The following is a 115,343-nucleotide window of genomic DNA, read 5'->3' as shown; positions in this document are numbered from 1 at the left end:
TTTTCTCTGTCTTGTAATAAAGACAATATTCTATTGGCAGGGAGCCCGCCTTTCGCGTCTAATTGCTCTAGTCCAGCCACACTGAGTCGAAAAACACCTTTATTAATAGTGCCAAACCATAAATCACCATGGTTATCTTCTAATAAACTAGAAATAGACTCAGCACTAAGCTGTGGATGAATGGCAGTAAATACTGCGTCTTTGAGAATATAAGCACCGCGCTCACTGCCAATAATTAATTCCCCTTGGCGAGTAAGTAGTAGCGTATAAACGGCTGCATTGGGTAGCCCGTCATCGGCTGTTATTAAGCTTGCTTGCTGATCAACAATTTTATATAAACCATCGCTAGTAGCAGCCCAAATAACGCCGTTGGCATCTTCAAGTACACGGTAGGCGCTAACATTATGAACAATAGCCTGATCGTGTTTACTATTAGCCCCACGGTAAAACACACCATCATTTTCTAATGCTAGCCAAAACCCGTCATCGTTACTTTTAATTATATGATTAACCATAGCTGAGGCACTCGGCTGAGTATTCCATTGCCTATATTGATATAAGCTAATACCGCCTCTTGAACCGGCTATTAATAAGCCGCCGTCATTGGTGGGAGTAAGAGCACGAAGCCCTGAGTCAGGCAGGTTATTGATTTCAGCACGAGTAAATAGCTTAAATTCTTGGCCATTAAAGCGCGCTAAACCCTCCCATGTTGCTATCCATAAGTAACCGTCTTGAGTTTGTGCTAAGCTATTAATACTATTGTGAGGCAGGCCTGAGCGGGTATTCCATGTTTCAAAAAAATAATCACTTAAAGGTAAGCGAGCTTGTGACTGCACCTGACACGTGAACATGACGAAAAATACACATAAAATCCCTAAATGCTTCATCACTGCGACCTTTATAATTATTATTGATTAATTAGTATTACCCACCAAATTTAACGCAATCCTAAGTGATTAAAAACCAACTAAAACTAGCTAAACTAAGAAAATACTACCACAGCCTGCAGTAGCATTTCATTAACTAATCTTTACAAAAGTTATCAAATGTATCCTGTAAAATGTTTATAAACTTTGCTACGTGTAAACCATCCATTAAAGAGTGATGCACATCAATGGCTAAGGGCATAGTTTGCTGCTGTTTATTAAACTGACCAAATACAAATTTAGGGATCCCTAAACATTTTCCTTCACTAAACGCATGCGAAAAAGCACTAAAACTTAGCCAAGGTAATACCGAAATATGAATTAAGTCGGCCTGCCCTTCGGTTTGTGCAAAGGCGTCAGAAAATAAAGGCTGCGATTTAGCATTAAAACTAACTGCGCTGGCATGCACGGCAAACTCAGTAAAGTTGGCCTTATCACTAAAGTAACTAAACCTGAACGAGTCATCTGCTGCAAGCTCAACCACACTAGCGCGGGTGCTACTTAGTAGCCATGGCTTGTCATTAATAATACGCAGCATAATTGGCGGGTACGCATGGCACGCTTTAAGTGTGGCATAAGTATAGGCCTGAAAAAAAGACAGTTGATGCGCTTTACAGTAATTATATAAAGCCTTCGCGTTTAGCTGTACACACACATTAAAGTAAGGTTGAGAAAAGAGTTTAAACAACTCAAAATGTTGTTTACGGGGCCAGCTATTAAAATCAATAGGCTGCATAGAAATAGGCGAAGAAGACATAGATAAATAAACACATAAAATAAAAAATTAAGTTTAACGTATAAACAAAAAAAAGGCGTGCAATTGCACGCCCTAATATTTACGGTTAACTTATTTAGCCGATTAAAGACCGTTTTTAAGGATCTCTTGTGCAAGCTCATCTGCAATTAAATGCGTAGATTTTTGCTCTTTTTCACTACGCGCAAAAATTTCAGTTAGGGTATCAAAAATACCTTCGACATGTTTATTTGACGCAGCAGCACTGTACCCTTCTGGTAGCGTTTCATAATAAACATTAATAATACCACCGGCGTTAATTACGTAATCTGGTGCATATAAAATACCTTTATCACGAATAATTTCACCGTGGCGCGATTGTGCCAACTGGTTATTGGCACAGCCTGCAATTATAGTGGCTTTAAGGCGCGGTATAGTTGCATCATTTATAGTTGCACCGAGTGCACAAGGTGCATACACATCTACGTCTAAATCGTAAATTTCGTCAATACCAACGGCTGTAGCACCAAATTCATTAACAACACGGTCAATTGCTGCTTGGTTAATATCAGTAACATATAGCTCAGCGCCCGCCTCTGACAAATGCTTACATAAAGTATAAGCAACAGTCCCTAACCCTTGTACTGCTACTTTAATACCAGCAAAGTTTTGATGACCACGCTGATGATTTAATGCCGCTTTTATACCTAAAAACGTACCGTATGCTGTAAATGGTGATGGGTTACCACTTTTGCCTTCAAGGCCAAGTACATAACTGGTTTCTTTATTCATCATTGCAACATCGTCGCAGTTGATATTTACATCTTCAGCAGAATAGTAGCTGCCGTTTAATCGCTCTAACTGACGACCAAAAGCACGGAATAACTGCTCAGATTTGATTTCTTTAGCATTACCAATAATCACAGATTTACCGCCACCAAATGGCAAGCGCGCAACTGCATTTTTATAAGTCATGCCTTTGGATAAACGCAGCACGTCGTAAACAGCATCTTCATCATTTGCATAATCCCACATTCTACATCCGCCCACTGCCGGACCTAGGTTAGTATTATGTACCGCAATGATTGCTTTTAAACCCGACTCTTTATCAGTACAAAAAACCACTTGTTCATGGTTATCAAATTCAACTTGATTAAACACAACCACTTTAAATACTCCGAAATAGTTACCCTTAAAGGGTATGCATGCATGAAATTGCCGAGACTTTATCACTTCGGATAACGCTTCGCTATACCACGAGAGGATAAACCCAAGCGCAAAACGGTATTGAATTAAATATCCAAATTAAAGGGAGTAAGCACATAAAACATCCAGAAAAGTAGCGAAATTAAGTATTAAATGCTAAAAACAACAAACACCACAAAGTTTACGCTTACGTGAACGTAACGCACCAAGTAACTGTAAAGTTTAAATTACACGCAAGCATAATATGCAAACGCTTATGCTGCACAGGTTTGCCTTAAAAGGGGTTGGTTTAAGAGAACTGGTCAGAGCTGTTTACTCTTTTGCTAAGCAAATTAAATTACGGGCAATAGAACAGGTTATTTAACCTGAACTCTGGTTAAGAGATTTACTAACGTATTGAATCATAGTTATATTTATCTTTATTTTCTCTAGCCAGAGATTTTCAGTGAAAACAAGACGAATTCACGCGTCAATAGCTGGCCTATTGCAAGTGAATTCAACGCAGTTAGCGCTGAAAATAGCTGCTTGAGATAGGTTTATTATCCGGAGATCAGGTTACTTAGTTTAAGTTAAACAAAAAGCGAGCACTGGGCTCGCTTTGTATATTAGTAAGTTAAGTTACTTTAGCTTACTATCTAGCTCTTCAATTTTAGCTTTCCAAATTGCAGGGCCTTGCGTATGCGCATTAGCGCCTTCGCTATCAACAGCGACGGTTACCGGCATATCTTCTACTTCAAACTCGTAGATGGCTTCCATACCTAAATCTTCAAAAGCAACAACACGTGCTTTTTTAATTGCTTTAGATACTAAATACGCCGCGCCGCCAACTGCCATTAAGTATACTGACTTATGCTGCTTAATAGACTCAACCGTAGCAGGACCACGCTCTGCTTTACCTATCATGCCTACAATACCGGTTTTTTCTAGCATCATATCGGTAAATTTATCCATACGCGTAGCCGTTGTCGGACCCGCTGGGCCCACTGCTTCGTCACGTACAGCATCTACTGGGCCTACGTAGTAAATAAATTTATTATCAAAGTCTACGCCTTTAGGTAAACCTTCGCCTGAATTGATCATGTCTTGCAAACGCTTATGCGCGGCATCTCGACCCGTTAAAATAGTACCCGAAAGTAAAACAGTTTCACCCATTTTCCATTCTTGCACATCTTTTTTGGTCAAAGTATTTAAATCAACACGACGTGTGCCTTCGCCCACTTCAAAGGTTACTTGTGGCCAATCTTCTAACTTAGGTGCTTTTAAGTTTGCTGGGCCTGAACCGTCAAGGGTAAAGTGTACGTGGCGAGTAGCCGCACAGTTAGGGATCATCACGACCGGTTTTGACGCGGCATGCGTTGGTGCTGTTTTAATTTTAACATCAACAACCGTTGTTAAACCGCCTAAGCCTTGTGCGCCAATGCCTAATTTATTAGCACGTTCAAATATTTCTAAACGTAGCTTTTCTTCTGTGGTTTCTGCGCCGCGTTCCATTAATTCATGAATATCTACCGGATCCATTAACGACTCTTTAGCCATTACTGCCGCTTTTTCAGCTGTACCACCAATACCTATACCTAACATACCAGGCGGACACCAACCTGCGCCCATTGTAGGTAACGTTTTCTCTACCCACTCTGCTACATCGTCAGAAGGGTTTAGCATTACCATTTTACTTTTGTTTTCAGAGCCGCCGCCTTTAGCTGCCACCATCACTTCAACGTTACCGCCCGCTACTAAATCTATATGTACAACAGAAGGGGTATTGTCTTTGGTGTTTTTACGAGTACCTGCAGGGTCTGCAACAATAGAAGCGCGCAGCGGGTTGTCTGGATTTAAATATGCACGACGTGTACCTTCATCAACCATTTGTTGAACGGTTAAATCGGTTTTATCCCAATTAACATCCATACCTACTTTAACAAAACAGGTAATAATACCAGTGTCTTGGCAAAGCGGACGCTTGCCTTCAGCCGACATACGCGAGTTAATTAGAATTTGTGCGATGGCATCTTTTGCTGCTTTACTTTGTTCTTTGTTATAGGCTTTTTCAAGCGCTTGAACAAAATCAAGGGGATGATAGAAGGAAATATACTGCAAAGCATCTTCAATGCTATCTATAAAGTCTTGCTGACGGATTGTACTCATAGTGGTTCCTTAAGTTACCGTTACGCGGTGTCGCGTAAGCTATATCAAACCGGTGACGGTGGTTTGCACTGTTTTTAATTTGGGACGCAACTAAACGCTGCCAAAAAAATTTGACTTATGATACCCTCCTCGCCCGTTTCGAGCCAGTTCTTAAAGGGGTAGTAAATGCTAAACAATAAAAATAATTGTATAAAATTAGCCATAACACAAAGCTGTATTGATGTATTTGCGCATTTTGCCCACTTGCCTTACGCTATTTTACTCGATTCGGCCAATAGTGAGCATGTAGACAGTCGTTTTGATATTATTGCCATTGAGCCCAAAAGCACACTGGAAGTACAAAACAACCTCAGTATTTTAAATAACCAACCCGATGCAAGAAGCTGCTTTGAAATAATGAACAGCGAACTGCTAAAACTTAATAACAACAAAGCGGCCAACAACTTACCCTTTAATGGTGGCTGGCTTGGTTATTTGGGATATGACTTAGGGCGCACACTTGAAAGCCTCCCAAGTAGCGCTATAAACGATATAGACTTGCCACAAATGGCCGTTGGCTTGTACCTAGATGCACTCATATACGATAAACAACAAAGCAGTTGGTTTTATATTGCCCAGCCTAAGGTTAATCGCTTAGCACTTTATCAGCAGTATTTAGAACAACCTGTCATTATGCCTAACTTTGCACTTAAAACGGCGTGGCAATCTAATATGAGCCGCGCTGATTATGCGCAAAAATTTGCCGTAATTGAAGATTATTTAAAAACAGGCGATTGCTATCAAATAAATTTAGCACAGCGTTTTAGTGCCCAATATGAAGGCTCGCCTTGGGCTGCCTACGTTAAATTAACAGCAGCGAATAAAGCGCCGTTTTCTAGCTTTATAAACCATCCGCAAGGCGCAATTTTGTCTATTTCTCCGGAGCGTTTTATATTAGTAAGCGATGATCAAGTGCAAACTAAGCCGATTAAAGGCACGTTACCGCGAAAAGCGGATCCGCAGCAAGACGCCCAACAAGCACAGTTATTGGCAAATTCTGCCAAAGATCGCGCCGAAAATGTAATGATTGTAGATTTATTACGAAACGATTTAGGTAAAGTAGCCAAGCCAGGATCGGTTCAGGTGCCCTCGTTATTTGCTATTGAGAGCTTTCCGGCGGTGCATCATTTAGTTAGTACCGTTACGGCCACATTAGCAAAGGGGAAAACGGCGGTTGATCAACTTGCTGCTGCATTTCCTGGGGGCTCTATTACTGGCGCGCCTAAAGTGAGAGCAATGGAAATTATTGAAGAGCTTGAACCGCATCGTCGCAGTATTTATTGTGGTTCAATAGGCTATTTAAGCGCTTGTGGTAACATGGATACCAGCATTACTATTCGCACCTTGGTATGTCATGCTCAACAAATACACTGCTGGGCCGGAGGTGGCATAGTAGCTGATTCTAAAGTTGCATTGGAATACCAAGAAACATACGATAAAGTAAATAAAATACTTCCATTATTAAAACAGTAGGTCGCTTTGAATAGTGAACACATTATGGCGCGGTTTCAGTTAAGCCCTACGGCAGCGCCAGATCAAGGAATAGACAACCCTAAAAAGCGTGCCAGCGCAGTCATGTTGCCGCTTATTGATGTGGATGATCATGCGCATATTTTACTGTGTAAGCGCCCTATTTATTTGCACCATCATCCCGGTGAAATTTGCTTACCCGGTGGTAAATTTGAAGCAAGTGATATTACGCTTCGCACTACCGCCTTGCGTGAGCTAAATGAAGAGCTAAATATTACGCCCAGTAATGTTAAAGTGTTTGGCCAATTACCTTTGTACTCAACACTCACCGGCTTTAATATTAGCCCCTTTGTTGGCGTGCTTAATAAACACACCATTTGGGAGAACGATCATAACGAGGTACAAGCTAGTTTTTTATTACCACTGCGTGATTTAACTAACGAGTCTAATTGGCAACCCCTGCCTTTTCAGCGCTTTGGTAAAACCATTATTTTATATGGTTACAATACCCCACATGGTTTACTTTGGGGTGCCACTGCAAGCATCATAAAAAACTTTACAAAACAACTCGCCTTACCAGTTTAAATGTTCTTGATTAATGGTTACATAGTCACAATTTAGCGTTACTATACACGACCGTTCAAAAAAGCAGCCTAGTGCTGAGTAAACACAGAAGAGACACATTATGATAAGTGCATTTGATATGTTTAGTATTGGTATTGGCCCTTCTTCGTCACATACCGTTGGCCCAATGCGCGCATCTCGTTTATTTGTTAATGACCTACAAGAAAAACAATTATTAGCAAACGTTACCGATATTAAAGTAGAGCTGTACGGCTCGCTAGGTCAAACTGGTATTGGCCACGGCTCTGGTAAAGCAGTAATACTTGGCCTTGCTGGGTATGATCCTGAAACCATCGACGCCGATTTGGTTGATACTATTTTAGCCACGATTGAAAAAGAACAAGTTATTTATTTAAATCAAACGCATAAGGCTAAATTCCCAAAGCAAGGGGCTATTGTTTTTCACCGTCGTAAAACGCTGCCTAAGCACTCTAATGCAATGGAAATTATTGCCTCTAATAATGGCGAGAAGGTTTATAGCCAAATTTATTACTCTATTGGCGGTGGCTTTATTGTTACCGATCAAGATTTTGAAAACGAAAAACAAGCAGCGCTTGATATTCGTGAAGAAAATCCAGCACCTTTTCCTTTTGGTAGCGCACAAGAGCTACTAGAAATGTGTAAAGAGTCGGGTTTCAGTGTTTCTACTTTAATGATGCATAACGAAAAAACATTACGCAGCGAAAACGACATTAAAGACGAGTTATTTAATATTTGGCAAGTAATGAAAGCCTGTATTGAGCGTGGTATGCGCACCGAAGGGATTTTACCCGGCGGTTTAAAAGTAAAACGTCGTGCTCCTAATTTACATTTAAAACTTAATGTTGAAGTAAGTAACGACCCCCTGCGAGCTATGGATTGGGTCGACTTATTTGCTTTAGCTGTAAATGAAGAAAACGCCGCAGGCGGTCGTGTAGTTACCGCACCTACCAATGGCGCAGCGGGTATTTTACCAGCAGTACTTATGTATTATCATACTTTTATAAAAGAAGTCGATCGCGATATAGTCACGCGTTATTTATTAACTGCCGCTGCTATCGGTATTTTATATAAAAAGAACGCCTCTATTTCGGGTGCTGAAGTAGGTTGCCAAGGTGAAGTGGGCGTGGCTTGCTCAATGGCTGCAGGCGCACTTACCGAAATTGTAGGTGGTAATGTAGTACAAGTAGAAAATGCCGCCGAAATTGGCATGGAGCATAATTTAGGGCTTACGTGTGACCCTGTTGGTGGCTTAGTGCAAGTACCGTGTATTGAACGCAACGCCATGGGCGCGATAAAAGCAATTAATGCGTCACGCCTTGCAATTCGTGGTAGTGGCGAGCAAAAAGTATCACTCGATAAAGTGATTAAAACTATGCTCGAAACCGGTAACGACATGAAAACTAAATATAAAGAAACCGCTCGTGGTGGTTTAGCCGTTAATATTATTGAGTGTTAACACACTAAATAATAATTAAAAAAGCCGCCAGTTTAAAAACTGGCGGCTTTTTTATTAGTAACTTTAAACTATAAATAGCTAAATACTAGACACCTAAAATGCTCGATACCGAAACGATTATTTAACTGGCAACTCTATATCAGCAAATAATTTATCAACATCTTCTTGATTGCGTAATAGATTAGCACGCTCTACTCGCTCTTTAGTTAAGTGTGGTGCAAAGCGTTCAATAAAGTCATACATATAAGTGCGTAAAAAACTGCCTTTTCTAAAGCCAATTTTAGTGGTGCTCGCTTCAAATAAATGGCTGGCATCAATACACACTAAATCAGTATCACTGACTTGATCAATCGCCATTGACGCAACCACTCCAACACCTAATCCTAAGCGTACATACGTTTTAATAACGTCGGCATCAGTGGCGGTAAATACTATGTGTGGCTCAAGCCCATGGGCACTAAAAGCTTTATCTAGTTCTGAGCGGCCAGTGAAGCCAAATACATAGGTAATAAGCGGGTATTTTGCAATATCTGCCACGGTTATATTATTAACTTTTTTAGCTAATGGATGGTCTTTTGCCACCACAATACTACGGTTCCAATGATAACAAGGCAGCATAACAAGGTCTGAATATAAGTGTAGTGCTTCTGTTGCAATAGCAAAGTCGGCATCGCCACGTGCAGCTGCATCTGATATTTGCTGCGGTGTACCTTGGTGCATATGAAGTGACACTGCAGGGTATTTTTTCATAAACCCTTTAATAACATTCGGCAATGCGTAACGTGCTTGGGTATGAGTAGTGGCAATATTAAGCTTACCTTGATCGGGTAAAGTATGCTCATGAGCAACCGCTTTAATACCTTCTACTTTTGAAAGTATTTCGCGCGATATATTAATGACTTCTTCACCGGCACTGGTTACATGCGTTAAATGTTTACCACTGCGACCAAAAATTTGAATACCTAACTCATCTTCAAGCATGCGCACTTGCTTAGAAATACCTGGTTGTGAGGTAAATAAACTTTCAGCTGTTGCTGAGACATTTAATTTATGATTTTGAACTTCTACAATATATCTAAGTTGTTGTAATTTCATAGCTATGTATTTTCGTTATTATTCGTTTTTGAGAGGTAAATACTTTATCTTTAAAAACTGACCACCCAACAAAAGGTAGGTTTTAATTGATAATACCGTATTTAGTAAATATAGGCTTAGGCTAGCACAATAAATATACTTCAGATAGCAATGATTATCATATAAAGCATTAAGATTTAAACGCTTTCTTAGCCTGCTTTTATAGTTAATTAGCGCAAAGTTTTCCTGTTCTTATATATTTAATGTAAGATTGAGCAATTAGGTTTAGAACCCGAGAACTGTAACATGATCGTCTCTATTATAATTATACTCATTGTTGCTCTTATTGTGATTGCGCTTTGGGTAAGTGCGGTGCAACAGCATAAAGAAAAACAAGAAGCTGAGCGCCGTAAAGAACTAACCAAACAAAAAGCTATTATTGAGGAAACCGAGGAAGCGTTAATGAATAACGCTAATATCCCGTTTTCAGATAATACACTACGTGTTTTACAGCGTCGCAATCACGATGCGCTTAGCACCATGGTATCGCTTTCACCTGGTTCTAAAATATTAAAAAACCGTTTAAATGAAGCGAAAGAGCGTTTAAACAATCCAGTTCAAGGCAGCAATAGCGAATCGCTTTCACTGCCTAGTAACGATAAGCAATTGGTATCGCTAATACAGGGCATAAAAAAATTACGTATTATTCTGCGCTCTGAGCACAATAAAGGTAACCTTGATAGTCAACTATTTGTAATCGAAGACAAACGAATGGAAAAACTGCAGTTACAAATAAATATTGAAAGCCAAATTAAACGTGGTTTATCGGCGCGCTCTGCAGGTATGGTAGGTTCAGCTAGACAATATTTTGAAAAAGCTCATGCCTCACTCAGTGCGGTATCGTATAGCGATCCATATGTAACTGCTAAATACCAAGAAGTAGAAGGCTACTTAGAAGCTATTAGTGTTGAGTTAAGGGCATCGAATGCCAGTGCACTTAAAAAGAAAACTGAGCAAGAGCAAGATGACCTAGATGTTTTATTTGCTCCGAAAAAGAAATGGTAAATTGGCACTAAAATTTATAAAAAAAGCCCATACAATTTTGTATGGGCTTTTTTTATTGATAGATAAATAAATTTTTTAAGATAAAAATGCAAACTTAACAATAAACAATGCCGTTAAAATCCACACACTAATACTTACTTGATCCTTTTTACCGCATAACACCTTAACCGCGGTGTAAGAAATAAACCCAAGTGCAATACCATGAGCAATAGAAAATGTCAGCGGGGTCATTAATAACACCACACTAACAGGAATGGCATCTGTCATGTCGTCCCAGTTTACAAACTTTAAGTTTTGTAGCATAAGTACCGAAACATATAAAATAGCACCGGCAGTGGCATAGGCTGGCACCATTTGCGCTAGTGGCGCAAAAAACATCATCAATAAAAAACAAATACCCACAACAACGGCTGTTAAGCCTGTGCGTCCGCCTACAGAAACACCAGCCACCGACTCTATATAAGAGGTAGTAGTAGATGTACCTAACATTGCACCGGCAATAGTTGCAGTGCTATCAGCGCTAAGGGCGCGCCCTAAACGTGGCATATTGCCTTTTTCATCTGCAAGCCCTGCTTTTTGCGTGACCGCAACCAAGGTGCCTGAGGTATCAAATAAATCTACAAATAAAAATGCAAAAATAACACTCAACATTGAAAGCTCAAATGCCGCACTAAAATCAAGTTGCATAAAGGTTGGTAAAATTGACGGCGGCATAGACATAACCCCCTTATATTCAACCAAACCAAAAGCCAGAGCAATACCAGTTACCAGTAAAATACTAATTAACACACCACTTTTAAAGTCGCGATATAACAATGCCGCAATTACAAAAAAACTTAAAATAGCAAGTAATGGCCCAGGTGCAGTAATATCACCTAGCTGCACTAAGGTTGCAGGGCTAGATACTATGATCCCTGCACTTTTAAGCGCAATTAGCGCCAAAAAAGCACCAATACCGGTCGCTATTGCTTGTTTAAGCACCAGTGGAATGGCATTAATAATCCACTCTCGTACTTTAAATAAGCTTAAAAATAAAAATATACAACCCGACATAAACACAGCACCTAATGCCGCTTCCCAGGTATAACCCATTCCTAAAACAACGCCATAGGTAAAAAAAGCATTTAATCCCATACCTGGTGCTAACGCTAACGGATAATTGGCCCATAGGCCCATAATAAAACAGCCTATTGCAGCTGCAATACATGTAGCTACAAACGCAGCGCCTTGATCCATTCCTGCTTGAGCAAGCATTGCTGGATTAACAAAAACAATATAAACCATAGTAATAAAAGTAGTCATACCGGCAACACATTCACGTTGTACTGAGGAATCATTTGCGCGGATTTTAAATAAGGCTTCGAGCATAACAAACTTAAGGTAGTAAAAAGTGGCGAGATTTTAGCATAAAAATAGCGAAATACCGGACATTTTACCTTGTTATGCATTAAGTTATTGAAGTAGCTGAAATAATAAATATGACACGGTAATACGTATGTACTTTAGGTTTTAAAAATAATAATTACCGTGCTTACATGCTAAATAATTAGTTTTACTTTAACGTAAATAATAGAGCATAAAGTACTGTATAGGTGTTATTCGCCGCATAATTTTAGTAAAAAATATAAAGTACAAATCTAAAATATTAACGCTCTGTTTTTAATAGTTATTTTTGTTTTTTTATCCGTGTAAAAATTTAAAACTGAATGACTGTACAAATAATTAGCAAAAAAACACTTGCACCATAACACTGTATAAACTACTGTATATGGGTACTGTATAAAAACCCAGTGAGTGAGAAATTTATGTTACAGCCTATTACCGTAAGAACCGTTAAAAGTTATCAGCAAGACGATAAAAGTGATTGTGTAAATTTAATTCAAATTGAAGATGAAATTTCAGCAACCTTTGAATTGCTTAAAGTATTACACCAATACAATAGCTTAAATGCATGGACACTGCTGATTGCACCTGACCATGTTCCGAGTAAAGCTTTACTTGATTCATGCTCCATTGATACCAGCAAATTACTGGTGATCAGGCAAAAACATTTAGTAAACTTAGAGTATGTACTTAGCTCGGCGCTGCACAACGGAAACTTTGCTGCGGTAATTACCTGGACTGATATTGTTAATGATCAACAGCTGACACAATTATCATTAAATTTAAGCACTACAAATACTAAGCTTTATTGTTTTACTAAAAATACTCACAACCTTGAGATACCACTGACTCAATAAGCTTGTTAAACTCGTGTTTTAAACACTTTATATTAATATTATGACCTCATTAACGACTTCTCCTTGCTTTTGTGGCAGCCAGCAAAATTATGCTGACTGCTGTGAACCACTTCATTTAGCATCACAAATAGCTGAAACACCTGAGCAACTTATGCGTGCTCGCTACAGCGCATATGTACTTAAAAATGCAACTTATGTTTATCAAACTTATGCAAGTGAAAAACAGGCAGAAAACCCTGTAAAAGAGATTAAAGACTTTGCAGATAGCTGCCGCTTTATAAAGCTAACCGTTATCGACACTGAGCACGATGCAAGCGAAGGATTTGTAACATTTAAAGTAAATTACTTTTACCAAAACTTGTATTGCGAGTTACACGAAAAATCGTTGTTTATTAAACAAGGTGGGCAGTGGCGCTACCTTGATGGCACACTATTTCCGGTAGCCGATATTAAAATAAGCAGAAATGATAACTGCCCTTGCCAAAGTGGCAAAAAATATAAAAAGTGTCATAGCGTATAACAAGCTGCAACTAACTGTGCGGTGAGTAAAGTACGTAATTACAGGCAACTGAACCTTAAATACTAATAGCCATGCCTAGGATTGGCTGTTATTGAGCGCTGTGGTATGGCTAAAATTAAACTTTGCTTTCGAGCAGCTGTTGGCAATTTACATACCTATAGGCCTGCGTTAATAACTGCTCTACCGCATATTTTGGTACAGTGCGCTTTAAAAGCACACTGTATTTCGCCCTTGTGCTTTAGCTGCGTACATTTTTTTATCTGCGCGTTGCAAAATATCCATGTTGCCTTCGTCTGATTGCAATAATGTAGCCCCACCTATACTTATAGTGACAAATTCAAACTCTGAGTACTTATGTAAAACACCTAAGCCAGATATGTTATTTTTAATTTTTTCAGCAACACAGCGAGCGCCTTCCTCGTTGGTATGGGGTAGCACAACCACAAATTCTTCGCCGCCATATCGGGCAACAAAATCGCTTGGCCTTTGCAGGCTGTTGGCAATTGTTTGAGCAATTAAGTGTAAAACAACGTCGCCTTCTACGTGTCCATAAATATCGTTGTATTGCTTAAAGTAATCAATATCCATAAGTAATAAAGCATATTCTGCATTCTCTCTTAATGCACTCAATTGTATTTTATTAATATGAGTATCAAAATAACGACGGTTAAATACTTTAGTTAAGTCATCAAGAAACACTTTTTGACTTAATAAGTCATGTTGCAGCTTAATCGTTAAGTGCGCTCTTACTCTTCTGTATAAGGTTTCTGGGTTAATCGGTTTTTGAATAAAGTCTACCGCACCCGCTTCCCAGCAGTCCTCTTCTTGGTTTTCAAAGGAGGTAACAAATATAACGGGAATGTCTTGGGTTTGTGTCGTCGTTTTAAGTTTTAAACAGGTTTCTATACCGCATATGCCATCCATTGAAATATCCAGCAGTACGATATCGGGAGTATTAGATTTACATATTTCAACTGCTTGTTCACCGCTATTGGCGGTGTTAACAATAAAGTGCTTTGATAATATTTTTTTCAGTACAATTAAGCTAAGTAACTGATCATCAACAATGAGGACTTTTGAGGTTTTAAGGCTAAGTTTTAAATCGCTATCGGCATAATTTAATGGCATAAATACTACTGTTTTCTATAATTATCAACTAACACAGTATAATACAGTCTTATGTTATGCAAATGTAATAAAGCTGAGGTTTTTAATCAAACTTACAATCAACACCCAAATATAAAAATGGCGATGCAGAGTTGTTGTTAATTGTTTTAGAAAATCACCGGCCATAATTTTCAGGGTAATACTGAAAGTAAGCACTGCTTATAAGCACTGCTTATAAGCTGCTTGCACTTGAATACTCAAGGTTTAAATCGTATTTGTATAAACGTACAAACAAAAAATGAGCCACTAGGGCCCATTTTAAAAATTACGCAAATTACTTTATAAGCGTCTTATTCGTCGTCATCCAGATCTGGTTGTTGACGTTGAGCTGGGCGCGCTAAAATTTCTACATAAAAAGAAGTTAAGCTTTGCTTTTCTATTTCGCTTATATGATTACTAAGCTCTGCAACGTGCACTACTTGTGCATCTTCAGCGGTATTACCAAACTTACAATCAAACGCCCAGTAATCAGCATCGAGTGGTAGAGTTTTGTTACGCTCTCTTTTCAAATATTTTTTCACTTCATGCTTTGCGGCGTCAACCATACGAGGATATTTGATTTTCTCGTGATTTAGCGTGAATATTTTCTTCATTACGTTCCTAATTACCTTGGTTTAATGATAACGGCATTTAATGTCATACCATTTGAGCCTATTATAGCAATTGCATTTAATTTTTGGATGCTTTTTTTATATTAAATCAATTATTAATCCATTAATAAAATAAAGTATCGCTAAAATGCGCTAAGTGTAGAGAGTTAGCGGCTTTATATTACAGACAAGTAACTTAATAGTTAGAGTGGTGGCACAATCGTTTGCCAAGTCCTATTAATATGATTGGTTATTGCAATAGCAAAGCAGTTACAGCGTATGCTTTATAATTAGGCACTTACTAAATGCAATGGGTGGTGTAGCGCATCATTATTTAGGCTTTCGTAAAAGGCAGCAGCATCGAGTTGCGGGTTAGATAGTTGCGTTTGTGTGTAATTTATACGCCTGCGCACTGCTAATTCACAATTATCACGCACCTGAAGCGGAATATGGCTTACATCACCTCTTATAAACAGTGGTTCAGGGTTTAAACAGTGATTTAATTTAATATCGCCCATTCCAGCGCGTTCCCCTGCTTGCATTAATAGTGAGGCGTTAAACTGCCCTATCAACATATCAAACTTATCTGGCGCTAAAAGTTGCTTTGGACCTGCTCCAATTTGTTTACGAAGGGTGTCTTCGCCAACAGTTGAATCTTCAATTTCTGTTTTTGGTAAATGGAATTGGCTAAAATCGAGTGCATCATGAGATAGCATAGCGAGTAAAAGCGCAAACTCTCCTCGGCGCTTTTCATGCACACTTTTATTGAGTCGAGTATTGAGCTGACTCTCTGTGATTAACAAATCACCGATTTGCATAGACTTTAGCCGATTGAAGTAAGTAATACCTATTTATCGGCTTTATTTCATTTTTCTTTAGCTTTTTTCTTTACTTAAATACGATGTTTGCTATTATCAGCGCCGTTGCATTTGGAGGGGTTCCCGAGCGGCCAAAGCGGCCAAAGGGATCAGACTGTAAATCTGACGGCTCAGCCTTCGCTGGTTCGAATCCAGCTCCCTCCACCACTTTTCTACTTATTTTCTATTTATATAGTTACTACATTCCTTGTTAGTAATCTCCGTGCTTTTTCTTAGTTAAACATTAAAATACCCATTGTAAACTCATACCATGTTGCTTTAGCCATAACGTACTTGCTTTATAGTCGGGACAAAATTGTGCTACGCGCTGCCAAAATGCTTTGCTATGATTTAAATACCGTAAATGCGCCAGCTCATGCACTATTACATAATCAATAATACTATGGGGTGCACCAATCAATAATAAGTTAAATGTTAGCGCTCTTTTACTATTACAACTCCCCCATTTGCGTTTATAAACTGCAATATTTAAATCGTTAGGCAGCGCTTCTTGCATTTGCGCACAAAAGTCATTAAGTCGCATTTCAATGTATGCGGTTAACTGCTCTTTTAAATATGCCTCTAAAAGTAATTGGTATTTTTGCTGCTGGTGCTTAACACGAGCAGAAACGGTAATAAGCAGGCCATCTTGTTGGCGCTCCACTGTAGAGGTATTACCTTGCTGAAACGTTAAATTAATTGCTTCTGAAAAAATACAGGTTTTTTTGTCCTTAAGTGGATACTGTTTTGTATCAACCAAAGTAAGCTGTTTTTGCAGTTGCGCTTCAACCCATGATTTTTTTTCTAATAACCAGTTATCGAGCATGTGTTTTTGTAAATGGTGGGGTGCATATACCGTTACATTTTGATTATGCACTTTAATAGCAACGGTCTTTCTTCGGGTACTTTTTTTTAGTTGGTAGGCAAACAAATTAATCTCTCACACTATACTAGCTAGGGGCTACTTTTCGTCTAATGGTTAGTTAATGCAGCGTCGTTTATTTATAGCTTAATCAGCAATCATAAAATTAACGGTTTATTAATTAATTAATTCTATTAAACTACGCGATTAAAATGCCTATTTAGAGCCGCCATGTTATCAGCTTTCTTTATTACTGACCAAGATCCTAGTTTAATTATAAACGGGGTTTACGATCCTCTCTTGGTTTCTCTTTCAGTTTTAATAGTGATATTTGCCGCTTTTTTTACTACAAAACTCATTGATTTAGCTAAAAAAACTACTTTTCCAAGCTATCAACGTTTAGCTACCGTAACCGCAGCTGCTGTTTTTTCTGCGGGTATTTGGAGCATGCATTTTATTGGTATGTTGGCTTTTTCCTTGTGTACTAATATTAAATATAACCCAACTATTACCTTACTCTCTTTTATACCGGCATTTTTGGCGTGCCAATATGCAGTATCTATACTGGTAAAAAGCAATGGTAACTTTAAAGTATTAGCTGTTTGCTCGGTATTATTAGGCTCGGGTATTGGCACCATGCATTACAGTGGTATGGCGGCGATGGAGCTTGCGCCTATGCTACGGTATGACCCAGTTATGTTTGGGTTGTCTATTTTGGTGGCCGTTACCCTATCGTTTATAGCTTTATATAGCCGCTTTAATCTTGAAATAATTTTCCCTCGGTTATCACAATTACAAATTCGTTCAACCAGCGCCGTTATATTAGGCTTTGCCGTTACTGGTATGCATTATATGGGTATGGCAGCCACCCGTTTTGTAGCAACTTCCCCACTTATTTACGCAGACGAAAATGCGTCTGCAGGGCTTACATTTGTTGCAATTGCGGTTGCCACTGCAACTGTTGCAATAACCAGCGTGGTTGCTGTGATTAATGGCATGGTACGCTATAAACTGCTACTTGAAGAAAAGTCAGCCGACGAGTCGCGGTTAAACGCCATATTAGAAACAGCAATAGATGGCATTGTGACTATTGATCATCAAGGTATTATTTTAAGCTTTAATGATGCAGCGAGTAAGATTTTAGGTTGGCAAGAACATGAGTTACAAGGTAAAAGTGTACAGATTCTTTTAAATGATAATAACGCCCTAAACAATGCGTCATCATCTGGCGATATGACTCTTGATTTAAGCGCTATTATAGGCATAAACCGCGATACTTTTGCTAAACATAAAGATAACCATTTGATCCCTGTGCGCCTTGGTATTGGCCAAGTGACGCAGATTGGACAACCACCTTTGTATGTTGGCTTTATTACTGACTTAACGCAGCAACGAGCACTACAAAAAACGGTCGTTGAAAATGAGCAAAAATATCGCTCATTAATGCAAAATATGCCAGGCGTTGCCTTTAGATGTAAATTTGATACTAACTGGACCATGCTATTTGTTAGCCCAAGTATATTGGATTTAACTGGCTATACACCGGATGAATTTATTGAGCAACACATTGAGTTTACAGACCTGATTTTAAAGTCTGACCAACAAAAGATTATTACCACGCTCACTAATGCCGTTACTGAAAAGCGTCAATACTCTGTTGAATATAGAATTCGCCATCGCAACGGCGCAACTGTATGGGTATTAGAGAAAGGTAGTTTTGACTTTAATAATACCGATGTTGCACAGTGGATTGATGGTGTACTTGTTGATATTACTGAGCGCAAAGAGTATGAAGCAAAATTAGAGCACGCTAAACTGCAAGCAGAAGAAGCTGCCAATGCTAAACAATCTTTTATGGCAAATATGAGCCATGAAATACGCACCCCTATGAATGCAATTATTGGCTTTAGCGATCTGCTAATGGATACACCGCTAAGTAAAGAGCAGCAAAAGCACCTTGTTACGGTTAATAGTGCAGCACGCTCTTTGCTACGCCTGCTTAATGAGATTCTCGACTCTGCAAAGTTAGAACGTGGAAAACTAACCATTGAGCCTGTGCATTTTAATTTAAAGCCCGTTATCGACAGTATTATTTCCACATTTTGGTTAGAAGCTAAAAAGAAAAACCTTAATTTAACGCTTAATATTAATAAATCAGTTAGCACCGCATACTACGGTGATCCCGACCGCCTTAGGCAAATACTTACAAACCTTATTGGTAACGCCATTAAATTTACCGAGCAAGGCGCTGTTACTGTTACCGTAAGTACCACACAAAATAATCACCTATTTTTTGAAGTACAAGATACAGGCATTGGTATTGCTAAAGATCGTATTAAAGCGGTTTTTCAGCCTTTTGTGCAAGCCGATGGCACGACCACACGTCGATTTGGTGGCACAGGTTTAGGTACAACAATAAGTAAACAATTAGTAGAGCTTATGCATGGCTCAATTGATTTAGTGAGTGAAGTTGATAAAGGCAGCTGCTTTTACTTTTCATTACCTTTTACTGTTGGTGATGAAAATAAAATAGATTATTTTGAAGGCCTACATACCCAATTGCCTCCGCTTAGAATATTAGTGGTTGATGATATAGAACAAAATACAGAGCTACTTTCTATATTACTTTCGCGAGATCAACACACTGTAACCACTGCAAGTAACGGCTTAAAAGCAATTGAGGCGTTTAATCAGCAAGACTTTGATGTCATTTTAATGGACATTCATATGCCTGAATGTGACGGTATTGAAGCCACCATTAAAATTCGTGAATTGGAGCAGCTAAAACAAATAAAATTTACGCCTATTATTGCCTTAACAGCCAGCGTATTACAGCAAGATAAACTAACCGCTAAAAATGCAGGCATGAATGGGTTTGCTAATAAGCCGGTTGATATAAACCAACTTAATCAAGAAATAGCACTGGTGCTTGGGCTTGGCTTAGCCAAAGAAACATTAATTGCGCAAACCGACCCCGATGCCAAGCACATAGATTTTGAAAAAGGGTTAGCTTTGTGGGGCTCTAAATGTAAACAGCTTACCGAAATTACTAAATTTGTTAATACCAACGAAAAGCAATTTGTAAGCTTATTTAACCTACAACTAAGCGATATTAAAAGTGTTTATACGCTTATTCATACTTTAAAAGGTGTGGCTGGTAATTTAGGATTATTAACCTTAATGGCACTGTTAACGCGCTTAGAGAACGCAGACGATGAAGCTGCGCTAACCAGCGCTTTGGCAGATATAAAAACTGAATTGGCGCTTATCGGCCAATTATTAGCAAGCACTATATGTAAAGAGCCTGCCAAACTTATCGACAATGCTGAGCCGTTATCAATATCTGAGCTGATAGAAATTTGCCAAGAACTCTATGCTGATGCACAAAATGCCGAACTTAATGATGATCTTCTCGATCAGTTACAACGTAAATGCGTAACATCAGTACAAGTAGATATAGATGAAATAGCCAGTGCCTTTGATGAATTCGACTTTGATAACGCGCAAGTTAAATTAGCAAGTTTACTTAAAAAGTTAACCGAAAAATGAGTATTAATTAATGGATTTTATTCTAGATAAGCCGCGTATATTAATTGTTGACGACGAGCCTGCAAACTTAAAAGTAATGCGCGAGGTGCTTGGTAATCAATATAGGATGTCGTTTGCTAAATCGGGCGCTGCCGCTATAGCATTACTTGAAAAAGAACTGCCAAAGCTAATTTTACTCGATATTATGATGCCCGATATGAATGGCTTTGAAGTATGCCAAATTGTTAAAGCTAACCCTGCTACATCGCATATTCCTATTATTTTTGTTACTGCGCTAAGTGATGAAAGTGATGAGTTTAAAGGTTTTGAACTAGGCGCTGTAGACTATATAACCAAACCAATTAGCCCTGCTATTGTAAGGGCACGTGTTAAAACTCACCTATCGTTAGTGCAAGCTGAGCAGCTAAAACAAGCTCATGTCGATTTAGTACAGCGTTTAGGTCGTGCTGCAGAATATAAAGACACCGATACCGGTGAGCATATTATACGTATGAGTCAATACAGCAAAGTACTTGCATTGGCGCTGGGTATGGATGAGCAACACGCCGAATTATTACGCCAAGCAGCCCCTATGCACGATGTAGGTAAAATAGGTATTCCGGATGCCATTTTGCTAAAACCTGGAAAACTAACTGCCGATGAGTTTACCCACATGAAAGAGCACGCTTTAATTGGTGCACAAATTTTAGCAAACTCATCATCGCCACTATTACAACTGGCGCATGTGCTGGCAATTGAACATCATGAAAAGTGGGATGGTACTGGCTACCCCAATGGCCTAAAAGGAGAAGCCATATCGCTAGAAGGCCGTATTGTTGCCATTGCCGATGTATTTGATGCACTTACTTCAAAACGCCCCTATAAAGAGCCATGGAGCATAGAGCAAACTCTAGAACATATGCAACAACAAGCCGGAAAGCACTTTGACCCGCAATTAGTTGAGCTATTCATTGGCAAAATTGACGATATTATTGCCATAAAAAATGCTCATCAGGAACGATTTTAGTTAGCTCTTTTTGGCTGTATGCGAGCCTAATAATACCTGCGGATACACAGTTTTAATCTGCGTATAGTCATGGGAGGTAATTTCATGGCTATTTCCGCTGTTATCTTTAAAATAAATTGAAAACGTAACGCCGTGATCAGCTAGTACTGTTTTAATATTTAGGTGTTCAAAATGCTCAAGCCATGCAATAAATTGCTCCCCTGTGGCTAAAAAAGCAATGCCTTTACTACGTCCCTGTGCAGTAAATAACGCTAAACGCGTGGTAGCATTTGCATCTTCAAGGGTTAATGGCCCTTTGCCATCTTCATTCCAAAAGGCGAGCTCTTCAACCACACTAAAGCCTAAAACACGCTCATACCATTTAACCGCTTGTGCTAAATCATCCACATTTAAATGACAATGATCAATCCCAGCTAGCTTAGGTATACTCACGCTGCTCTCCTATTTCAGACTTTAGTTGCTCTAAAAAGTCATGCATATACTCAGTGCGTCTTAGTGCTTCGGCCTTAGCCGAGGGTGTATTCATGCTTTGAGCTATGTGTAATAACTTAATAAAAAAGTGATCAAGCGTGTATTTTTTATCATCTGCTGCGCGTTGTAGGCAAAATGGGTCATCCGGGTTATATAGTAATCGACTTATTGAACCACCTACTTTCATGCAGCGGCTTATACCAATCGCGCCTAGTGCATCCATCCTGTCTGCGTCTTGCACTATTTGTGCTTCTACTGAGTTCACTTTAATATTAGCGCTAAAACTATGCGCCGCTATTGCATGATGAATTTGAGTAAATAATTGCGCGTCGTAATTAATAGAAGCTAAAAAAGCAATCGCTTTATCGGCGGCCATAGTAGAGGCTTTAGCTCTATCCGGGTGGTTTTTAGCCACAGCTACACAGTCGTGTAACCATGCAGCCGGGAGCACTACCTTCATATTAGCTTGCTCTGCATCGCACAATTTTATAGCAACCCGAACTACCCGTTCAATATGGGTTATATCATGCGCCACATCGGCATGAATTAGTGTGGTAATAAACGCTCTGCACTGTAAATTGAGCTGCTGCAGCTCAGGGCTTAACATTATGTCTGTCACAACGTGTTCCAAATACCTAATTAACATATTGAATTAGCCATACTTTACCGCGATTTATGGGCTCCATGCAAAACATTCATTGTATGTTGCCCTTGCCTTGACTAAAATACAGCGCTTATTTATTACTACTGAGAAGCTTTATGACATCTGCCGTTTACCTGCAAGCTGGCCGCGATAAATCATTAAAAAGAAAACACCCTTGGTTATTTTCCAAAGCCATCAAAAAAATTAAAGGTAAACCAGGCCTAGGTGACACAGTTACTATTCACGACAGTGAAGGTAAATTTTTAGCAACAGCAGCTTATAGCCCACATTCACAAATTCGTGCCCGTGTTTGGAGCTTTGACGAAAAAGAAGTTATTGATCAACACTTTTTTGAACGCCGCCTACGCCGTGCACTAGAAGCCCGTAGCCAAGTAATTGAAGAAGGTGGTTTAACTGGCTTTAGACTCTGCGCCGCAGAATCTGATTTTTTACCCGGCGTTACCATAGATAAGTTTGACAACGTATTAGTGTGTCAATTACTAAGCGCGGGTGCTGAGCGTCATAAAGGTGAAATAGTTGGCGCGTTAATGGCTATATTCCCTGGTATGAGCATTTACGAGCGCTCAGACGTAGAAGTACGTACTAAAGAAGGCCTTGAGCCAATTAAAGGAGCATTATGGGGCAATGAACCAACTGCCCCAGTACTCATTGCAGAAAATGGCTTTAAAATTGAAGTTGATATTATTGATGGCCATAAAACCGGCTTTTATTTAGATCAACGCGATAGCCGCGCTGCACTTGAACGCTTTTCTAAGGATAAAACCGTATTAAACTGCTTTAGCTACACGGGTACATTTTCGTTGTATGCCCTACGTGGCGGCTGTAAGCACGTAACTAACGTAGATGTATCGCAGCCAGCTCTCGATACAGCTAAGCGCAATGTTGAGCATAACAATCTTGATTTAGATAAGGTTGATTTTGTGAAGCAAGATGTATTTAAGTTACTGCGTCAATACCGCGAAGACGGTGTACTGTTTGACACTATAGTAATGGATCCGCCAAAGTTTGCCGACAACAAAGCACAACTTACTGGTGCGTGTCGTGGCTATAAAGATATAAACATGATTGCTATGCAAATATTAAAACCAGGTGGCACCTTATTAACCTTCTCGTGTTCGGGCTTAATGGAGCAAAACTTGTTTCAAAAAGTGGTGGCTGATGCAGCCCTTGATGCTGGTAAAGACCTACTTATTATGGAGCGTTTAAACCAAGCTGCCGATCATCCTATTGCGGGTAGTTACCCTGAAGGTTTTTACTTAAAAGGCTTAATTTGTAAGGTTTACTAACGCCTAGGCTTGCTTAGCATTTATACGTAGTTATTGCCTATTTATATGGGCAATAACCACGCTAACTAAGCTAATTAAACTGTATTATCTCAAGTCCAGCAGTTATTGTACCGTCATCTTCTTTGCTGGCGCGTATCACCTTAGCCGTTGCATCTAAAGACGCAATACTCGGATGAGTTGAGTCTATATGTACCAATAAAATAGTGTTTGGCTCAAGTAGCTCATCTAAATGCAACGACAACCCAGTCGCACTCAAATCCACGCATTCGGCATTATAATTTAAACCAGCAATCGGCTCTATTGTGGTTAGCTTTGCCGGTGTATTGATCTGCATACGTCGAAAATTTCGCTTATCATCTGTAAACATAATTTTTCCTATACTATTTTATTAATTTGCTCTAACAACAGTGGTACAGAAAACGGCTTTACCACATAAGCATCACAGCCTGCGTCAAACCCAGCTTGCTTTTCAAGCGGTGACTCCAGCCCAGACACCATAACAATAGGGATGTTTTTTGTCTCAGGTGTATGTTTAAGCATTCTACACGTGTCGTAACCATCCAGCCCTGGCATACATACATCAAGCAAAATAATATCGGGTGGATTAGCAATAGCAGAGGCTAAACAGCTTGTTCCAGAATCGGCATAATTAACATCAAACTTTGCGCTAAGTGCTGCTTTGAGTATTTCATAATTAAAATACTCGTCGTCTACCACTAGTAGTTGTTGTACTTTATGTTCTATTGATGAGGACATGGCTATGTCGTTTCCTTCTCAAAACAAAAAATAAGTTCTATTATTAAGCACTTAAGCTTAATAATAGATACACCTTTTACTCTATTTCTTTTATTGCATTTAACACACGTTTTGCCGAAATTGGATACGGAGTACCCAAGGTCTGTGCAAATAAAGACACTCTCAGCTCTTGCTGCATCCAAAATATAGCTTCTACCTCTTTTGGAATAGGCATCCCTTTAGGGGTTTTGTTTGCTTGCTTTTTATACTCTTGCGCCACTTTATCAAGCTCAAGTACACATAATCTATCGCGATTTGGATCTATGGGTAACTTTTCTAAACGTTTTTGAATCGCTTTTAAATAACGAATTAAGTCACTTAGCTTAGTTGCCCCATGTTGGCTTACAAAACCTTTAAAAACAAGAGACTCTAATTGCGATTTAATATCACCATGCGCAGTGATCATGGTTAAATCTACCCGTCCTTTCATTTTTTTATGTAAGGCATGGGCAATACTTAACACTTGCTCTACTTGCGTGGCAATTTCAACTACAGCGTCGCCAAGCTCACCACGTATATGCTCTTTTACACTTTCAAATGCGTCGCTGGTGCGAATGTCACCGTACTTTAATAATAAGCTATCAACACCGGCGGCAATGCAGTCATCAATTAAATCGGCTATTTTACCAAAAGGATTAAAATACAATCCAAGCTTAGCCTTATTTGGTAAGTTTTGCTGCAAATACTTTATTGGTGAAGGCACATTTAATAATACTAATCGGCGCAGCCCTTGTTGATGGGCAACTTGTGCTTTTACTTCGTTATCGAAAAGCTCAATAGCAGCAGTTGATTTTTTATCCACCAGCGCCGGGTACGCTTTAATTTCGTATTGCCCTTGTTTTTTTACATATGAGTTAGGTAGCTCACCAAAATCCCACTGCGTTAAGTCTACTTTTTCTATGCCTTTATCGGCTACTTTGGATAGTGTTTGTGTTACTTCGCCTTGTAGCTGTGCTTTAAGTTTGGCTAAATCTAGGCCACGCGCAAGTAACTTATCGTTATCGCCACGTACTTCAAACTGCAAACGTAAATGCGCTGCCAAGGCACTTAAATCCCAGGCATCAGGGTCAACTCGAACTCCTGTCATTTTTAATAGTCGATTACTAAGTGCATCAATTAAACTCCCCTGCAATGGCTCAATGGCCGCCAAAACAGCATCGGCATAGTTAGGCGCAGGTACAAAGTTACGGCGCAGTGACTTAGGCAGTGATTTAATTAAACCACTTATTAACTCATGTCGAAACGCAGGTATATGCCAGTCAAAGCCGCTTTCTTGTACTTGGTTTAATAGCGCAACCGGTATTTGTACTGCCACACCGTCAACCGCTTGACCGGGATCGAAATGATACGCTAAGGGCAAAATTAAATTATCTTGCTGCCAAGTATCTGGGTAGTCAAACTCAGTAATACTGCTTGCACCATGCTGCATTAAGTCATCGCGGCTCATTTGCAAATAGTGTTTATTTTGTTGTTTTTGCGTTTTATACCATTTTAAAAATGCTGCACGATTATTAATTTCTTTTGGAATTTTTTTATCGTAAAACTCAAATAAAGTTTGCTCATCAACTAAAATATCGCGCCTGCGCGACTTGTTTTCAAGCACTTGAATATCTTCAATCAGCTCGCGGTTAAACTCTAAAAAACTTTCGTTTAAACCCAGCTCCTGCTCAACTAATGCGGTGCGAATAAACAGCTCACGGCTCACTTTAGGGTCAATATTGCTATACACACAGCGGCGTTTATTAACGATTAGCAGGCCATACAAGGTTTGTTGTTCAAAGGCGATTACCGCACCGGGTTTTTTCTCCCAATGTGGCTCTGTATAACTGCGCTTAACCAAATGCTGCGCCAGTGGCTCAACCCAGTTAATGTCTATTTTGGCGTTAGTGCGGGCATATAATTTACTGGTTTCTACCAGCTCTGCCGACATTAGCCATTTTGGGCTCTTTTTAAATAACCCCGACCCCGGAAAAATATGAAACTGGCTATTACGCGCGCCTTTATAAATTTGTTTTTCATCTTTAAAGCCAATATGGCTAAGCATACCGCTCAGTAATGCTTTGTGAACTTGCTCACCATCGGCAGCATTCGATGTGGCTTTCATCCCCATTTCGTTACATACGGTACTTATTTGATAAACAATATCTTGCCACTCACGAAGGCGCATATAAGCGAGGAAGTCTTTTTGGCAAAGTTTTCTAAACTGGCTATTAGTCAGCTCGCTTTGCTGCTCTTCTAAGTAATTCCACAGATTTAAAAATGCAATAAAGTCTGAATCAGGATCATCAAAACGGCCGTGTTTTTCGTTTGCCGCAGCACGTTTTTCTTGCGGGCGCTCACGAGGGTCTTGAATTGACAATGCCGCCACTATAATAATTACTTCACGTAGCGCACCGAGCTTATGTGCGGTTAACACCATTTTAGCTAAACGCGGATCGACCGGTAAACGGCTTAATTCTCGCCCTGACTGGGTAAGCACTGTTTTGTCGTTACGCTTAGTAGGATGTACGGCTTGAAGTTCCTCAAGCAAGGTTAAACCATCGCTTATGTTACGACTATCTGGAGCTTGCACAAACGGAAACTGCGCCATGTCGCCTAAACCCAGCGCTAGCATTTGTAAAATAACCGAAGCTAAATTAGTACGTAGTATTTCAGGATCGGTAAACTCAGGGCGCGATAAAAAGTCATCCTCGGCGTATAAACGAATACAAATACCCGCCTCTACTCGGCCACAACGTCCCATTCGCTGATTTGCACTGGCTTGCGATATTGGCTCTATCGGCAGGCGCTGTACCTTGGTGCGGTAACTATAACGGCTAATGCGCGCTGTACCCGGATCAATTACATAACGAATCCCCGGTACGGTTAACGATGTTTCGGCAACGTTGGTCGATAAAATAATATGGCGGCGCGAGTGCGGTGCAAATATGCGGTTTTGCTCGGCGTTTGATAAACGCGAATAAAGCGGCAATATATCAGTGTGTTTTAAATTACGTTTACTGAGAGCATCGGCGGTATCGCGTATTTCACGCTCACCATTTAAAAATATTAAAATGTCGCCGGGGCCTTCTGCACACAGCTCATCTACTGCATCAAAAATACCTTGCAGTTGGTCGCCTTCGGCTTCCATATCTTCTTTATTTATCTCAGTAACTGGGTTGTAACGTACATCAACCGGGAAGGTTCGCCCTGATACTTCTATAATTGGCGCATCATCAAAGTGCTTTGAAAAACGCTCCGGATCGATCGTTGCTGAAGTAATTATTATTTTTAAATCGGGGCGCTTAGGGAGTAAGTTTTTTAAATAACCTAAAATAAAGTCAATGTTTAAACTACGTTCGTGCGCTTCATCAATAATAATGGTGTCGTATTGATTTAAAAATCGATCTTGTTGAATTTCGGCAAGTAAAATACCGTCGGTCATTAGTTTAATATAGGTATTATTCGAGACCTGATCGCTAAAGCGTATTTTAAAACCAACTTGTTGGCCAAGTTCACACTGCATTTCTTCTGCAATACGATTCGCCACCGTTCGTGCTGCTAGTCGCCTTGGTTGAGTGTGGCCAATTAAGCCATCAACCCCACGCCCTAGCTCTAAACACATTTTAGGAATTTGCGTGGTTTTACCTGAACCGGTTTCACCTGCAATAATAACCACTTGGTTATTAGCAATCGCGTTTTTAATCACATCCTTTTTTTGACTCACCGGTAATTGCTCTGGGTAAGTCACTTTAGGCAAAGCGGCTAAACGCTGCGCGCGCAGTGCTTGGCTACGGGTAATGTCGGCCGCTATTTTTTCAAGCGCGTTGGCATGCTTATTTTCATCGGTTATTTTTTTTACGCCATGTAAGCGTTTTTTAAAAATGAATTGATCTTTTTTCAAGCACGTCTTTAGCTCGCCAAACAACTGACCTAGGTTTACCACCCGCATACCTTATAAAATTAGTAAAAGAGCCGCAATTGTAGCAAATTAAATGGCTGGGGTTAATCCTACAAAGTGCATAACCCTTAGTAGTTTGTTATATAAGCCACCAGCCAAACAAATAAAGCGCTTATTCGCCTTTAAAAATGCCTACATAAGTGGCTTGGGTATTTGATTTACTGGCTCTGTACATACCTGAGGTATTAAACGGCAAACTAATATTACCTTTAGTATCTACAATAATAACGCCGCCCGTACCGCCTATTGGCGCAAGTACTCCATTAATCACTTCATCCCCTGCTTGCACTATGGTTTTACCTTGGTATTTAACGCGCGCACAAATATCGCTGGCTACATTATAACGAATAAAATACTCACCATGGCCGGTGGCCGATACTGCACACGACTCGTTTTCAGCAAACGTTCCTGCACCAATTACCGGCGCATCACCAATACGGCCATAGCGTTTTGCGGTCATACCGCCAGTTGATGTACCAGCTGCTAAATTGCCATTTTTATCCAGTGCTACCGCACCAACCGTGCCCATTTTATAGTTATTAGGCAGAGCTTTATGCGCTGCTTGGTAATCTTTACTGGTTGCTTTGGCTTTATCTAATTTTTGCTTTGCTTTTAATAATGCTTTATAGCGGTGCTCGGTATCAAATAAATTATTTTCGATTAAGGGAATACCTTGCTCTTTAGCAAATTCTTCAGCGCCTTGGCCACTGAGCATGACGTGTACTGAATTATCCATAACCAAGCGCGCTAAATTAATTGGGCTCTCTACATGCTTAACACCTGCAACAGCGCCCGCCTGACGATTACGCCCATCCATAATTGATGCGTCTAGCTCATGGCTGCCATCGTAAGTATAAACCGCGCCACGCCCGGCATTAAAATATGGTGACTGCTCCATCACTTGAATCGCTGCCGTTATGGCATCCAAGCTTTCGCCGCCTTGCTCAAGTATTTTATAACCGGCCTCTACCGCTTCGGTTAATTTAGCACGATAAGCTTGCTCCTCTTCGGGCGTAAATTTACTTTTTTCAATCGTGCCCGCACCGCCATGAATCGCAATAGCAAAAGGTACTTCTGCACTTAAGGCGTTATTGCTTACGCTAATACAACTAGTGGCGATAAGCGCCATTAAAAGTGATTTTTTCATAATGAGCTCTTATAAATTTCAGTGAAACCAATGTGGATGGTCGCTAACTATTTATCAAGTAAAGTAAGTTTAAACACATAAAAAAAGCGCCCAAAGGCGCTTTTTTTTTGCTGGTTTAAATTATTACGCTTGTTGCGCTTTTAAACGAGCTAAACGTGCTACTTGATGCGTAGACGTTAAAAAAGAATATATTGGTGCTAAATAACCGCGTTTACGTAGCTCTAAAAAGTCAGCATCACTTAATTCATTAAGTTTTTTCTCATCGATAAGGTAAATACCGTTGATGTCTTTTTTCTCGCCTTTAATATCAACTGTTAGCGTTTGCGCTACTAAAAGTTCTTTATCAGCTAAAAACTTAGTAAAAGCATCTGTGATCTGAGAAAACTCTATAAACGATACTAATGCTTCTTTACGACGCTTTAAGTAGTCAGTTTCTTCGCCGTTTTCAAACAACGCATTACCTTCTTCTTCGCCAACTAATGGGCTCGCTTCGTCAATAACAATACCGTATTGGTCTTGATCTGGGTGTTTTACTAAACCTAGTGGGTAGCGAGTCGTAGCCATTGGTGCAAATGCTGCCGTCCACTTATCGCCTTCAACAAACAAGTTTTCGCCTGGCTCAAGGCCAAACATAGCAACTGCTTGAAAAGTACCTGTTTCGTTATTTTTAACGAAAGACATTGGAAATTCATTCGCTATACGCGCAAATTCATGTGCAACTACTGGCACTAAATGTTGCGTTTTCATAAATTCTACATTGATGCCGTTTTTAATTTTAGTGTTGGCATGTTTTTCGTTGTGTAAAGGCTGTACTTGTTGCTCCGCCATGTTACTGCTCCGTTTATTTTTAAATTATACTATTCATTGTTAATGCCTTTAGGCTAATGCTTTTAACAACAAAAAGGAAGTGAAAATTTTGTTACGGTTTGTCTGCCAACAAAACTAAAGATGAAGACAGCTAAACTTGCTCAAAAAGCAAACTAATCACTCAATTTTAAACGCTATAAAAATAGATAAGGTTAGTTAATGTCGTACTAGCGCCTTTGACAGCGTTGTCTTTGATGAGTATATTTATTAACAATTTATTAATTCTTGGTAATTAAAATCACTCTTTCATAACTAATAAAATATACTCACTATAAAAATAAAATGTGACCAATGAAAAATTTAACACTAAACCCAAACATGAATATAAAAAAACTTATAGTCCCGGGCACTAGGCTATATGTTTATATTATTGACGACTTTTTATTAGATATGACCAGCGTAATGAACTTTGCGCACAATATTGCTTACTTTCACCCTATGTTTGCAGATAACTCATATTATCCGGGTGTTAGAGACAACATGCCGCAACCTTATTTAAGGCTGTTACAAACCTTTTTTGAAGGTAATATATTACCCGACATCACAAATAAAAGTGATTATGCTGTAGTTGTGCATAAGTGTTTGTTATCGCTAATAGCCTGCAAACCAGCTAATTTATTAATAGATCAAAAAATTCCTCATATTGATTCGTGTGATGAAAGAGATTATGCGTTTGTTCATTACTTGTCTGATAAAGATCTTGGTGGTACTAGCATTTACAAGTATACCCCTGAAAACATTATCGAATTTAAACAATCAGATAAGCCATTACTCGCTAGCATGGTTAATAATGCTAAACAAAAGCATTCAGAGCATAAAGGCTATATTGTTGATACAACATGTTTATTTGAACAGGTTTTAAAGATTGAAGCTAAATTTAATCGCCTTGTGATTTACCAAGGTAATTTGCTGCACAGTGCTAATATCACCTCTACTAATAGTTATTGTAAAGACACAAAAGTAGGCAGGTTATCAATAGCTTCTTTTGCCAGTATTAAGCCAATTATTTAACCTAATACTTTCAAGTAAGCACATAGTAATAACTCGCTAAATCCCTGCACTGCTTACTCTCAACCCACCTAATCACACAGTTTAAATTTATACGATATAAAAAATAAAGCCCAGCGTAAACAAACGCTGGGCTTCTTTAATATAGATTAGCTATACGTTAAAAGCGTAAAGCAACGCCTAGCTTGTAGCGGGCCTCACCTTCAAAGCTCCATACAGGGAAGTCATTTAACAAATCAGGATTAGGCAATGATGTTCCTGCATTATTATTACCTAACTGAATACTGTCTTCTTCTGTAAGGTTAACCCCTTCAAATGTTACATCTAAATAGTCAGTTACCGAGTATGTGGCGCTGAAATCGAGTGAACCAAATGACTGATGTTCACGGTTACCATACCAACCTGGGGCTTCACGAATAATAAACTCTGATCGCCAGTTATAGGCTAAACGTGCTGAAAAATCATCGTTTTCATAATAACCAACTAAGTTGTAGGTGTTTTTTGATGAATCTGAAAATACGCCAACTCTGTCTGGATAGTTTGTATCAGGGGCTTTAGCATCTGCATAAGTATAGTTAGCTGAGTAACCAAAACCATTGTCGAAAGCATCTTGAATTTGAATTTCGATACCTTCAATCGAACCACCACTACCGTTGGTAGATGAACTCACTGTCCAACAATCGTTCATGCCAGCGCCACAAGGTGAAATGCCCGCGTCAGGGTTCTCTGTGTATACTGGAATATCAATACCTATTTGTTGCTTAGTTTGCTGCTGCGTAGAGATAAACGAACTTACATCTTTAGTGAAGTAAGTAAAGCTAACCATAGCATCACCACTAAAGTACCACTCAATACCAATATCAGCCTGGAATGCCTTAAATGGGCTTAAGCCTACATTACCCGTTTGCAGCACTTCGTTATTCGGTAGGTTATCTGTGTAACCCGCTAAATTTCGAGTTGCGAATAAATCTGTATAATTTGGACGAGAAATAACTTGGGCTGCTGAGGCACGTAAAATCACATCATCGGCTAAGTCCATAACAACATTTATGCTTGGTAAAAACTCGCTATAATCTGCTTTATCCGTTGATAATGTTGTAGCATAAATACCTGAGTCGCTTAAATCGTAATAATCAGATGAAATATCTGTAGAAATATAGCGCACACCAAGGTTACCGCGAATACCGCCGCTGTCAAAATCAGCCATTATATAAAGTGCTGTATTTTCTTCTTCTACTGTACCGAATGATTGTGGTCGTTGTGTATAACCTTCGGTCATTGCAAGCGAGTCCGCAATCATCAAATCCATATTTGGCTCGGGTAATATGAAACCACCGCCCGCGTTAACCGTACCAGGGTAATACTCAGCAGCGCCTCTCATTGGGCGTAATGCCACATTTACATTAGCACCGTTACCGTCTTGCACTACTTTATGATCGGCAAAACGAAAACCTGTTTTAATACTATTAATTGCACCAATTTCTACCGGAATTTCAAAATCAAGATTTAAGTAAGTTTCTTCATCAGAATCGGGGTTATACTCCGGTGCCCATGTTTGAGGCCCCATAGTGCTAGGTAGAATACTTGAATCGTATGCTTGGTTAGCTAAATTATACTTTACAATATCACCGGTCATATCAACTGTGCCGTTGTAATCAGCGTTATTGCTCGCCCATTCACCATAGTTAGCAGTAATTACTGAGCTTTCAGCGCTGGTATTACCAATGCGGCCTTTAAATGTGAAATTTTCTGCCTCATATCTCCAGTCAAAATCAACTGTTTTTGAATCCATTTCTGCTTGGCGAACCCAAGTTTGGAAAAAACCAGTGCCTGTGCCGTTAATTTCACGCGAGACACAATTACCTGATGCATTAGTGCCTTTACAAGAACCCTCACCAGGGAAAATAATAACTTGAGTATTAGCGTTATTAGCACCAAAATCTAAACTGGTTAAGCTTAAACCAAAAAGTAATGAGTCGGTAGGTTGATACTGCATTGCTACGTTAATTGCAGTGCGCTCACGTTCTTGTTGAAAAGTAGTTGGTGACATGCCACCACTCCAACCACCTGATGATTCAATTCCATTACGTTGATATTGAATTTCAGACATGGCCCCAGCAACTAAAATACCAAATGTTTCATCATCATTTTTCCAGCTGTATAGTCCAGATATTTCAGGGTCTGCTTCTTCAGAAATAGTACCGTAATCGGCTTTAATTCCTGCGTATAAAGTATTGGCTTCTAAATCTAATGGTTTACGTGTGTTAACAATAACTGTACCGCCAATACCGCCTTCAACTAAATTAGCTTGCGATGATTTATAAACCTCTAAGCCGCCGACTAATTCAGATGGCAATAATGAATAATTAAAGCTACGATCGACAGCTTGTTGATCGTACCAGTTAGTAGAAGCAACAGAGTGCCCGTCAAGTAAAGTACGGGTTAGTTGTGCCGAAGCACCACGAATAGAAACCTGTTGACCTTGACCAAATTGGCGCGACACACTTACACCAGGAATGCGTGCTAGTGATTCACCCACATCACCGTCAGGAAACTTACCTACATCTTCAGCCGAAACAACATCAACAACAGCGTTAGAAAAACGTTTACCATTTAAGTTTTCTTTATTTGAAGCACGAATACCACGTACTTCAATTACTTCCACATCATCTTGCACTTTAGTTTCTTCGGCTGCTAATACAGCACCAGTAAACCCAGCACTCATTATAAGACCGATATTTACTGCTAATAAGCTCTTCTTAAAGTTGTTGGCAAACACAGGATTCTCCTTGAATTATTTTGTTAGTTTTGTTCATCACTTTATTTAGCGGTAATGACAACGCTGTCATTATGTAGCGAACAATACACGCAAAATTACACATTTGCTACATTTTTATAACCTTATTGATCGCAATTTACTCGACTCAGGTTCAGGTCATTGAAATATATAATTTAAATTCAATGTAAAATTTAGCTCGTTTTATTGAATTCAGATAAATATTTATGGTTAAAAACAAACGATCAAATGTTTAAAGTAACTTTAAAGGTTGATTCACTGCAGGTTTTATTTTGGCCACTGTGGAATTGCTTTTGTATTTTAATGTAGCCATTAACTTTAAGCTAAAAACTAAGAGGAGAGTTAATGATTACTTAACCTGGTGTAGGCTAATTTTGCAGTCATTAATAGTGTATTTTACTGATTAAATGATTTTTTAGCCAAGAAGGATTACATCAATCGCATTAAGTAGTCGCGCACAAAAAAGCTGGCATTTGAAACCAGCTTTTTATGATTGAATTTATTAGGGCAAGTTACGGCGCCCAATAAACCTCAATATTAATACTTGGATGATTTAACACTGCGCGCAGTGGCATGTCGTTTACATCTCCACCCGCTTTAGCTTGCTTGTACACAGCGAGCTTTTCATCACCGCTAATAAGTAGCTTAACCACTTTAGATTGCGCTATCGCGTTTAACGTAAGTGTCATACGCTCAGTAATACTGCCAGTTACATCACTTTCAATGGCATTAATTGCACACACCAGTTGATCCGAGTTTAGGCCTACGTCTAAACCCTCTGCATGTGGGAATAATGACGCAGTATGGCCATCTGGGCCCATACCTAAAATAGTCACATCATACGGGCGTTTTAACGCAGCATAGGCAGCTTCACACACTGCAGTGCCTTGCTGCGCTGTCTCGGCGCTATTTTTCATCGTAACAAAGTTAGCCGCAGCACCATAATTTTGTAATAACGTACTGTTAATAAATGCTTCGTTACTTTTTTCGTGGCTCGCATCTACCCAGCGCTCATCAACCATAGCAACATCAATATATTGCCAATTTAAATCAAGGGTTGATAAATGCTTATACGCCGCAGCAGGCGATGAGCCGCCCGATACCATTAATACTGCACGGCCATCATTGCTTATGCCATCACGCAATGATTGCTCAAGTGTTGCAGACAACTCTGCTGTAAGCGCCTCTTTACTATCAAAAAACTTTTCAATTATAGTTGCCATTATGCTCCCTTATCACCGGTGTTAAACCATACATGGTTGTTCTCTGCTAATAATTCGTCTGCATCTTCTGGGCCCCAGCTACCTGCACGATAAAGCGCCGGTTTGCCTTTTTCTTGCCAGCGGTCGATGATTGGATCAATCCACTTCCATGCTTGGCGTACTTCATCACGATGGATAAATAACGAAGGATTATTAGCGGCTGCATCTAGCATTAAACGCTTATAAGCATCTGAGTGAAAACCATTGCTATAGGCTTGTGAAAGCTCAATATTCATCGTTACTGGCTCAAGCTGCATTTCAAGATTATCTAAGCGTTTAGACATCAAGGTTAGCTGAATAGTTTCCTCTGGTTGCAGGCGAATAACCAAGCGGTTAGGCTCTATTTCGCCAACGCTGTCTTCATACACATTGTGTGATACTTTTTTGTATTGCACTACAATTTCAGCACAGCGTTTAGCCATACGTTTACCAGTACGCAAATAAAATGGCACACCTGCCCAACGCCAGTTATCAATATGTGCTCGAATACCCACAAAGGTCTCGGTTTTACTTGAACCTTCATTAAGCTCTTCTAAGTAACCTGGTACAATTTTACCGTTTAGGTCACCCGGTACATATTGACCACGAATAATATTTTTATCTACGTCGCTGCCAATAAGTGGACGCAGCGCTTCTAATACTTTGAGTTTTTCGTTGCGAATACTATTGGCATTAAGCTTATGAGGCGATTCCATTGCCACTAAACATAACAGTTGTAACAAGTGATTTTGAACCATGTCACGCAGCGCACCGGCTTTGTCGTAAAAGCCTGCACGAGTTTCAAGGCCCACTGTTTCTGAAATACTAATTTGAATATTATCGATTGATTTAGCATCCCACATGTTTTCAAACAACGAGTTTGAAAAACGCAGTGCCATTAAGTTTTGAACGGTTTCTTTACCTAAATAATGGTCAATTCGGAAAATTTGCTCTTCGCTAAAATACTCGGCGATTTTTCCATTAATAGCCTCGGCAGATTCACCACAATAACCAATAGGTTTTTCAACCACTACACGTGAAGTAGGCGTTATTAAGTTTTTAACAGATAAAATTTCACAGCAAGTGCCGTATACAGCAGGTGGTAGTGATAAGTAAAATACGCGAGATTTAGTGCTGTCGTGCTCATCTAAAATACCTTTTAGCACATCCCAGTTATCGTCAGGGGCTGTTACATTGCTAACAACAGGTACTAAAAAAGTAGCAAAGGCTTTCCAATCTTTAGCATTAAACTCATCTTTTGCTAAAAACTCTTTTAAGGCTTTGTGTGCTGTTTCTATGTACTCAGCACGTTGGGTTTCTTCGCGTACCGTTGGCAAAATACGTGAGCCTTCAGGTAAATTACCTTCTTGATATGCTCGATACATTGCAGGTAGTAATTTGCGTAACGCAAGATCACCACCGCCCCCAAAAATTATAATATCAAAAGGATTAAGCATAGTTACTCTCTACGTTTGTGCTACCTGGCACTACCCGTTAGGTAATCAGATATAGCGGTTTATTGCTTGAATGATGTCGGTTTTTATAAATATATTTGCACAAAAACCTGCTTGGTTATGCTGTGATGATGATGTTTTTTATTTAACCGCACTGCTGGCTATTTATTTTTAATTTTATCATCTGCGCTTTAAAATGGGCCTTAGGAAACTGTAATTCCTCTCACAAAAATACAGTCCCTAAGTACACCAGCGCTACCCGTTCAAAGGTATTTGGTTGCTTATGTTACTAAGCTAATTTTTTACTGCGTACGATGTTGCTTATAATACGCCATTAAGCCATTAGTTGAACTATCATGAGCATATTTTACGCGCTCATCAACTAACTCAGCTTCTATTTTTGATGCTAACCCTTTACCTAGCTCAACACCCCATTGATCAAATGAGCAAATTTCTAAAATAATGCCTTGGCAAAAAATCTTATGCTCATACAATGCAATTAAGCGCCCTACCGTTTTAGCGTCTACGCTATCTAGTAACATAGAGGTAGTTGGGCGGTTGCCTTGATGGATTTTGTGCTTTAGTAACTCATCTATTTGCGCCTGAGATTTACCCTTAGCGGTTAAATCTGCGGTGATCTCTTGCTCATCTACGCCATTCATTAATGCTTCTGTTTGCGCAAAAAAGTTCGATAATAAAATATCGTGATGTTTATCAACGCTTACTTGCGGCTTAATTGAGGCAATAAAATCAGCCGGTACAATCACATTACCTTGATGCAAACATTGGTAAAATGCATGTTGCCCGTTAATCCCCGTCATACCCCAAATAATTGGCACTGTTGTATAAGGCACAGTTTCACCGGCAAAGTTAACATGCTTGCCGTTACTTTCCATTTCGCCTTGTTGTAAGTACGCAGGCAACATGTGCAGCGCTTGGTCATAAGGTAAAATAGCTTGCGAGGTGTAACCTAAAAAGCTGGTATTCCACACGCTTAACAATGCCATAATAAGCGGAACATTTTGCTCTAATGGCGCGTTTTTAAAGTGCTCATCAACTTCGTATGCACCCTCTAAAATTGCTTCAAAAGCGTCATACCCTGCATATAATGCAATCGGTAAACCTATGGCACTCCATAATGAAAAGCGACCACCAACCCAATCCCACATAGTAAATACGTTATCGTTACTAATGCCAAACTCGGCTGTTTTTTCTAAATTAGTGCTCACCGCAACAAAATGCTTAGCAATAGCGGCGTTATCTTTAGCTGTTTGTAAAAACCAATCAACCGCTGTTTTAGCGTTGGTCATTGTCTCTGACGTGGTAAACGTTTTTGATGCAATAACAAACAAGGTTGTTTCTGCATCAATGTTTTTTAATACCGAGGCAATTTGTACCCCGTCAGCATTCGACACATAATGTACATTTAAGGTATCGTCACTTAACGCTTTTAATGCTTCGGTTGCCATTTGCGGGCCAAGGTTTGAACCACCTACACCTATACTTACTACATCTTTTACTGGCTTACCACTGTAACCTAACCACTTGCCACTGCGCACTTTTTCAACAAACAGTTTAATTTTAGCAAGTTCGTTATCAACCAACTCAGTTACATTTTCGCCATCAACAATAAGTGGCGTATGAGCGCGGTTACGTAATGCTGTGTGTAAAACTGCTCGGTTTTCGGTGATGTTAATCTTTTCACCGTTAAACATTTTTTCACGCCAAGCGCTAATGTCACACTCTTTAGCTAATGCAATTAATTGTGTAAAAACATCTTTATCAATACGTTGTTTTGAGTAATCAAATAATAATCCAGGGATTTGCGTAGAAAACTGAGAAAAACGCGCGTCATCTTTAGCAAATAAATCCCTAAGATGGCTTTGTTTCATCTTGGTTGCACTTTTTTCAAGCGCTTGCCAACTTGCTAATTGCGAACGGTTAGTCATGTAAACATCCCCTAAAATATTAATCTATTGATTTAAATGTATTTATTATATAAAACTTAGTTAATTAACATATATAGCAAAGTTAAAAATGAGCTGTTTTTATATTTTATGCTGTGAATGATAACGTAATTTTTTGCTTTTGACACCGGTATCATAAAATTAATATATTAATTTAACAACCCATTCAGAGACGACTCACTTAGCTTAATTTGGCAAATAAATAAAAAGGCCGACAAATGTCGGCCTTTTTATTTATTTGCTGACTAATTTTAACTTCCCAGTGCCAAACCGCCATTTAAATTATAAACCGAGGTATAACCTAGCTCAATTAAATTAGCTGCTGCCAACTTTGAGCGATTACCACTGCGGCACACTAAAATATATTGGTTATTTTTATCTAGCTGCTGCTCTACTATTGCGTTTGCCATACGGCTAAGTGGAATATTTAAAGTTTTAGCTGTAGCAACATTTAATAACGATGAAATATTATTAGCGCCATGCTCATAGGGTTCGCGCGTATCAATTAAATATACATTGCCGTGGCTGAGCATCTCTTTTGCCTGTGAGTAACTCAATTGCTGTGTATTTGTATCTGGTTGCGCATTTACATAACCACAAAGCTGGTTGTTATTAGCTGTTTGTTTTTGCTCATCGTGCTGCTGTTTTTTAACGGCAAATTCATTTTTCGTTATTTGCTTAGATAACAACGCGCCCAATAAAGGAGTTTGCTGTTGCTGTACCGCCCAGTTCATGGCAAAACACTGTTGGTAATCGTGCCCTGAGCAAACAATCGCCTCTGGGGTTAACTGCTGCGCTAGTAATATTAACGAGTCAGCCATTTGCTCTGCACTACCACCAAGCAAGTGAGTATTACCCAGCCCCGCTGGTAAAATGAGATCACCACAAAAACAATAACGAACCTCACCCGAGGCTTCTTTTAATAAGTAACTCACACTATCTTGGCTATGCCCAGGTGTGGCAAGCTTTTCTAGGCGCTGCCCATTTAAATTAATCACCGTTTGGTTAACTGGCCAACCTAATTGATCAACCTCTCCTGCTACTAAACGTGCTGCTAACACACTGCGTAATAAGGCAACTGCACTATTACGTTCTTGGTGTACATGGGTGTCTAAAATAGCGGTTATGGTTAAATTTTGCGTATTGGCTATTTTTTCAAAGCGCGGTATTAACTCTATAATAGGGTCGATGATAACCGCATGGTTATTGCTATTAACATATAACCAGCTGCACGCGCCTTGGTGCCTAAATTGGGTTAAGCCAAGTGCACATAATTCCTGCACAGGTGTAGCGCTGTCAGATACTACCAGGCAATTTGCTTGTAATACTTGTTTAAGGGCGCGAATTCGCTCACAGGCATGGTCAATGTCTTGCTGCGTGGCCGCCGGTCCAAACGATAAACGTATGGCGTTTTCACTTTGCCACTGGGTTGCGCCCATTGCATCTAATACAAAACTTTGTGAAGCGCCAGTGCTACACGCAGAGCCACCGCTCACGCGTATGCCCGCCGCATCAAATAAATCAATAACTTCTTTACTGGTTAAGTCGTTAACCGCAAAATTAAGCGTGGTGGGTACAGAGTATGCAAAATCATGGTTAAAGGTAATGGCACCAAACGTATCGCTTATTGCATTGTGTAATTGGCTGCGATATTGCGCAAGCATAGCACTTGATTTAAACGTGTCATCGGTTTTATCTAATAACAAACTAAATAACTTATTAAGCCCTGCAATACCAGGGAGATTTTCAGTACCTGAGCGCATACCGCTTTCTTGCCCGCCACCGGCTATAAATGCCGTATACGCACTGCCTTGGCGAATATATAACAAACCAATACCTTTGGGTGCGTAGAGTTTATGGCCCGAAAACGGTGCGTAATCTATTGTTGTTTCGCTCAACATAAGCTGCTGCTTACCTAATGCTTGAACGCAATCGACCATCCAAGACACACTGCTATTGCGACTACGAATAACCTGCTCTATTGCCGCTAGATCTTGATATACACCGGTTTCATTATTAACCGCCATAGTGCAAATCATTAGCGCATCATCAACATGCTGAGCAATAAAATCTAAGTCTAAAATACCGTTACTATCAACCGGAATGGCAAGTACTTGAGCGTTAATTTCTAGCACTTGGTTCCAATGTTTTAGGGTGTTTGGTACTGCTTTGTGCTCTGTAGCGCCATAAAGTAACACCGGATTTTTTTTATTATGGGTTTTAGCATTTATCAGCGTAGACACTACAGCCGTTTGAATACCTTCGGTTGCCCCAGAGGTAAATAAAATATCACCATTATTAGCGCCAATTACCGCGCGTGCTTTTTGTCGAGTTTGCTCCAATAAGTGCTTAGCTTGAATACCCGTTATGTGTGGGCTAGAAGGATTACCAAAACAGGTTTGCATTGCATGGCACACCACATCAACTATGCATGGCAACACAGGGGTCGTTGCATTTGCATCAAGGTAAACTTGTTTTACTGGCTCATCGGGTAATAAAAACTCAGACATTAAAAAACGCACCTTATTACTAATAAATATATCTTATACCAATATTACATAGTTTTGGCGGTAATAGATAATAATCAATTAGTTTTAAAGATGCGTTTTCTATGCTTTTTTATACTTAAAGCGGTGCTAACTTTTAACTCAGCTCTTTAATGATTTCTTCTTGAGTAGATGACCACGCATTGATAAGCGCTTTGACTAATGACGCCAGCGGAATGGCAAAAAATACGCCCCAAAAACCCCACAAGCCTCCAAAAAACAATACCGCTACAATAATAAATACCGGATTTAAATCAACCGCTTCAGAGAACAACAAAGGCACGAGTACATTGCCATCAAGCGCTTGAATAATGCCGTAAATAATTAAAATGGTCCAAAACTGGGTTTCAATTCCAAACTGAAACAACGCCACTGCTGCCACCGGAATGGTTACCAATGCCGCGCCCACAAAAGGGATCAACACCGAAAAACCCACTAATACACCCAATAACGCAGCATAGCGTAAATCAAGTACCGTAAAGGCAATAAACGACACCGAGCCAACAATCAGTATTTCAAACACTTTACCGCGAATGTAGTTCATTATTTGCTGATTCATTTCATTCCACACCTGCATTATTAAGCGTCGTTGTTGTGGAATAAGTTTAGCAATACTGTGGCTAAGCTCTAGTTTGTCTTTAAGCATAAAAAACACTAACAAGGGCACTAAAATTAAGTAAATTAACCACGCAACCGCATCTTTTAAAGACGTGAGCGACACCGACAACACCACTTGGCCAAATTCAATTACTTTAGCCTCTACTGTTAATACAATGGTTTGTACTTGTTCTGCAGTAATTAAACTAGGGTACTGCGCAGGCAAGGCCAATAAAAACGATTTTCCTTGCTCGACCATATGCGGTGTTTCTTGAAATAAATTACTGGTTTGCTGCCACAGCACAGGGCCAATAACTAAAATAAGTGTCAGCATAATACCTGTAAATATAAGCATAACAATTACTGTAGCGGTAAAGCGCTTTAACCCAAAACGCTCTAAATGCAGCACCGGCCAATCGAGTAAATAGGCAATAATAAGTGCCACCAATACCGGCACTATCAAAGATCCAATAAAATATAATAAGGCGACTAACGCCAATAATAAAAATAATAAAGTAACTGAATGAGGGTCAGAAAACTTTTTTTCGTACCAGGCTTTTATATATTCAAACACGTAATGGCTCCACTAATAACATTCCTTGGCGCTTATTTAAGGTATAACAATATGCATGTTTTTGTAAAAATCGTTCAATGTCGTTTATATTTTCTGCATTATTAAAAATAAAAGTAATACTTTGTTGTAACGACACGGCTTTACGCAGCCCAAGTTTAAATTGAATAAACTGCTGTGGGCATTTATAAGCTGATAAATTTTGCTCTAGCATACTCGTTTCACCTTGAGTTCACATCAATAATAAGTCCCATAGTCACCACCTAAAATGTATTAAGTGTGAACATGCATAACTTTTCCTTAAAACAACCTCGGCAATAGTTTATCCTTAGGGCATAATTAGCAGTAAGGATAGGTTAATGCCTGGCACGCATAATAAAGCGCAATTACCCAGTAATCCAACACTCAAAGAGATTAATTGGTATAAAAAACAAATAAATTGGGGCGAATTACCACCTTTTTATCACCTTGTTGCCTCATCGGTCAGCGAGGCTGAAGGTATTTTAGAACATGGGTTTGATAATGCGGTGAAAAGCCTTTTAGACAAACGTAATTGGAACCTTGATCTACTTGACGGCTACGAAAGCCAGCTAGGCGAAATTCACTGTAATAAAAAGCCACGCATTGCACTGCATCAAGTATTTACCGATCGTGGTTTTGAGCTTTGGGCTCAACCGTACGCTAAAGATGTTATTATTGATCAATACGTTAAAAACAATCGTTTTATGGAATTTAAAGTATGGGATCCACTTTCCATGAAGTGCTTAATTAGAATAAATCAATTACATACATTTATTGGCTTTTATTTTGAACGTGGAGACAAAGCCGATAAAGCTATTATTTTACACGCACACAAGGTAGTGCATAAAATTATTACTTTTTTACAAATACAATTGAACGTAGTAAAGCTAGATGGGGTCACAATAAAAGCGCTTTATCAATTATGTGAAAAAGACAGCCGTGCATGCAGTGACGAAATAAACATTGCCAAAATTGCTCTTGGTGAACCAATTAACAGGGAATAAAATGCAGCTAAAATCAGCCTTTATCACTTTATGTAGTGCCGCGCTTACATTTAGCCTATTAGTAAGTGAGCCTTTAAAGGCGCAAACAAACTTTAAATTGCCAGATTTAGGTACCTCAGCCTTACAAGTGCTGCCGCTCGAAAAAGAACAAGCGATTGGCGAAGTAATGATGATGCAAATTAGAGGCTCGTCGCCAATAATTAACGACCCTGTGCTTGATGAATACTTAACCACAGTGGGCCGCAAGCTTGTAGCTAGCGCCAATGATGTGCGGTTTCCGTTTTCATTTTTTTGGTTAAATAACTCTGAAATAAACGCCTTTGCATTTTATGGCGGCCATGTTGGCGTACACACAGGATTAATTGCGCAAGCTGATGATGAAAGTCAATTTGCATCGGTACTTGGCCATGAAATTGCCCACGTTACCCAGCGCCATTTAGCACGGCGCTTACAGCAACAACAAGACAACAGCGCAATGACCATAGCCGGAATGATTGCCGGTATTTTAGCCGCTGTAGTCGTGCCCGATGCTGGTATTGCTATTATTTCAGCAAGCCAAACACAATCAGCTTTTAGCCAACTAACGCATAGCCGCTCAGCAGAGCAAGAAGCCGACCGCATTGGTATGCAAACGCTTAATAATGCGGGCTTTGATCCTCGTGCATCAAGTGAGTTTTTAACTAAGCTAGCTGCGCAAATTCGTTATAAATATAAGCCACCTGCGTTTTTACTTACTCACCCACTTCCTGAGAGTCGTGTGTCTGATGTAAGATTACGTGCGCAGCAATACCCTAAACGCCAAGTAAACCCGAGCCTTGAGTTTAACTTAGCAAAAAGTCGCGTGCTGGCAAGATACGACAATAAACCAGAAGCAGCAGAATCACTGTTTAGAAAGTTAATTCGCGAAAATAGCTACAATAATGCCGCCCTAAAATATGGCTTAGGCATTAGTTTACTGGATCAAAAAAAGCTTGATGAAGCGCAGCCTATTTTAGAGGAACTATTAAAAAGCGCCCCTAAAAATTTATTTTATATAGATACCTATACCGATTTATTAATTGCGCAAAAAAAGGCCGCTGAAGCCGTTACCTATTTAGCAGAATTAAACAATTACCGCCCTAATAATCAGGTAATTACGCTAAACTATGCCAACGCAGCGCTAGAAGCAAAGCAATACGAGCTTGCCGAAAACATCTTAAAAAGCTTTTTACTAGAAAAACCAGATCACAGCTTAGGTAAGCAACTATTAACCGACGCCTATAAAAAGCAAGAAAAACTCGCCGCCTATCACGAAGCCAATGCCGATGTATTATCGCAATACGGCGCTTATTTAAAAGCTGCCGACGAAATACAAAAAGCACTTAACTTTATTGAGCCAAACGAGCTAGTTAAACAACAGAGGTTAAAAGCACTACTTACACAATACCGACTTTTACAAAAAGAGCTTGCTAGGCTTTAAGTCTACAAGCGCTTGGCCTAAAATGGCCGCAACTCATTTATTGGAACCATTTTATGTCTGTTACTATTTATCATAATCCGCGCTGCTCTAAATCACGCGAAACCTTAGCTTTATTACAAAGCAAAGCTATTGAGCCAAGTATAGTTGAATACTTAAATACGCCTTTAAGTAGCGAGCAGCTAACTACGTTAGTTAAGCAGCTGGGTTTTACATCTGCACGCAAGTTAATGCGTACCAAAGAAGACATTTACAAAACGCTAAACTTAAAAGATGAAACCAGTGAAGCTGCACTTATTAATGCTATGGTACAAAATCCAAAACTAATTGAACGCCCTATTGTGGTTAACAATGGCAAAGCTGCTGTTGGTCGCCCACCAGAAAACGTATTAAGCGTTTTATAATGAGCACAACCATAGTGGTACTTTACCATTCAAGCCATGGCTCAGTTGAAGCTATGGCCCATGAAATTGCCGAATCTATAGAACAACAAGGGGCGAGCGCTCTGTTGCGTACTTTTGTTGCTAAAAACCCACATGACATTATTATCACTAAAGACGATTTAATAAACTGTGATGGCCTTGCCTTTGGCACACCTACTCGCTTTGGTATGATGGCCTCTCAAGCAAAAATGTTTTGGGAAACCACCAGCGAATTATGGTTAAAAGGGCAATTAATTGACAAACCAGCCTGTGTTTTTTCATCATCAAGCAGTATGCATGGCGGCAACGAAGCCACATTACTTAACTTATCGCTGCCGTTACTGCACCATGGCATGATGTTACTTGGTGTGCCTTACGATGTACCCGAATTGCTAGCAACACAAACCGGTGGTACGCCCTATGGTGCAACACATGTTGCTGGTAGTAGTAATAGTACTGAATTAAGTAAAGACGAAATTAAAATATGCCAAAGTGTTGGCAAACGCCTCACTCAAATTGCGAGAAAACTTCAATGAAAACAGCTGAAATTCCAGCTAAAAAGCCAATTACTGTTAAATTTCAACGTACCGCGATTTTTGGTTATGTCGGTTTATTAATTTTAATGCCGTTATGGATGTTTGTATTTGCACCGAGAGAAGGCCACAGCAATGGCTTTATTTTTGCCGTGTACATACTGCCATTATTATTTCCTCTTAAAGGCATAATTCAAGACAAAGCGTATACGTATGCATGGGCAAACTTTATTGTTATGCTTTATTTTATTCATGGCCTTACATTGCTTTGGGTAGCACAAGATGAGCTAATATGGGTATTGTTAGAGCTGCTATTTGCCTCTGCTATGTTTATTGGCTGTACCTACTATGCTAGGCATCGCGGGCAAGAACTTGGCTTAAAAATTCGTAAATTAAAAGACGATCTCGCCGAAGAAAAAGCAGCGCACGAGCACGAAAAAATAGATTAAATTATAATTTAAATACAAAAAATACAAAAAACGCGCTAATTAGCGCGTTTTTTATTTATGCTAAAAATTAAACTAAAGAGCTTAATGCGGCAAGGGTTACAATAGCGGCTAAACCTAACTGCCCTACTAGGCTAACTAAAGAAAAGCCCCTTAATACAAATAACCCCCACGGGTGTTTAATGTGCGGGTATAGCGCACAGCGCTTTAAAGTAGCCGCAAAAAAGAAACACACTGCCGCAATCATAGTCAGAGTTAATGTTAACTCGCTTTTTATGGTTATTGTTTCATCAAAAAAGAAAAACAATTGCACCGGCAATAATAAAGTAACCAGAGCATGTAGCGCATGCACTTTTTTAATGCGATCAAACTGCCCTTCGGGCGACAACTCTTTAATACCAAAGTCGCGCTCAAGGCACTTTACTAAGTTACTCGCTTTTATGCTCACCGCTAAACGATAACAGCTAAGCCCTTCGTTATTACGTACTCTAAAGTCATACCCCGCCTTTAGCAGCAATACCATTAGCGATTCGTTTTTAGAGAGCACAGCATAGTGCAGCGCAGTATTACCCTTATCATCAACTGCTTTTTTATCTTGTTGGCTCAGCAGGGTTTCAACTACATTAACGTAGCCTTTTTCAGCAGCCCACATAAAGGCCGTTTTATTGTGCTCATCGACAAGCGTACCGGTTGCGCCTTGCTCAATAAAGCGCATGGCCATCATTTGCTTAGCGGTTTTTTTATTTAAATGAGCAAGCAAAGCTTTTTCAAGTAACACCACAGAGTCTACATCCGGCGATACTTGAGTGAGTAAAGTAAAGTAGTCTTTGCCTTTAGCCACTTTTTCACTTGCCAGTTCAGTTAAATGCTCAAGATCGGCAATTGAACCAGGAATATAAGCACTTAAACGCTCTCTAAAATCAACTTCTTGCCACAGAGCTAGCGTGTCAACCGCCGATAATTTACTGCGGTTATTTAACGCGTGCTCAATTAGAGTAAAGTAGCGTTTAGCAAAAAATAAACTAAATAACGACTGCGGTGTATCAATCTCATTTTGCGCCGATACATTCGCGTATTTTTCGAGCCGTTGGCAAAGCATAAGTACTAAGCTTTCGGGGGTATATTCGTTATCAAAATAATGTTCTTTTACCGCGCTTATATACGTTTGTGCACTTTCATCATACTCGCAAATATGCTGAAAATAACACTCTTCAAAAGGCTCCAGCGGAGTAAACCACGCTAAATAAAATATGGGCGGTAAAACAGTGGTACATACACCATCATCTTCATGGGTAGAACGACAGGCAGGCCAAGCTTCTAAAGCATCTAAAATAAAGGCACCATTTTGTTCTACAAGTCCTTTGATAAGTAATGGGTATTCCTTTGGCCAAATCAGTACATTTTCCATTAAAACAACACAACTCCAGTGTAGCTTGGGACAGTGGTCAGTTATAGCAGCTTTTAGCTGACACCACGCTTAATCGACGAGCCGATATTCTAGCACACCTTGATCGCCACGCTAGCGCAAAGTACCGCAATACTTATAAAATAAAAAAGCAGCCAACTACATAACTAGTTGGCTGCTTATTTGGTTGGAGCTGGACTTAATCAGGGTCACATAATGTACTATTAGTTGCTTTTTAACTCGCTAATTACGCTCTCTATACCTACATCAGAAATACGTTGTATAATTTCTTTTTGCTTGGCGCTGAGCAATGAAATACCTTCTGCAACTATGTCGTATACTTTCCATTGTTCATCTTTCCCTAAGCGCAATTTAAAATGTAAATTTATAGTAGGCGCATTTGCTTCTATTATCTGGGTTTTAACCGTTGCGTACTGTGAGTCGCTCAATGCGTTATCTTGCTCAAAAACTACTTTTTGCCCTGTGTACTTCATTAATGCGCCGGCATAAGTGCCTGTTAAATAATGATCTACTGCACCAATAAAATTAACTGCTTGCTCGCGCTCAATGCCTTTTATATGTTTGCCTAATAATTTAAATGCTACAAATTTTATATCAATATGCGGCATTAAGCGCTGCTCAACAATGTTAAACATGTCTTCTTTACTTGCATCGCCTTTAGCATTAACTTGGGCTATATCGGCAAATAAAGTATCGGCTACGCTTTTAAGGAGTTGTTGTGGAGATTGTTGCGTTTGAGCAAAAAGTGAGCCGCTAAAAAATACAGCTACAACGAGAAACAGTTTTAAAAACTTCATAATAAATTATTGTCTGTGTGATTAAGATGGCGCTAATTTACGCGATAATTACACCTTTAAATAGACTTAAATAAGCAACTTATTAATGCTCATTTAGCACCAATAAAACAAAGTAAATAAATTCAACTAGTTAAACAACCTCGGTTAACACCCTATATACAAGCGTATTTTTGTCCCATTGAAAATACCCATGTTGCGCCCTTACTATTTAGTCACTATTTAACTCAAGCGCAGCACTGACACCTATGAAAACGTCATTTTTATCATTATTTATATTTGTTTTATTATTCACGAGTCAACACGCATTCGCACAATCACAGCACGGCTACGCAATTGATCTGCTCAAGGGCGAAGGGGGCGTAAATGGCTTTAAACTAGCCCATCAATATTATCCTACTGGGTTGCAGTCTTTACTTGGCGATACGCGCTTTTATTTCGAAACCAGTGTAAACCTTTGGCAATATAACCATGGCGATAAAACACAGTCTAATGTTGTGCTTGCCATGTCGCCTGTGCTGTTGTTCCCAGCATTTAGCATTAACAATACCCCCATATATGTAGAAGCGGGTATTGGTATTTCATTGGTTGATGAAACCTATTTTGCGGGTAAAAACATTAGCACTCACTATCAGTTTGAAGACAGAATTGGCTTAGTTGCCGACTTTGGCAAAACTAATGTGGCGCTAAGAATTATTCATTACTCTAATGCGGGCTTTAAAGATCCCAACCCCGGGCTAAACTTTTTAACTCTATCGGTAGCAAAACGCTTTTAAATACAGCATAAGCATCATTTTTTAAGTCACTTTATTGCTGTTTTAAACTAAAACACTCACACTTATACTTTGCTTATAATTAACGGACGTTGCTATGCAAACTTGGCACATGGTTGTTATTGTTATCATTGTATTTGCTATTATTATTGGTGATCTTGCACTGCTAAAGCACTCGGCAAATTTACCCTTTAAAAAAACAAAGCCCGATAAAACTAATCCTACAGATACAAAAAAGCCCTGAATATCAGGGCTTTTTACTGCTTAATCTTTATAACTCACTAACCAACTAACCAGTGCGCCATTAGGGCAATAACCGGTAAAGTGATTAAGGTTCTAAGAATAAAAATAATAAATAATTCAAAAATGTTTACCGGTATTTTACTGCCTAGTAAAAGTGCGCCCACTTCCGACATATAAATAAGCTGCGTTACACTCATTGCTGCAATAATAAAGCGGGTTACGTCGCTCTCAATTGTGCCCGCCGCTAATATTGAGGGAATAAACATATCAGCAAAACCAACCATAATCGTTTGTGAAGCAAGCTCAGCTTCTGGTATTCGTAGCAACTCTAAAAATGGAATAAACGGCATACCCAAATACTGAAAAACAGGCGTGTACGTGGCAATAATTAACGCAAATGTACCGACTGCCATTACGACAGGTAATACAGCAAACACCATATCAAATGCATTGTGTAAGCCTTCTTTTAGCGTGCCTTTAAACCCAGGCGATCTATGCGCTTTAGCTAACGCAATATCTAAAGAATGCCCAAACAAAGTTTTACCACTTGGTACAGACTCAGCATGCTCATCGCGTTTACTGCCATCTATAAAGCTATCTTTTTTGAAGCGTAACGGCGGTAAGCGCGGCACAATAATCGCAGCAACCACACCGGCTAAACACACAGTTAAATAAAACGGTGCAAAGTGACTCTCTAAGCCCACTTGTTCAATAACCACTAAGCTAAAGGTAATCGAAACTGCCGAAAAAGTAGTACCAATTATGGCCGCTTCTCGCTCGGTGTAATGTTTTTCTTCGTACTGACGCGCAGTCATTAAAATACCTACGCTACCATCACCTAACCACGACGCCGCACAGTCAACCGCACTGCGCCCCGGCACACCAAATAATGGGCGCATAAGTTTAGTAAACAAGGTGCCCACCAGCTCTAACAAACCAAAATTTAATAACAGCGGCAGTAATAAACCTGCTAAAACAAATACCGAAAACAAAATAGGCAATAAATCGTTTAAAACCAAGCCGCCCGTATCTGCCGAAGTAATGGCATTAAATACCGGTAATAAAAACGCAGGAAGCGCCGAGCTCACGTCTACGCCAGTTTGACTAATAAAGGTCAAAACAATAAACAGCATACCCAGTAAACGAATACCTAGCCAAAGCCAGTTAACATCAAATAAGTGTTTTAGTATAAAAGACTTTTTAATAAAGCTAGGCTTAACAACTTTAGCTAATAGCGAAAGCACACCCGTTACACAAATAATGAATGTAAGCAGCTCAATCATAATAGAGCTAATTCCCTCTTTAATTGCTTTAGCCATTAATGCAATGGGAATGGTCATACCGTCAGCAATAGGGATTGGTGTCATAAATAAAAACAAACCAATTAGCGAAGGAACTAAAAAGGTAAGCCAAGTGCGCATATCATACTGCGACGAAGTGGGTAACTGAGACATATTTTTAACCTATAAAAACCACAAAAAGAGCAAAGTGCTCTTTTTGTGGTAAATGTTTATTATTATTAAATATTAATACCGCGCTGAATGAGTGCAGCCACTAATGCTTGCTGTAAACCATTCATAGTACCTGGCTCAAGCGTATCACCTTGTTCATCCATCCAGGTTAGGCTAGTGCCGCCTTGTTTGGTTTTACTTACTAATATTTGATATTGACCTTCATCAATAGGTAATTGGGTTACTTCGTCACCCCAAATAGAATCCCATACACTTGACTCTGGTTTTTTATAATCTGCGGTAATTAAGCCTGTATCAGGGTTAATTTCTACAATAGTGAACGACAAGCGCTCTAAAAACCCTGAAAAACGGTCAAATACAGCTTCATACGACTGCTCAGTTACAAGCGCTGCATTACCTTTGTTATCAAAGCCCATTTCTAAAGAAATAATACCTTGGCGTTTGCGCATATCAACTTCAAGTTGACGATAACGATAATCAAACTCGCTAATAACTTGATTAAGTGCACGCACTTCTAACTGTTGCTTAAATAAATCACTTAAAGGCTCATCACCTTTAAAGTCAATAAGTTCAGCACTTAATGAAGCCGTACGCTGATGCGATTTTTCTTCAATTGTAAATTTAAAACGTTCTAAATCAACACTCTCACCGCTATCCCATAACCAGCTTTCTTCTGGTTTAATAATAGCGTACCAATCTGTTTCTATAACGCCTAATAGCTTGTCTGCTTTCGTCGCTTGCGTGTTATTGTCGGCTAAAACCGCATTAATAGATTCCCAAATAAACTCATCTAGGTCATCAATGCCATCGTTTTTATCAAAATAAACACGGGCGTTTTTATCTGTTTCTTCAACCCAACTACCCTTTGCTACTGTAAGTACTTGAGCAGGCGGACGGTAATTTGTAGCATCTGGATTATTACTATATTGGCCTACATCCATTTTATATGTTGGATCTTGAGCGGGTTGTGATAACGATGCAGGCACTTTTACTGCTTCATGAGCGCGATAATTACGCTCGTCATGTGCATCATTCGTAAATACACTACATCCTGATAAACTTACCAATACACTTACTGTTAGTGCTTTTGGGATCCAATACTGCACAGATATTTCTCCTTAGCATACCCTTTAATTGTTTTAACAAGTATATGAGTGGGTAATGCCGATTTGGTTCAGTGTAAAATCAATATTAACTTTACAGTTATAATTTGGTTGTCTGGTTGCTTAATACTCACCTCTGTTAACAAAAGTAAGCAACAAATAGACACATTTGGGCTATGGTACTTTCCCATGCTTGTAAAAACAAGAAACACTGTACTTTTAAACTGCTAAATTAGCAGCCTGTGTAGTTTAAACGCGTTTTTGTGTTAAACTTCGCCGCCACGCAACTTTATGTGTTTACTTTTTGTGTTGCCAACTGCGCTGTTGTAATTCAAGTAACTTAGGTATTTAAACCCATGACTGCACACTCAAATCATCAAATTGTTTTAACAGCTATTGGCGAAGACAGGTCTGGCATAGTTAGTGAGTTAACTCAGCTAGTAAGCGATTGCCACTGTAATATAATAGATAGCCGTATTGCTATTTTAGGTAACGAATTTACATTCATCATGCTACTTAGCGGTGACATGTCGGCCATTAGCCGCATAGAGCACACCCTACCAACTAAAGCGATGGAACTGGGTTTGCTCACTATGATGAAGCGCACAGCAAGTCATAACCAAGGAGCATTTCGCGCCGGTTACACACTAGAATACACAGGCACCGACACACCCGGTACTTTGAGTAAAGTTACGCGCTTTTTTGCAGACAACAATATTATTATTTGCTCACTAAAGTCAGACACTTATGATGACGAAGAAGCAGTAATGAGAATGCGTTGTGAACTAGAGTTTAATATTCCTGTTGAAGTAGATGTAGACCAATTTAAAATTAGTTTTGAAAAACTTTCTCACCTTCTCAACGTAGACTATATATTTAGACGTATTCGTTAAATTAAGGAGCAAGTATGAACAAAATCAGCCCATTACAAGCCGGCGATAACGCCCCCGCTTTTAGCTTACAAAACCAAAACGACGAAACAATTACCTTAAGCGAGTTGTTAAAACAGCAACAGGTACTGGTTTACTTTTACCCTAAGGCGTCAACACCTGGCTGTACCGTACAAGCCGAAAATTTACGCGACCAGCAAGCAGAGCTGGCAAAATTTAACACCCGCGTAGTAGGCATAAGCCCAGATCCAATTAAACGCCTTAAAAACTTCGAAACTAAAAAAGAACTTAACTTCGATTTACTCTCAGATGAAGATCATGCCATTGCAGACGCATTTGGAATTTGGGGCTACAAAAAATTTATGGGCAAAGAATACGATGGTATTCACCGCCTGACATTTTTAATCGGTCAAGACGGCAAAATTAAACACCTGTTCGATAAGTTTAAAACCAAAGATCACCATCAAGTAGTGTTGGATTATCTCGCAGCAGAATAAGCTAGCGGCAGAGTAAGTTACTCGCTGTTAGAAATTAGACATAAAAAAGCGTTGCTCAAGGGCAACGCTTTTTTGTGGGTATTTATTAAATTATACTTTTCATCGAAAGGCGAACTCACAGCAACTATTAGCCGCCTGAGCGGTGCGCTACATTTGCTACGCCCAAGATCGACATATTTATTATCTGATAATTACAGTACTTTTTTACTCAGCGACGTTTGACAAAAATAAATTTAAATCATCGATGACTTGAGTCCACATACTGTTTTTATCCCACTCCTCTTGGAGAAACGTGCGTTGGCTATCATTCCAAATCTTAGATTCTTTTAATGATTCGCCTGCTGCTAATTGATTTTTTTCGATAAACTCATTAATGGCGCCATCCGAACTGTCTAATCCTAATTGCGCAAACAAGTTATTCATCGTATATTCTGATTCTGCTAACATTTTGTTTATCCTACAATTATTTTACTTTAAACCTTAGCATATTGGCGTGAGTAAATATACTCAGCTGGGTAAACCGCGCGGCTTATTCAGTGTTTTGGCTCATTAATAAATACCCACATCAAGTCCGGCTGCTATGGTCATACCTAACTCTTCGCATTGGTCAATAAACGCTGGTTGCCAGTCACCACGACACACTAAGGGCGGATGAGCCCAGTGCCAACGCAAGCCGCTACAGATTGATTCAACTGCCCGGCAAGTACCAGTACCATCGTTACCAGCACGAACATATAATGCACAAGGCAAACCCTGTTTTATGTCTAGGCAAGGGTAATAACAACGGTCAAAAAAATCTTTCAACGCACCACTCATATAGCCGAGGTTTTCTGTCGTGCCCATAATTATCGCATCGCAAGCTAATACATCTTCAGGTGTGGCGTTTAATGGTGATATCCAGCGAGCTTGTACTTGCTCAATATCAGGGTGCTGTGCCCCTCTCAAAACAGCATTAACCATTAACTGGGTATTTTTAGAGGGCGCATGGGCAACAATTAACAGTGTTTTCATGGTTTTCCTGCTTTTGTGTTTTAGCGGCAACTGTTTTTCGCCAGCTTTTTTACTGCCGATAGAGTAGAATTTTTATACTATAAGATAAAGCCATTGATAAGTTAATACTATGTCACTAGATAAAATATCGGCACAAATTGCCACCGCTCAACAAGGTCATGTAAAAAATGCCGCCAGTGGAGACAAAGGGGGTCAGCACAAAGGGGGGGCAAATCTTGACTTCAGCCATCACGATTAATTAACGGTTGTTCTCCAACCGTTCGATAATGCAAAATGCTGATAATAATTAGCAAGGAATTTGGCTGTGTCGGATGGCGCTTCGCTTATCCGACCTACGTTTTCAAATATATAATGCGGGATTATTGGGGATGTGGCTATTCGTTGGGTTTCGCTGCGCTCTACCCAACCAACGTCGTTTGTCTTAAATTTTTACGCAAGCAAAAATAGCATTGCCCGAATTGCCATTCCACGGGGTTATTTGCTCATAGTTATGCTCAAACATATGGATTTCGAAATAAGGCTGCAAAACGGCTTTTAGCTCAGTGAAGCTAAGCGCCACCATGGGGTGTTCGTCGTTCCAGATGAATGTTTCAGCGCTTGTGACTTTTTCAATACGCAACTTTAGCGACTGTTTTTCGCCCGTGCCACTGTAATGCCAACCAGAGCTGAAGGTAAATAAACTATTTTCGCTAGTCGCTGCATGTTTTACAAATGAATCGTTATTTATAGTATTTTTATCAACCGCGTTAAAACACAACATACCACCGGTTTTTAGTGCGTTATGTGCGCTAATGATACATGCTTTTAATTTTTCAATGCCATCGCAGTAGTGAATTGAATACAAAAAACAGGTAATTAAATCTTGCTGCTGCGCTACGCTAAACTCGCTCATATTTTGCAATGTAAATTGCGCTTCTGGGCAGCGAATAGCGGCTCTATCTAGCATAGGTTGATTAATGTCGAGGCCACTGCTTGTATAGCCAAAATTAATAAAATGCCGTACATGTGGGCCTGTGCCACACGCTAAATCTAGGTGTGTATTTGCGCCATTACCAAAAATTTGGTGTAACCGTTTAATAAAATGGCTTTGAGCTTGATAATCTATATCAGCACACATTAAATCATAGTAACCAGAGAGATCTGTATATAAAGCATTTGCGGACATATTGGCCTAATTATTAAAGGGTAAGTAATTTGGGTGGCGCATAGTAAACTAATAAGCACTATTAACGAAGTAAGCTTTAGGGTAGATGTAATTAAGGGTGTCGGATGGCGCTTCGCTTATCCGACCTACGTAATATAGCTTTATGTGGAGCAGGTATTAACTAATCCCTAAATACTTATGCACTTGAATTGATAAGCGCCAGTTTTTAGCAATACAGGTTTTAATAGCCAATTTAGTTGCAGACTCTTTTTGGCTAATAGGCTGTAAATAAACCAATTTAGGATTTACACCCGTTTTAGCAAACAGCTCTTCTAGCTCCTCTACATGCTTTTGCATGGCAATAGGGTGTTTAATTTCGTCGGCGCGCTGCATGGCGGTTGTAAGTACCTCAAAACCGCCGCGCATATTAATTTTTGGCGATACGGTAACCCAAGTTTGCGCTGGGGCAAGTATTTCAAAGGTGCCGCTGGTTTCTATTTGCGTGCTAAAACCGTTTTCGTGTAATAAGTTACACACTGGGTTTAAGTCGTACATGCAAGGCTCGCCACCTGTGATCACCACATGCTTTGCGGTATAACCACGTGATTGAAATAACGCTAATATATTTGCTGCACTGGCTTGTGCCCAATGATCTGAGTCGGCCTTTTTTTCTACTGTTTCGTCAAGCGACACTTTGTACACATTATCAACATCCCATGTTTGTTTTGTATCGCACCAAGAGCACCCTACTGGGCAACCTTGCAAACGCAAAAATATAGACGGTGTACCAGTAAAACTAGCTTCACCTTGGATGGTTTCAAACACTTCATTTATTTTGTACAAAAGAGAACTCACTTACGATCAAGCAGCAAAATTGCTACCATTAAGGACTAAATAGCGCAGCGCAAAAATTGTTATTTATGCCGTGGGCATGTAGTATATCGTGCCCTGATATAAACCTCTATTAAAACTAAAGAGCAAAACCAGATATGACGCAAAAAGTAGTAGTTATTTATTCCGGCGGTATGGATTCATTTACCGTATTAAATAAGGCCCTGCAACAAGGACATGATGTTTATGCCTTATCGTTTGACTATGGTCAGCGTCATGTAAAAGAACTTAAAGTGGCAGCCCAGGTATGTAAGCAATTAAATGTGCCACACAAAATTGTTGATATTTCGGCTATTAATCAAATTATTGGCGGCTCATCTTTAACTGATGATATTGACGTGCCAGAAGGTCATTACGAAGAAGACAGCATGAAAAGCACAATAGTGCCAAACCGTAATATGATTTTACTGTCTTTAGCGGTAGGTTATGCAGTGTCGCTTAAAGCGAGCCAAGTTTATTATGGTGCCCACTCTGGGGATCATGCTATTTACCCTGATTGTCGTCCTGAATTTGTGCAAAAAATGGATGATGTGTGCCGCATTGCCAACTACGATGCCGTAGAAATTTTTAGCCCGTATTTAAACAATACTAAAATTGATATTTTAACCGATGGTATTGCAATGGGCTTAGATTACAGTCAAACATGGACCTGTTATAACGGCCGTGAAAAAGCCTGTGGTAAATGTGGAGCATGCCAAGAGCGCTTAGAAGCATTTGAGGTCAATAACTTAACCGACCCGCTAGAATACGAATAAACAGTTTATTAAGGCTATCATCGATAGCCTTTTTTTATGGGTGCTTGTTTATTTAGTTATTGTTTATTTAGTTATTGCTTATAGCCAGCGTTTTACTTTGTTTTTGTATTGGGTGTAATCCTCGCCAAAGAGCTTCGTAAGCGCCCGCTCTTCAGGAATAATTTGAAATAGTGTTAAGTAGGCAATAAACCCCGCCACACACAAAAGTGCCCATAACGAGCTTAACCAAATACCCCACCCTAGTAGTATAAATACAAAACCCACATACATAGGGTTACGAGAAAACCTGTAAACGCCACTGGTAACTAAATTTGTTGCTTGTTCTGGTTTACTTGGGTTTACTGTGGTGCTTGCCAAACGAAAACTAACCAATCCGGCAATACAAAACACGCAGCCTATAGTTACTAAACTCACCGTTAAATATAAAATAAAGGCACTAAAATCAATCACACTATAATGTGCAATTAAGGCCATTATTAATGCAAAAAAAAGCACAACAACAAGTGGAGGAATTTTATTATTTAACATAGCAGCTCACTTAATTAGTTAATACAAGGGGCAAACTCTTTGCTTAATCATTACACAATATAGCCAATGTATACACTACCAGCACACCGGCAATCAACATTTAGAAAAATAAAGTTACAATTAGGCGCTTTATCGTAAATGTATTACGGTTATACTTTAACCAAAGTAATTAACAGGAAGCGGTTATGTCGGGCACTACCATGATTGTATTAATTGTACTTATATCTGTTGGCTCTGGAGTTATATACGATATGTACAAAAAACATTTAGAATTTAAACACCGTATGCAAAATAATAATAGCGATGCTAATAAGCACCTTGCTGAAGTAAGTGCACAAGTTCAAGCATTAAAAGAGCGTGTGCAAACCCTTGAAACCATAGTTACCGATTCAAGTTTTGACGTAAAACAAGAAATAAATAAGTTATAAATAATTTTCATATAAATGAGCGTTTTCTGGCTGCTCAATACCGTGGGCAGCTAAAAAACCACCAATAACCTGACCGCAGCCTTGTGGTGCTCGGGTGCTGTCTATTTCAAAGTTTAATTGGTTAGCATGCTGCTTACCCATAGAGCACAAGCCTACCGCGTCTGGCGAGCGTATAGCTATACTTAATTCCCCTATTTGCTCGGCCATTACCTGTTTGCTAAAGCGTGCAAAATTTTTATATTTAAAATGCTCACTTACATGCTCGTTACTAATGGCTACAAGCGCTGTAATAAAGCCATGTAAAAAGCTATTTGCCGACGTATCGGTTGTTAAAAATGCCATGCTTTTATTATTAAACTCATTTAATTGGCAATCACTACAATTAAGCTCAAGCGTATATAAATGCTGCTCACTGGTTATTACTTGATGATTTTTAATCACTATGCCCATACCGGCAAATATTAGCCGTTTAGCTACTGATTGAGCGCTCGCTTGGTCACTCTTATTACTTACCAGCTCAGGGTTTTTCGCCATTAATGACAAGTCGTGGTGGTTATTAAATGGCGTACTTGTTGCCCCTTTATGCGTTAACTGCAACAGCTCTCGCACTTCGTGTTCCCGTGCTATTTTAAGTGCTAAAAACGCAGTTTGAATAAGCTCTGAGGTTGGTAGATTTTTTTCTACTAACCAGCGCCTACCAAATAATAATTTTTTGGCGCGAGTATTATTTGATTCACTATTTGATTCACTATTTGAATTATTTGAATAGTTGTCTGGGCTAAGCACTGCCACTTGTAAGTAAAGCTGTTCATTTTGCTGGGCAGCAACCACTCTAAAGTGCGCCGAAAAGTCGATATTTTCAAGCACTGTATTAACACTTTCAAGTGTGTGTTGGTAGCGTAAAAAATGCTGTGGAACAACCCAATTATTATTTTTTAATTGCACTAAAGGAGCATACGAAATTGGTTGCTCGTAACTGTATTGCCATTTTTTATTATTGACGAGGGATATACGGTGGCTGTTTTTATTTGGCATAAATTAGTTCGCACATGGCAATGTATTGTCTGTAGCTATTTACGTTATTAACGATGATATTAGATCACATTTATGTGCAATTCTAAGTGGCTAATATTTAATTAATTAAGCTCTGCGTATGTGATGATCGGGTGCAGGAATGCCTGCTTTAGGTAAATAACGCGTTAGTAATAAAAATGGCGCATGTATTATAAACATTGCGCCACGGCTTATTTTTTACTGGTAACTATTAACTAAATTAGGCTACTGTTTGCGACGTTTTATAAACAAGCGCTTTTAAGCTTCTGTCACGGTCTACTTCAATAAAACGCTCTGTAGCAGCTAAACGCTCAACAAACTCAATTGCGCCCTCTGTGTGCTCTGTAATTAAGGCTTTAAAAGCCTCTTCACTAAGCTCTGGGCTGTTAGCGCAAAGTAATAGCTGCGTTGTATCGCTTAATAGCTCAGGTAACCTGCGCAGCACTTTTTGATAGTCTTTCGTTAAAATAAAGCTGCCTTTTTGAAAGCTTGGCGGATCAACAATAATGAGATCAAACGGTGCTGCTTTTTTTAATTTACCAAACGACTTTAAAATATCATGCGGTAAAAAGCTCACCCCTTTATCAAAGCCATTGAGCTGATGATTTTGTTTACCCACCCTAAGCACGCCTTTGCTCATATCCATGTTCATTACATGATCGGCTCCGCCTTGCATTGCCGCCAGCGAAAACCCACAAGTATACGAAAATAAGTTAAGTACTTTTGCCTGTTTACTGTTTGCTTGCACAAACTCACGGCCGCTGCGCATATCAGGAAATATTCCAGTATTTTGGCGGCTGGTTAAATCAACTAAAAAGCCAATACCGTTTTCTTTTACCACATGCTGGCTAGGCAATTGCCCATAAACCAGAGTGTTTTGGCTTTGTACACCCGCGCGCTGCTGATACACAAAAGCAGTAATAAGCTCAGGGTGATGCTGCTGCGCCCATTGCCACAGCACACTGGTTAGTTCGCCCAGCGTTGGCTCATCTATTTCATCATAAGACACTAAAAACAAACTAGGTGGGTAAAAGTCTAAGTTAATATGGCTCAGCGCTTCTACGCTATGGCCGCGGCCATGAAACACGCGGCACAGCTCGTTTTTTAATAAAGGGGCATCGGCTAATGCGTCAATAAGTGGAGTAAAATTAGGGGTCATAGTTAATTTATCAACTGTTGTTGGAGTTCGTGTATTTCATCACGCACTGAGGCTGCTTTTTCAAATTCTAAATCACTGGCGTAAGCGTGCATTTTACTGTCGAGTTGCTTAATTTGCACTGTGATTTCTTTAGCACTAAGTACTTTTTTAGACTCTTTACGAATGAGTCTAAGGTTATCTTTTGGCCCTGCATCTTCACCTACGTCCATCGAATCTAGAATCTTTTTGGCTAACGAATGTGGTTCAATACCGTGTTCAATATTATAAGCATGCTGAATTTCGCGCCTACGTGCGGTTTCGTCCATCGCCTTAGCCATCGATTTTGTAATTCGGTCACCGTATAAAATTGCGCGCCCTTCTAAATGACGTGCGGCGCGGCCTACGGTTTGAATGATTGAACGCGCTGAGCGTAAAAAGCCTTCTTTATCGGCATCAAGTATTGCTACCAGTGCTACCTCAGGCATATCGAGGCCTTCACGTAGTAAGTTAATACCTACTAACACATCAAACACTCCAGCGCGTAAATCGCGAATAATTTCGACTCGCTCTACGGTGTCTATGTCTGAGTGAAGGTAGCGCACTTTTACATTGTGCTCACTTAAGTAGTCGGTTAAATCCTCCGACATACGCTTGGTTAGCGTGGTCACCAGTACGCGTTCACCTTTCTCAACACTTTTATAAATTTCTGATAGTAGGTCATCAACCTGGTCCCCCACTGGGCGCACTTCAATAAGTGGATCAAGCAGTCCTGTTGGGCGAATTACTTGCTCTGCAATTGCGCCCGCGCAGCGATCTAATTCAAAGTCGCCCGGGGTTGCCGATACATAAATTGTTTGTGGCGAAATAGCTTCAAATTCTTCAAAGCGCAGTGGGCGGTTATCCATGGCCGATGGCATTCTAAAACCATATTCAACCAGGTTTTCTTTACGGCTTCTGTCGCCTTTGTACATAGCGCCAATTTGCGACACTGTTACATGCGATTCATCAATAATCATTAATGCATCGTCGGGTAAGTAATCAAGTAAGGTTGGCGGCGGATCGCCCGGTGTACGCCCCGATAAGTAACGGCTGTAGTTTTCTATACCCGAGCAATAACCGAGCTCGCGCATCATTTCAATGTCGTACTGCGTACGCTGTGTTACGCGTTGCTCTTCTACTAATTTGTTAGCACTTAATAGCTGCGCTCGGCGATCTTTTAACTCTTCTTGTATTTTATCGATAGCCCCAAGAATTTTTTCACGCGGGGTTACATAGTGTGTTTTAGGGTAAATAGTGGTGCGCACTATGTGTTTTTCAATTGCGCCGGTAAGGGGGTCAAAAATACTTAAGCGTTCTATTTCGTCATCAAACATTTCTACACGTATTGCAAATGTGCTCGATTCTGCAGGAAATATATCAACCACTTCGCCACGTACTCGGTACGTGCCGCGGCTAAAGTCTACATCGTTACGGGTATATTGTATTTCGGCTAAGCGGCGTAGCATGTCGCGCTGATCCACTTTTTCGCCCACTTTTAAAAGTAGCATCATTTTCATGTATGATTTTGGATCGCCCAAACCATAAATGGCCGACACTGAGGCTACAATAATAGTATCGCGGCGCTCTAGCAGTGCCTTTGTAGCACTTAAACGCATTTGCTCAATGTGCTCGTTAATGGATGCGTCTTTTTCTATAAACGTATCACTAGAAACCACATAGGCTTCTGGTTGGTAATAATCGTAATAAGAAACAAAATATTCAACTGCGTTTTTAGGAAAAAACTCTTTCATTTCCCCATAAAGTTGCGCAGCTAAGGTTTTGTTATGTGCCATTATTATGGTTGGACGGTTTAAGTCGTTAATAATGTTAGCCATGGTAAAGGTTTTACCTGTGCCGGTAGCACCTAGCAAGGTTTGATGAGCAAGCCCGGCTTCAAGCCCTTCGCATAACTGCGCAATCGCGGTGGGCTGATCTCCCGCAGGCTTAAAGTGTGACTTTAGTTGAAAATGATCGCTCAATGACTGCACTCCTGTAACGATTGGTTACTTAATGTTTCAAGCTCTTTCATAAACCATTTATAGGCCACCAAAGCGGTAAATAAGTTACCCACAGCAGCGCCAATAAATAACCCCAATAAGCCAGCAAGTTCGTTGCCTATATACGCAAAGGGTAAATAAAAAATAAATAAGCGAATAATACTTAAAAACAACGCATTCATCGGTTTATGCAAAGCATTAAACGATGAGTTTGATAATATGATCACCCCTTGAAAGCCGTAACTTAATGGGATGGTGTAAATAAATAGTTTTATAACATCAATAACGGCTTGTTCTTTACCAAATAACTGGCTTAACACGCCTGCACTAGCAATTAGTAATATATAAATAATAAACTGCCAAACCATTACAAATTTTAATGTACCAATGTAAGCGTCTTTCACTCTTGATAATTTACTGGCACCAAAATTTTGGCTTATAAATGGCGGTAATGTCATCGACAGCGCCAATACTAACAAGCTGGCAATAGATTCTATTTTGCTCCCTACTCCAAATGCAGCAACCGCTTCGGGTCCATGATGAGCCACCAATGCGGTCATTACTGCCATTGCAACTGGCGTAAGCATATTTGCCCCAGCCGCAGGCAAACCAATTTTTAATATTTTACTAATAGCGCCAATAACCGTTTGTTTACCTGCTTTTAAGCTCAATAAACGTTTTTTTAGTAATATATATAAAATAACAACTACCGCTACCGACCAGGCAATAACACTAGAAATAGCCGCGCCTTCAATACCTAATGCCGGAATAGGTCCAAAGCCAAAAATAAGTATGGGATCGCAAATAGCATTTATTAGCCCTGCCCCCCCCATAACTAAGCTAGGGGTTTTGGTGTCGCCGCTGGCACGTAATACCGAGTTGCCAATCATGGGTGTTATTAAACACACGCTGCCTAAAAACCATATATTCATATACTGGTGTATTAGCGGTAATACGTTTTCACCGGCCCCTAATAAAGTAAATATGGGGTCAATAAACACATAACCAAAAAAAGATAATATAAGTACCAAAACCACTGCAACCAATAAAGAAACACTGGCATCAAAACGTGCTTCATTTACTTTGTGGCTGCCCAAGGCTTTTGCAATAACCGCAGAAGTGCCTATGCCCAAGCCAATGGCTAAGCTTATTACCATAAAAGTAACTGGGAATGTAAAGCTCACAGCTGCTAATGGCTCTGTTCCTAATAAGCTAATAAAAAACGTATCAACAATGTTAAACATCATCAAGGACACCAAACCAAATATCATTGGAATGGTCATTTTTTTTAGTGTTGGCGAGATAGGATCATTGAGTAAATCAGGGCGAGTATGTTTTTCTGAAATTACGCGCATAGAATAAGTTGGCCTCTTTTTACTGAGCTAAACATTTTAAAGCATCTGGGCAATTCAAGCCATGCTTTATTGAGTATAGAGGACTAAATACCCAACCAAGGAGTAAAGCTTGATTTTTAAGCCTTAGCGTATAAATTCACCTTGAGAGCGCCAAAAAACAAATATAGATCATTTAAATTACTTTTATAACATTTAATGCTTCATAAATGGTGCATTATCACACAACATATTTTTTTACTTTATCGTCACGAAAAGTTTTACTTATCGTTAGAGCCGCTTTCAGCATCAATTCGTAACGCACTGTTTTTTAATGATTTAAAAAAACATTTTTAAAGACTTGAAATCGTTGGAGCCCCCTAAAATACTGGGGGTACTGAAGTTCATAAAGTTTAATAAACAGAGTTATCCACAGAAACCGTGGATAACTCATTCAAAGCCGCATTTATAAAGGGGTTACAAGGGATCAAATAAAATCCCGTATTAAACTTATCCACGTTACCAATTTGAAAACTTTCTTGGGCTTTAATGTAAAGCTTGCTGTTAGCTGGAATCACCACCTTATTGAGTAATCTGAAGGTGTAAATAATATTATTTAAGCTATTGATTGTATTGTTTTTGTACAAACCTTTGCGGTTGGCTAATTATTAACTAATACGTAATTAAATAAAGATGTTTTTAATTTTTTCCATATTCGTTTCTTTTATTAAATTTTAGTATTAAATCGTTTTTAAGCGTTAAATTTTAAAAACCACACTGCCTGTGTAAGTACTTTACGGTAATGTTTTTGTAATATTGAGCACTATTTTTAGGTGTAATGGCTGTTTTTTGTATTTTAAATTAAGTAAATACGCCCTTTAATTTAATAATTTAAAAAAACAAAAGTGCTTTTTCATAAAAATGACGCGCTTTAATTTTGGCATTTGTGCTATAAAACGTGCAGATCGAACACAAAAACAACGAATAGAGTTCTTTTTTGTATTTATGATCTTTTATGTGTTGACACTTTGCGGCTGGATCATTAATATTTCGCCCCGTTGAAAGGCAAGACGCTTCCCCCTTAGCTCAGTTGGTTAGAGCGACGGACTGTTAATCCGCAGGTCCCCCGTTCGAGTCGGGGAGGGGGAGCCAAGTTTTTCAACCATAAACGATTCCCCCTTAGCTCAGTTGGTTAGAGCGACGGACTGTTAATCCGCAGGTCCCCCGTTCGAGTCGGGGAGGGGGAGCCAAGTTTATGTTTATGATAGTAGTTCCCCCTTAGCTCAGTTGGTTAGAGCGACGGACTGTTAATCCGCAGGTCCCCCGTTCGAGTCGGGGAGGGGGAGCCAAATCATAAAATAGCACTACTTTAGTTCCCCCTTAGCTCAGTTGGTTAGAGCGACGGACTGTTAATCCGCAGGTCCCCCGTTCGAGTCGGGGAGGGGGAGCCAATAGCTAATAATTCCATAGACATTCCTCTCAATATCTACTACCCTTTCTGATTAATAACTATAGTATATTCACTCAATTTTCGTGTTACGATTAGTTTATAAATCAAGGATTTGATTCCTTCCCTTTCTGACAATTAAAAGATTGAAAAAATGGCAGGCTTTAAAAAACTCATATTAATACAAACACTCTCTTGGTTAGCATGTGTTGCCGTTGGTAGTTATTTTATAGCTATTAGCTTTAATTACACAGTTAACGAAGCGCAAAAGAATGCACAAGCTACAGTTCAAAATTATATAGATGGTTTAACTTTATCTGATATATCAACAAACAATTTTAAACGCGCTATTACTAATAACGATACTTTTGCAAACTTCATCCTTAGAGACAATCAAGGAGCTGAAGTATTTAAAGTAACTCACTCCCCTGCACTGCCTTTTATTGCCGAATTTGTACAAACAAATTTTAACTCGGTACGTCCACAGTTTGTAGGCGGTAGTAATACTGATTTAAAAGTAGAATTTACACTTAATGTGCAACGCTTTGCACACTTATTACAAAGCGCGTTTTTTATTATTGTGCTTATTAGTACTTTTTTAGTCATTATTCCTATTGTGTTAATGAAGACTCTCTCTCATAGAGTAAATAAAAATATTAGTATGACCGTGGCTGATGTTATTGATGTTTATATAAATCAAAACCAGCTAGATCATGACCTAGAAGTAAGCCTTGATACAAGCCGACTTAAAAGCCAAGGAAAAAGCTTAGTTCCTAGCTTTAATCGTTTATCGCACTTTTTGAAAAGTAAAAATGAAGATCTTCAAAACGCAGCACTCACAATAAAACATCAAGCCTATAAAGACGGCGTAACCGATTTAGGCAATCGGAATATGTTTGTTGAGTATTATGAAAAAAATATAGAAAACAGCGAAAAAAGCACTTTTGGTACACTCGCTTTAATTAGATGTAGTGAACTGCAATCGATTAACCAAACCCGCGGTTATCAAAAAGGTGATGAATACATTAAAGGTGTGGCTGATATTATTAAGCACATTAGCGGCACCTATACTGGTAGCCAAGTATTTAGACTTAACAGCTCTGATTTTGTAGCTATATTACCTAATATACCGCTAAAAGAAGCCGAACGTTTTGGTGAAAACTTACAATCTCGCTTTACTCAGTATCAACAAACCCAAGAGCTTAGCTCAGTAGCTAATACTGGTATTGTTGCTTACGAAAAAGCAAAACCACTTGGCGAATTGCTCTCGATAGTAGATAACGCCATGAGTATGGCGCAATCAAAACATGCTAACGCTTGGCATGTACAGCGCGAAAGCGATTTAATTAATAATGTAAGTGCTGGATTTGGTAATCAAAATTGGCGCAAAGTTATAAATGAAGTAATTGAAGCAAAGCGTGTGCATTTAGTAATGCAAAATATTATGCCTTTGGGCAAAAATATTAAAGCGTATGCTGAGATTCAGGTGCGATTTAAAACCGAAGATAATCAAATGCTGCCTACAGCATCATTTTTAGCCATGGCCGAAAAACTTGATATGGCTATAGAAATCGACAGGCTAATTATTGACTCTTCACTTGAAAAAATAAAAAGTCGAAACCTTTCAGAAAAGTTTTTTGGTTTAAATGTTACGCCTTCAAGTGCGCACAACGACCAGTTTGTAATTTGGTTAGAACGCCGATTATTAAAAGACACCCATATTGCATCAAAACTTGTTTTTGAAGTAAGCGAGTTTGGACTACAGCAAAATATTAAAGCAAGTAAACGCTTTATTGACATGATTCATCGTGTTGGTGCTCGCATAACAGTTGAACGCTTTGGTGTTGGCTTAACGTCGTTTAAGTTTTTCCGCGATTTAAAACCAGACTTTATTAAAATGGATGCCAGTTATACCCGCGGCTTAGAAGATGATAAAAACAATCAATATTTTATGCGCTTAATGGTCGACTTAGCACACAGAATTGGTGTGAGTGTTTTTGCTGAAGGGGTCGAAAGCCAAGAAGAAAAGCACATTATAGAAACCCTGTGCTTAGATGGTGTACAAGGTTATTACATAGAAAAACCTAAAGACATTTGATCTAAGGGCGTATTTAACCAAAGTTTAGGTTATTTAATTAATAAAAAGAGCACTTGTTGCTCTTTTTTGCTTTATTTTCAGTACTGCTTAGTACTTTAAACCCATACTAAAACCATAACGTTAAGTAAACTCTACAAACAAATTACAGTAATTTTACATCTTCATTATGCGTTAATTATTTTACCCTATTTATTTGACTGATAACTACTCCACATGTTGTTTATCTCGGCAGAAAAATGGATAATGCATTGGATTTTAATAGCGCGAGGCACACATGACAGAATATGTATTGTTATTGATTGGCACTGTTCTGGTTAATAACTTTGTATTAGTACAATTTTTAGGCTTGTGCCCATTTATGGGGGTGTCGAGTAAACTTGACACGGCTATAGGTATGTCTTTGGCTACCACTTTTGTGCTTACCCTTGCCTCTGTAACCAGCTATTTAGTTAACCAATATATTTTAATACCGCTGGATATTACCTATTTACGCACCATGAGCTTTATTTTAGTCATTGCCGTGGTAGTACAATTTACTGAAATGGTAGTACGTAAAACAAGCCCTACTTTATATCGCTTGCTGGGTATATTTTTACCCCTTATAACCACAAACTGTGCTGTATTAGGCGTTGCATTACTTAATATCAAAGAAGATCACTCCTTTTTACAGTCGGCGGTTTACGGTTTTGGTGCCGCAGTTGGCTTTTCTTTAGTACTTGTATTGTTTGCTGCCCTGCGAGAGCGCCTTGCAGCGGCCGATGTTCCTACCCCCTTTAAAGGTGCCTCTATTGCCTTAATTACCGCAGGCTTGATGTCGATGGCATTTATGGGATTTACCGGATTAGTGAAGTTTTAATATGACCTTGTTTTATGCATTAATAGCACTAGGCTCACTGGCATTAGTTTTTGGCCTAATTTTAGGGTTTGCCGCTATTCGCTTTCGGGTAGAAAGTAACCCTATTGTTGAGCAAATTGATACCATTTTACCGCAAACTCAATGCGGCCAATGTGGCTACCCTGGCTGTAGGCCATACGCCGAAGCAATTGCCAATGGCGACGAAATAAATAAATGCCCTCCTGGCGGCGAAGCCACCATGAAAAAGCTCGCCGATTTAATGGGCGTTGACCCCAAGCCATTAGCTGGCGGAGAGCAAGCTGAACCAATTAAAACTGTGGCTTATATTCGCGAAGACGAATGCATTGGCTGTACCAAGTGTATACAAGCATGCCCGGTTGACGCCATTGTTGGTGCAACTCGACAAATGCATACTGTATTAATTGATGAATGTACTGGCTGCGATTTATGCGTAGAGCCCTGCCCTGTAGATTGCATTGATATGCTCCCTGTAGCCGAAACTAAACAAAACTGGAAATGGCAGTTAAATGCAATTCCCGTTACACAAATAGATTAGAGGTTTGAGTGGATAAGTTACTTGAACAAATAAAAAAAGGGGTCGTTTGGCCATTCCCTGGCGGCGTTCACCCACCACAACAAAAATCGCTCTCTAATAGTGCCAGTATTACTCGCTTACCACTACCCGACAAACTCGTCGTTGCACTTAAACAGCACATAGGTGCAAACGGTAAACTTATTGTTGAGAAGGGCCAGCACGTTTTAAAAGGCCAAGCTTTAACCACACCTACTGCTAACTGGTCGGTGCCTATGCATGCGCCAACCTCAGGCACAATAACCGACATAAAATTAATGCCTTCGGCGCACCCTTCTGCCCTACCTGAACTGAGTGTAATTATTGAACCCGATGGTAAAGATTTATGGTGCGAGCTTAACCCAATTAAAAACCCAGCAACGCTAAGCCACGATGAACTTATTAATATTATTCATCAAGCGGGCATTAGTGGTATGGGAGGCGCTGGTTTTCCAACTTATGTTAAAGCCGATACCAGGCAACCTATCGAGTTTTTAATTATTAATGCGGTTGAGTGCGAACCTTATATAACAGCTGATGACATGCTAATGCGCGAGCATGCCAAGCAAATAGTGCAAGGTATTGAGCTAATGCAACAACTGCTCAATCCTACGTTATGCATTGTGGGGATAGAGGACAACAAACCAGAAGCGATTGCTGCAATGATACAAGCAGCGGAACATAACAGCTTAATATTGGTGCAAAAAGTGCCCACTATTTACCCCTCTGGTGGCGAAAAACAGCTTATTAAACTGCTTACTAATCGCGAAGTGCCTAATAATGGCATTCCGGCAGATGTTGGTATACTGGTACATAACACCGGTACTTTATTTGCTATACAACAAGCCGTTTATGAAGGAAAACCATTAATTGAGCGCGTAGTCACAGTAACGGGTAATACTATTCATAAACCTGGGAATGTATGGGCTTTATTAGGCAGCGAAATAAAGCATTTGCTCGATTGCCAAGGTTTTTCACCTGTACCACAACAACAAGTAATTATGGGCGGCCCAATGATGGGCTTTACCCTGCCAACAATTCGCATTGGCGTGGTAAAAACCACTAACTGTATACTTGCGCCCGATCATAAAGAGCTTGCAGAGCCCGGCCCAGAAAAAGCCTGTATACGCTGTAGCGCCTGTGCAGATGCTTGCCCTGCTTCTTTATTACCTCAGCAATTACAATGGTTTGCTAAGTCAAAAGAATACGACAAACTACAAGAACATAATTTGTTTGACTGCATTGAATGCGGTGCATGTGCCTACGTTTGCCCAAGTGAAATACCGCTAGTGCAGTATTATCGGGTTGCAAAGGTAGAAATAAAAGAGCAGCAGGCAGAAAAAATTAAAGCAGATCGTGCTAAAGAGCGTTTTGATGCGCGAAAAGAGCGCCTTGATCGCGAACAAGCTGAGCGACAAAATCGCCATAAACGTAAACCTGCAGTTAAAACACCAGACGAAAAACAAAAAGTAGCCGATGCTTTAGCAAGAGTTAAAAGCAAATCAGCTAATAGCGATGAAAAATCAGCCGTAGCCGCTGCTATTGCCCGTGCTAAAGCTAAAAAGCAACAAGGCGATGCACTTGAACCAGATAATAGCGAAGTAGCAAAAGAACGCGCATTGCGTAAAGAACAAGCTCGACAATATAAAGAGCAAAAAGCACAAAGTGATGAGCCAGCAAGCCCTGATGATAAAAAATCAGCCGTAGCGGCTGCTATTGCTCGCGCTAAAGCGAAAAAAGCCGCACAACTAGCAGACGCTGAAAATGCCACTGACGATGCGCCGCTAAACAATGCACCTGTTGATGACAAAAAAGCTGCTGTAGCCGCAGCTATTGCTCGCGCTAAAGCGAAAAAAGCCGCGCAACTAGCAGACGCTGAAAATACCACTGATGATACACCGCAAAACGATGCGCCCGTTGATGACAAAAAAGCTGCTGTAGCCGCCGCCATTGCTCGCGCCAAAGCGAAAAAAGCCGCTAAAGCATTAGCCGATGCTGAAAGTACAACTGACGATACACCGCAAAACGATGCACCCGTTGATGACAAAAAAGCTGCTGTAGCCGCCGCCATTGCTCGCGCCAAAGCGAAAAAAGCCGCTAAAGCATTAGCCGATGCTGAAAGTACAACTGATGATGCGCAAGTAACGAGCGCTGTTGAGAATAACGACGCCGCATCTAGCCCTAAAACCGACGAGCCTAAAGCGAACGATGACAAGAAAAAAGCCGCAGTAGCTGCTGCTATTGCCCGCGCAAAAGCCAAAAAGTCTCAAAAAGAAGGAAATGATCAGTCGTGAAATTAACCATGGCCAGTTCGCCTCACAGCCATAGCCATAAATCGTTAACCCGATTAATGCTTTGCGTTATTGCTGCGTGTATTCCTGGGCTAATTGCTCAGATCATCTTTTTTGGTACAGGTGTGCTTATTCAGCTCATATTAGCGCTGATTGCTGTAAGTGTATTTGAAGCTGCAGTAATGCTACTTCGCAAACGCCCCGTTTGGCCTGCGTTAAGTGATGGCAGTGCGTGGCTTAGCGCAGTACTACTTGCATTAAGTATTCCGCCATTAGCTCCTTGGTGGATAGTTATTATTGGCTGTTTATTTGCCATCGTTATTGTTAAGCAGCTCTATGGTGGTTTAGGATTTAATTTATTTAACCCTGCTATGGCCGCTTATGTATTATTATTAATTTCGTTTCCGGTACAAATGACCGCGTGGATGCCAATTACCGAGTTATTAAATACTCCGATTGGTTTTACCGAGCAGCTTAGGGTTGTTTTTACCGACTTTACTGCCACCGGCTTTAGTTTAGATCAAGTACGTGCAGGTATAGATGGCATTACTATGGCAACCCCACTGGACACTATTAAAACAGATATTGCCCATGGTTTAACCGTAACCGAAAGCATGCAAAAGCCGATATTTAATGAGTGGGCTGGCCATGGATGGGTGTGGGTTAACTTAGGCTTTTTAGCCGGTGGTTTATACCTTTTAAAAGAAAAAATAATTAACTGGCATATTCCAGTAAGTTTTATTGCAAGCTTAGCACTGTGCAGTGGCATAGGTTATATAGCAGCGCCCGGTACAGAGCCCGGTATAATATTTCATCTATTAAGTGGTGCCACTATGATGGCTGCATTTTTTATTGCTACCGATCCGGTGTCGGCTGCCACAACCAATAAAGGGCGCTTAATTTATGGCGCAGCAATTGGCTTATTAGTGTATTTAATTCGCACTTTTGGTGGCTTCCCTGATGCTGTTGCTTTTAGTGTATTACTGCTCAATATTGCTGTTCCCTTAATTGACTACTATACCCAGCCGCGCACTTATGGCCACGGAGTAGCAAAATGATACTATCCTCTATGGCTAAAAACGGCGCTATTTTAACTGCTTTTGCATTAGTGACTACAGGGCTGGTTGCCTCTATTAATGTGCTCACCGCTGATAAAATAGCAGAGCAAGAGCTATTGCACCTTACTTCGCAATTACAAGAAGTGCTCGACCCTAGTACTTACGACAACGAGCTATCAACAGATTGCGTTATTATTTCAGATGAACGACTAGGCCCTTACGCTAATCAAGTAATTTACCGTGCCCGTAAAAATAATCAACCTGTAGCTCTTGTTGTAAGGCACGTAACGCCAAGTGGTTACAGTGGTGACATTAACTTACTAACCGCAGTTTTAAGTGATGGTAGTATTGCTGGTGTGCGTACTACTAAGCACGCAGAAACACCAGGACTTGGTGATAAAGTAGAAGTTAAAAAATCATCGTGGATCACCGCCTTTAAAACGTTAACTGTACAAAGCAGTAGCGATGCACGTTGGGCGGTTAAAAAAGACGGTGGCCAGTTTGATCAATTTACCGGTGCAACCATTACACCTCGCGCTGTGGTTGGCTCGGTAAAAAATGCCGTATTATTTGCTCAAAGTGAATTTGATACTATTTTTGCAGCACCTAATGCCGAATGTGTAGAGGTAACTAAATGAGTGAATTAAAAACACTATATAAAGACGGTATGTGGGTCAACAACCCTGCCCTAGTACAGCTATTAGGCCTTTGCCCACTGCTTGCTGTTACCTCCACCATTACCAATGCCCTTGGCCTTGGCTTAGCAACCTTACTGGTATTAGTGGGCTCAAACGTAACGGTATCGTTTGTACGTAACTGGGTACCTAAAGATATTCGTATACCGGTATTTGTCATGATTATTGCTGGCTTTGTAACTATAGTGCAGCTGTTAATGAACGCTTATACCTATGGGCTTTATCAGTCGTTAGGTATTTTTATTCCGTTAATTGTTACTAACTGCGCCATTATTGGTCGCGCTGAAGCATACGCGTCTAAAAACCCAGTTCACTTATCGGCGTTTGATGGGCTAATGATGGGTTTGGGTTTTATGATTGTGCTTGTTGTTTTAGGCGCAATGCGCGAGCTAATTGGGCAAGGCACTTTATTTGATGCCGCCGACTTGTTACTTGGCCCATGGGCACAAAGCCTGCGCATTGAAGTATTTAGCTTTGATAATCAATTTTTACTCGCAATTTTACCACCGGGTGCCTTTTTAGGTCTTGGGCTACTTATTGCCGCTAAAAATGTAATTGACGCACAAATAAAGTCAAAACAAGTTACCCCACCAGAGCCTGAAAAAGGCCCTCGTGCTCGTGTTACTAGCTTAACTTAATAGGAAAAGCGCACATTAATAAAGTGTGCGCTTAAGTAATATGAATAAAGAAAAACGCCACCAAATTCTTACTCGCTTACGCGATGATAACCCGCACCCAGAAACCGAGCTTGAATACTCAAGCCCGTTTGAGTTACTTGTAGCTGTAACGCTCTCAGCGCAAGCAACCGATGTAGGCGTTAACAAAGCCACTCGAAAGCTGTTCCCTGTGGCTAACACACCACAAGCCATTTTAGATTTAGGGCACGATACACTTCGAGATTATATAAAAACCATTGGCTTATTTAATTCTAAAGCGGCAAACGTTTATAAAATGTGCCAAATTTTGGTGGATGAACACAACAGCATAGTTCCCGAAAACCGAGAAGCACTAGAAGCCCTACCTGGCGTTGGCCGAAAAACCGCAAACGTAGTACTCAACACCGCGTTTGGCTGGCCTGTAATCGCCGTAGACACGCATATATTTCGTGTTTCTAATCGTACTAAACTTGCTATGGGTAAAGATGTTGTAGCCGTTGAGCAAAAGCTTGAAAAAGTAGTGCCTAAAGAATTTAAAGTTGATGTACACCACTGGCTTATATTGCACGGACGTTATACCTGTGTGGCGCGCAAACCTAAGTGTGGTAGTTGTATCATCGAAGATTTATGTGAGTTTAAAGATAAAACTGAAGAATAAAAAACAGCTAAATAGCTGCTTGCTTGATTTATTTACAGTGAAGAGCACTTCTGTCTAATTTCTTGGATTGCTTAGATGAATAAGTCTTACTTGATCTGTCAAATCCAACTAATAGGACTCGATCAAATCTGACAGTCCCATATGTGCCATTAACGGGCCTCAAGGCGTGAATCTGAAACTTTTTGTTGGGTGGCGCCTTCGGCTTAACCAACCTACCTTTTGACGTTACTGTACGGGGTAGGTCGGATAAGTGGCGAAGCCACGCCATCCGACAAAAATGATGAGTTTACTAGAAACAGCCCGACTTACCGCGTTTAGCTGCGTTTTAAAATTGGCAATACTTCTGCTGTTTCAGAATCTAACATTTCCAAAACGCTTTCAAAATCATGTATAGGTGACCAACCTAATTTCTCACGTGCGGACGATGAATCATATACGCGATCTAAGCATTGAGGTAATTGCCAATTTCTTTGTTTAAATGCTAGCGCGATTTCTGGGCACTTACGCTTGATGACAGATCCAGCTTCAGTATATAAAGCTTCGCAATCAGAAAGATGAAAAGGTGTTGTACCTGAAATTATAAAACGATTAAAACCGTTTAAACGTTTTTCCACAGCACATAAATGAGCACTTGCTACATCTCGAGCATCAATACCACGAGTCAGACGAAATACCGCCATTAAATCCGCAGCCTCAGGAAAACATCTCGACATTTGCAGCACAGTCACTGGAAGCTGAAACAGGTTTGAAATTTCTTTTAGCTTAGTTTCAGCATCAATTTTACTTTTATGGTAAATCGACTTAGGTTGCGGAGTAACCTCCTCATTAATCCAACCTGAAATACCTTTCGGAGTCGAAGCATAACCGTACAACGCAGTTGTACTGGTAAAAACAAAATGCTTAATACCTGCTTTTACGCCAGACAAAGCCAGTTTCTCAGTCGCGTCTACGTTGATAGATTTAAACTCAGAATCAGGCACTAAACCAACATGAGGAGCATGAAGAGCCGCTGTATGAATGATGACATCAATATTTTCAAGAACCCCATCAATCAGAGCACTATCACGAATATCACCAATGTAATCGGCTGTTGAACAAGGTGTTTTATCAATACCGACTACGTTATGTGTTCGCATTAATTTAATATAGATCGCACGCCCTACTCTACCCGCAGAGCCTGTTACCAATATTCTCATTTACAGCACCTTCTTAATGATTTACCTCAAAGCAGCTAACAATTTAATAGTGTGCAAATAGCGTATTTATTTGCTATTGCTAGCTCATCTCTACATAGTTTTAACAAATTACCTAAGATATTACTAAGTTTTCTAAAGTTTTTATGTAAAGTTAAATGAAACAATATACGCGCGCCGCTCATTACCTCCAATTAATGAGCAAACAACATTGACCAATCTGTTAACTATTATATTTAGTCAATCGCAATGACTGGTTTTCGCTCTAGGCGGACTTCGCCAAAGTGCCATTAGCGGACTGTCGTAACCTTAGTCACTAGTTATATTTATTTTTTAGTGGCTTCAGTCTCTAATAAAGCTAACTTCTCTTTTAAAACTGTTAGTTCAGCTTGTTGTTTTTTAATGACTTCTGTAACTTTTGAGATGTTCAGATATAGCCTCTCAGCATCTGTATTAGACTTTAAATCTATAACACCAGATGCTGCCAAGTGTGAGGCTAATAAAAGTCCAATTACTAAATAATAAAACATTAAAATAATTTGAGCTCCGAATTCTCTTAAATGGTAATTCCTAATTTTTTTATAAGTATCAACTTTAAGAGAAAGTGACTTCCCTTTTTTGGAAAGTTTGAAAGCTAAGGTTGCTATCCTATAAAATATTTTAATTCGCTCTACGAAACCCACTTTTTTACCCAAAATAAAAGTAGAAATTGTCTGCACTGCGTAGTTAACATTTATTATAAAAAGTAATATACCGACTATGAGTAATGACCAAGTACCGATTTCTATTATTATCTGGTCTTCTACAGGCACACCTTCTTTCTGCTTGTAAAGTATACTTGAACCAAAGATAACGCCGGTTGATATTCCAACATTTCGGACATGATCGAAAATAGCTTTAGGGTCTTTGGAAAATAGATTAGTTTTTACATTTTCTGTCACTTCAGTAAACCTCGACATAAATATAATGCCTAAATAACAAGCTAAAATGGAGCGAACAGCCCACTGTTTTTAGTCCTTGTTGATTTTCTTGTTAGGCTTATATTGATACATAGCCTCGATGTTTTTTTTAATATCTTTGATTTTAATTTTAGTACCTAAAACATCTTCAATTTGCATACTTATTGCTTCGTGTAATTCATCGTTAAAAAAACTTCGAACCTCATGCTGAAAGTCATCAATTCCATATGATACTTCAAAATATTCAGATTCCTTTAATACGACACTAGTATTTTTAATAGAAAAAACTGAACGACGTGTTTCTGGATCTCTAATTGCGTCTGAAGCGTTAACATCAAGTTGATCATAGTCTGGATACCTAAGAGCGTTACCCCAACTAGAATTTTTAGCTATCTTTTTAATTGATGTAAGGATTATTGGTCTTAACCCTGTATTTACAATTTTTATATACAATACTGGTGGTGGGTCATCAGGATCTTGCGACATATCATAAACAATTTCTGACCATGAAATCACCTTTGCACGATCTCTATATATATTAAATATAGTAACCGCTGCACTTATAGCAGAAATAAAAACCGCAATTATAGAAATTAATAATGGAGTTTGCACATGACTTCCTTGTAAGCCTAACGCTTTGCTAAGCGGCAATAAAATAGCTGGCGAAAATTAGAGAGGAACGAGCAAAAGCCAGCTGTTTTTTGTCCGTACTAGACAGTATTAAAAATGCGATGCCATTAACTCTGGATGAAGGAGTCATTGTGCCTAATCAAATGCTCGTTGAAGTGCTTATTACGCAGTTTAAAGTGTTATTAAAAGGTATTGAAAAGCTCGATAAAGCAATAAAATCGGCTTATAAAGCCCAGCAAGATAAAAAGATATTTGATAGCTTACCCGGTGCAGGTCCACAACTCGCCCCACGTTTACTTGTTGCTTTTGGGAGCAATCGTGCGCGTTACAATGATGCTGCAGAACTTCAAAAGTACGCTGGTATAGCGCCTGTTATTGAGCGCAGTGGTCAAAAGATGTGGACGCATTGGCGTTATAGTTGCCCCACTTTTTTAAGGCAAACATTTGTAGAATGGGCAGGCTTTTCTATTCGTTATTCATTTTGGGCTAAAGCGTATTATGAGCAACAAAAAGCCAAGGGTAAGCCGCATAGCAGCATTATTAGATCACTGGCATTTAAATGGATAAGGATTGTATTTAGGTGTTGGAAAACGAATACACCCTACGATGAATCGACGTATTTAGCTGCATTAAAACGCAGAGGCTCACCACTTTTAAAATTTGCAATTAATAGCTAAATTTTACTAGTCGTCCACCTCAGGGCGTGTTGTTCCTCAACTCAAACATCTAATGCAGGCAATAACCCGATTTGATGACGAAATTAAAACGCTTTATAAGCAACATTCAGATCGCGCTATTTTTGATAGTTTACCAGGTGCAGGACCACAATTAGCGCCTCGGTTATTAGCCGCTATGGGGTCAAATCGTGACCGTTATAAGTGCGCTGCTGACATACAAAAATACGCAGGCATTGCCCCTGTTACCGAGCGCAGTGGCAAGAAGGAATGGATACACTGGCGATATTCGTGCACTAAATTTTTAAGGCAAACATTTGTTGAATGGGCAGGATTATCTGTGCGTTATTCATTTTGGGCAAAAGCATATTATCGGCAGCAAGAGGCCAAAGGAAAACCCCATAATACCATCATCAGATCATTAGCATTTAAGTGGATAAGAATACTATTTAGGTGCTGGAAAACACATACGCCCTACGATGAATCAACTTACTTAATCGCATTGAAAAGTAAGGGATCACCGCTGTTAAAATTTGCGGTGGAAAGTGAACTTTAGTGCTTGCTGTCCACCTCAGGGCGTGTTGTTAACCCTTTTTAGGCAGGGAGCATAAATTCTATTTTTTCACTATCATGGCTTTGTGTAATTGCAGGAGCTACATTTTCAAAGTGAGATAAAAATGCAGTAGCCTCTGTTGAAGCTGCCTGTATATGGTCTCGAATATATGGAGATAAAGCTATTCCTGCATTTGTAGCCAAAGGCACAAAATTTATGAAAATGTCATCATTTGTTAAGCCAGCTGCAACTGCGTCAGCTTCAAATTGATCTGCATTGAGGTAGTTACGAATTAATTCTCTCGCACTACTTCTTAACCTAGATTGGCTTCTAGGCATATCTAATAGTAGTGATAAATCTCCCCAAGAAATACCAACATCAAAGAAGCCACCTCCCTCTTCATTTGGATTAGCAGGGAAATTTACATAAAAGTATTTAGATGTATCTGTTGGAGAAGATGAATTCTGAACATGGTAATTATAAATTGTTCTAATTCGATTGGCATTGTTATGGTGTCTTGCATTTCTAATGGCAAGAATTACACATAACTCAGGCGTTGCATACCAATCTACGGGTGAATCAAGCTCTTGCTGCATTAAGTCGTATAGATTAGAAAAAGCATTCAACATAGCATTTACTGAAGTTTCAATATTCCCAACAGCTTCGGGTCGATCTATAGTGATCAATTGACCTAATTTAAATTGCGCCTCGATAAGAACTCTAAAGGTTTGTGCTAGATCTTCAAATGAATGGCTCAGCATGATACATCTCCGTTGTATGCTTAAAGGGTTAACAACTTTATCAGAGGACACTTTCCCTTTTTTAGCGTGAAAACGTCCTTATTTTTCGAACTTACATTAATAGCAAACAGTTTAAGTCATTGCCAGCTATAAATATTATGCTTTCTGTTATTTATATAAACATGTAAAAAAGAGGAAGGTGTCCTCTTATTCTTACTAAGTTAATGACGATCCACTTGAATGACAGCTACTCGCTCACAGCCGAACTTCGTAAAAGTGCCAACGGCGGACGGTTAGAGCATTATTCCGGGATCCCATTTTCTGCTATTTCTAGTGATTTTAAATAAATTGGGTCAAAGTGAATAAAAATACTGTTTACCATAAAATCTGTAGCTTCTTCACCTGTCAAACGTCTATTTTTCTTAGACTCTTGTGGTGCTGGATATCTTGATCTCCATTTTACACACTCACTTAAATAATTGAGTGTTTTTTTAGCTTGCTTCGGATTTTCAATTAACTTAAACAAACCAATTTCATTAGCTAGTACGACTAAATCATGACCTTTATTCATTTGAACACCAAGTTTATTAATTTTTGCACTGCCAATTTCACCAGAACCATTCATTGTCATTTCTAATTCAATAGACTCTGGTTTGTGCTTTAACAGAATCCCTTTAAACAGAGTTTCAAGCGCATACCCATATAATAAACTCGCAGAACCATTCAAATGTAGTGAGTTTTGCCAGCGCTCTTCATGCCCTTTATGAGTATCAGCAACACTGGATAGTTCCTGACGTAAAGCATTTGATGACTTTGTTAATTCTAATGCGGCAGTAAGTAACCCATCAGCTTTAAATAACCATAAATCAAAACATTGAATTGAATCTAGGAACCCCTGTGCTTCTGACATATTGTAAATATACCTATGAATTATCGCCTAACAGCTTTAGCAGAGAACACTTTCCCTATTTTAGCGCGAAAACGTCCTTATTTTATGATTTTTTATTAATAGCAAATAGCGTAACCTATTGCCAGCTATAAATATCATGCTTATTGTAGGTTATTTCACTATGTAAAAAAGGGAAAAGTTCCCTTTTAGTGCTTAGTTAATGCCAATTAACCCTGACTGACCGCTTCTCGCTCATAGCTGTAAGTCAGATATGAGCTACTTCAACTCAATAATTAATGCGCATTCCAGTATTACTTTTTGTTTATTAAAGTAGGTGCCTGACTTTAGTCACCTTTGATTTTTCATACCTTGTAAGTCAATTTAAATAAAATCTATTTATTCGTGATTTTGCGCATTTAATAGAACATTTTCAAAGTATTAATTTCACAAGTATCAATCCTTTGGTTATGCTACTAAACATTATGAAATTTTATTGCGAAAACGCCTATGTTACCTTTACTTCGTATCTTGTTAATTGAGCAAGACCCTATCATCTTGCAAGAGCTTTCAACGAATCTATCGAAAACGATCCCTAATTTTGAGCGAAATGATGTTCATATCGACATAATTGAATGTCTTGATCTCAAGCAAGCGTTGGAATATGTAGAAGAAGATGGTGATATTCAAGCTGTGGTTCTCAGTTGGGATGTGCACAACAAGGGCGAGAGAACATATAGTCGCTTTATCGAGCAGTTAAAAGGGATCCGTATCGAGTTGCCTGTGTATGTTATCGGCGACGACACTAAAGGATTAGAAATAGTTAACGAGTCGGGGGAAATTGAGTCTTTCTTTTTTAAAGATGAGGTGATTTCTGACCCAGAAGCAATTTTAGGTTATATGATCAACGACTTCGATGATCGAGGAGAAACCCCATTCTGGACGGCATATCGCCGTTATGTTGGCGAAGCAAACGATTCATGGCACACACCTGGCCATAGCGGCGGTTCTAGCTTTAGAAACTCCCCTTATATCAAAGATTTTTATCAGTTTTATGGCCGTAATGTATTTGTTGGCGACCTGTCGGTTTCAGTCGATTCGTTAGGTTCATTGTCAGACAGTACCAATACCATTGGCCGTGCTCAAGAATCAGCAGCGGCGACGTTTGAAGTTAAGCATACCTATTTCGTTACGAACGGTTCATCTACCTCAAATAAAATCATTTTACAGACCCTGCTGCGCAAGGGCGATAAAGTAATCATCGACCGAAATTGTCATAAGTCTGTGCACTATGGCATCTTGCAATCAGCTAGCTTTCCCATTTATTTATCGAGTATTTTAAATCCTAAATATGGGATCTTCGCGCCACCTTCGTTGGCCGACATAAAGCAGGCGATCGAGCAAAATACCGATGCAAAATTGCTGGTTCTCACTGGTTGCACTTACGATGGCTTACTTAGCGATCTGAAACAAGTGGTAGCTTTTGCCCATCAACATGGTATTAAAGTGTTTATCGACGAAGCGTGGTTTGCTTACTCCCTTTTTCACCCCAGCTTACGCTATTATTCTGCCATTCATGCTGGGGCCGACTATATCACCCATTCTGCGCATAAAGTGGTATCGGCGTTTTCTCAGGCGTCTTATATTCATATTAACGATCCTGATTTTGATGCCGATTTCTTTCGAGAGATTTACAGTATTTACGCCAGCACATCGCCGAAGTATCAACTTATAGCGTCACTTGACGTGTGCCAAAAGCAGTTAGAAATGGAAGGCTATAAGCTGCTCAATGCCTTGTTAAAACATGTGGAAGAATTTAAACAACAAATGGCCTCGCTTAACCATATTAAAGTGCTTGGTAAGCAAGACTTTATGGAAATATTTCCGCATTTTAGCGGAGACAATATGGGCCATGATCCACTAAAAATTCTCATCGACATTAGTCAATTACCTTATTCATTAAAGGATATTCATAAATTCCTGCTAGATGAAATTGGGCTAGAAATAGAAAAATACACCCACAGCACCATCTTGGTTTTACTGACGCTTGGAGGCACACGTTCGAAGATCATTCGTCTGTACAATGCATTAAAAAAACTCGACAGCGGTAAGGTGAAGCTCTCAACATCGTCGCGTCGCTCCCGCTTGCCGGAGAATTTGCCTGCCATCGACCTAGCTTGTATTCCAAGCGATGCTTTTTATGGCGAGCGCGAATCTGTGCCTATTAGCAAAAGTAACAACCGCATTTGTGCCGGTTTAGTTACGCCATATCCACCTGGCATTCCACTGTTGGTTCCGGGACAGCATATCACTGAAGATCATATAGAGTATCTGAAAGAATTAGCGGGACAAGGATTGACGATTCAGGGAAGCTTCGATGGCGAGATCTATGTTCTAAAAGGCAAGGTTAAGAAGTAGGTTATAGTCTTTTTACTGGGCAGCAGTGTCGCTAGGCATTGCTGCTGTATAAAGCGTTATTGAGATAATTTTTTGCTGCCACTCAGTAATTACTATTTTAATGTTTAGCTGTATTTTATTTAGCGAGTAAATAGTTTAGTAATAGAAAACGGCATTATTAGTATTAAAAGGCTCAACAGATCTGTTGAGCCTAAAACACCGGCTAATTCAGCTTAGCTTACTAACAAGCTATTTTTATGAGCTGTACCGATTTACACAATTTAGATCGTTAAAACACTGCTCTAGCCTTGCAGCCATATGTTGCTCTGTATGACGAAGCCATACGCGAGGGTCATAATATTTTTTATTAGGCTTGTCGTCCCCATCTGGGTTACCAATTTGCCCTTGTAAATACGCTTGTTTGTTTTGGTAATAATTTAAAATACCGTTCCAACACGCCCACTGCGTATCTGTATCAATATTCATTTTTACTACGCCGTATGTTAACGACTCTGCAATTTTATCGTACTCAGAGCCACTACCGCCATGAAATACAAAATTGATTGCGTTATGCTCTAAGCCAAATTGTTTTGCTACATAGGCCTGTGAGTCTTTTAATATAGTAGGAGTAAGCACAACATTGCCGGGTTTATATACCCCATGAACATTGCCAAATGACGCCGCTATAATAAAGTTTGGACTAATACGACTTAAGCGCTCGTAAGCATAAGCTACATCTTCTGGTTGAGTATAAAGCGCAGAGCTATCGAGATGAGAGTTATCTACCCCGTCTTCCTCACCACCGGTACACCCTAGTTCAATTTCCAGGGTCATGCCTATTTTTGCCATGCGCGCTAAGTAACGCTCACATATTTCAATGTTTTCTTCTAAAGATTCTTCTGAAAGATCGATCATGTGCGAACTAAAAAGCGGCTTGCCAGTAAGTGCAAAATGCTGCTCGCCTTCATCTAATAAACCATCAATCCAAGGTAATAATTTTTTTGAAGCATGATCGGTATGCAGCATAACCGCTACACCATAATGCTTAGCAACAGAATGAACATACTTAGCAGCACTAACCGCGCCAAGTACAGCCCCTTGGTGTTCAGGTAGCGACAAGCCCTTACCACAAAAAAACTGCGCTCCACCATTTGAAAGTTGAATGATAACCGGTGACTTCATTGTTTGCGCGGCTTCAAGAGTTGCATTTATAGACGAGGTACTAACAACGTTAACTGCAGGTAATGCATATTGATTTGTACGGGCATGCTTATATACCGCACTTACTTCATCGCCAACTATAACGCCGGGTTGAATAGTTGTAGCTAAATAATTCATTATTGGTTCCTTACTGTTTTAAAGCTTTTATACAAGCATCTGTAATTGCTCGCCAGTTTTGTTGCTCTACTCACCCTTTTTAGCAACGCCTGTTACGGCAAAAACTAACAGAGCAAAAAATACAGCCGATAAAAAATCAATACCATCACACAAAGATGGCGGAAAATGTTTTTGCTCATCAAAGCTGTATTTTAACGCCATAATATCACGGTATTAAAAACACCGGGTAATACAGGCACATTACAGTTAACAAGTTCGCTGAGTGATTTTGGTTACGTAGCAGTTGTACCTATTAAATCGGTACCCACTGCACATACTTGCTCTAGTATAGCTGTATTTATGACTGTACCTGTACCTACTTTAAGCTTCGCCAGGTGTTTTTATTGCTTTTAATACCTCAACTAAGCTTGCGCCTTTGTAGAAACAGAGCAATTAGATTCTGCACGCTAAATAAATGCCATAGTGAAGTTGTTTAAGAGGTTGTGCAACCTAGATGTATTGCAAATCTATATGAAAACCATAGAATGTGCATCAAGACTTACTACTGTTATATTTTAAGGCCTGCGCTGAATACACAATTATATTTTGAGTCTCAAATTGCAGTGCTTTACTCTGTGTATTGCCAAAGTAGTTGCTAAGCAAACATGAGATATATTATAAAAATGAGTTTTAGCTTACTATTATAATAAGCGCTATTTTGCACAGCCTTAGTCATGTTGTAACAGTATTTTTAAAATTTAAAGACAATTCAAGGGTGCTTAAATGCGTTTATTACACACTATGTTACGTGTTGCTGATTTAGAAAAATCAATCGAATTTTATACCAAAGTACTTGGGATGAAAGAGTTACGCCGTGCAGATAACGAAGAATATCGTTATACCTTAGCTTTTGTTGGTTACGGAGACGAAAAAGACAATACGGTATTAGAGCTAACCTATAACTGGGATCACGACAGTTACGACTTAGGCAATGCTTATGGACATATTGCAATTGAGTTTGACGATATTTACCAAACCTGCGCCGATATTAAAGCAGCCGGTGGTAATGTGAGTCGTGAGCCTGGCCCGGTAAAAGGCGGCAGCACTGAAATTGCTTTTGTAAAAGACCCCGATGGCTATGCAATTGAGCTTATTCAGAAAAAAGAAGATATAAGTCGTTTTTAAATTTGTATCTAAACAAGTTTTTTTTAATTAAAAAGGTGCTTTTAGCACCTTTTTTAGCGCAGTTGACTGTCTTTACTGCCTCGGCGATTAAAAGCCCCTGCTGTTGCGCTCTTACCTTCTATTGCTTGCTGGCATGTAACGCAATAGCGAACACCGGGTAACGCCAATCTACGCGCTTGAGGGATCGCAGCATCACATTCTTCGCACAACTCAGCACTTGCTCCTGAAGCCAAGTTACTGCGAGCGTACTGAACGGCATCGTTAACACTTGCGTCTATTTGATCTTGAACTGCACCTTCTCGTGCCCATCCACTTGCCATATATAACCTCCTAATGAGTTGGACATTTATCTTTATAATAGCTATTAACAGCTTTATTGGCACTGAATAGAACAAAAAAGCCGCTAATGTATTGATCTCAGCTTTACTAATATTGCTCACTATTTTGTTGCGCTGTTTAACAAAACTTGGGGCAAGATCATGTGACAAAACTATAGTTAACCCATTATTTAGTTTGTATTTTTTATACGGTATAGTGATTTTAATCGCGTTTTATTTCACTGATTCAATAAGTGTTACGCTTGGAATGATGTTTCTGTAGCAATATTTTTATCAACGGCTTGAGTTTAAAGGCTAATTAAAAGTACAACAAGGAATATGAAACAATTGTAATATTGGTTTTGTAACGAAGTATAAATAGATAGATATGAAAATATAGAATGAGGATAGTAACTTATAACTTTATTCTAATAACACTACACTAGCTTATTAAATAAATTAAGCGGCATTTACAAGATATAATTTTTCTTGATAATGTCATGAATAGAGAGTGTGGTATCACACTGCTTTATACAATACTTAAAATAAGTAAGTGGCGTCCCCAAGGGGATTCGAACCCCTGTTACCGCCGTGAAAGGGCGGTGTCCTAGGCCTCTAGACGATGGGGACACAGAAATGTGTCACTAGGACAACTGAATTTTTAGACTCGTTTCAGGCGAGCTTTCTTAATAACACTGCACTTCCCTATTAAAAATAAGTAAGTGGCGTCCCCAAGGGGATTCGAACCCCTGTTACCGCCGTGAAAGGGCGGTGTCCTAGGCCTCTAGACGATGGGGACGCAGAAATTGGTTTGCAAATCATTGATTTGCTATTTCTGTGTAAGATGAGACCGAGCCTGTGAGGCGAATGGCATTATCTTCTCAGAAACATTTTCTGTGTCACTAGGACAACTGAATTTTTAGACTCGTTTCAGGCGAGCTTTCTTAATAACACTGCACTGACTATTAAATAGTAAGTGGCGTCCCCAAGGGGATTCGAACCCCTGTTACCGCCGTGAAAGGGCGGTGTCCTAGGCCTCTAGACGATGGGGACACATAAATGTATCACTAGGACAGTTGATTAGTTTAACTCACATCCTGAGCTTTAAGGTAATTGCGTTTAATACAAGTAAAGACTCGAGCTTTAATTGTGACGCTATTTTCTCGGTAAAACCGCCTTTAACTAATTAAAGCTAAGTGGCGTCCCCAAGGGGATTCGAACCCCTGTTACCGCCGTGAAAGGGCGGTGTCCTAGGCCTCTAGACGATGGGGACACAGAAAACTGCTACCCTAGGACAAACACTAATAAGTTGGTGGAGCTATGCGGGATCGAACCGCAGACCTCTTCACTGCCAGCGAAGCGCTCTCCCAGCTGAGCTATAGCCCCAACTTATTTACACACGCTGTGATAAACACGTCGTGTATTGCTTAGTGCGGGGCGCATTCTATGCACCACCCAAAATAAAGTCAACAGTTTTTTGTTCTGCTTTATTTAAATGGTTTATTTTTCAACAAACTGGCTACCAAGCAGGCTAAAATGGACAATTTACAGTAAATTAGCTCCTTGAGCGTATTATAAATTATGGCTGGATGATTAGATAACCCCTGCTCTACTTGTTTTAATTTTTATCGAGCATAGAAAAGGTATACATTTATATGCAAATTCAACTTGGCATATTTAGTTCATCGTTCAATAGCGTATCCTTACTTTATGCCTTGGCATAACAACCACTTTACGCACTATTAGATCGCGTTGTTTTTTGCAGATTAAAATTGGTTTAATTTAAAGGCGATTTAATTACGTCTAAATTTGTAACATAAATGATTACTTTATTAAGCTGCGCTTTATGATCAATAAAAGCACATAGCAACTAAGTTAAAATAAATTGGCTTATTACTTTCTTGATTTTAGACATTAACTATCTAGGCCTAAACAGATAATACGCTGTTTATTTAAACACTAAGCATTGATTTGTCGATAAAACAAACTCCAAACATTACTAGTTGTTTATAAAAACCCCACTCAGCATATTTTTATCATTCAAGTGTTGACACATTTACAACTCTATCTATAATAGCGCCCCACAACAACGCAGCATTGTGTTGTTGTTTAGATGTGGGTGATTAGCTCAGTTGGGAGAGCATCGCCCTTACAAGGCGAGGGTCACTGGTTCAAGTCCAGTATCACCCACCACTTTTTATAAGTGTTCACATCTAAATTTCTATATGAGTAATTAACTCAGTTAGAAAAAAGAGAGCATCACCAATACTTACAAGTAAGGGCGAAGTTCACTGGTTAAAGTCCAGTACTATTTATTTTAATAGTAGCGTTTTAATTTATATGTGGGTGATTAGCTCAGTTGGGAGAGCATCGCCCTTACAAGGCGAGGGTCACTGGTTCAAGTCCAGTATCACCCACCACATATAAAAGTTATTATCATATCAATAGTCGCGTTTTAAAATTGTAATATGGGTTGTTAGCTCAGTTACAAAAAGAGAGCATCACCGCTACTTACAAGTAATGGCGAAGTTCACTGGTTAAAGTCCAGTACTATCTGTATAGGTAGTAGTATGTAATATGGGTCGTTAGCTCAGTTGGGAGAGCATCGCCCTTACAAGGCGAGGGTCACTGGTTCAAGTCCAGTACGACCCACCATTTTTAAAATGGTGTATATTACAAAATCTAAATGGATGATTAGCTCAGTTAGAAAAAAGAGAGCATAGCCGCTATTTACAAGTAAAGGCAGTGTTCACTGGTTAAAATCCAGTACTATTTATTTTAATAGTAGCGTTTTAATTTATATGTGGGTGATTAGCTCAGTTGGGAGAGCATCGCCCTTACAAGGCGAGGGTCACTGGTTCAAGTCCAGTATCACCCACCACATATAAAACCTATTGTTATATTAATAGTCGCGTTTAAAATTTAATATGGGTCGTTAGCTCAGTTGGGAGAGCATCGCCCTTACAAGGCGAGGGTCACTGGTTCAAGTCCAGTACGACCCACCATTTTTATAAATGGTGCGTATTAAATGTAATTTGGGTGATTAGCTCAGTTACAAAAGAAGAAAGTATCACCGCCTTTTGCAAATAATGGCGAGGATTACTGGTTAAAGTCCAGCATTAACTATCACCCTTGATAGTTAATAATGTAATTTGGGTGATTAGCTCAGTTGGGAGAGCATCGCCCTTACAAGGCGAGGGTCACTGGTTCAAGTCCAGTATCACCCACCAAATTACAGTTTAAATGTTCAAAGCATTTAATTAAGCGTTATACCTATTTTATATGTGGGTGATTAGCTCAGTTGGGAGAGCATCGCCCTTACAAGGCGAGGGTCACTGGTTCAAGTCCAGTATCACCCACCACATATAAACACTTCTTAGTATCTCTAATATCACAATCAAATACTTAAATAATATATATGTCCTTTTGGGTAATTAGCTCAGCTGAAAGAAAAAGAGCATCGCCGCCCTTTATAACGAATGGCGAGGATCGCAGGTATCAAGCTAAGTATCACCCACCACATATAAGCCTATGAATGCATATTAAGTACTTAATAAAGTTGAGTAATAACCTAAATTCCCTTGTAAGCAGCTAAACTGTTGATTATAGTCTGTGTTAAACGTAATCACTGTTAAGCCAAATGCCAACAAAGATCTATTCAACAGCCAAAATACTTATAGTAGAGGAGCAACCACTTGCCCAAAGCTATATGAAACAATCGCTAGAAAAGCTTGGCTTTGGACAGTTACGATTTGCAGATCATGCTAACTCGGCAAAAGAGCAGTGTATAAACGAGCAATTTGATTTAATTGTATGCTCATTCAATCTAAATAAGCATCAAGATGGTTATCAGCTTTATGAGGAATTGCGAATAAAGCAGTTAATTAAAAGCTCCACTGGGTTTATTTTTATTTCTGCAGAAACAAGTGGTTCGCTTGTGCATAGTGTTCTTGAATTACAACCCGATGATTTTTTGGTTAAACCATTTACAGCACAAGAGCTTAAAATACGTATAGAGCGTATTTTAAAACGCAAACGTGATTTACAAACAGTTTATAATTTTATTGATGACGGTAATGACTCCAAAGCACTTAAATACATAAGTGCAGCATTAAATAAAAATAACAACTACAGCCCTATTTTGCTGCGCTTAAAAGGCGATGCCCTACTTCGCCTTAACCGTAACAAAGAAGCCAAAGACTTTTTTAAGTCGGTACTCGACATCCAAAAATTTGCATGGGCTAAAGTAGGTTTAGTAGAAGCGCTGATAGAAAACAATGAACATATTTTAGCGCAGCGCATGCTTAAAACCATGTTAGAGCGCAACGAAACTCGTTTAATCGCGCTTGATTTATTAGGTCGTTTAGAAATAAAGCTTAATCAATTTGAGCTCGCGCAAGAGTTTTTAAGTCAGGCTGCGGATATTGCTCCTCTTAATATTATGCGTCAAAAGTCTTTAAGTAATGTATCGTTAATTAATCACGATTATGAAAAGAGCTACTTAACCCAAAAAGATATTGCAAGCTATGCAAAATACTCAATTCACGATAGCCCAGATATTTATTTAAATGCGGCGCGTGCCGGTATCGACTTTGCGCTGACCACAGATCAAACGGATCAAATACAACGTATTTCTCGCCAAACTAATCAATATATTAATGATTTAAAAAAGCAGTTTCCCAATAATGTAAATCAGGCGCAAATCGATGTATTAAACGCACGCCTACACTACTTAAAAGATGAACATCAAAAAGCTAAGCGGCTAATAGAACAGCTTGATGAAGATGATACACAAATTCGCTCTGTAGACGGCGCACTCGATAAAGCAAAAGCATTTCACGAACTGGGTTTTCATCAAAAAGCTCAAAATTTATTTGCCCAAATAATTACGCATTGTCAGCGTCATCCAAGTGTAAGCGATACAACCTATTTACGTTATATTCAACAACAGCAAAGCGAGCGTCGCGATATTAAAATGGGGCCTAAAGAGTTAAACAACCATGCTGTAAATCAATTTAATAGAGGGCAATTAAATACGGCGCTAGAAGCGTTTACTCAAGCATTTAGGGTAATGCCTCGTAATCAGAGTATCGCACTTAACTTATTACAGTGCTTGTTTGATTCGACCAAACAACAAGGGGGAGATTCGTTTAATATGGGGCTTGCTAAAAAATGCTACGCCTTACTGAGTAAAGCCAAACTACCTGCAGATCAGGCGCAGCGTTTAAATAAAATTTTGCATAAAGCAAAAGATATGCAGCTAGATATTCAAGCCGACTAAACGCGTTAAAGCTTTTTCATTGACGCAGCATTAACGCAATATCGCAGGCCAGTCGGTAATGGACCATCTGGAAACACATGACCTAAGTGCGCATCGCACACATTACATACGGCTTCAATACGCTGCATCCCATGAGTGCTATCACTAATATAGGCAACAGCTTCTATTGTTGCGGGTTTTGTAAACGAAGGCCAGCCCGTACCGCTATCAAACTTTTCATCTGCATCAAACAATAAGTTATCGCAACATATACATACATACTTGCCTGGCTCTAATAATGTGCAGCTACCGGAGCTGTGCGGTCGCTCAGTGCCTTTTTTACGAGTAACGTAATAGGTATCTTCAGATAATAACTCTTGCCACTGAGCGTCGGTTTTAATTACCTTTTTCGGCGGCGCTGGATTGCCATTATTGGCAAAATTAATAACATCATTCCACTTCAACATAACAGCCTCTTTAAATGCTTGGTTAGCTATAATCGAATTTAGCTTTATTGGTTAATTATTACGTTATTACATTTGCTTAAGATCAACCTAATCAAATGTAATACTTTGTCTTTCTGAATTAGTCAGTATCTGCTGTAAAAAAGCATCTAGTTCTACTTTTGACGCAGGTAAACTAATACTAAATTGCGTGTGCTGGTAGCTGTGTACTAGTAGTTCATTATTGCGGGTTGAAAGGCGCTTAATATTTTTTATTGCTAACCACTGCGGGCCAGACTTTTTATCAAAAAATCCCGCTAAGCTAAACAGTACTAAGTGTTTTGCATCGCGCTTAATAAAATCATTAATTTGGTTTCGTGTTTTAAACAATGGGGTTAATCGGTAACAACATGAGCAAAATACAAATATCCATAAAACAAATAAAAATATAAACCAAGGCTGCTCTGTAAGCTTTGTAGTTAGCATTAGCACACTAAGCGCCACACCTATAAACAGCACTACCTTAGCTATTTTTTTATTTATAGCGTCCACTTCTAATCCTTATTAAGGCGCTTTTCTGCTGCGGCTTTTTCGGTAGGCTCAGGCCAATCATTAAAAAACACCGTTAAATAACGACTTTTAGCTAAGTACCACAGCACCCATAATACAATCACCATTTGAATCGCTAAAAATAACGAAAAATGATAATAGCTATGAGCCGCTTGAACACTCAACCAGGTTAAATCTATTACCGCACACAAAATAAGAGGCCAGCGCATATAACGCCAAATCTTAGCTAAGCGCTCACTACTTTTATGAGACTCGCGGGGTCGGCGTAAACAAAATAAAATAGTTGGTACTATGGCTACAGCGCCAATGGCAATGGCAATAAAAAAATCGTTTTTAGATTTAAAAAATATCGACATCAAATCCAATTCTGGGCGTCGGCTTAACCCTGCCACTATCCAAATAAAGTAAGCTCGTAACAATACCAGCACACTTAAATGAAAGGCGATAGGCGTACGGTAACTGCCGTACTTATCCCAGTACTCTGGGCCATAGCGACTCATAATTGATTTTTCCTATCGGCAATAGTACCCAATATAAAAAATGCTGCTAACAAGGTCACACTTAACCACTTAGTGCCAAAAAACAATAACGCCTTAATCAGTAGCGGGCTAAGCCACACAACCACAAAACCAAATCCAAAGGCGGTGATCAATACAAAGCACAGCACTCTTACTATAAAATGACGACGTACAACCAGCCCTTTGGTTAGCTTTATAATATCGCCTGCGTATAAAGACACTAAGCACACCATTATCAGCATAGATAAATTATATAAATAACTATGCAGCCACTGTCCTACATTAATTAAAAGTGTATTTAATATATTTAATAAATCAGCCATTATGTTGCTCTAATAAATTAATTAAATCTTCTTCTGTCAGTACATCTATACCTAAGTCTTGTGCCTTAGTTAGTTTAGAGCCGGCCTTTTCGCCTGCTACTAACGCATCGGTTTTAGCCGACACACTACCCGACACTTTAGCACCGAGCTGCTGCAAACGTGCTTTGGCATCATTACGATTTAATGTATTTAAGGTACCGGTAAGTACATAAACAAGGCCGGCTAATGGCTGCTCTTGCGCTGAAGGTGGAGTAAGTTCAGGCCAATTAATGCCTTGTTCTACCAGCGCATTTACAACATCTAAATTATGCTGCTCGGCAAAAAAGCTACGAACATGGGTTGCTACTATTTCGCCCACATCACTTACTTGAGTTAAACTATCAATGCTGGCATTTATTACGTTTTCAAGGGTTAAGAAATGATTAGCTAAATTTTGTGTGGTTGCCTCACCCGCTTCACGAATACCCAATGAGTATAAAAACTTAGCCAAAGTGGTTGCTTTAGCGTCTTGAAGCGCAGTAACCAAATTTTTAGCCGATTTTGGCCCCATACGCTCAAGCGATTCAAAGTGTCCTTGCTTTAAAATAAACAAATCTGCAGGGGTTTTAATCAGCTCTCTGTCGACGAGTTGGTCAACAATTTTATCGCCAAGGCCGTCTATATCCAGGGCTTTGCGCGATGCAAAGTGTTTAATCGCTTGTTTACGTTGCGCCGGGCACACTAAACCACCAGTACAACGCGCTACGGCTTCACCTTCTACTTTTTCTACATGGGAGTCACAAATTGGGCAAGTTACCGGAAACTCAATATCGCGGGCATCATCAGGGCGGCGCTCAAGCACTACTTGTGTTATTTGCGGGATCACGTCCCCTGCACGGCGAATAATTACCGTGTCGCCCACTTTTACGCCTAAGCGCGCTATCTCATCGCCATTGTGCAAAGTAGCGTTTGATACGGTAACACCACCAACAAATACCGGCTCTAACCGTGCAACGGGTGTAATTGCTCCCGTACGTCCCACCTGAAACTCTACATCGAGTAATTTGGTTATTTCTTCTTGGGCCGGAAACTTATAGGCAATAGCCCAACGCGGAGCGCGTGCTACAAAGCCTAAACGCTCTTGTAAGGCTTTTTGATTTATTTTTATTACTACGCCATCTATTTCATATTTAAGCTCGCCACGGCGCGTTAAAATATCAGTGTAATAAGCCAGTGCTGCTTGTGGGCCTTCTACTAATTTGGTTTCAGGGCAAAGTGGTAATCCCCAATCAGTCAATTTTTCTAATTGCTGATAATGATCCTCTGCAATGCTACCGTCGGCTACAAGACCTGTGCTGTAGGCATAAAACATCAGCGGGCGTTTAGCCGTAATTTTAGAGTCAAGCTGGCGCAAGCTACCTGCGGCGGCGTTACGTGGGTTTACAAATACTTTTTCACCACGTTTTTCAGCTTCAATGTTAAACTTTTCAAAGCCTGCATTATCCATAAACACTTCGCCGCGTACTTCTAGTTCAGCAGGATAATCGTTACCTCGTAATTTAAGTGGTACATTACGAATTGTTTTAACGTTTTGAGTTACATTTTCTCCCGTCACCCCGTCACCTCGGGTCGCGGCTTGCACTAGTACGCCATCACGATAAATAATAGACACAGCTAAACCATCTAGTTTTGGCTCACAACAAAAGGTAAGCTCTTCGGTACTCATTAAACGCTCTTTTATACGGCGATTAAAGGCAATAAACTCATTTTCGCTAAAGGCGTTATCAAGCGATAACATAGGAACTTGGTGGGCTACTTGCTCAAATTTACTCAGCGCAGCACCGCCTACTTTTTGGGTTGGCGAGTCGGCGGTTATTAATTCTGGGTGCTGGGTTTCTAGTGCGCTGAGTTGTTGTAATAAACGGTCGTATTCAGCATCAGGAATACTGGGGGTATCAAGTACATAATAATTGTAACTGTGCTGTTCAAGCGTACTACGAAGATGATTTATTTGCTCACTAATGCTGCTTGCCATTTTGACCTCAAAAAACATAAAAAAAGCCACTTTGACGAGTCAACGCCCAGTGGCTTATAAAAATTTAACCTATTGCGTTAATTACGCAGAAAATGCACGTACCTGTTCAACATATTGACGAACGCGATCTACGGTCATTTCTTCACGCTGCGCATCTAAAATTTGCGCACCAAATTCGTCGCTGAGCTTTTTAGCTGCGCTGTGCAGCATATTAAATGCCGCTAAGCCATCACCTTCACACGGTAAGGTCATAAATAAGCTAACGCCTGCGGTACTAAATTGTTCCATATTATCAATATCGAAGGTACCTGGGTTATACATATTTACTAGTCTAAATAATACCGGGCCTTGGCCTGCTGGATCTAAATGACGATTAAAAAAGCCTTCCTCTGAGTATTTAAACCCTAAGGTGTTTACCGCGGGCAATAATTTACTGCCTTGCATGCTCATTCCATCTGGCATTTGAATATGCACAATCACAAAGTCTGAAACCTCTGCTGGCTCTTCGCTTGGCTCAAGGTCGTGCTCTGGCTCTATTACACTAAGGTCATCTTCAATTGGTACTTCTGGCACGCTAGTATCTATTTGCGGCTCGTTGGCATCAAAATTTAGTTCACCAAATTGTGGTTCTTCTTGCTCAAAGGCAACGCTCTGTGCAGGCTCTGCACTTGGCGAATGAGAGTGAGCTGTGTGTTGTGGTTCGACCCGCTCGTTAGCAGGTATTTCTGGGTTGTCTTTTTTTCGCACTGACCATAAACCGTGTACTAATAAGCCACCTATGACAAATACACTGATCACGATTAAAACCCATCTTAATTCTTCGGCCATCCCCTCACCTTTTTTATTTTATATGCCTAAACCTGTGTATTAGTTAAAATCTAATACGTTTAATTTAACTATGCGTGTGCAAGTTGCACAGCTTGTTCAATATCTACAGCCACTACGCGCGACACACCTGGCTCAGCCATGGTAACACCTGTTAATCTACCAGCCATTTCCATCGCAATTTTATTATGGCTAATATAAATAAACTGCACCGATTGTGACATTTCTTCAACCAAACGGCAAAAACGTACCACGTTGGCATCATCTAGCGGTGCATCTACTTCATCCAGCATACAGAATGGAGCTGGATTGAGCCTGAATATAGAAAACACTAATGATAATGCGCTCAGCGCTTTTTCTCCACCACTTAACAAATGAATTGTTGAATTTTTTTTACCTGGTGGTCGTGCCATTATACTAACACCACTTTCGAGTAAATCGTCACTGGTTAATTCTAAATAAGCACTTCCACCGCCAAAAACCTTTGGAAATAGCTTTGCAAAGTCTTGGTTAACCTGATCAAAGGTCGCTTTAAAGCGGGTTTTGGTTTCTATATCAATTTTACGAATAGCCCCTTCTAGGGTACTCAGCGCTTTAGTTAAGTCATCTAATTGATTATCAAGATATTCGCTGCGCGCTTTGGCTTGATCAAACTCATCAATAGCGGCTAAATTTACCGCACCTAAACGCTCTAGCTGATTAACAATATCTGCAAGTTTATTTTGTGCTGTGCTTATACTAAGTGTTTCTGGTAACTCATCAAGCACCTGCTTTAGGTTTTGCTTTAACTCTTCTAGTGGTTCAAGCGCCAACTGTGCTTTTATTAATAAACTTTGCTCTTCTATGCTTAATTTTTGATGCTGCTCTTGCAGCGCCACCAGCTCACCTTGTGAACTTTTAAGACTCGCTTGCTTCGCGCTTAAGCTCTCTTTTGCTTGGTTTAATTTATTTTGTAATGTACTTACGTTTTTCTCGCCTTGCGCATGCTGTTTAAGTAACTGGGTTATGTTTTCAAGTAGTTCTTGCTCGGGTATTTGCAGCTGGGTTAATTGATCGTGTAATTCTTTTGCGCCCTGCTCTGCACTTAAATGCGCTTGCTCTGCATGGCTTAGTTTAGCTTGGCTTAATTGCCACTCGCTACGCGACTGTTGCTCAGCAAGCGTTGCTTGATGAGCTTGCGTTTTATATTGCTCAAGTCTGGCTAATACTTGGCTATAATTTGTATCACTGTGGGTGCGTTTGTTATTAGCTGTTGCAAGATCACTGCTTAAACTTAACTGTTGCTGCTTAAGTGCTTCAAATTGCACTGTTTGCTCTTTAAGCACCTCTTGTATTTGTGCTAACTGCGTAACTAATTGCTGCTGTTGCGCTTGGTACTGTTGCAATTGCTGCTGGTACTGCGCTACTTGCTCTTTTAGCATATCGTTACGCGTACTCGCTACGGCAATATTTTGAGCCAGCTGATGTATCGTTTCTTTAAGCTCACTTTGCTGCGTACTAAGCTCACTTTGCTGTGCTTTTTGCTGCTCAAGCACTTGTGCTGCGAGTTGTAACTCACCCTCTACATTTTTTAGCTGCGCTGTTTTAAGCTGCAATTGCTTGTGCTTTACCAGTAATGAGTTTTCAGCATTTCGATCTGAGCTTACATGCCAGTTCCGGCCATGCAAAGCGGCGGTTTCATCCATTACGGCAATATAAAAATCATCTTCTAACGCTTTAAGTTCGCCGTTTTTACTATAAGCAATACGGGTCAATATTTCAGGGTAAACACCCTGAGTTATAAATGCCGCTAAGCTATTTTTTACATTTGCCTGATTACTTTTTGTTGATGCGTTATGCCACACACTGTTATTTGCCGACTGCTCACTTACATTTAAATGCTCAAGCGATTTAAGTGCCTGTTCGATACAGTGCTCAAACCCGTCTTTAACCTTTAATTGATTTAATAACGTGTTGTGATGCTCGCTCTTATTATCAAGGCTTAATGTACTGCTTAGCCCTGCTATACTAGCTTTTAGTTCGTTAGCTTGCTGGCTAAGTTGCTGATATTGCTGCTCAGCAATGTTTAACTGCGAACGTTGCTTTAAAAGCAGTACTTGGCCTTTACTATGCGCCGTTTGCTTAGTTGCTAACTCTTGAGTAAGTACTTGCCTTTGTTGTTTTTGAGAAACTAACTGCTGTTCAACATCGCCACTTTTTAGATGTGTAATTTGCTTGTTTAACTGCTCACTTTGTTCATTAACGTGTTTGCTTTGCTGCTGAGTTTGCTCAATATTATTTGCTTGCATCTGCAGCTTATTATTAAGTTGCTGTAGTTGCTCGCTAAGCGATTGCCAATCCTCGGTGTGTTGCTGCTTTAGCTCTAAAGCGCTCTCAAGTTCTTGGCTTAACTCACTTACTTGCTCGTTGCGCATTAAGTTGTTTTCTATTGCCTGCTGCAAAGCGTGTTCTAGTTGTTCGCACACTGTTTGCTGCTGCGTTTTAAGCTCTAAACTATGCGTTTGGCGCTGCTGCAGTGTAATCTGATTTTGTTTAAGCGTTTGAATTTGTTGTTTTATGCTTATTTGTTGTTGCTCAGATCGCGTAAGCTCAGTGTGTATTACATGTTGTTGCTGTTGTGCATCACTTACGCTTTCTTGCGAAGCCTGTACTTGGGTTTCTAAGCTTGCAAGTACGTCGTCGTGGCCAGAATGAGCCGTTTTAAAAAACGTAACTTGCTCATTTAATTTATTTATTTGTTGGCTTTTTTCGAGTTGTTGTTGGTGTAGTTTTTGCCATTTTAAAACGGCAATTTGCCCTTTTAATGTTCGCTCTTGCGCTTTTAACTCGCGGTATTTTTTAGCATCAACCGACTGCACCGCTAACTTAGTAAGCTGACTTTGTAACTCTTTGCGCACATCGAGTAAGCGCTCTAAGTTTTCACGGGTGCTTTTAATTCGAGTTTGCGTTTCGCGGCGGCGCTCTTTGTATTTAGACACCCCTGCGGCTTCTTCTAAAAACACCCTAAGCTCTTGCGGTTTACTCTCTATTAAGCGCGAGATCATGCCTTGCTCAATAATGGCGTAACTACGTGGGCCAAGGCCAGTGCCCAAAAATATATCGGTAATATCGCGTTTACGGCATTTACTGCCATTTAAAAAATACAACGACTGACCATCGCGAGTAACTAAACGCTTTATTGCAATTTGATTACGATCGGCAAAGGTATTAGGAAAGTCGCCTTTATCGTTATCAAAAGTAAGCTCTACCGAGGCCTGCGAAATAGCTTTACGATTAGTTGAGCCATTAAAAATGACATCGGCCATAGCGTCGCCACGTAAATTTTTAGCCGAGCTTTCGCCAAGCACCCAGCGCACTGCATCAATAACATTAGACTTGCCACAGCCATTGGGGCCTACAACACAGGTCATTTGATCAGGAAATGGAATTTTAGTTGGCTCTACAAACGATTTAAAGCCTGCCAATTTTATAGTGCTTAAGCGCATCTTTTTGTGATTACCGAATATTATTGGTTATAAACATTCACCTTGCTTTAGTTTTAAGCTTGGCGTTTAAAGTTATCTAAAATAATACCGGTTGCCATAGCCACATTTAGCGACTCAGCCTGACCAAAAGCCGGTATGGTTATTTTATCAGTTACTAATTTGGCACACGCCTCGCGTATACCGTGCGACTCACTGCCCATTAATAACACGCCTGAACCTGTAAATTGAGTGTTGTGCACATTTTCCCCGTCTAAAAAGGCACCATAAATTGGTAATTTTAATGTGGCTAAATACGCAGGTAAATCAACTTGGCTTACCGACACTCTTACAAACGAGCCCATAGTAGCGCTAATTGTTTTAGGGTTGTATGCATCGGCGCTATCAGTACTGGTTACAATATGTTTAATACCGTACCAATCAGCAACTCTAATAATAGTGCCTAAATTGCCCGGATCAGATACGCCATCAAGTGCTAATATTAAGCCACTGGTTTGTAGTTGTGCTGCGTGTGGCATATTTACAATAGCAATGGCGGCATTGTTACTAACCAGCGTACTTACTTTGGTTAGCTGCTCTTCCTCGGCGCTAATAAAATTAACACCCTGATACTGCCCTTGATAGGTATTTATAAATGCCTCGGTAGCAAATACATCAACCGCCTTTAATGGGCTGTTTAATAACTCAAGTACGTTTTTTTCACCTTGTACAAGGTATTGATTAAATTGCTTGCGGTACTTTTTTTGGCCAAGTTGGCGAATAAGTTTGAGTTGGTTTTTTGAAATCATAACAGCCCCATAAAATGATGCGCACAGTATAGCAGATCTCACACCTACTTCTGAACTCGAAAAATAGCTAAAGTAGTGAGTTTGGGGTCTTAATACTATTGGCGCTACGCTCAAAGGTTAAGTTAATCCGCATAAACATTCCTTGTATTGCCTCAACCTGCTGCGACTCTCCTAATATACACACTAATTCTTGATATAACGCGTCGCATGCATGTTTAAACCGCTGATCGACTTGACCTTTACTTGCCTGCAAAAACGCATCAGCAAGGGCATACTGCCATAGTGTAAAATATTTTAGATCTTTACCTGCTACGTTTTCGCACACAGAGCGTAATCGCACTGCTGCGTGGCCTAAATTTAATGCGGTTAATGCCAAATCAGTAATAGCGCGAGACTGCGAACCTTGGTCGTAATTAGTGAGTCGTAATAGTCGGTCGGCCATTCGCTGGTTATACCAAACAATAGGCGCACTGTGTTTATTAATATCGAGCAGGTCTTGATGGGTTGCTTTAAAAATTCTATGCACTAATAATTGTGCACTTGGCCCTGTAATTAAATGAAAAACCCAAAATAAAATAGCCACCCCAGTAAAAATAGCCATTGCTGCACTCAGCGTATAATCAATTGAAAATGCTCGGCTCATATCGGTGCTTGGGCTCACCAAAATAGAAAACGGTATACAAAAACCTAATCCGTAAGGCAGGGTTTCTCTATCGGCAAGTAGTAATAAACCAATAAAGTAAGGGCCAGCTAATACCAATATAAGTATTTCTAATTGCCCACCACTGTAGGCTAATAAGTTAAGTGCATAAAAAATACTGACAAAACTGGCAACCACAACTCCAATCATTATCCGCTTTAACACCACACGCAAAACAATGAGTGGAAAACGCGCTAACATAATTGAAAATATCACCGGTAAAATCATAATCATTATTGCTGCCGGCGATCCTGTACTTACCCAAATACACGCGCCAATAAAAAACACCATAACGGTGCGAAACCCTACAATTATAGCCGCTAACGGGTCACGATAAGTTACTGTGCTAGGTGCGTTTAGTAGCCTTGTATCACGCTCTTCAAGGGCGCGATAAGCACGCAGCAACACAGTTAGCTCTGTAGCTATATCAACACTAACATTAAGCATATGCGACTCAAAAGGCAGCTCACTGCTATTGTCAGCACGATATTCGGTTAACTCTCGGCGCAAGTTTTTTACTTGTTCAATGCAATCATCAATACTGTTTGCTTGCGCTATATTTGCTAAAACCTGTTTGAGCTGAGTAAATAATTGAGTCAGTAGCGGGCTCATCAATTTTGTATGGCTACGCTGTAAACGACCAAATATTTGAATTAACGCCAGTAAAGATAATACTTTTTGCGACAATTGATTTGCTGCACGAGCACGCCCAGGACCTTTAGGGCCTTCGTAACGCACCGCGCTAGAATCTTCGTTAACCGCGCCTAATGTTGCTAAAATGCCATCTATTTGTTGGTGTCGCTCTTCGTGCGAACCTTTTATATTTAGCTCAGTAACTAGGTAATTAAGGGTTTGATTTATTAATGACTTTGCCTGAATTTGCAGCCCATCTTTGACTTTTACAGGCCAAAATAAATGGCTCACAATGCCGGCGCAAATTGAGCCAATTATAATTTCGCTCATGCGTGATTGGGCAATACTAAATATGGCTTGGCTACTTACTGTAGTAGGGTTTGCTATTACCAGTAACACTATAATTTCGGCGGTAACCGCCGCCATAGCAAACGCATAAATAAAATTTGTTTGCCTAACCATAGCCGATAACGTTGAGTTAATACCCAGCCACAACCCCAATACGCCCAGTGCTAAGTAAGGGTAAGATATGAGCTGCGTTAATAGTAATATGCCAAATAAGCCGCCTATAATAGTGCCTACAATTTGGCACAGAGCTTTTTCGGCCACTAAGCCACTCTCTGGGCGTATTTGTAAAAACACCGCCGAAACTAAAGCCCAGTACGGGCGATCTAAATTAAGAAACAAAGCAACTGTAAGCGCCATTGCCATGGCAATTACGCCTTTTAGAGCAAAAATAACAGCCTGCTTCTTAGGAGAAAACAGGTTACGCAGCACAGCTTCCATTAGCGCTCAACAAGTCGAATGGTTGCGGTCATTCCGGCGCTAAGCTGAGTACCTGCAGGAAGCGCGTCTAATTTAATATCTACCGGAATACGCTGCGATAAGCGTACCCAGTTAAAGGTTTGCTGCACTTGTGGTAAACGCTGGCCATTACTTTGCGTATTAGTATTAGCAATTGCTTTACCTATACTCATTACCTGACCAGTTAAAGGCTTACCACCACTTAACAAAGCTATATTTGCGTGTTGTTTTAAATGAATAAGAGGGATTTTGGTTTCTTCAAAGTAGCCGGTTACATAAAAAGAGTCGGCTTGTACAATGGCAAATACCGACACGCCTTGAGCAACGTAATTGCCTTGGCGTAAATCTAAGTTAATTATGTAACCCGACACAGGTGCAATAACTTGGGTTCTATCAAGGTTTAACTGTGCTACTGCTTGCTCTGTTTTAGCGAGTTCATAGTTGGCTTTTGCTATTTTTGTATTAATTCGTGTTGCTTCTAAACTTTCTTCACTAATTGCTTGTTGGCTGTTTAATGCTATTCGACGCTCGTATTTATGTTTAGCAAGCTCCCAGGTATATAATGCATTTTCGGTACTGGCTTTACTGCGCTCTAACGCCGCCTGATAACGCTTAGCATCAACACTAAAAAGCAGATCCCCCTGCTTTACACTTTGCCCGTCAATCATGTTTAAATGAGTTACCCAACCAGACACATCTGGCGCTACCGTAACAATATTGGCTCTAATGCGGCCATCGCGGGTCCATGGTGTATGCATGTAATCGTTCCATACCCAACGCCCTGCTAATACAGCCATAAAAACAACCAGTACAGTAATTAAAATACGTAAATATTTGGCCATCAAATTATTCTTCCACTTAATAAATATACGGTTAATGCTAAGTAACACACAAATAAAGACACCTCAAACCAGGCAACCCGCCAAATGCGATCGTGCCAATCTAAACGATGCAAAATAAAACGACTCAGCGCTGTTAATAAAAATGCTATGGGAAAATAAACAACCAAAGGGCTAAATTCTAGCCCTCCTAAAACAACAGCCTGAAGCATAAAAAAGTATCCTATTTTAGTTTTTATAAGTGGATAATTAAGCTCAGTATAGACTGAGCCTGACGAGCTTATAATAGAATGATATGTAAATAACCTAAATTCTGGATAATAAACACGACTAAAAAATTATACTACTTTTATTGGGCGCAAAAAAATAGGGCACGCTTTAAGGGTGCCCTATTTATTAGTGTTTTATTTAGTTTAATTTAATACTTATTTTTATATGCCCATAAGTGCAAAAGCTCATGCGCAATGGTTGCTGCAGCAATCGCGGTTACTTCACTTTGATCATACGCTGGCGATACCTCTACTACATCCATACCCACCATATTAATGCCTTTTAAAGCACGTAATATTTTAAGCACTTTGTCTGATGTTAAACCACCACACACGGGAGTGCCTGTACCAGGTGCAAACGCCGGATCAAGGCAATCAATATCAAAGGTTAAATAAACAGGTAAATCGCCTACTCGCGCAATTATTTGCGCAGCAATATCGTTTGCCGATAAATCGTTGGCTTGCATGGCATCAATCACTGCAAACCCATGCTTGCTTTGATCAAAGTCGGTGCGAATACCAATTTGAATACTGTGCTCTAAATCAATTAACCCTTCCATTGGCGCATGATAAAACATGGTACCGTGGTCGTAGCGTGAGCCATTACTGTAAGTATCTGTGTGCGCATCAAAGTGCACCAGGGCCATTTTGCCATGCTGTTTTTCATGTGCGCGTAGCAATGGTAAAGTCACAAAATGATCGCCACCTAGCCCTAATAAGGTTTTCCCTTGGCTTAATATTTTACTCGCGGCTTGTTCAAGCTGCGCCGTAAAATACTCAGCGTCGCCTACCGGGTAAGTAAAGTCTCCAGCATCGGCCACTTTTAAATGCTCAAATAATGGAAACGTCCATGGATACTTAGTGCCTTCCCACGCTAAATGCACCGATGCACGACGAATCGCGTCTGGGCCTAAACGTGCACCCGGGCGGCCCGAGGTCGCCATGTCAAATGGCAAACCAAGCACCACTACATCGGCGTCAATCGCGGTAATATTTTGCACCATAGGACAACGTAAAAAGGTCATCCCATTGGAATACAATGAGTGATCGGGATGATCAAACAAAGTCGACATACTTATAGCTCTTCTAAATAAGTGTAGCCATCAAGGCCATTTTGCAATTCGTCTAAAACGCTTTGCTGTTCGTGTTCTGCTATTTTGCTACTTACCAACTGCTGATACGACTGCTGAAAACTCTCAACGTCTAAATGCACGTAACGCATCATATCGGCTACAGTATCGCCTTGGTTTATTTCGGTAATGCTGGCTACGCCGTACTCATCCATGTTCACCATAGCGCTGTGCGTATCGCCAAATAAATTATGCATATCACCTAATATTTCTTGATAAGCACCCACCAAGAAAAACCCCATTAAATATGGTTTATCTGCACTAAACTCAGGTACTGGTAGTGTACTTTCAATGCCTTGGCCATCAACATAATGGTTAAGTGCACCGTCAGAATCACAAGTAATATCCAGTAATACTGCACGTTTTTTTGGCGCTTCGGTTAAGCCACTTAATGGCAACACCGGAAACACCTGATCAATCCCCCACGCATCTGGTAGTGATTGAAACAACGAGAAGTTTACAAAAAACTTGTCGGCTAAACGTGCATTAAGCTCGTCAATTATTGGCCGATGAAAGCGGTTTTTGTTGTCCATATGCTTATTAAGCTCATAACACACTCGTAAATTTGTTTGCTCAGCCCACGCACGCTGGGTTAAGTTTAGTAACCCCATTGCAAACTGATTATGTGCTTCGGCTAAATCGCCTTGGCTATCGTGATAAATTTCAATTAATGCACGGTCATCAGTTAGTACGTGCAGTTGCTGCCACGACATCCACATATTTTTAAGTAACTGCGGAGCATCATCAGTCGGTGCTTCAATTTCTTCAGGTGTATAACTTTCAGTACCAATTACATTTGATATAAGCACGGCATGGTGCGCAGTAAGTGCACGCCCCGACTCTGAAATAATTGTAGGAAACGGCTGTTCATACTGCTTACAAATGTCGCCTATGGTGTACACAATATTGTTAGCGTATTCAGCTAAGCTATAGTTCATTGAGTTATGTGACTGGCTACGGGTACCATCGTAGTCAACAGCTAAACCACCGCCCACATCAAGACACTCAATTTTTGCACCTAGTTTACGTAACTCACAGTAAAACCGTGCAGCTTCACTTACACCTAAACGTACATCTCGAATATTCGCCATTTGCGAACCTAAGTGAAAATGCACCAATTGCACTAAATCAAGTTGATCCGATTCTTTTAAGCGATTAACCACATGCAAGACTTGTGATGCCGATAAACCAAACTTTGATTTTTCGCCGCCACTTGCTTGCCATTTACCTTTACCTTGCGATGCCAAGCGCACGCGAATACCAATGCGTGGCTTTACATTTAATTCTTTAGCTTGGCTAAGAACCATGTCGAGCTCAGAGAGCTTTTCAAGCACTATGTATACTTTATGGCCTAGTTTTTCGCCTATTAGCGCTAAGCGTACATACTCTTTATCTTTGTAACCGTTACATACAATCACCGCACTGGTTTTTTCAGCCAATGCTAGTACGGTTAGTAATTCTGGCTTGCTACCTGCTTCTAAACCGAGTTGTTTTTTTTCTAGTTGTGCTTGGCTGGCAACAATTTCTTCAACCACTTCACGCTGTTGGTTTACTTTAATTGGGTAAACTAATAAATAATCTTTAGGGTAGCCGTAATCTGCAATCGCGGTATTAAATGCAGCACATAAGCTGTGCACACGATGATGTAATATTTGCGGAAAACGTACTAATGCAGGCAAGCTTAAGCCTTTGTCTTCTAGTTGCTTAGCAATGTCGGTCAGTGCAATAGTTTGCTCTGGTGCATCAGCTTTAGGCGCAACATATACATCACCTTGTTCATTAATACCAAAAAAACCTTGGCTCCAATGACGAACATTGTAGCTCGTGCGAGCTTGTTCTAGTGATGTTGTTTCTTTCATTTATCTTTCTCTTTTATTTAGAAATGCCGAACTGGCTAATTGCGCGCATTAAAAGAAAAATAGCGGTTTAAGTCCAACAAGAATTTTTACTCGTAACGAGTAAATTTTAATGTTAAAAATTAGAAACAAAGTAACGCTAAATATCATAGCGCCTCAGAGGCAGGAAATATAAAGGAAGAATCTAAATTGCGCTTAATGTGTGGCTTTTATTACAACTTTTTTTATTAAGAATTGCAGGAATATAGCGTAAAATTAGTTGCTAAATTACGGCTTGAAAAGCCAATATTAGCGATATTAAAATAAAAACAGGGTACAAGCTAAAGTCGGATAAACGCAGCGCCACCCGACAAATTATAGTTTATTTAATAACTCACCTAGTCCAATACTTTTATCTGATCGAGTGATGTTATATTTATATGTGTTTGAAAATAGTACTTTTCTGTTTTTTTACCCATAGCGTAAAAATCAATTATCATACGTTTAGCCTCGCCCGTAACTTCAATAGTTTTATTAATAAAATATAAATCGGGCGAAGTTCCATACTTTTTTATAAAAGCATTTACTGTTCTAGGGTGAATAGCGACACTCACATTTCTTCTATCTCTATAATCCAATTCTGTATTTAAATAAATACCACTGTTTTGAATGCCTGCCGCCTTTATTGATAACTTAAATACGCCTTTTATTCCTGCAGGAGCAGCTTCTTCTGTGAGGGCAATTAAATTCATAGTGCTGGTTATATCCGAGTTAGATATAACTTTAGGTGTTGATGTACACCCACTAATAATTAAAATAGAGATTAAAATAAAATACTTCATCTATACAACTTCCTTGTTAGTAAAATTTGTGAGGCTAGCGTACTTTTACTTAAGCCTAATATAAATAATAAATGAGCTACTATAATACGCTATAAAAAACTTTATTAGTTTAAAAATATATTATGCGCTCTTAAATAAAACGCACTATTTACTAGTCGTTTTTACCTAAACAAAAACTATGGCGCAAAAATAATGCCGCTAATTAGTCTTTTTTATCTATCGTTATTTCAATCGTTTTGCTATTCCCAGCAAACCACTTCTGAACATACAAAGATCCTACAATAGGGGCAACGCCTTCATCAGGCACTTCTTTGTAACGAACACTGTTTTTTGTTTCTTTTTCGTATTCAAAAGTTACTACTTTTTTCGACATAAAATACTCCTTATACTCACATTTAAACCTAGAATAATAATTTAATAGTTTTAACAAATAACTTAAAGTATTGCTACGTAATCATTTTTAAATAATAAAAATTTACACAGTAAAAATGTATAAGCCCTCACTCTATACTTATATTCAATAAAATGAATGAAAGTGAGGAATGAATTACCCCGTGCCAAAATTTTCGCTTCGCAAAGAAGGATATTTTAATTAGCTGTTAAAGGTCAATAACCTTTACGCCGCAAGCGACGAGGAATTAAACTCGCAGAGATTAAAAAGTTAAATTAGCCATTTAATTTGCTACTAAAAATTCATTTTCAGCGTCTGCTTTAAGCTTCATTTTATATTATTACCTAAAATAATAGGTAAGCTATTTAATAAGCTACAATGATCATATTTTTAATAAGATTGATATTGTTACCAACTCCCGACAACATCATTTTAACAAATTAAATAATTACAGTTTAACTATAATTAAATATTTATAAATTGTATACGTAACCTGCTGTAAGCCTTGCTATACTTGATATAAAAGACATTTACAAACTATAAACAGCGGTATACTATCAGCCACGTTAATCTTTTATTAAATGTCGCTTGTGCCGTTATTAAAGGTCAAACGCGACAGCCTACCTCAGTCCTCAGCTAGTACTACATGCCACGGGGCTTTATAATCTTTTGAACGCTTACTGAGACAAGCCATTTAAGGAACTATCAGCTTGCTCTCGACAAGGAAAAAACTATGACTAATCACGATAATGAAAGTGAACGTCTCTCGGCGAATATGTTTTCGTCTATTTTAATAATGCTATTTGCAGGCGCACTCGCTACGGTTATCTTTGATTTTTGGGGGCCATCGCTGTCTCCTCTTCTAGGTTTTGCTGAGCTATCAACAATTAAGCTCCCCAGAACTATGATTGAGGTTATATTCGGTACAGTACCTACAGGAACTCCCGAATTGATTCACTATATTACAGGCTTAATACTTTACCCATTAGGCTGGTTATTTGTAGTACTACCAATGCGCAAAGCAATCATGCCCTCGCTTCACTGGAGTATTACAGCTGTAGTGTACGGTATTGTACTTTGGGTATTCGCACTCTACGTTGTGGCGCATTTAATTATTGGTCTGCCGCCGTTTATCGGCTTCACCGAAACCACTTGGGTTGCACTCATTGGCCATATACTTTACGCATTAGTTTTTGCATGGGGTGCTCAAACTAGAAGTTTCAAATAAAAATAACTTTATTTACTTTAGCCTAGCAGGTGTAAATATTTAAACCTGTTTTTAACTCTTGTTACAAAAAATGTCGCATATTATAGCTAGCGTTTAAAAACACACTATATTAATCCCATATGCTATATGGGATTTTTATAACTAATTGCTATTTATACTTGCAGCTATTAATGGCGAGCATTGCAAGATTAAGCCTTTAATTTGGTCGTGTTGGTGTTAATAAGTACAGTACGACGTTAACTCCATTAACTTGAGGTAGGGAGTTGGTTAAAATAATAAATCTTTTGCCATCTATTTTCTTTGCTTACTTGAGAGCCGCATAAGTTATACGCTTAAAAAATGGATTGCTTTTTAATAAGTTCATGTCTATTTTACCCATAAATTTAATCTTTAATTAAAGCATCTAAGATAGCTTGTAGTTATTATTTAAGCTGCTATATTGGAGCTATGAAAACATATATTTTTTTATTTAATTATATTATTTGTTTGGGGAGCTTCGCCCTAAAATTCCCCGCTTAAGCGGACGCTTCTCTGCGTCCATCTGTTTCACAGAATTTACTATAAATTTTTAATTTAACTTTAATTTAGGCCATTCTCGGCAAGCTTTCTATCGCCTAGATTAAAGTGAAATTTAAATATTACTGTGTTTTTATTATCAATATTATTTATGCGCTCTTGTATAGCGCGTGGCAAATTTGGTTATTAAATACAGTAAAAGCATAAAGTTTCTTCGTTTAGTTTTAAGCAATATAAACGAAGAGCAGTAATTATTTAATCTTATTAAAGGAGGTGAATAGCCGATTGATATTGTTTCTTTAATTTTTAGTTTACTAAAAGCAGAAGTAATTAATTTGTTATTTATTAATAGGTGATGATATGTCTAAAAATGATATGAAAAAACCACAGTTATCGTTAAAAGAAAAACGTAAGTTAAAACAAGAATCGAATACAACCGAAGTGGCAAAACCAAGGAAAAAGAGAAAGGCTTAAGCTACTTTGAATAACGCTGGGTTTTAAAGTTATTAGCTATGCCTTTAATTAGGTAAATAAAGTGAGCTGCGGTGGTTATTTACGATTATGCCGAACTTGGATCAGTCGGCTTATCGGTAGAAGGAAACTAACCCCCGCTTCACTTTTAATGCGAATAATTTATAAGTAACTAACGTTTATTTTCGACAAAGTAAGGAGGTAACTTACCTTGATTGTTGATAGGGTTTTAGTTGGTAAAAAAGTATTTTATATTAATCTATTATTTATTGTTTAGGTGGTGAATATGTCTAAAAATGATAAGAAAAAACCCGCTTTATCGTTAAAAGAAAAACGTAAACTGAAAGAATCAAATACTGTCGAAGTTGCAAAACCAAGAAAGAGAAAATCTAAGTAATAACAAAAAAGGGCGCCAATAATATTGGCGCCCTTTTTTATGCATCAGCAAAAATCGAATCGATAGCTAATCAACAACTCATCAGCAGCTTCAAATATTTGCTCGGCTTCATCGACCCACATACTGTACTCTACGTAAAAGCTCCCCGCTTTATGATTATATATTGCATCAAGCATCACTTGGCTGGTGTCTACGGTTAAACCACTTACAGAGTCCATGCTACATTGGCATAAGTGGCTTGTAGTTGAATATTGTAAATTTTATAGCCTGAATATATTTCCCACATTTTTCTTTAACTATTTCACCGCTGGGTTTTAGTCCTTGGTAAAAACGCATATCGTTAGAGCTTTGTAAGCGAGCTGCCAAGCTTAGATGGTCGCGATTATAAGCTACCTGTACTGCATCTACTTTATTCTCGCCTACCATGGCAGTTAAATAGTAACGTGAAGCTGATACGGTAATATCGCCAATAATGTATTTAGCGGCTAAGTTATTTAAATGCATACATATCGCTTTCTTACTTGGTAATAACGATATTTACCGTTGGTTGTTAAATATTTATTATTTTATGCAGGGTGATCATAAGAAGACTTACTCTGGGTGTGAAATCAGTTAACTTAAGTGGCTGAATATAAAGGGAACTTAAATAAATTGAATTATATGGGTATAACTAATAACAACTTCAGCCACTAGTAATTATTATTAAAAGATAAAAACTCCTAATTAGACTCGACATTAAATATTTAAGATAATTCATCCACTTATGCCTCCTTGCTATGTGATTATGCTCACCGACCCTTTAATTTTAATCCTTGTTTTAACCCTTATTGCTGGTGCTGCTGCACTGCAAAGTTTACTTGGTTTTGGCTTAGGGGTTATTGCTGCGCCAATTTTAGTATTGATTGATCCTGCTTTTATACCCGCCCCTATTTTGCTTTTAGGATTAGGCTTATCGCTATTAAGTGTACTAAATAATAAAAAGAACATACAGATTAGTTGTATTAGCATTGCTTTATGCGGGCGTTTTATGGGGTCGTTATTAGCTGTGGCACTATTGTTACTATTACCGCCGTTGTTTTTCACCATATTATTTTCAATATTAATTATACTGTGCGTGCTATTAACCTACAGTCATTGGCAAATTAGTTACTCAGCAAAAAATTTATTTATCGGTGGTTTTTTCTCTGGTCTCGCGGGGACTTCTACTTCGATTGGCGGGCCGCCTATCGCTATTGTGTATCAAAATAGTAATGCGAGTTCGGTACGTGCCGAGCTAAGTATATTCTTTTTAATATCAACTATTTTATCATTATTTTTATTAATAGTGACGGGTAACTTTAGTTATTATCAACTTCAGCTTGCATTGCCGTTATTACCCGCAGTGCTATTTGGATTTTTACTGTCTCGACGATTAGAAAAGTACTTTAAAGCTCACTATCTTAAACCCGCTATTGCGCTACTTTCTTTAAGCGCCTGCGCGCTAATTTTATTTCAAGTTAGTCACGATTTGTTTAACTCATAAAATTAGCGGCGCAGACTTAAGCTAGTTACTTTCGGGCTCTTGCTCTGTACGCGGGTCAAATTCTATTGCCGGAGAAATTGCAGGACTTTGCATTACAAACACTTCTTGTTCGTCGATTGGCAGTGCTGGGCGCTTAATCATACGATAAACCACAAAAACTGCGAGAAAAAGCTGTACCAATGCCATAAAGTAAAACATTGCATTGACCCCAAATTCTTTCATCATAACTGACGTTGTATAAGGTCCAATGATCCCACCTAAGGCAAATGCCAAAATCATACTGCCCATGGCGGCCGCCATTTCACTTTTTTTCAAGCGATCAAACGCTTCCGAAATACTTAGCGGATAGGTACACGCAATAATGCCACTAGTTAGTGCGGTAACAATAAATAATGCCGGGATCATATTTAATGATACAAACTGTACTACTGCAATATCGGCCAATACCGAAATACACAATAAAATAAGTAGTACTGAGCGTCGGTCGTATCGATCTGAAAAATAACCCACTGGGAATTGCAATAAAAACGCACCAAAAATTGCTGCGCCCATATACAAAGAAAGCTGAAACTCAATAATATTGTATTGCAGTGCAAACACTGGCAGTAGATTAAAAATGGCGGAGTAAATCAAGCCAGAAATAAAACAAGTCACTACCCCTAATGGCGAAATGCGATACAAAGCCAGTAAGGGCATAGCGGTTACGTCTTGAATAGTCGGCCCGGTATGGCGGCTAAATATTAACGGGATAACGGATGCACATAGTAATATTCCTACCAACACAAATAATGTAGATTGTTGAGGCTCTGCTAAGCCCATAAAAAACTGCCCACCAAATAAGCCGCACAAAACAACCGAATTATACACTGCAAGCATTTTACCTCGGGTTTGTTTAGTTGAGCTATCGCTTAACCAACTTTCCATAGCAGTAAATGCGCAAGCATTACAAAAACCAATAATAACGCGCATAACTGCCAGCAAAATAATACTGGGATAAATACTATACATAAGTACACTAATAGCTCCCAGTGCCACACATCCAGCAAACATGCGAATGTGCCCCACTCGGCGAATCAAATTAATACTATAAAGAGCCCCTATTAATAAGCCTACAAAGTACAACGACAAAACCATGCCTATAGTATCTATATCTACGCCATCAAGCCCCATACGTACCGGAAGTAACACATTGAGTAAGCCATTACCTAATAATAAAATAAAACAGCTAAAAAATAACGCTAGTAATGAAATATAAGTTGCTCGCATACCTTGTCCCTAATGAAGTGGTTACTACTGTTATTTGCATTATGTAAACGTAAAAAGCCAGCATAGTGCTGGCTTACTCATACCTTCATCTACCAGCCTTTTGGGCGCAAAAACGAGGTACTTAACTTTAATAATTAAGGTACTGCAGCGTAAGCCACTACTTCACACAGCATCTCTTCTCGGGCTAAGCCTGCTACTATCATAGCAGCACGATTTGGATAAGGTGGCTTAAAATACTCTGCGTACACTTTATTAAAAGTGGCCAACTGCGAACGTTCGGTCACGTAAATAAGGACTTGCGTTACATCATCCATAGTAAGCGAAGCTGCTTCAATTGTGTGCTTAAAGTTCTCCATTGTTTGACGCGCTTGTGCTTCAATACCACCGGCAACAACTTTGCCTTCTGCATCAATTGGTATTTGTGCAGTTGATAATGTGCCATTGGCAATAATTGCCCATTCTAATGGGGCTTTAGATGCGAATAAATTAGTTTTAACAGGTGTTTTCATTTTAGTTTCAGCTCTAATTGGATAAGTAACATTATGGTTGGTTGTTTTGCCCAAACTGTTGGAAAAATTTGGGACTTTAAAATTAATTCTATTAAAATGCAGTAAATGAAAAGGCTATAGCCATAGCCCTTTTATCCTTAATTTTAACGTTTACAAACCTTGCTCATCAGCCATTTTTTTAGCTATTTTCGGCGCGGTCCAAAGCGAAGGTAACAGTACAAAAGACACTGGCACTGCGGTTACTACAATAAACGATTGCAAAGCAGAAATACCTCCAGAGCCAATAGAGATTAAAATAGCAGCCATAACCCCCATCATAACTCCCCAAAACACCCTGATTGATGTTTGCGGGTGATCAGTTCCAGTCATTACCATAGAGACTGAATAGGTCATCGAATCACCAGTGGTTGCCACAAAAATAGTGGTTAATATTAAAAATAATACTGAGATAACAAAACCCATAGGCAGCTGCTCAGTAATGGCTAATAGCGCTGCAGGTAAGTTAAAACCAGTAAAAGGTTCTGAAATGACACCGGGATTAGCCAGCTCGAAAAATATTCCTGAACCACCTACTATCGTAAACCAAAAACAGGTGATAACAGGGGCAATTACAGAGATCAGCATGATCATTTCACGAATAGTGCGACCGCGTGAAATACGTGCAACAAACATCGCCATTAATGGACCATAGCCTAAAAACCAGCCCCAAAAAAATACCGTCCACCAATCCAACCAGGCGGTATCGGCGCGAAAGGTCGCCATAGGAATAAAGTTATTAATATAAAGACCAAATGATTGAATATAGCTGTCGAAAATAAATGCCGTTGGCCCCATTACTAAAATAAATAACATTAGCGCTACCGCTAAAATAACATTAAAGCTACTTAGCATCTGAATCCCTTTGGTCACACCACTGACTGCCGATAGCGTGTAAATAGCAATTAAGCTAAATAAAATAACCACTTGAGTTGTATAGGTATCGGGAATGCCAAATAGTTTTTCTAAACCAAAGCTCACTTGTAGTCCTAAAAAGCCAATTGGTCCTACAGTACCGGCAACAACCGCAAGTACACAACATGAGTCAACAATAGCACCAAAAGCGCCTTTCATTACACGGTCGCCAAACACAGGGTAAAGTAAAGTACGTGGTTTAAGCGGTAAGCCTTTTTCGTAATGTAAATGCATGTACACTATGCCAGTTAGGCTGCCTAAAATAGCCCAGGCTAAAAACCCCCAATGCATAAAGCTTTGTGCTAATGCATTAAAAGCCGCGTTTTTAGTGCCCGACTCGCCACCAAAATGCGGCGGCGATGAAATAAAGTGCGCCATTGGCTCAGCGGCAGCCCAAAATACGCCTCCACCAGCAAGCAGCGTACACATAATGATGCTGATCCATTTAAACGTCGAAATTTCAGGAGACTTTAACCCACCTAAAACAACCCTACCCGTGCGACCGATCGCTAAAAATATACCGATAACAAAAGTCGAAAGCAGTAGTATTTGCCAAAATGCGCCAAAAGTTTTAGTAGAAAATGCAAAGGCGGAATTGATCCAACTCGACATCAAGTCAATATCGTAAAGCGCTAGTGCAGCAAACAACACGAGTACTCCCCCACTGATCAATAGTACCGCTATATCTACCCCAGGCAGAATTTTATTGCAGGGTAATGTACCCATATCCTGTTTTATCGTTGTACTGGTGGTATTCATTTCTCGTCTCCTGATGGATCTCTTTTAGTTATAGTTTATCAATATGTTGTATTACTTTTTGATATCACTCCTTAATAACAAATTAATTTATACGTCTTGTGGTTTCAGGCCTTTATTTAAAAGATTAAGCCAATTTAAGCCCATTATTTTTGCAACTTCATTATCATGAAAACCTCGTGCCTGAAGCCCTTTTGTAATATTGGGAAAATCGCTACTATCTTTAAACCAAGGTAACGGTTTGGGCCAATCTGCATCCGACTTAGAGCCTTCGCCATAATCCATTTCTTTAGACCAACGTCCGTTTCGCATCCACTGTAAAATTGAGGTTGGCTGCTCTTGGCATAAATCGGTACCAATACCAATATTATCTATACCCATTAAATCGGCCGTATTTGCCACCATGTCGCAAAATTCGTTTAAAGTGCAATCGGGGCCATTTTTAAGATGAAATGGATATAAACTAAACCCTAATAAACCGCCCGACTCACCAAGCGCTTTTAGTACAGTGTCTGATTTATTACGTTTAGCGGCATGAAAACTACTTGGATTAGCATGCGAAATGACGATAGGACGCTGCGATATTTCAATTGCTTCCAGCGTGCTTCGCTCACCACTATGGC

Annotated in this window: 100 protein-coding genes, 17 tRNA genes and 2 pseudogenes (2 of these 119 only partly in view); 48 read left to right on the top strand and 71 right to left on the bottom strand. The window is 39.5% G+C overall.

What is annotated here, in order from left to right; all coding sequences use genetic code 11:
• The 4 genes from PTRA_RS06005 to PTRA_RS05990 all read right to left on the bottom strand — a co-directional run.
• Window positions 1-887, bottom strand: partial view of a ligand-binding sensor domain-containing diguanylate cyclase gene (locus tag PTRA_RS06005; protein ID WP_058373047.1) — the beginning only. The gene continues 2,002 nt to the left of window position 1, outside the view; only the first 887 of its 2,889 coding nucleotides appear in the window; its start codon is at window positions 885-887; its stop codon lies off the left edge, out of view.
• Between the two features lie 136 nt (window positions 888-1,023).
• Window positions 1,024-1,662 (bottom strand): chloramphenicol acetyltransferase, encoded by a 639-nt coding sequence (locus tag PTRA_RS06000; RefSeq protein WP_083497500.1) that lies wholly within the window; start codon window positions 1,660-1,662, stop codon window positions 1,024-1,026.
• Between the two features lie 123 nt (window positions 1,663-1,785).
• Window positions 1,786-2,826 (bottom strand): Leu/Phe/Val dehydrogenase, encoded by a 1,041-nt coding sequence (locus PTRA_RS05995; RefSeq protein ID WP_041454390.1) that lies wholly within the window; start codon window positions 2,824-2,826, stop codon window positions 1,786-1,788.
• Window positions 2,827-3,483: 657 nt separating this feature from the next.
• Window positions 3,484-5,010: a fumarate hydratase gene (locus PTRA_RS05990; protein ID WP_058373045.1), complete on the bottom strand. Its 1,527-nt coding sequence runs from the start codon at window positions 5,008-5,010 to the stop codon at window positions 3,484-3,486.
• Window positions 5,011-5,175: 165 nt separating this feature from the next.
• Between PTRA_RS05990 and pabB the strand changes: the two genes are divergently transcribed.
• From pabB to PTRA_RS05975, 3 genes are all read left to right on the top strand, one after another.
• Complete coding sequence (pabB, locus tag PTRA_RS05985) at window positions 5,176-6,522, top strand: aminodeoxychorismate synthase component I (RefSeq protein WP_058373044.1); 1,347 nt, start codon at window positions 5,176-5,178, stop codon at window positions 6,520-6,522.
• Between the two features lie 6 nt (window positions 6,523-6,528).
• Window positions 6,529-7,104, top strand: coding sequence for an NUDIX hydrolase (locus PTRA_RS05980; protein WP_058373043.1), 576 nt, complete (start codon window positions 6,529-6,531; stop codon window positions 7,102-7,104).
• Window positions 7,105-7,204: 100 nt separating this feature from the next.
• On the top strand, window positions 7,205-8,581 hold the full coding sequence (locus PTRA_RS05975; RefSeq protein WP_011327848.1) for an L-serine ammonia-lyase: 1,377 nt from the start codon (window positions 7,205-7,207) through the stop codon (window positions 8,579-8,581).
• Window positions 8,582-8,698: 117 nt separating this feature from the next.
• On the opposite strand, the gene cysB is transcribed toward PTRA_RS05975, so the two are convergent.
• Window positions 8,699-9,676, bottom strand: coding sequence for an HTH-type transcriptional regulator CysB (gene cysB / locus PTRA_RS05970; RefSeq protein ID WP_058373042.1), 978 nt, complete (start codon window positions 9,674-9,676; stop codon window positions 8,699-8,701).
• 285 nt (window positions 9,677-9,961) lie between these two features.
• On the opposite strand from cysB, the gene PTRA_RS05965 reads away from it, so the two are divergent.
• Complete coding sequence (locus PTRA_RS05965) at window positions 9,962-10,720, top strand: hypothetical protein (protein ID WP_058373041.1); 759 nt, start codon at window positions 9,962-9,964, stop codon at window positions 10,718-10,720.
• A 75-nt stretch (window positions 10,721-10,795) separates the two neighbouring features.
• Here PTRA_RS05965 and PTRA_RS05960 read toward each other — a convergent pair whose 3' ends face one another.
• Window positions 10,796-12,088 carry an NCS2 family permease gene (locus PTRA_RS05960; protein ID WP_058373040.1) on the bottom strand — a complete coding sequence of 431 codons (1,293 nt, stop codon included), beginning with the start codon at window positions 12,086-12,088 and terminating at the stop codon, window positions 10,796-10,798.
• A 437-nt stretch (window positions 12,089-12,525) separates the two neighbouring features.
• On the opposite strand from PTRA_RS05960, the gene PTRA_RS05955 reads away from it, so the two are divergent.
• Both PTRA_RS05955 and PTRA_RS05950 read left to right on the top strand, forming a co-directional pair.
• Window positions 12,526-12,960 carry a SulA-like leucine-rich domain-containing protein gene (locus PTRA_RS05955; protein ID WP_058373039.1) on the top strand — a complete coding sequence of 145 codons (435 nt, stop codon included), beginning with the start codon at window positions 12,526-12,528 and terminating at the stop codon, window positions 12,958-12,960.
• 40 nt (window positions 12,961-13,000) lie between these two features.
• On the top strand, window positions 13,001-13,480 hold the full coding sequence (locus tag PTRA_RS05950) for a YchJ family protein (RefSeq protein ID WP_058373038.1): 480 nt from the start codon (window positions 13,001-13,003) through the stop codon (window positions 13,478-13,480).
• Between the two features lie 207 nt (window positions 13,481-13,687).
• Here the strand turns inward: PTRA_RS05950 and PTRA_RS05945 are convergent, their stop codons facing one another.
• From PTRA_RS05945 to PTRA_RS05935, 3 genes are all read right to left on the bottom strand, one after another.
• Window positions 13,688-14,608 (bottom strand): GGDEF domain-containing response regulator, encoded by a 921-nt coding sequence (locus PTRA_RS05945; RefSeq protein WP_058373037.1) that lies wholly within the window; start codon window positions 14,606-14,608, stop codon window positions 13,688-13,690.
• Window positions 14,609-14,937: 329 nt separating this feature from the next.
• Window positions 14,938-15,240 carry a DUF6172 family protein gene (locus PTRA_RS05940; protein ID WP_011327840.1) on the bottom strand — a complete coding sequence of 101 codons (303 nt, stop codon included), beginning with the start codon at window positions 15,238-15,240 and terminating at the stop codon, window positions 14,938-14,940.
• A gap of 287 nt (window positions 15,241-15,527) precedes the next feature.
• Window positions 15,528-16,055 (bottom strand): VC2046/SO_2500 family protein, encoded by a 528-nt coding sequence (locus PTRA_RS05935; RefSeq protein WP_058373036.1) that lies wholly within the window; start codon window positions 16,053-16,055, stop codon window positions 15,528-15,530.
• Window positions 16,056-16,168: 113 nt separating this feature from the next.
• On the opposite strand from PTRA_RS05935, the gene PTRA_RS05930 reads away from it, so the two are divergent.
• Window positions 16,169-16,262 (top strand) — tRNA-Tyr (locus tag PTRA_RS05930).
• 76 nt (window positions 16,263-16,338) lie between these two features.
• On the opposite strand, the gene PTRA_RS05925 is transcribed toward PTRA_RS05930, so the two are convergent.
• Window positions 16,339-17,025 (bottom strand): M48 family metallopeptidase, encoded by a 687-nt coding sequence (locus PTRA_RS05925; RefSeq protein ID WP_058373035.1) that lies wholly within the window; start codon window positions 17,023-17,025, stop codon window positions 16,339-16,341.
• A gap of 162 nt (window positions 17,026-17,187) precedes the next feature.
• Here PTRA_RS05925 and PTRA_RS05920 point away from each other — a divergent pair, with 162 nt between their 5' ends.
• Both PTRA_RS05920 and PTRA_RS05915 read left to right on the top strand, forming a co-directional pair.
• Complete coding sequence (locus PTRA_RS05920; RefSeq protein WP_058373034.1) at window positions 17,188-20,505, top strand: MHYT domain-containing protein; 3,318 nt, start codon at window positions 17,188-17,190, stop codon at window positions 20,503-20,505.
• 10 nt (window positions 20,506-20,515) lie between these two features.
• Window positions 20,516-21,511, top strand: coding sequence for a response regulator (locus tag PTRA_RS05915; RefSeq protein ID WP_011327836.1), 996 nt, complete (start codon window positions 20,516-20,518; stop codon window positions 21,509-21,511).
• On the opposite strand, the gene PTRA_RS05910 is transcribed toward PTRA_RS05915, so the two are convergent.
• Window positions 21,512-21,943, bottom strand: coding sequence for a VOC family protein (locus PTRA_RS05910; RefSeq protein ID WP_058373033.1), 432 nt, complete (start codon window positions 21,941-21,943; stop codon window positions 21,512-21,514). It lies immediately after the preceding gene.
• Window positions 21,930-22,589, bottom strand: coding sequence for an HD domain-containing protein (locus tag PTRA_RS05905; protein WP_418055006.1), 660 nt, complete (start codon window positions 22,587-22,589; stop codon window positions 21,930-21,932). Before PTRA_RS05905 ends, PTRA_RS05910 begins: the two co-directional genes overlap by 14 nt.
• 152 nt (window positions 22,590-22,741) lie before the next feature.
• Between PTRA_RS05905 and PTRA_RS05900 the strand changes: the two genes are divergently transcribed.
• Window positions 22,742-23,932, top strand: a complete 1,191-nt coding sequence (locus PTRA_RS05900) for a class I SAM-dependent methyltransferase (protein ID WP_011327833.1) — start codon at window positions 22,742-22,744, stop codon at window positions 23,930-23,932.
• A 70-nt stretch (window positions 23,933-24,002) separates the two neighbouring features.
• On the opposite strand, the gene PTRA_RS05895 is transcribed toward PTRA_RS05900, so the two are convergent.
• From PTRA_RS05895 to PTRA_RS05875, 5 genes are all read right to left on the bottom strand, one after another.
• The gene (locus tag PTRA_RS05895; protein ID WP_058373031.1) at window positions 24,003-24,299 is read right to left on the bottom strand and encodes a PilZ domain-containing protein; all 297 of its coding nucleotides are present in this window, start codon (window positions 24,297-24,299) and stop codon (window positions 24,003-24,005) included.
• Window positions 24,300-24,307: 8 nt separating this feature from the next.
• On the bottom strand, window positions 24,308-24,688 hold the full coding sequence (locus PTRA_RS05890) for a response regulator (RefSeq protein ID WP_058373030.1): 381 nt from the start codon (window positions 24,686-24,688) through the stop codon (window positions 24,308-24,310).
• Window positions 24,689-24,764: 76 nt separating this feature from the next.
• Window positions 24,765-28,652, bottom strand: a complete 3,888-nt coding sequence (gene hrpA, locus PTRA_RS05885; protein WP_208855520.1) for an ATP-dependent RNA helicase HrpA — start codon at window positions 28,650-28,652, stop codon at window positions 24,765-24,767.
• Window positions 28,653-28,779: 127 nt separating this feature from the next.
• Window positions 28,780-29,814 carry an isoaspartyl peptidase/L-asparaginase family protein gene (locus tag PTRA_RS05880; RefSeq protein WP_058373028.1) on the bottom strand — a complete coding sequence of 345 codons (1,035 nt, stop codon included), beginning with the start codon at window positions 29,812-29,814 and terminating at the stop codon, window positions 28,780-28,782.
• Window positions 29,815-29,937: 123 nt separating this feature from the next.
• Window positions 29,938-30,642, bottom strand: coding sequence for a SapC family protein (locus PTRA_RS05875; protein ID WP_011327828.1), 705 nt, complete (start codon window positions 30,640-30,642; stop codon window positions 29,938-29,940).
• Window positions 30,643-30,972: 330 nt separating this feature from the next.
• On the opposite strand from PTRA_RS05875, the gene PTRA_RS05870 reads away from it, so the two are divergent.
• Window positions 30,973-31,692 (top strand): DUF6445 family protein, encoded by a 720-nt coding sequence (locus tag PTRA_RS05870; RefSeq protein WP_058373027.1) that lies wholly within the window; start codon window positions 30,973-30,975, stop codon window positions 31,690-31,692.
• A 157-nt stretch (window positions 31,693-31,849) separates the two neighbouring features.
• Here the strand turns inward: PTRA_RS05870 and PTRA_RS05865 are convergent, their stop codons facing one another.
• The 7 genes from PTRA_RS05865 to PTRA_RS05835 form a co-directional block, all read right to left on the bottom strand.
• Window positions 31,850-34,468 carry a TonB-dependent receptor gene (locus tag PTRA_RS05865; protein ID WP_058373026.1) on the bottom strand — a complete coding sequence of 873 codons (2,619 nt, stop codon included), beginning with the start codon at window positions 34,466-34,468 and terminating at the stop codon, window positions 31,850-31,852.
• Between the two features lie 530 nt (window positions 34,469-34,998).
• Window positions 34,999-35,709 carry a 6-phosphogluconolactonase gene (pgl, locus tag PTRA_RS05860; RefSeq protein WP_058373025.1) on the bottom strand — a complete coding sequence of 237 codons (711 nt, stop codon included), beginning with the start codon at window positions 35,707-35,709 and terminating at the stop codon, window positions 34,999-35,001.
• Window positions 35,709-37,184 (bottom strand): glucose-6-phosphate dehydrogenase, encoded by a 1,476-nt coding sequence (gene zwf / locus PTRA_RS05855; RefSeq protein WP_011327826.1) that lies wholly within the window; start codon window positions 37,182-37,184, stop codon window positions 35,709-35,711. The genes pgl and zwf overlap by 1 nt, the downstream gene beginning before the upstream one ends.
• A gap of 299 nt (window positions 37,185-37,483) precedes the next feature.
• Window positions 37,484-39,130 carry a glucose-6-phosphate isomerase gene (pgi, locus tag PTRA_RS05850; RefSeq protein WP_058373024.1) on the bottom strand — a complete coding sequence of 549 codons (1,647 nt, stop codon included), beginning with the start codon at window positions 39,128-39,130 and terminating at the stop codon, window positions 37,484-37,486.
• A gap of 269 nt (window positions 39,131-39,399) precedes the next feature.
• A complete protein-coding gene (locus PTRA_RS05845) occupies window positions 39,400-41,658 on the bottom strand; it encodes an aminotransferase class V-fold PLP-dependent enzyme (RefSeq protein ID WP_058373023.1) in 2,259 nt (752 codons plus the stop codon).
• Window positions 41,659-41,791: 133 nt separating this feature from the next.
• On the bottom strand, window positions 41,792-42,865 hold the full coding sequence (locus tag PTRA_RS05840) for an AI-2E family transporter (protein WP_058373022.1): 1,074 nt from the start codon (window positions 42,863-42,865) through the stop codon (window positions 41,792-41,794).
• Complete coding sequence (locus PTRA_RS05835) at window positions 42,858-43,076, bottom strand: hypothetical protein (protein WP_058373021.1); 219 nt, start codon at window positions 43,074-43,076, stop codon at window positions 42,858-42,860. Before PTRA_RS05835 ends, PTRA_RS05840 begins: the two co-directional genes overlap by 8 nt.
• A gap of 145 nt (window positions 43,077-43,221) precedes the next feature.
• Between PTRA_RS05835 and PTRA_RS05830 the strand changes: the two genes are divergently transcribed.
• The 5 genes from PTRA_RS05830 to PTRA_RS05810 are packed head-to-tail and all read left to right on the top strand — an operon-like array spanning window position 43,222 to window position 46,747.
• Window positions 43,222-43,887: a hypothetical protein gene (locus PTRA_RS05830; RefSeq protein WP_058373020.1), complete on the top strand. Its 666-nt coding sequence runs from the start codon at window positions 43,222-43,224 to the stop codon at window positions 43,885-43,887.
• A gap of 1 nt (window position 43,888) precedes the next feature.
• Window positions 43,889-45,346, top strand: a complete 1,458-nt coding sequence (bepA, locus tag PTRA_RS05825; protein WP_058373019.1) for a beta-barrel assembly-enhancing protease — start codon at window positions 43,889-43,891, stop codon at window positions 45,344-45,346.
• Between the two features lie 53 nt (window positions 45,347-45,399).
• Window positions 45,400-45,747: an arsenate reductase (glutaredoxin) gene (gene arsC / locus PTRA_RS05820; RefSeq protein ID WP_058373018.1), complete on the top strand. Its 348-nt coding sequence runs from the start codon at window positions 45,400-45,402 to the stop codon at window positions 45,745-45,747.
• Entirely contained in the window at window positions 45,747-46,301 is a 555-nt protein-coding gene (gene wrbA / locus PTRA_RS05815) for an NAD(P)H:quinone oxidoreductase (RefSeq protein ID WP_011327818.1), read from the top strand. Before arsC ends, wrbA begins: the two co-directional genes overlap by 1 nt.
• Window positions 46,298-46,747, top strand: coding sequence for a DUF2069 domain-containing protein (locus tag PTRA_RS05810; protein WP_058373017.1), 450 nt, complete (start codon window positions 46,298-46,300; stop codon window positions 46,745-46,747). The genes wrbA and PTRA_RS05810 overlap by 4 nt, the downstream gene beginning before the upstream one ends.
• Window positions 46,748-46,814: 67 nt before the next feature.
• Here the strand turns inward: PTRA_RS05810 and PTRA_RS05805 are convergent, their stop codons facing one another.
• Together PTRA_RS05805 and PTRA_RS05800 are read right to left on the bottom strand one after the other, a co-directional pair.
• The gene (locus tag PTRA_RS05805; RefSeq protein WP_058373016.1) at window positions 46,815-48,152 is read right to left on the bottom strand and encodes an ankyrin repeat domain-containing protein; all 1,338 of its coding nucleotides are present in this window, start codon (window positions 48,150-48,152) and stop codon (window positions 46,815-46,817) included.
• Between the two features lie 221 nt (window positions 48,153-48,373).
• Window positions 48,374-48,967: an MlaC/ttg2D family ABC transporter substrate-binding protein gene (locus tag PTRA_RS05800; protein WP_058373015.1), complete on the bottom strand. Its 594-nt coding sequence runs from the start codon at window positions 48,965-48,967 to the stop codon at window positions 48,374-48,376.
• 245 nt (window positions 48,968-49,212) lie between these two features.
• On the opposite strand from PTRA_RS05800, the gene PTRA_RS05795 reads away from it, so the two are divergent.
• Together PTRA_RS05795 and PTRA_RS18870 are read left to right on the top strand one after the other, a co-directional pair.
• On the top strand, window positions 49,213-49,740 hold the full coding sequence (locus tag PTRA_RS05795) for an acyloxyacyl hydrolase (protein ID WP_058373014.1): 528 nt from the start codon (window positions 49,213-49,215) through the stop codon (window positions 49,738-49,740).
• A 94-nt stretch (window positions 49,741-49,834) separates the two neighbouring features.
• Window positions 49,835-49,981: a DUF2897 family protein gene (locus tag PTRA_RS18870; RefSeq protein ID WP_083497499.1), complete on the top strand. Its 147-nt coding sequence runs from the start codon at window positions 49,835-49,837 to the stop codon at window positions 49,979-49,981.
• Between the two features lie 37 nt (window positions 49,982-50,018).
• Here PTRA_RS18870 and PTRA_RS05790 read toward each other — a convergent pair whose 3' ends face one another.
• Together PTRA_RS05790 and bamC are read right to left on the bottom strand one after the other, a co-directional pair.
• Window positions 50,019-51,434 carry a YjiH family protein gene (locus PTRA_RS05790; RefSeq protein WP_058373013.1) on the bottom strand — a complete coding sequence of 472 codons (1,416 nt, stop codon included), beginning with the start codon at window positions 51,432-51,434 and terminating at the stop codon, window positions 50,019-50,021.
• Between the two features lie 65 nt (window positions 51,435-51,499).
• Window positions 51,500-52,558: an outer membrane protein assembly factor BamC gene (gene bamC / locus PTRA_RS05785; protein WP_058373012.1), complete on the bottom strand. Its 1,059-nt coding sequence runs from the start codon at window positions 52,556-52,558 to the stop codon at window positions 51,500-51,502.
• Between the two features lie 353 nt (window positions 52,559-52,911).
• Here bamC and PTRA_RS05780 point away from each other — a divergent pair, with 353 nt between their 5' ends.
• Complete coding sequence (locus PTRA_RS05780) at window positions 52,912-53,448, top strand: glycine cleavage system transcriptional repressor (RefSeq protein ID WP_011327809.1); 537 nt, start codon at window positions 52,912-52,914, stop codon at window positions 53,446-53,448.
• A gap of 14 nt (window positions 53,449-53,462) precedes the next feature.
• On the top strand, window positions 53,463-53,942 hold the full coding sequence (gene bcp, locus PTRA_RS05775; protein WP_058373011.1) for a thioredoxin-dependent thiol peroxidase: 480 nt from the start codon (window positions 53,463-53,465) through the stop codon (window positions 53,940-53,942).
• A gap of 204 nt (window positions 53,943-54,146) precedes the next feature.
• Here bcp and PTRA_RS05770 read toward each other — a convergent pair whose 3' ends face one another.
• The 4 genes from PTRA_RS05770 to queE form a co-directional block, all read right to left on the bottom strand.
• Complete coding sequence (locus tag PTRA_RS05770; protein ID WP_058373010.1) at window positions 54,147-54,389, bottom strand: DUF2789 family protein; 243 nt, start codon at window positions 54,387-54,389, stop codon at window positions 54,147-54,149.
• A gap of 102 nt (window positions 54,390-54,491) precedes the next feature.
• Entirely contained in the window at window positions 54,492-54,953 is a 462-nt protein-coding gene (locus PTRA_RS05765; protein WP_058373009.1) for a flavodoxin family protein, read from the bottom strand.
• Between the two features lie 421 nt (window positions 54,954-55,374).
• On the bottom strand, window positions 55,375-56,118 hold the full coding sequence (locus PTRA_RS05760; protein ID WP_058373008.1) for a class I SAM-dependent DNA methyltransferase: 744 nt from the start codon (window positions 56,116-56,118) through the stop codon (window positions 55,375-55,377).
• 156 nt (window positions 56,119-56,274) lie between these two features.
• A complete protein-coding gene (queE, locus tag PTRA_RS05755) occupies window positions 56,275-56,940 on the bottom strand; it encodes a 7-carboxy-7-deazaguanine synthase QueE (protein WP_058373007.1) in 666 nt (221 codons plus the stop codon).
• A 146-nt stretch (window positions 56,941-57,086) separates the two neighbouring features.
• Here queE and queC point away from each other — a divergent pair, with 146 nt between their 5' ends.
• Window positions 57,087-57,743 (top strand): 7-cyano-7-deazaguanine synthase QueC, encoded by a 657-nt coding sequence (gene queC, locus PTRA_RS05750; protein ID WP_011327802.1) that lies wholly within the window; start codon window positions 57,087-57,089, stop codon window positions 57,741-57,743.
• A gap of 78 nt (window positions 57,744-57,821) precedes the next feature.
• On the opposite strand, the gene PTRA_RS05745 is transcribed toward queC, so the two are convergent.
• Window positions 57,822-58,271, bottom strand: a complete 450-nt coding sequence (locus PTRA_RS05745) for a methyltransferase family protein (protein WP_058373006.1) — start codon at window positions 58,269-58,271, stop codon at window positions 57,822-57,824.
• A 185-nt stretch (window positions 58,272-58,456) separates the two neighbouring features.
• Between PTRA_RS05745 and PTRA_RS05740 the strand changes: the two genes are divergently transcribed.
• Window positions 58,457-58,699, top strand: coding sequence for a hypothetical protein (locus PTRA_RS05740; RefSeq protein WP_011327800.1), 243 nt, complete (start codon window positions 58,457-58,459; stop codon window positions 58,697-58,699).
• Here the strand turns inward: PTRA_RS05740 and PTRA_RS05735 are convergent.
• The 4 genes from PTRA_RS05735 to PTRA_RS05720 form a co-directional block, all read right to left on the bottom strand.
• Window positions 58,694-59,734, bottom strand: a complete 1,041-nt coding sequence (locus PTRA_RS05735; protein ID WP_058373005.1) for a hypothetical protein — start codon at window positions 59,732-59,734, stop codon at window positions 58,694-58,696. The two genes, PTRA_RS05740 and PTRA_RS05735, sit on opposite strands and share 6 nt — an antisense overlap.
• Before the next feature lie 238 nt (window positions 59,735-59,972).
• The gene (locus tag PTRA_RS05730; protein ID WP_058373004.1) at window positions 59,973-60,911 is read right to left on the bottom strand and encodes a class I SAM-dependent methyltransferase; all 939 of its coding nucleotides are present in this window, start codon (window positions 60,909-60,911) and stop codon (window positions 59,973-59,975) included.
• 2 nt (window positions 60,912-60,913) lie between these two features.
• Window positions 60,914-62,908, bottom strand: coding sequence for an excinuclease ABC subunit UvrB (uvrB, locus tag PTRA_RS05725; protein ID WP_058373003.1), 1,995 nt, complete (start codon window positions 62,906-62,908; stop codon window positions 60,914-60,916).
• Window positions 62,905-64,281: an MATE family efflux transporter gene (locus tag PTRA_RS05720; protein WP_058373002.1), complete on the bottom strand. Its 1,377-nt coding sequence runs from the start codon at window positions 64,279-64,281 to the stop codon at window positions 62,905-62,907. The genes uvrB and PTRA_RS05720 overlap by 4 nt, the downstream gene beginning before the upstream one ends.
• 1,051 nt (window positions 64,282-65,332) lie before the next feature.
• On the opposite strand from PTRA_RS05720, the gene PTRA_RS05715 reads away from it, so the two are divergent.
• From PTRA_RS05715 to nth, 12 genes are all read left to right on the top strand, one after another.
• Window positions 65,333-65,409 (top strand) — tRNA-Asn (locus PTRA_RS05715).
• A gap of 21 nt (window positions 65,410-65,430) precedes the next feature.
• Window positions 65,431-65,507: transfer RNA gene (locus PTRA_RS05710), tRNA-Asn, on the top strand.
• Between the two features lie 22 nt (window positions 65,508-65,529).
• Window positions 65,530-65,606, top strand: a tRNA-Asn gene (locus PTRA_RS05705).
• Window positions 65,607-65,631: 25 nt separating this feature from the next.
• A tRNA-Asn gene (locus PTRA_RS05700) sits at window positions 65,632-65,708 on the top strand.
• A gap of 150 nt (window positions 65,709-65,858) precedes the next feature.
• Entirely contained in the window at window positions 65,859-67,802 is a 1,944-nt protein-coding gene (locus PTRA_RS05695; protein ID WP_058373001.1) for an EAL domain-containing protein, read from the top strand.
• A gap of 274 nt (window positions 67,803-68,076) precedes the next feature.
• Window positions 68,077-68,658 carry an electron transport complex subunit RsxA gene (rsxA, locus tag PTRA_RS05690; protein WP_011327791.1) on the top strand — a complete coding sequence of 194 codons (582 nt, stop codon included), beginning with the start codon at window positions 68,077-68,079 and terminating at the stop codon, window positions 68,656-68,658.
• A 1-nt stretch (window position 68,659) separates the two neighbouring features.
• Window positions 68,660-69,214: an electron transport complex subunit RsxB gene (gene rsxB, locus PTRA_RS05685; RefSeq protein ID WP_058373000.1), complete on the top strand. Its 555-nt coding sequence runs from the start codon at window positions 68,660-68,662 to the stop codon at window positions 69,212-69,214.
• A gap of 8 nt (window positions 69,215-69,222) precedes the next feature.
• Window positions 69,223-71,523: an electron transport complex subunit RsxC gene (rsxC, locus tag PTRA_RS05680; RefSeq protein WP_058372999.1), complete on the top strand. Its 2,301-nt coding sequence runs from the start codon at window positions 69,223-69,225 to the stop codon at window positions 71,521-71,523.
• A complete protein-coding gene (gene rsxD / locus PTRA_RS05675) occupies window positions 71,520-72,578 on the top strand; it encodes an electron transport complex subunit RsxD (RefSeq protein WP_058372998.1) in 1,059 nt (352 codons plus the stop codon). Before rsxC ends, rsxD begins: the two co-directional genes overlap by 4 nt.
• Window positions 72,575-73,216, top strand: a complete 642-nt coding sequence (gene rsxG / locus PTRA_RS05670) for an electron transport complex subunit RsxG (RefSeq protein WP_058372997.1) — start codon at window positions 72,575-72,577, stop codon at window positions 73,214-73,216. The genes rsxD and rsxG overlap by 4 nt, the downstream gene beginning before the upstream one ends.
• A complete protein-coding gene (locus PTRA_RS05665; RefSeq protein WP_058372996.1) occupies window positions 73,213-73,911 on the top strand; it encodes an electron transport complex subunit E in 699 nt (232 codons plus the stop codon). The genes rsxG and PTRA_RS05665 overlap by 4 nt, the downstream gene beginning before the upstream one ends.
• A gap of 40 nt (window positions 73,912-73,951) precedes the next feature.
• Complete coding sequence (gene nth, locus PTRA_RS05660) at window positions 73,952-74,587, top strand: endonuclease III (protein WP_058372995.1); 636 nt, start codon at window positions 73,952-73,954, stop codon at window positions 74,585-74,587.
• Between the two features lie 314 nt (window positions 74,588-74,901).
• Here nth and PTRA_RS05655 read toward each other — a convergent pair whose 3' ends face one another.
• From PTRA_RS05655 to PTRA_RS05645, 3 genes are all read right to left on the bottom strand, one after another.
• A complete protein-coding gene (locus tag PTRA_RS05655; protein WP_058372994.1) occupies window positions 74,902-75,783 on the bottom strand; it encodes an NAD-dependent epimerase/dehydratase family protein in 882 nt (293 codons plus the stop codon).
• Between the two features lie 323 nt (window positions 75,784-76,106).
• Window positions 76,107-76,721: a hypothetical protein gene (locus PTRA_RS05650; protein ID WP_157756042.1), complete on the bottom strand. Its 615-nt coding sequence runs from the start codon at window positions 76,719-76,721 to the stop codon at window positions 76,107-76,109.
• A 69-nt stretch (window positions 76,722-76,790) separates the two neighbouring features.
• Complete coding sequence (locus PTRA_RS05645) at window positions 76,791-77,351, bottom strand: hypothetical protein (protein WP_058372992.1); 561 nt, start codon at window positions 77,349-77,351, stop codon at window positions 76,791-76,793.
• A 98-nt stretch (window positions 77,352-77,449) separates the two neighbouring features.
• Here PTRA_RS05645 and PTRA_RS05640 point away from each other — a divergent pair.
• Together PTRA_RS05640 and PTRA_RS05635 are read left to right on the top strand one after the other, a co-directional pair.
• Window positions 77,450-78,046 (top strand): annotated as a pseudogene (locus PTRA_RS05640) (transposase); the annotation flags it as partial.
• A 73-nt stretch (window positions 78,047-78,119) separates the two neighbouring features.
• Window positions 78,120-78,599 (top strand): annotated as a pseudogene (locus PTRA_RS05635) (transposase); the annotation flags it as partial.
• 38 nt (window positions 78,600-78,637) lie between these two features.
• On the opposite strand, the gene PTRA_RS05630 reads toward PTRA_RS05635, so the two are convergent.
• Together PTRA_RS05630 and PTRA_RS05625 are read right to left on the bottom strand one after the other, a co-directional pair.
• Window positions 78,638-79,357, bottom strand: coding sequence for a hypothetical protein (locus PTRA_RS05630; protein WP_058372991.1), 720 nt, complete (start codon window positions 79,355-79,357; stop codon window positions 78,638-78,640).
• 280 nt (window positions 79,358-79,637) lie between these two features.
• Window positions 79,638-80,246, bottom strand: a complete 609-nt coding sequence (locus tag PTRA_RS05625) for a hypothetical protein (RefSeq protein ID WP_058372990.1) — start codon at window positions 80,244-80,246, stop codon at window positions 79,638-79,640.
• A gap of 486 nt (window positions 80,247-80,732) precedes the next feature.
• Between PTRA_RS05625 and PTRA_RS05620 the strand changes: the two genes are divergently transcribed.
• Window positions 80,733-82,640 carry an aminotransferase class V-fold PLP-dependent enzyme gene (locus PTRA_RS05620; RefSeq protein ID WP_058372989.1) on the top strand — a complete coding sequence of 636 codons (1,908 nt, stop codon included), beginning with the start codon at window positions 80,733-80,735 and terminating at the stop codon, window positions 82,638-82,640.
• Window positions 82,641-82,874: 234 nt separating this feature from the next.
• Here the strand turns inward: PTRA_RS05620 and fbaA are convergent, their stop codons facing one another.
• The gene (gene fbaA, locus PTRA_RS05615) at window positions 82,875-83,957 is read right to left on the bottom strand and encodes a class II fructose-bisphosphate aldolase (RefSeq protein WP_058372988.1); all 1,083 of its coding nucleotides are present in this window, start codon (window positions 83,955-83,957) and stop codon (window positions 82,875-82,877) included.
• A 66-nt stretch (window positions 83,958-84,023) separates the two neighbouring features.
• Window positions 84,024-84,158, bottom strand: coding sequence for a hypothetical protein (locus PTRA_RS19325; protein WP_257720827.1), 135 nt, complete (start codon window positions 84,156-84,158; stop codon window positions 84,024-84,026).
• A 561-nt stretch (window positions 84,159-84,719) separates the two neighbouring features.
• Here PTRA_RS19325 and gloA point away from each other — a divergent pair.
• Window positions 84,720-85,121, top strand: coding sequence for a lactoylglutathione lyase (gene gloA, locus PTRA_RS05610; RefSeq protein WP_058372987.1), 402 nt, complete (start codon window positions 84,720-84,722; stop codon window positions 85,119-85,121).
• A gap of 53 nt (window positions 85,122-85,174) precedes the next feature.
• Here gloA and PTRA_RS05605 read toward each other — a convergent pair whose 3' ends face one another.
• From PTRA_RS05605 to PTRA_RS05580, 6 genes are all read right to left on the bottom strand, one after another.
• Window positions 85,175-85,441: a DksA/TraR family C4-type zinc finger protein gene (locus tag PTRA_RS05605; protein WP_058372986.1), complete on the bottom strand. Its 267-nt coding sequence runs from the start codon at window positions 85,439-85,441 to the stop codon at window positions 85,175-85,177.
• A 551-nt stretch (window positions 85,442-85,992) separates the two neighbouring features.
• A tRNA-Glu gene (locus PTRA_RS05600) sits at window positions 85,993-86,068 on the bottom strand.
• 93 nt (window positions 86,069-86,161) lie between these two features.
• Window positions 86,162-86,237: transfer RNA gene (locus tag PTRA_RS05595), tRNA-Glu, on the bottom strand.
• 178 nt (window positions 86,238-86,415) lie between these two features.
• Window positions 86,416-86,491 (bottom strand) — tRNA-Glu (locus tag PTRA_RS05590).
• 144 nt (window positions 86,492-86,635) lie between these two features.
• A tRNA-Glu gene (locus PTRA_RS05585) sits at window positions 86,636-86,711 on the bottom strand.
• A gap of 37 nt (window positions 86,712-86,748) precedes the next feature.
• Window positions 86,749-86,824: transfer RNA gene (locus PTRA_RS05580), tRNA-Ala, on the bottom strand.
• Between the two features lie 731 nt (window positions 86,825-87,555).
• On the opposite strand from PTRA_RS05580, the gene PTRA_RS05575 reads away from it, so the two are divergent.
• The 8 genes from PTRA_RS05575 to PTRA_RS05540 all read left to right on the top strand — a co-directional run bounded on the left by PTRA_RS05575 (window position 87,556) and on the right by PTRA_RS05540 (window position 90,719).
• Window positions 87,556-87,631: transfer RNA gene (locus PTRA_RS05575), tRNA-Val, on the top strand.
• Between the two features lie 151 nt (window positions 87,632-87,782).
• Window positions 87,783-87,858 (top strand) — tRNA-Val (locus PTRA_RS05570).
• A gap of 159 nt (window positions 87,859-88,017) precedes the next feature.
• Window positions 88,018-88,093, top strand: a tRNA-Val gene (locus tag PTRA_RS05565).
• 150 nt (window positions 88,094-88,243) lie between these two features.
• Window positions 88,244-88,319 (top strand) — tRNA-Val (locus PTRA_RS05560).
• A 48-nt stretch (window positions 88,320-88,367) separates the two neighbouring features.
• A tRNA-Val gene (locus PTRA_RS05555) sits at window positions 88,368-88,443 on the top strand.
• 149 nt (window positions 88,444-88,592) lie between these two features.
• Window positions 88,593-88,668 (top strand) — tRNA-Val (locus PTRA_RS05550).
• Between the two features lie 56 nt (window positions 88,669-88,724).
• Window positions 88,725-88,800: transfer RNA gene (locus PTRA_RS05545), tRNA-Val, on the top strand.
• Between the two features lie 278 nt (window positions 88,801-89,078).
• Entirely contained in the window at window positions 89,079-90,719 is a 1,641-nt protein-coding gene (locus PTRA_RS05540) for a tetratricopeptide repeat-containing response regulator (protein ID WP_058372985.1), read from the top strand.
• A 5-nt stretch (window positions 90,720-90,724) separates the two neighbouring features.
• Here the strand turns inward: PTRA_RS05540 and msrB are convergent, their stop codons facing one another.
• The 15 genes from msrB to PTRA_RS19120 form a co-directional block, all read right to left on the bottom strand.
• Window positions 90,725-91,165 carry a peptide-methionine (R)-S-oxide reductase MsrB gene (gene msrB / locus PTRA_RS05535; protein WP_058372984.1) on the bottom strand — a complete coding sequence of 147 codons (441 nt, stop codon included), beginning with the start codon at window positions 91,163-91,165 and terminating at the stop codon, window positions 90,725-90,727.
• Window positions 91,166-91,252: 87 nt separating this feature from the next.
• Entirely contained in the window at window positions 91,253-91,693 is a 441-nt protein-coding gene (locus PTRA_RS05530; protein WP_058372983.1) for a hypothetical protein, read from the bottom strand.
• A gap of 2 nt (window positions 91,694-91,695) precedes the next feature.
• Window positions 91,696-92,211 carry a DUF2919 domain-containing protein gene (locus PTRA_RS05525; RefSeq protein ID WP_058372982.1) on the bottom strand — a complete coding sequence of 172 codons (516 nt, stop codon included), beginning with the start codon at window positions 92,209-92,211 and terminating at the stop codon, window positions 91,696-91,698.
• Window positions 92,208-92,552 (bottom strand): DUF3392 family protein, encoded by a 345-nt coding sequence (locus PTRA_RS05520; RefSeq protein WP_058372981.1) that lies wholly within the window; start codon window positions 92,550-92,552, stop codon window positions 92,208-92,210. Before PTRA_RS05520 ends, PTRA_RS05525 begins: the two co-directional genes overlap by 4 nt.
• Window positions 92,545-94,566, bottom strand: coding sequence for an NAD-dependent DNA ligase LigA (gene ligA, locus PTRA_RS05515; RefSeq protein WP_058372980.1), 2,022 nt, complete (start codon window positions 94,564-94,566; stop codon window positions 92,545-92,547). The genes PTRA_RS05520 and ligA overlap by 8 nt, the downstream gene beginning before the upstream one ends.
• Before the next feature lie 81 nt (window positions 94,567-94,647).
• Window positions 94,648-95,394 (bottom strand): cell division protein ZipA, encoded by a 747-nt coding sequence (gene zipA, locus PTRA_RS05510; protein ID WP_011327768.1) that lies wholly within the window; start codon window positions 95,392-95,394, stop codon window positions 94,648-94,650.
• A 68-nt stretch (window positions 95,395-95,462) separates the two neighbouring features.
• The gene (gene smc, locus PTRA_RS05505) at window positions 95,463-98,876 is read right to left on the bottom strand and encodes a chromosome segregation protein SMC (RefSeq protein WP_058372979.1); all 3,414 of its coding nucleotides are present in this window, start codon (window positions 98,874-98,876) and stop codon (window positions 95,463-95,465) included.
• A 53-nt stretch (window positions 98,877-98,929) separates the two neighbouring features.
• Window positions 98,930-99,661 (bottom strand): RNA methyltransferase, encoded by a 732-nt coding sequence (locus PTRA_RS05500; RefSeq protein WP_058372978.1) that lies wholly within the window; start codon window positions 99,659-99,661, stop codon window positions 98,930-98,932.
• A 67-nt stretch (window positions 99,662-99,728) separates the two neighbouring features.
• A complete protein-coding gene (locus tag PTRA_RS05495; protein ID WP_058372977.1) occupies window positions 99,729-101,780 on the bottom strand; it encodes an FUSC family protein in 2,052 nt (683 codons plus the stop codon).
• Window positions 101,780-102,640, bottom strand: a complete 861-nt coding sequence (locus PTRA_RS05490) for an efflux RND transporter periplasmic adaptor subunit (protein ID WP_058372976.1) — start codon at window positions 102,638-102,640, stop codon at window positions 101,780-101,782. The genes PTRA_RS05495 and PTRA_RS05490 overlap by 1 nt, the downstream gene beginning before the upstream one ends.
• The gene (locus tag PTRA_RS05485) at window positions 102,640-102,849 is read right to left on the bottom strand and encodes a DUF1656 domain-containing protein (protein WP_011327763.1); all 210 of its coding nucleotides are present in this window, start codon (window positions 102,847-102,849) and stop codon (window positions 102,640-102,642) included. Before PTRA_RS05485 ends, PTRA_RS05490 begins: the two co-directional genes overlap by 1 nt.
• A gap of 206 nt (window positions 102,850-103,055) precedes the next feature.
• Complete coding sequence (speB, locus tag PTRA_RS05480) at window positions 103,056-103,979, bottom strand: agmatinase (protein WP_011327762.1); 924 nt, start codon at window positions 103,977-103,979, stop codon at window positions 103,056-103,058.
• Between the two features lie 2 nt (window positions 103,980-103,981).
• Window positions 103,982-105,895 (bottom strand): biosynthetic arginine decarboxylase, encoded by a 1,914-nt coding sequence (speA, locus tag PTRA_RS05475; protein WP_058372975.1) that lies wholly within the window; start codon window positions 105,893-105,895, stop codon window positions 103,982-103,984.
• Window positions 105,896-106,269: 374 nt separating this feature from the next.
• Window positions 106,270-106,713, bottom strand: a complete 444-nt coding sequence (locus PTRA_RS05470; RefSeq protein WP_058372974.1) for a hypothetical protein — start codon at window positions 106,711-106,713, stop codon at window positions 106,270-106,272.
• A 202-nt stretch (window positions 106,714-106,915) separates the two neighbouring features.
• Window positions 106,916-107,086 (bottom strand): hypothetical protein, encoded by a 171-nt coding sequence (locus PTRA_RS19120; protein WP_167653570.1) that lies wholly within the window; start codon window positions 107,084-107,086, stop codon window positions 106,916-106,918.
• 751 nt (window positions 107,087-107,837) lie between these two features.
• Between PTRA_RS19120 and PTRA_RS05465 the strand changes: the two genes are divergently transcribed.
• A complete protein-coding gene (locus PTRA_RS05465) occupies window positions 107,838-108,332 on the top strand; it encodes a hypothetical protein (RefSeq protein ID WP_208855519.1) in 495 nt (164 codons plus the stop codon).
• A 1,428-nt stretch (window positions 108,333-109,760) separates the two neighbouring features.
• On the opposite strand, the gene PTRA_RS19060 is transcribed toward PTRA_RS05465, so the two are convergent.
• Window positions 109,761-109,934, bottom strand: coding sequence for a hypothetical protein (locus PTRA_RS19060; RefSeq protein ID WP_157756041.1), 174 nt, complete (start codon window positions 109,932-109,934; stop codon window positions 109,761-109,763).
• 1 nt (window position 109,935) lies between these two features.
• On the bottom strand, window positions 109,936-110,220 hold the full coding sequence (locus PTRA_RS05460; RefSeq protein ID WP_058372973.1) for a hypothetical protein: 285 nt from the start codon (window positions 110,218-110,220) through the stop codon (window positions 109,936-109,938).
• 280 nt (window positions 110,221-110,500) lie between these two features.
• Between PTRA_RS05460 and PTRA_RS05455 the strand changes: the two genes are divergently transcribed.
• Window positions 110,501-111,238, top strand: coding sequence for a sulfite exporter TauE/SafE family protein (locus PTRA_RS05455; RefSeq protein WP_058372972.1), 738 nt, complete (start codon window positions 110,501-110,503; stop codon window positions 111,236-111,238).
• Between the two features lie 21 nt (window positions 111,239-111,259).
• Here the strand turns inward: PTRA_RS05455 and PTRA_RS05450 are convergent, their stop codons facing one another.
• The 4 genes from PTRA_RS05450 to PTRA_RS05435 all read right to left on the bottom strand — a co-directional run.
• Window positions 111,260-112,504, bottom strand: coding sequence for an MFS transporter (locus tag PTRA_RS05450; protein WP_058372971.1), 1,245 nt, complete (start codon window positions 112,502-112,504; stop codon window positions 111,260-111,262).
• 134 nt (window positions 112,505-112,638) lie between these two features.
• A complete protein-coding gene (locus PTRA_RS05445; protein WP_058372970.1) occupies window positions 112,639-113,013 on the bottom strand; it encodes a RidA family protein in 375 nt (124 codons plus the stop codon).
• Between the two features lie 150 nt (window positions 113,014-113,163).
• Window positions 113,164-114,723: a BCCT family transporter gene (locus PTRA_RS05440; RefSeq protein WP_058372969.1), complete on the bottom strand. Its 1,560-nt coding sequence runs from the start codon at window positions 114,721-114,723 to the stop codon at window positions 113,164-113,166.
• An 87-nt stretch (window positions 114,724-114,810) separates the two neighbouring features.
• Window positions 114,811-115,343, bottom strand: partial view of a dipeptidase gene (locus tag PTRA_RS05435; RefSeq protein WP_058372968.1) — the 3' portion only. It continues 460 nt past the right edge of the window; the window shows 533 of its 993 coding nt (coding positions 461-993); its start codon lies beyond the right edge, outside the window; it ends in the stop codon at window positions 114,811-114,813.

The organism is Pseudoalteromonas translucida KMM 520 (genome assembly GCF_001465295.1).
Taxonomy (GTDB): domain Bacteria; phylum Pseudomonadota; class Gammaproteobacteria; order Enterobacterales; family Alteromonadaceae; genus Pseudoalteromonas; species Pseudoalteromonas translucida.
The sequence above is the reverse complement of the archived record's forward strand: the minus strand, read 5'-3'. Positions and strand labels throughout refer to the sequence as shown.

What these genes read in the sequence shown, in the direction of transcription:
- PTRA_RS06000 (WP_083497500.1), bottom strand. Translation starts at nt 1,662, where the DNA reads ATGCAGCCTATTGATTTTAATAGCTGGCCCCGTAAACAACATTTTGAG.
- PTRA_RS05990 (WP_058373045.1), bottom strand. Translation starts at nt 5,010, where the DNA reads ATGAGTACAATCCGTCAGCAAGACTTTATAGATAGCATTGAAGATGCT.
- pabB (WP_058373044.1), top strand. Translation starts at nt 5,176, where the DNA reads ATGCTAAACAATAAAAATAATTGTATAAAATTAGCCATAACACAAAGC.
- PTRA_RS05975 (WP_011327848.1), top strand. Translation starts at nt 7,205, where the DNA reads ATGATAAGTGCATTTGATATGTTTAGTATTGGTATTGGCCCTTCTTCG.
- cysB (WP_058373042.1), bottom strand. Translation starts at nt 9,676, where the DNA reads ATGAAATTACAACAACTTAGATATATTGTAGAAGTTCAAAATCATAAA.
- PTRA_RS05965 (WP_058373041.1), top strand. Translation starts at nt 9,962, where the DNA reads ATGATCGTCTCTATTATAATTATACTCATTGTTGCTCTTATTGTGATT.
- PTRA_RS05960 (WP_058373040.1), bottom strand. Translation starts at nt 12,088, where the DNA reads ATGCTCGAAGCCTTATTTAAAATCCGCGCAAATGATTCCTCAGTACAA.
- PTRA_RS05955 (WP_058373039.1), top strand. Translation starts at nt 12,526, where the DNA reads ATGTTACAGCCTATTACCGTAAGAACCGTTAAAAGTTATCAGCAAGAC.
- PTRA_RS05950 (WP_058373038.1), top strand. Translation starts at nt 13,001, where the DNA reads ATGACCTCATTAACGACTTCTCCTTGCTTTTGTGGCAGCCAGCAAAAT.
- PTRA_RS05945 (WP_058373037.1), bottom strand. Translation starts at nt 14,608, where the DNA reads ATGCCATTAAATTATGCCGATAGCGATTTAAAACTTAGCCTTAAAACC.
- PTRA_RS05940 (WP_011327840.1), bottom strand. Translation starts at nt 15,240, where the DNA reads ATGAAGAAAATATTCACGCTAAATCACGAGAAAATCAAATATCCTCGT.
- PTRA_RS05935 (WP_058373036.1), bottom strand. Translation starts at nt 16,055, where the DNA reads ATGCAAATCGGTGATTTGTTAATCACAGAGAGTCAGCTCAATACTCGA.
- PTRA_RS05920 (WP_058373034.1), top strand. Translation starts at nt 17,188, where the DNA reads ATGTTATCAGCTTTCTTTATTACTGACCAAGATCCTAGTTTAATTATA.
- PTRA_RS05915 (WP_011327836.1), top strand. Translation starts at nt 20,516, where the DNA reads ATGGATTTTATTCTAGATAAGCCGCGTATATTAATTGTTGACGACGAG.
- PTRA_RS05905 (WP_418055006.1), bottom strand. Translation starts at nt 22,589, where the DNA reads ATGTTAAGCCCTGAGCTGCAGCAGCTCAATTTACAGTGCAGAGCGTTT.
- PTRA_RS05900 (WP_011327833.1), top strand. Translation starts at nt 22,742, where the DNA reads ATGACATCTGCCGTTTACCTGCAAGCTGGCCGCGATAAATCATTAAAA.
- PTRA_RS05895 (WP_058373031.1), bottom strand. Translation starts at nt 24,299, where the DNA reads ATGTTTACAGATGATAAGCGAAATTTTCGACGTATGCAGATCAATACA.
- PTRA_RS05890 (WP_058373030.1), bottom strand. Translation starts at nt 24,688, where the DNA reads ATGTCCTCATCAATAGAACATAAAGTACAACAACTACTAGTGGTAGAC.
- PTRA_RS05880 (WP_058373028.1), bottom strand. Translation starts at nt 29,814, where the DNA reads ATGAAAAAATCACTTTTAATGGCGCTTATCGCCACTAGTTGTATTAGC.
- PTRA_RS05875 (WP_011327828.1), bottom strand. Translation starts at nt 30,642, where the DNA reads ATGGCGGAGCAACAAGTACAGCCTTTACACAACGAAAAACATGCCAAC.
- PTRA_RS05870 (WP_058373027.1), top strand. Translation starts at nt 30,973, where the DNA reads ATGAAAAATTTAACACTAAACCCAAACATGAATATAAAAAAACTTATA.
- pgl (WP_058373025.1), bottom strand. Translation starts at nt 35,709, where the DNA reads ATGGCAACTATAATTGAAAAGTTTTTTGATAGTAAAGAGGCGCTTACA.
- zwf (WP_011327826.1), bottom strand. Translation starts at nt 37,184, where the DNA reads ATGCTTAATCCTTTTGATATTATAATTTTTGGGGGCGGTGGTGATCTT.
- pgi (WP_058373024.1), bottom strand. Translation starts at nt 39,130, where the DNA reads ATGACTAACCGTTCGCAATTAGCAAGTTGGCAAGCGCTTGAAAAAAGT.
- PTRA_RS05845 (WP_058373023.1), bottom strand. Translation starts at nt 41,658, where the DNA reads ATGTCTGAGTTTTTATTACCCGATGAGCCAGTAAAACAAGTTTACCTT.
- PTRA_RS05835 (WP_058373021.1), bottom strand. Translation starts at nt 43,076, where the DNA reads ATGCTAGAGCAAAATTTATCAGCTTATAAATGCCCACAGCAGTTTATT.
- PTRA_RS05830 (WP_058373020.1), top strand. Translation starts at nt 43,222, where the DNA reads ATGCCTGGCACGCATAATAAAGCGCAATTACCCAGTAATCCAACACTC.
- bepA (WP_058373019.1), top strand. Translation starts at nt 43,889, where the DNA reads ATGCAGCTAAAATCAGCCTTTATCACTTTATGTAGTGCCGCGCTTACA.
- arsC (WP_058373018.1), top strand. Translation starts at nt 45,400, where the DNA reads ATGTCTGTTACTATTTATCATAATCCGCGCTGCTCTAAATCACGCGAA.
- wrbA (WP_011327818.1), top strand. Translation starts at nt 45,747, where the DNA reads ATGAGCACAACCATAGTGGTACTTTACCATTCAAGCCATGGCTCAGTT.
- PTRA_RS05810 (WP_058373017.1), top strand. Translation starts at nt 46,298, where the DNA reads ATGAAAACAGCTGAAATTCCAGCTAAAAAGCCAATTACTGTTAAATTT.
- PTRA_RS05805 (WP_058373016.1), bottom strand. Translation starts at nt 48,152, where the DNA reads ATGGAAAATGTACTGATTTGGCCAAAGGAATACCCATTACTTATCAAA.
- PTRA_RS05800 (WP_058373015.1), bottom strand. Translation starts at nt 48,967, where the DNA reads ATGAAGTTTTTAAAACTGTTTCTCGTTGTAGCTGTATTTTTTAGCGGC.
- PTRA_RS05795 (WP_058373014.1), top strand. Translation starts at nt 49,213, where the DNA reads ATGAAAACGTCATTTTTATCATTATTTATATTTGTTTTATTATTCACG.
- PTRA_RS18870 (WP_083497499.1), top strand. Translation starts at nt 49,835, where the DNA reads ATGCAAACTTGGCACATGGTTGTTATTGTTATCATTGTATTTGCTATT.
- PTRA_RS05790 (WP_058373013.1), bottom strand. Translation starts at nt 51,434, where the DNA reads ATGTCTCAGTTACCCACTTCGTCGCAGTATGATATGCGCACTTGGCTT.
- PTRA_RS05780 (WP_011327809.1), top strand. Translation starts at nt 52,912, where the DNA reads ATGACTGCACACTCAAATCATCAAATTGTTTTAACAGCTATTGGCGAA.
- bcp (WP_058373011.1), top strand. Translation starts at nt 53,463, where the DNA reads ATGAACAAAATCAGCCCATTACAAGCCGGCGATAACGCCCCCGCTTTT.
- PTRA_RS05770 (WP_058373010.1), bottom strand. Translation starts at nt 54,389, where the DNA reads ATGTTAGCAGAATCAGAATATACGATGAATAACTTGTTTGCGCAATTA.
- PTRA_RS05765 (WP_058373009.1), bottom strand. Translation starts at nt 54,953, where the DNA reads ATGAAAACACTGTTAATTGTTGCCCATGCGCCCTCTAAAAATACCCAG.
- PTRA_RS05760 (WP_058373008.1), bottom strand. Translation starts at nt 56,118, where the DNA reads ATGTCCGCAAATGCTTTATATACAGATCTCTCTGGTTACTATGATTTA.
- queC (WP_011327802.1), top strand. Translation starts at nt 57,087, where the DNA reads ATGACGCAAAAAGTAGTAGTTATTTATTCCGGCGGTATGGATTCATTT.
- PTRA_RS05745 (WP_058373006.1), bottom strand. Translation starts at nt 58,271, where the DNA reads ATGTTAAATAATAAAATTCCTCCACTTGTTGTTGTGCTTTTTTTTGCA.
- PTRA_RS05740 (WP_011327800.1), top strand. Translation starts at nt 58,457, where the DNA reads ATGTCGGGCACTACCATGATTGTATTAATTGTACTTATATCTGTTGGC.
- PTRA_RS05735 (WP_058373005.1), bottom strand. Translation starts at nt 59,734, where the DNA reads ATGCCAAATAAAAACAGCCACCGTATATCCCTCGTCAATAATAAAAAA.
- PTRA_RS05730 (WP_058373004.1), bottom strand. Translation starts at nt 60,911, where the DNA reads ATGACCCCTAATTTTACTCCACTTATTGACGCATTAGCCGATGCCCCT.
- PTRA_RS05720 (WP_058373002.1), bottom strand. Translation starts at nt 64,281, where the DNA reads ATGCGCGTAATTTCAGAAAAACATACTCGCCCTGATTTACTCAATGAT.
- PTRA_RS05695 (WP_058373001.1), top strand. Translation starts at nt 65,859, where the DNA reads ATGGCAGGCTTTAAAAAACTCATATTAATACAAACACTCTCTTGGTTA.
- rsxA (WP_011327791.1), top strand. Translation starts at nt 68,077, where the DNA reads ATGACAGAATATGTATTGTTATTGATTGGCACTGTTCTGGTTAATAAC.
- rsxB (WP_058373000.1), top strand. Translation starts at nt 68,660, where the DNA reads ATGACCTTGTTTTATGCATTAATAGCACTAGGCTCACTGGCATTAGTT.
- rsxG (WP_058372997.1), top strand. Translation starts at nt 72,575, where the DNA reads ATGATACTATCCTCTATGGCTAAAAACGGCGCTATTTTAACTGCTTTT.
- PTRA_RS05665 (WP_058372996.1), top strand. Translation starts at nt 73,213, where the DNA reads ATGAGTGAATTAAAAACACTATATAAAGACGGTATGTGGGTCAACAAC.
- nth (WP_058372995.1), top strand. Translation starts at nt 73,952, where the DNA reads ATGAATAAAGAAAAACGCCACCAAATTCTTACTCGCTTACGCGATGAT.
- PTRA_RS05655 (WP_058372994.1), bottom strand. Translation starts at nt 75,783, where the DNA reads ATGAGAATATTGGTAACAGGCTCTGCGGGTAGAGTAGGGCGTGCGATC.
- PTRA_RS05630 (WP_058372991.1), bottom strand. Translation starts at nt 79,357, where the DNA reads ATGCTGAGCCATTCATTTGAAGATCTAGCACAAACCTTTAGAGTTCTT.
- PTRA_RS05625 (WP_058372990.1), bottom strand. Translation starts at nt 80,246, where the DNA reads ATGTCAGAAGCACAGGGGTTCCTAGATTCAATTCAATGTTTTGATTTA.
- PTRA_RS05620 (WP_058372989.1), top strand. Translation starts at nt 80,733, where the DNA reads ATGTTACCTTTACTTCGTATCTTGTTAATTGAGCAAGACCCTATCATC.
- fbaA (WP_058372988.1), bottom strand. Translation starts at nt 83,957, where the DNA reads ATGAATTATTTAGCTACAACTATTCAACCCGGCGTTATAGTTGGCGAT.
- PTRA_RS19325 (WP_257720827.1), bottom strand. Translation starts at nt 84,158, where the DNA reads ATGGCGTTAAAATACAGCTTTGATGAGCAAAAACATTTTCCGCCATCT.
- gloA (WP_058372987.1), top strand. Translation starts at nt 84,720, where the DNA reads ATGCGTTTATTACACACTATGTTACGTGTTGCTGATTTAGAAAAATCA.
- PTRA_RS05605 (WP_058372986.1), bottom strand. Translation starts at nt 85,441, where the DNA reads ATGGCAAGTGGATGGGCACGAGAAGGTGCAGTTCAAGATCAAATAGAC.
- PTRA_RS05540 (WP_058372985.1), top strand. Translation starts at nt 89,079, where the DNA reads ATGCCAACAAAGATCTATTCAACAGCCAAAATACTTATAGTAGAGGAG.
- msrB (WP_058372984.1), bottom strand. Translation starts at nt 91,165, where the DNA reads ATGTTGAAGTGGAATGATGTTATTAATTTTGCCAATAATGGCAATCCA.
- PTRA_RS05525 (WP_058372982.1), bottom strand. Translation starts at nt 92,211, where the DNA reads ATGAGTCGCTATGGCCCAGAGTACTGGGATAAGTACGGCAGTTACCGT.
- PTRA_RS05520 (WP_058372981.1), bottom strand. Translation starts at nt 92,552, where the DNA reads ATGGCTGATTTATTAAATATATTAAATACACTTTTAATTAATGTAGGA.
- ligA (WP_058372980.1), bottom strand. Translation starts at nt 94,566, where the DNA reads ATGGCAAGCAGCATTAGTGAGCAAATAAATCATCTTCGTAGTACGCTT.
- zipA (WP_011327768.1), bottom strand. Translation starts at nt 95,394, where the DNA reads ATGGCCGAAGAATTAAGATGGGTTTTAATCGTGATCAGTGTATTTGTC.
- smc (WP_058372979.1), bottom strand. Translation starts at nt 98,876, where the DNA reads ATGCGCTTAAGCACTATAAAATTGGCAGGCTTTAAATCGTTTGTAGAG.
- PTRA_RS05500 (WP_058372978.1), bottom strand. Translation starts at nt 99,661, where the DNA reads ATGATTTCAAAAAACCAACTCAAACTTATTCGCCAACTTGGCCAAAAA.
- PTRA_RS05495 (WP_058372977.1), bottom strand. Translation starts at nt 101,780, where the DNA reads ATGGAAGCTGTGCTGCGTAACCTGTTTTCTCCTAAGAAGCAGGCTGTT.
- PTRA_RS05490 (WP_058372976.1), bottom strand. Translation starts at nt 102,640, where the DNA reads ATGGCCAAATATTTACGTATTTTAATTACTGTACTGGTTGTTTTTATG.
- PTRA_RS05485 (WP_011327763.1), bottom strand. Translation starts at nt 102,849, where the DNA reads ATGCTTCAGGCTGTTGTTTTAGGAGGGCTAGAATTTAGCCCTTTGGTT.
- speB (WP_011327762.1), bottom strand. Translation starts at nt 103,979, where the DNA reads ATGTCGACTTTGTTTGATCATCCCGATCACTCATTGTATTCCAATGGG.
- speA (WP_058372975.1), bottom strand. Translation starts at nt 105,895, where the DNA reads ATGAAAGAAACAACATCACTAGAACAAGCTCGCACGAGCTACAATGTT.
- PTRA_RS05470 (WP_058372974.1), bottom strand. Translation starts at nt 106,713, where the DNA reads ATGAAGTATTTTATTTTAATCTCTATTTTAATTATTAGTGGGTGTACA.
- PTRA_RS19120 (WP_167653570.1), bottom strand. Translation starts at nt 107,086, where the DNA reads ATGTCGAAAAAAGTAGTAACTTTTGAATACGAAAAAGAAACAAAAAAC.
- PTRA_RS05465 (WP_208855519.1), top strand. Translation starts at nt 107,838, where the DNA reads ATGACTAATCACGATAATGAAAGTGAACGTCTCTCGGCGAATATGTTT.
- PTRA_RS19060 (WP_157756041.1), bottom strand. Translation starts at nt 109,934, where the DNA reads ATGGACTCTGTAAGTGGTTTAACCGTAGACACCAGCCAAGTGATGCTT.
- PTRA_RS05460 (WP_058372973.1), bottom strand. Translation starts at nt 110,220, where the DNA reads ATGCATTTAAATAACTTAGCCGCTAAATACATTATTGGCGATATTACC.
- PTRA_RS05455 (WP_058372972.1), top strand. Translation starts at nt 110,501, where the DNA reads ATGCTCACCGACCCTTTAATTTTAATCCTTGTTTTAACCCTTATTGCT.
- PTRA_RS05450 (WP_058372971.1), bottom strand. Translation starts at nt 112,504, where the DNA reads ATGCGAGCAACTTATATTTCATTACTAGCGTTATTTTTTAGCTGTTTT.
- PTRA_RS05445 (WP_058372970.1), bottom strand. Translation starts at nt 113,013, where the DNA reads ATGAAAACACCTGTTAAAACTAATTTATTCGCATCTAAAGCCCCATTA.
- PTRA_RS05440 (WP_058372969.1), bottom strand. Translation starts at nt 114,723, where the DNA reads ATGAATACCACCAGTACAACGATAAAACAGGATATGGGTACATTACCC.